At 41.8% G+C, this 112486-nt stretch carries 102 protein-coding genes and 1 pseudogene (1 of these 103 running past the window's edge); 58 read left to right on the plus strand and 45 right to left on the minus strand.

What is annotated here, in order from left to right; translation table 11 throughout:
* The 4 genes from norR to ACE3G9_RS08180 all read left to right on the plus strand — a co-directional run.
* Positions 1-1452, plus strand: the 3' portion of a protein-coding gene (gene norR, locus ACE3G9_RS08165; protein ID WP_449218891.1) for a nitric oxide reductase transcriptional regulator NorR. The gene continues 150 nt to the left of window position 1, outside the view; the window shows 1452 of its 1602 coding nt (coding positions 151-1602); its start codon lies off the left edge, out of view; the stop codon is at positions 1450-1452.
* A 38-nt stretch (positions 1453-1490) separates the two neighbouring features.
* Positions 1491-1868: a DUF1971 domain-containing protein gene (locus ACE3G9_RS08170; protein WP_417880404.1), complete on the plus strand. Its 378-nt coding sequence runs from the start codon at positions 1491-1493 to the stop codon at positions 1866-1868.
* Positions 1869-2012: 144 nt separating this feature from the next.
* Positions 2013-2483, plus strand: coding sequence for a Dps family protein (locus ACE3G9_RS08175; protein ID WP_417880403.1), 471 nt, complete (start codon positions 2013-2015; stop codon positions 2481-2483).
* Between the two features lie 227 nt (positions 2484-2710).
* The gene (locus ACE3G9_RS08180; protein ID WP_417880402.1) at positions 2711-4174 is read left to right on the plus strand and encodes an SLC13 family permease; all 1464 of its coding nucleotides are present in this window, start codon (positions 2711-2713) and stop codon (positions 4172-4174) included.
* A gap of 150 nt (positions 4175-4324) precedes the next feature.
* Here ACE3G9_RS08180 and ACE3G9_RS08185 read toward each other — a convergent pair whose 3' ends face one another.
* From ACE3G9_RS08185 to ACE3G9_RS08210, 6 genes are all read right to left on the minus strand, one after another.
* Entirely contained in the window at positions 4325-6064 is a 1740-nt protein-coding gene (locus tag ACE3G9_RS08185; protein WP_417880401.1) for a lysophospholipid acyltransferase family protein, read from the minus strand.
* 84 nt (positions 6065-6148) lie between these two features.
* Positions 6149-6619: a YHS domain-containing (seleno)protein gene (locus tag ACE3G9_RS08190; protein ID WP_449218892.1), complete on the minus strand. Its 471-nt coding sequence runs from the start codon at positions 6617-6619 to the stop codon at positions 6149-6151.
* On the minus strand, positions 6616-7386 hold the full coding sequence (locus ACE3G9_RS08195) for an NRDE family protein (protein WP_449218893.1): 771 nt from the start codon (positions 7384-7386) through the stop codon (positions 6616-6618). Before ACE3G9_RS08195 ends, ACE3G9_RS08190 begins: the two co-directional genes overlap by 4 nt.
* A gap of 16 nt (positions 7387-7402) precedes the next feature.
* A complete protein-coding gene (locus ACE3G9_RS08200; RefSeq protein ID WP_449218894.1) occupies positions 7403-7954 on the minus strand; it encodes a DinB family protein in 552 nt (183 codons plus the stop codon).
* 81 nt (positions 7955-8035) lie between these two features.
* Complete coding sequence (locus tag ACE3G9_RS08205) at positions 8036-9124, minus strand: D-alanine--D-alanine ligase (RefSeq protein WP_417880447.1); 1089 nt, start codon at positions 9122-9124, stop codon at positions 8036-8038.
* A 73-nt stretch (positions 9125-9197) separates the two neighbouring features.
* Positions 9198-9848 (minus strand): DedA family protein, encoded by a 651-nt coding sequence (locus ACE3G9_RS08210; protein ID WP_449218895.1) that lies wholly within the window; start codon positions 9846-9848, stop codon positions 9198-9200.
* Between the two features lie 320 nt (positions 9849-10168).
* Here ACE3G9_RS08210 and uvrD point away from each other — a divergent pair, with 320 nt between their 5' ends.
* The 3 genes from uvrD to pfkA all read left to right on the plus strand — a co-directional run bounded on the left by uvrD (position 10169) and on the right by pfkA (position 14562).
* Entirely contained in the window at positions 10169-12340 is a 2172-nt protein-coding gene (uvrD, locus tag ACE3G9_RS08215; protein ID WP_449218896.1) for a DNA helicase II, read from the plus strand.
* A 33-nt stretch (positions 12341-12373) separates the two neighbouring features.
* Positions 12374-13273 carry a CDF family cation-efflux transporter FieF gene (gene fieF / locus ACE3G9_RS08220; RefSeq protein WP_417880395.1) on the plus strand — a complete coding sequence of 300 codons (900 nt, stop codon included), beginning with the start codon at positions 12374-12376 and terminating at the stop codon, positions 13271-13273.
* Positions 13274-13599: 326 nt separating this feature from the next.
* Positions 13600-14562 carry a 6-phosphofructokinase gene (gene pfkA / locus ACE3G9_RS08225; protein WP_417880394.1) on the plus strand — a complete coding sequence of 321 codons (963 nt, stop codon included), beginning with the start codon at positions 13600-13602 and terminating at the stop codon, positions 14560-14562.
* Positions 14563-14761: 199 nt separating this feature from the next.
* On the opposite strand, the gene tpiA is transcribed toward pfkA, so the two are convergent.
* Positions 14762-15532, minus strand: coding sequence for a triose-phosphate isomerase (tpiA, locus tag ACE3G9_RS08230; protein WP_417880393.1), 771 nt, complete (start codon positions 15530-15532; stop codon positions 14762-14764).
* Positions 15533-15751: 219 nt separating this feature from the next.
* Here tpiA and ACE3G9_RS08235 point away from each other — a divergent pair, with 219 nt between their 5' ends.
* Together ACE3G9_RS08235 and ACE3G9_RS08240 are read left to right on the plus strand one after the other, a co-directional pair.
* Complete coding sequence (locus tag ACE3G9_RS08235) at positions 15752-16102, plus strand: 5-carboxymethyl-2-hydroxymuconate Delta-isomerase (protein WP_417880392.1); 351 nt, start codon at positions 15752-15754, stop codon at positions 16100-16102.
* Between the two features lie 24 nt (positions 16103-16126).
* A complete protein-coding gene (locus ACE3G9_RS08240; protein WP_449218897.1) occupies positions 16127-16558 on the plus strand; it encodes a DUF805 domain-containing protein in 432 nt (143 codons plus the stop codon).
* 149 nt (positions 16559-16707) lie between these two features.
* Here the strand turns inward: ACE3G9_RS08240 and ACE3G9_RS08245 are convergent, their stop codons facing one another.
* The 3 genes from ACE3G9_RS08245 to glpX form a co-directional block, all read right to left on the minus strand.
* Positions 16708-17976: an MATE family efflux transporter gene (locus ACE3G9_RS08245; RefSeq protein WP_449218921.1), complete on the minus strand. Its 1269-nt coding sequence runs from the start codon at positions 17974-17976 to the stop codon at positions 16708-16710.
* 98 nt (positions 17977-18074) lie between these two features.
* Positions 18075-18701 (minus strand): helix-turn-helix transcriptional regulator, encoded by a 627-nt coding sequence (locus ACE3G9_RS08250; RefSeq protein WP_449218898.1) that lies wholly within the window; start codon positions 18699-18701, stop codon positions 18075-18077.
* 286 nt (positions 18702-18987) lie between these two features.
* Entirely contained in the window at positions 18988-19995 is a 1008-nt protein-coding gene (gene glpX, locus ACE3G9_RS08255) for a class II fructose-bisphosphatase (RefSeq protein ID WP_417880388.1), read from the minus strand.
* Positions 19996-20305: 310 nt separating this feature from the next.
* On the opposite strand from glpX, the gene zapB reads away from it, so the two are divergent.
* Entirely contained in the window at positions 20306-20548 is a 243-nt protein-coding gene (gene zapB, locus ACE3G9_RS08260; protein WP_027696425.1) for a cell division protein ZapB, read from the plus strand.
* Positions 20549-20804: 256 nt separating this feature from the next.
* Here the strand turns inward: zapB and rraA are convergent, their stop codons facing one another.
* The 7 genes from rraA to priA form a co-directional block, all read right to left on the minus strand.
* Complete coding sequence (gene rraA / locus ACE3G9_RS08265; RefSeq protein ID WP_417880387.1) at positions 20805-21335, minus strand: ribonuclease E activity regulator RraA; 531 nt, start codon at positions 21333-21335, stop codon at positions 20805-20807.
* Between the two features lie 140 nt (positions 21336-21475).
* On the minus strand, positions 21476-22384 hold the full coding sequence (locus tag ACE3G9_RS08270; protein ID WP_417880386.1) for a 1,4-dihydroxy-2-naphthoate polyprenyltransferase: 909 nt from the start codon (positions 22382-22384) through the stop codon (positions 21476-21478).
* Between the two features lie 101 nt (positions 22385-22485).
* Complete coding sequence (gene hslU / locus ACE3G9_RS08275; RefSeq protein WP_417880385.1) at positions 22486-23823, minus strand: HslU--HslV peptidase ATPase subunit; 1338 nt, start codon at positions 23821-23823, stop codon at positions 22486-22488.
* A 104-nt stretch (positions 23824-23927) separates the two neighbouring features.
* Positions 23928-24446 carry an ATP-dependent protease subunit HslV gene (hslV, locus tag ACE3G9_RS08280; RefSeq protein ID WP_237294437.1) on the minus strand — a complete coding sequence of 173 codons (519 nt, stop codon included), beginning with the start codon at positions 24444-24446 and terminating at the stop codon, positions 23928-23930.
* 642 nt (positions 24447-25088) lie between these two features.
* Positions 25089-25667: an SPOR domain-containing protein gene (locus ACE3G9_RS08285; protein WP_417880383.1), complete on the minus strand. Its 579-nt coding sequence runs from the start codon at positions 25665-25667 to the stop codon at positions 25089-25091.
* Between the two features lie 151 nt (positions 25668-25818).
* A complete protein-coding gene (cytR, locus tag ACE3G9_RS08290; RefSeq protein ID WP_417880382.1) occupies positions 25819-26823 on the minus strand; it encodes a DNA-binding transcriptional regulator CytR in 1005 nt (334 codons plus the stop codon).
* A 275-nt stretch (positions 26824-27098) separates the two neighbouring features.
* Positions 27099-29300 (minus strand): primosomal protein N', encoded by a 2202-nt coding sequence (gene priA, locus ACE3G9_RS08295; RefSeq protein ID WP_417880381.1) that lies wholly within the window; start codon positions 29298-29300, stop codon positions 27099-27101.
* A gap of 274 nt (positions 29301-29574) precedes the next feature.
* On the opposite strand from priA, the gene rpmE reads away from it, so the two are divergent.
* Both rpmE and ACE3G9_RS08305 read left to right on the plus strand, forming a co-directional pair.
* Positions 29575-29793 carry a 50S ribosomal protein L31 gene (rpmE, locus tag ACE3G9_RS08300; protein ID WP_237294440.1) on the plus strand — a complete coding sequence of 73 codons (219 nt, stop codon included), beginning with the start codon at positions 29575-29577 and terminating at the stop codon, positions 29791-29793.
* A gap of 178 nt (positions 29794-29971) precedes the next feature.
* A complete protein-coding gene (locus tag ACE3G9_RS08305) occupies positions 29972-31228 on the plus strand; it encodes a malic enzyme-like NAD(P)-binding protein (RefSeq protein ID WP_449218899.1) in 1257 nt (418 codons plus the stop codon).
* Positions 31229-31356: 128 nt separating this feature from the next.
* Here ACE3G9_RS08305 and metJ read toward each other — a convergent pair whose 3' ends face one another.
* The gene (metJ, locus tag ACE3G9_RS08310) at positions 31357-31674 is read right to left on the minus strand and encodes a met regulon transcriptional regulator MetJ (RefSeq protein WP_089139961.1); all 318 of its coding nucleotides are present in this window, start codon (positions 31672-31674) and stop codon (positions 31357-31359) included.
* 337 nt (positions 31675-32011) lie between these two features.
* Between metJ and ACE3G9_RS08315 the strand changes: the two genes are divergently transcribed.
* The 3 genes from ACE3G9_RS08315 (at position 32012) to metF (ending at position 36810) form a co-directional block, all read left to right on the plus strand.
* Entirely contained in the window at positions 32012-33178 is a 1167-nt protein-coding gene (locus ACE3G9_RS08315) for an O-succinylhomoserine (thiol)-lyase (protein WP_417880379.1), read from the plus strand.
* Entirely contained in the window at positions 33179-35590 is a 2412-nt protein-coding gene (locus ACE3G9_RS08320; RefSeq protein ID WP_417880378.1) for a bifunctional aspartate kinase/homoserine dehydrogenase II, read from the plus strand.
* A gap of 332 nt (positions 35591-35922) precedes the next feature.
* The gene (gene metF, locus ACE3G9_RS08325; RefSeq protein ID WP_237294445.1) at positions 35923-36810 is read left to right on the plus strand and encodes a methylenetetrahydrofolate reductase; all 888 of its coding nucleotides are present in this window, start codon (positions 35923-35925) and stop codon (positions 36808-36810) included.
* Between the two features lie 61 nt (positions 36811-36871).
* On the opposite strand, the gene ACE3G9_RS08330 is transcribed toward metF, so the two are convergent.
* From ACE3G9_RS08330 to argE, 3 genes are all read right to left on the minus strand, one after another.
* Positions 36872-37447, minus strand: a complete 576-nt coding sequence (locus tag ACE3G9_RS08330) for a PadR family transcriptional regulator (protein WP_449218900.1) — start codon at positions 37445-37447, stop codon at positions 36872-36874.
* 174 nt (positions 37448-37621) lie between these two features.
* Entirely contained in the window at positions 37622-40252 is a 2631-nt protein-coding gene (gene ppc, locus ACE3G9_RS08335) for a phosphoenolpyruvate carboxylase (RefSeq protein ID WP_417880375.1), read from the minus strand.
* A 507-nt stretch (positions 40253-40759) separates the two neighbouring features.
* On the minus strand, positions 40760-41914 hold the full coding sequence (argE, locus tag ACE3G9_RS08340; RefSeq protein ID WP_449218901.1) for an acetylornithine deacetylase: 1155 nt from the start codon (positions 41912-41914) through the stop codon (positions 40760-40762).
* Positions 41915-42204: 290 nt separating this feature from the next.
* Here argE and argC point away from each other — a divergent pair, with 290 nt between their 5' ends.
* From argC to oxyR, 6 genes are all read left to right on the plus strand, one after another.
* Positions 42205-43209: an N-acetyl-gamma-glutamyl-phosphate reductase gene (gene argC, locus ACE3G9_RS08345; RefSeq protein ID WP_449218902.1), complete on the plus strand. Its 1005-nt coding sequence runs from the start codon at positions 42205-42207 to the stop codon at positions 43207-43209.
* A 5-nt stretch (positions 43210-43214) separates the two neighbouring features.
* Entirely contained in the window at positions 43215-43997 is a 783-nt protein-coding gene (argB, locus tag ACE3G9_RS08350) for an acetylglutamate kinase (RefSeq protein ID WP_449218903.1), read from the plus strand.
* An 87-nt stretch (positions 43998-44084) separates the two neighbouring features.
* Positions 44085-45317, plus strand: coding sequence for an argininosuccinate synthase (locus tag ACE3G9_RS08355; RefSeq protein ID WP_417880371.1), 1233 nt, complete (start codon positions 44085-44087; stop codon positions 45315-45317).
* A 186-nt stretch (positions 45318-45503) separates the two neighbouring features.
* Complete coding sequence (gene argH, locus ACE3G9_RS08360) at positions 45504-47378, plus strand: argininosuccinate lyase (protein WP_417880369.1); 1875 nt, start codon at positions 45504-45506, stop codon at positions 47376-47378.
* Between the two features lie 212 nt (positions 47379-47590).
* A complete protein-coding gene (locus tag ACE3G9_RS08365) occupies positions 47591-47737 on the plus strand; it encodes a hypothetical protein (RefSeq protein WP_449218904.1) in 147 nt (48 codons plus the stop codon).
* A 422-nt stretch (positions 47738-48159) separates the two neighbouring features.
* Complete coding sequence (gene oxyR / locus ACE3G9_RS08370; RefSeq protein WP_417880367.1) at positions 48160-49047, plus strand: DNA-binding transcriptional regulator OxyR; 888 nt, start codon at positions 48160-48162, stop codon at positions 49045-49047.
* A 182-nt stretch (positions 49048-49229) separates the two neighbouring features.
* On the opposite strand, the gene ACE3G9_RS08375 is transcribed toward oxyR, so the two are convergent.
* Positions 49230-51797, minus strand: coding sequence for a penicillin-binding protein 1A (locus ACE3G9_RS08375; protein ID WP_449218905.1), 2568 nt, complete (start codon positions 51795-51797; stop codon positions 49230-49232).
* Between the two features lie 237 nt (positions 51798-52034).
* Here ACE3G9_RS08375 and pilM point away from each other — a divergent pair, with 237 nt between their 5' ends.
* The 16 genes from pilM to ACE3G9_RS08455 all read left to right on the plus strand — a co-directional run bounded on the left by pilM (position 52035) and on the right by ACE3G9_RS08455 (position 68306).
* Positions 52035-53051, plus strand: a complete 1017-nt coding sequence (gene pilM / locus ACE3G9_RS08380; protein WP_417880365.1) for a type IV pilus assembly protein PilM — start codon at positions 52035-52037, stop codon at positions 53049-53051.
* Complete coding sequence (locus ACE3G9_RS08385) at positions 53041-53640, plus strand: PilN domain-containing protein (protein WP_417880364.1); 600 nt, start codon at positions 53041-53043, stop codon at positions 53638-53640. The genes pilM and ACE3G9_RS08385 overlap by 11 nt, the downstream gene beginning before the upstream one ends.
* Entirely contained in the window at positions 53640-54224 is a 585-nt protein-coding gene (gene pilO, locus ACE3G9_RS08390) for a type IV pilus inner membrane component PilO (RefSeq protein WP_417880363.1), read from the plus strand. Before ACE3G9_RS08385 ends, pilO begins: the two co-directional genes overlap by 1 nt.
* Positions 54221-54730 carry a pilus assembly protein PilP gene (locus ACE3G9_RS08395; protein ID WP_417880362.1) on the plus strand — a complete coding sequence of 170 codons (510 nt, stop codon included), beginning with the start codon at positions 54221-54223 and terminating at the stop codon, positions 54728-54730. The genes pilO and ACE3G9_RS08395 overlap by 4 nt, the downstream gene beginning before the upstream one ends.
* 85 nt (positions 54731-54815) lie before the next feature.
* On the plus strand, positions 54816-56570 hold the full coding sequence (locus ACE3G9_RS08400; RefSeq protein ID WP_417880445.1) for a type IV pilus secretin PilQ: 1755 nt from the start codon (positions 54816-54818) through the stop codon (positions 56568-56570).
* Between the two features lie 241 nt (positions 56571-56811).
* Positions 56812-57330, plus strand: coding sequence for a shikimate kinase AroK (gene aroK / locus ACE3G9_RS08405; protein WP_417880361.1), 519 nt, complete (start codon positions 56812-56814; stop codon positions 57328-57330).
* Positions 57331-57354: 24 nt separating this feature from the next.
* Positions 57355-58437, plus strand: coding sequence for a 3-dehydroquinate synthase (gene aroB, locus ACE3G9_RS08410; RefSeq protein WP_449218906.1), 1083 nt, complete (start codon positions 57355-57357; stop codon positions 58435-58437).
* A 135-nt stretch (positions 58438-58572) separates the two neighbouring features.
* Complete coding sequence (locus ACE3G9_RS08415) at positions 58573-59997, plus strand: AAA family ATPase (RefSeq protein WP_417880359.1); 1425 nt, start codon at positions 58573-58575, stop codon at positions 59995-59997.
* Between the two features lie 96 nt (positions 59998-60093).
* Entirely contained in the window at positions 60094-60915 is an 822-nt protein-coding gene (locus ACE3G9_RS08420) for a Dam family site-specific DNA-(adenine-N6)-methyltransferase (RefSeq protein ID WP_417880358.1), read from the plus strand.
* 390 nt (positions 60916-61305) lie between these two features.
* The gene (gene rpe, locus ACE3G9_RS08425; protein WP_417880357.1) at positions 61306-61977 is read left to right on the plus strand and encodes a ribulose-phosphate 3-epimerase; all 672 of its coding nucleotides are present in this window, start codon (positions 61306-61308) and stop codon (positions 61975-61977) included.
* A 99-nt stretch (positions 61978-62076) separates the two neighbouring features.
* Complete coding sequence (locus ACE3G9_RS08430) at positions 62077-62757, plus strand: phosphoglycolate phosphatase (protein WP_449218922.1); 681 nt, start codon at positions 62077-62079, stop codon at positions 62755-62757.
* A gap of 169 nt (positions 62758-62926) precedes the next feature.
* Positions 62927-63943 carry a tryptophan--tRNA ligase gene (gene trpS / locus ACE3G9_RS08435; RefSeq protein ID WP_449218907.1) on the plus strand — a complete coding sequence of 339 codons (1017 nt, stop codon included), beginning with the start codon at positions 62927-62929 and terminating at the stop codon, positions 63941-63943.
* Positions 63944-64236: 293 nt separating this feature from the next.
* Positions 64237-64815, plus strand: coding sequence for an aminodeoxychorismate/anthranilate synthase component II (locus ACE3G9_RS08440; protein ID WP_417880355.1), 579 nt, complete (start codon positions 64237-64239; stop codon positions 64813-64815).
* Positions 64816-65037: 222 nt separating this feature from the next.
* Complete coding sequence (locus ACE3G9_RS08445; RefSeq protein WP_417880354.1) at positions 65038-66249, plus strand: aspartate aminotransferase family protein; 1212 nt, start codon at positions 65038-65040, stop codon at positions 66247-66249.
* 125 nt (positions 66250-66374) lie between these two features.
* Positions 66375-67403, plus strand: coding sequence for an arginine N-succinyltransferase (astA, locus tag ACE3G9_RS08450; protein WP_449218908.1), 1029 nt, complete (start codon positions 66375-66377; stop codon positions 67401-67403).
* A gap of 105 nt (positions 67404-67508) precedes the next feature.
* The gene (locus ACE3G9_RS08455) at positions 67509-68306 is read left to right on the plus strand and encodes a 2-oxoadipate dioxygenase/decarboxylase family protein (RefSeq protein WP_449218909.1); all 798 of its coding nucleotides are present in this window, start codon (positions 67509-67511) and stop codon (positions 68304-68306) included.
* Positions 68307-68378: 72 nt separating this feature from the next.
* Here ACE3G9_RS08455 and spoT read toward each other — a convergent pair whose 3' ends face one another.
* From spoT to ACE3G9_RS08495, 8 genes are all read right to left on the minus strand, one after another.
* Positions 68379-70520 (minus strand): bifunctional GTP diphosphokinase/guanosine-3',5'-bis pyrophosphate 3'-pyrophosphohydrolase, encoded by a 2142-nt coding sequence (spoT, locus tag ACE3G9_RS08460; protein ID WP_417880308.1) that lies wholly within the window; start codon positions 70518-70520, stop codon positions 68379-68381.
* Positions 70521-70545: 25 nt separating this feature from the next.
* The gene (rpoZ, locus tag ACE3G9_RS08465) at positions 70546-70818 is read right to left on the minus strand and encodes a DNA-directed RNA polymerase subunit omega (protein WP_027696467.1); all 273 of its coding nucleotides are present in this window, start codon (positions 70816-70818) and stop codon (positions 70546-70548) included.
* 121 nt (positions 70819-70939) lie between these two features.
* On the minus strand, positions 70940-71563 hold the full coding sequence (gmk, locus tag ACE3G9_RS08470) for a guanylate kinase (protein ID WP_417880441.1): 624 nt from the start codon (positions 71561-71563) through the stop codon (positions 70940-70942).
* A gap of 203 nt (positions 71564-71766) precedes the next feature.
* Positions 71767-73122, minus strand: coding sequence for a Na+/H+ antiporter NhaC family protein (locus ACE3G9_RS08475; RefSeq protein WP_449218910.1), 1356 nt, complete (start codon positions 73120-73122; stop codon positions 71767-71769).
* A 252-nt stretch (positions 73123-73374) separates the two neighbouring features.
* The gene (locus ACE3G9_RS08480) at positions 73375-74112 is read right to left on the minus strand and encodes a DsbA family protein (RefSeq protein ID WP_449218911.1); all 738 of its coding nucleotides are present in this window, start codon (positions 74110-74112) and stop codon (positions 73375-73377) included.
* Positions 74113-74161: 49 nt separating this feature from the next.
* The gene (locus tag ACE3G9_RS08485) at positions 74162-74656 is read right to left on the minus strand and encodes a protein disulfide oxidoreductase (RefSeq protein ID WP_417880305.1); all 495 of its coding nucleotides are present in this window, start codon (positions 74654-74656) and stop codon (positions 74162-74164) included.
* The gene (locus tag ACE3G9_RS08490; protein WP_449218912.1) at positions 74653-76773 is read right to left on the minus strand and encodes a protein-disulfide reductase DsbD family protein; all 2121 of its coding nucleotides are present in this window, start codon (positions 76771-76773) and stop codon (positions 74653-74655) included. The genes ACE3G9_RS08485 and ACE3G9_RS08490 overlap by 4 nt, the downstream gene beginning before the upstream one ends.
* Before the next feature lie 78 nt (positions 76774-76851).
* Positions 76852-77256 (minus strand): hypothetical protein, encoded by a 405-nt coding sequence (locus ACE3G9_RS08495; protein WP_449218913.1) that lies wholly within the window; start codon positions 77254-77256, stop codon positions 76852-76854.
* A gap of 305 nt (positions 77257-77561) precedes the next feature.
* Here ACE3G9_RS08495 and ACE3G9_RS08500 point away from each other — a divergent pair, with 305 nt between their 5' ends.
* From ACE3G9_RS08500 to ACE3G9_RS08515, 4 genes are all read left to right on the plus strand, one after another.
* Positions 77562-78734, plus strand: a complete 1173-nt coding sequence (locus tag ACE3G9_RS08500; RefSeq protein WP_449218914.1) for an efflux RND transporter periplasmic adaptor subunit — start codon at positions 77562-77564, stop codon at positions 78732-78734.
* Between the two features lie 12 nt (positions 78735-78746).
* Positions 78747-81863, plus strand: a complete 3117-nt coding sequence (locus ACE3G9_RS08505) for an efflux RND transporter permease subunit (RefSeq protein ID WP_449218915.1) — start codon at positions 78747-78749, stop codon at positions 81861-81863.
* A 267-nt stretch (positions 81864-82130) separates the two neighbouring features.
* Positions 82131-82394 carry a helix-turn-helix domain-containing protein gene (locus ACE3G9_RS08510; RefSeq protein ID WP_016796587.1) on the plus strand — a complete coding sequence of 88 codons (264 nt, stop codon included), beginning with the start codon at positions 82131-82133 and terminating at the stop codon, positions 82392-82394.
* Positions 82395-82403: 9 nt separating this feature from the next.
* The gene (locus tag ACE3G9_RS08515) at positions 82404-83390 is read left to right on the plus strand and encodes a BstXI family restriction endonuclease (RefSeq protein WP_016796588.1); all 987 of its coding nucleotides are present in this window, start codon (positions 82404-82406) and stop codon (positions 83388-83390) included.
* Positions 83391-83394: 4 nt separating this feature from the next.
* Here the strand turns inward: ACE3G9_RS08515 and ACE3G9_RS08520 are convergent, their stop codons facing one another.
* The 7 genes and pseudogenes from ACE3G9_RS08520 to ACE3G9_RS08550 form a co-directional block, all read right to left on the minus strand.
* Positions 83395-84504, minus strand: a complete 1110-nt coding sequence (locus ACE3G9_RS08520) for a site-specific DNA-methyltransferase (RefSeq protein ID WP_016796589.1) — start codon at positions 84502-84504, stop codon at positions 83395-83397.
* A 136-nt stretch (positions 84505-84640) separates the two neighbouring features.
* Positions 84641-86335 carry an AAA family ATPase gene (locus ACE3G9_RS08525; protein WP_449218923.1) on the minus strand — a complete coding sequence of 565 codons (1695 nt, stop codon included), beginning with the start codon at positions 86333-86335 and terminating at the stop codon, positions 84641-84643.
* Positions 86336-86395: 60 nt separating this feature from the next.
* Positions 86396-87241 (minus strand): annotated as a pseudogene (gene mobF / locus ACE3G9_RS08530) (MobF family relaxase); the annotation flags it as partial.
* Positions 87219-88961, minus strand: a complete 1743-nt coding sequence (locus ACE3G9_RS08535; RefSeq protein WP_016796591.1) for a type IV secretion system DNA-binding domain-containing protein — start codon at positions 88959-88961, stop codon at positions 87219-87221. The gene ACE3G9_RS08535 and the pseudogene mobF, both read right to left, overlap by 23 nt.
* Positions 88961-89263, minus strand: coding sequence for a hypothetical protein (locus tag ACE3G9_RS08540; protein WP_016796592.1), 303 nt, complete (start codon positions 89261-89263; stop codon positions 88961-88963). Before ACE3G9_RS08540 ends, ACE3G9_RS08535 begins: the two co-directional genes overlap by 1 nt.
* A gap of 174 nt (positions 89264-89437) precedes the next feature.
* Positions 89438-89731, minus strand: coding sequence for a hypothetical protein (locus ACE3G9_RS08545; protein ID WP_016796593.1), 294 nt, complete (start codon positions 89729-89731; stop codon positions 89438-89440).
* A gap of 9 nt (positions 89732-89740) precedes the next feature.
* Complete coding sequence (locus tag ACE3G9_RS08550) at positions 89741-89932, minus strand: helix-turn-helix transcriptional regulator (RefSeq protein WP_216601023.1); 192 nt, start codon at positions 89930-89932, stop codon at positions 89741-89743.
* Positions 89933-90303: 371 nt separating this feature from the next.
* On the opposite strand from ACE3G9_RS08550, the gene ACE3G9_RS08555 reads away from it, so the two are divergent.
* Entirely contained in the window at positions 90304-91044 is a 741-nt protein-coding gene (locus ACE3G9_RS08555) for an RNA polymerase sigma factor (protein ID WP_016796594.1), read from the plus strand.
* A gap of 60 nt (positions 91045-91104) precedes the next feature.
* Here the strand turns inward: ACE3G9_RS08555 and ACE3G9_RS08560 are convergent, their stop codons facing one another.
* Together ACE3G9_RS08560 and ACE3G9_RS08565 are read right to left on the minus strand one after the other, a co-directional pair.
* Entirely contained in the window at positions 91105-92358 is a 1254-nt protein-coding gene (locus ACE3G9_RS08560; RefSeq protein ID WP_016796595.1) for a tyrosine-type recombinase/integrase, read from the minus strand.
* Positions 92359-92539: 181 nt separating this feature from the next.
* Positions 92540-93406, minus strand: coding sequence for a YicC/YloC family endoribonuclease (locus ACE3G9_RS08565; RefSeq protein ID WP_449218916.1), 867 nt, complete (start codon positions 93404-93406; stop codon positions 92540-92542).
* A 176-nt stretch (positions 93407-93582) separates the two neighbouring features.
* Between ACE3G9_RS08565 and rph the strand changes: the two genes are divergently transcribed.
* The 3 genes from rph (at position 93583) to ACE3G9_RS08580 (ending at position 96567) form a co-directional block, all read left to right on the plus strand.
* Positions 93583-94311, plus strand: a complete 729-nt coding sequence (gene rph, locus ACE3G9_RS08570) for a ribonuclease PH (protein ID WP_027696474.1) — start codon at positions 93583-93585, stop codon at positions 94309-94311.
* Between the two features lie 159 nt (positions 94312-94470).
* On the plus strand, positions 94471-95112 hold the full coding sequence (gene pyrE / locus ACE3G9_RS08575; protein WP_086960370.1) for an orotate phosphoribosyltransferase: 642 nt from the start codon (positions 94471-94473) through the stop codon (positions 95110-95112).
* A 249-nt stretch (positions 95113-95361) separates the two neighbouring features.
* A complete protein-coding gene (locus tag ACE3G9_RS08580; protein ID WP_417880297.1) occupies positions 95362-96567 on the plus strand; it encodes an aromatic amino acid transport family protein in 1206 nt (401 codons plus the stop codon).
* A gap of 238 nt (positions 96568-96805) precedes the next feature.
* On the opposite strand, the gene crp is transcribed toward ACE3G9_RS08580, so the two are convergent.
* The 5 genes from crp to ACE3G9_RS08605 form a co-directional block, all read right to left on the minus strand.
* The gene (gene crp, locus ACE3G9_RS08585) at positions 96806-97438 is read right to left on the minus strand and encodes a cAMP-activated global transcriptional regulator CRP (RefSeq protein ID WP_017025416.1); all 633 of its coding nucleotides are present in this window, start codon (positions 97436-97438) and stop codon (positions 96806-96808) included.
* 241 nt (positions 97439-97679) lie between these two features.
* Entirely contained in the window at positions 97680-98549 is an 870-nt protein-coding gene (locus ACE3G9_RS08590; RefSeq protein WP_417880296.1) for a phosphoribulokinase, read from the minus strand.
* Between the two features lie 82 nt (positions 98550-98631).
* On the minus strand, positions 98632-98847 hold the full coding sequence (locus ACE3G9_RS08595; protein ID WP_417880295.1) for a YheU family protein: 216 nt from the start codon (positions 98845-98847) through the stop codon (positions 98632-98634).
* Between the two features lie 11 nt (positions 98848-98858).
* Positions 98859-99320: a TIGR02444 family protein gene (locus tag ACE3G9_RS08600; protein WP_417880294.1), complete on the minus strand. Its 462-nt coding sequence runs from the start codon at positions 99318-99320 to the stop codon at positions 98859-98861.
* 273 nt (positions 99321-99593) lie between these two features.
* Positions 99594-101504, minus strand: a complete 1911-nt coding sequence (locus tag ACE3G9_RS08605; protein ID WP_417880293.1) for an ABC transporter ATP-binding protein — start codon at positions 101502-101504, stop codon at positions 99594-99596.
* 469 nt (positions 101505-101973) lie between these two features.
* On the opposite strand from ACE3G9_RS08605, the gene kefG reads away from it, so the two are divergent.
* The 4 genes from kefG (at position 101974) to slyD (ending at position 105348) form a co-directional block, all read left to right on the plus strand.
* Positions 101974-102567: a glutathione-regulated potassium-efflux system ancillary protein KefG gene (gene kefG / locus ACE3G9_RS08610; protein ID WP_417880292.1), complete on the plus strand. Its 594-nt coding sequence runs from the start codon at positions 101974-101976 to the stop codon at positions 102565-102567.
* A gap of 14 nt (positions 102568-102581) precedes the next feature.
* Positions 102582-104372 carry a glutathione-regulated potassium-efflux system protein KefB gene (gene kefB / locus ACE3G9_RS08615; protein ID WP_417880291.1) on the plus strand — a complete coding sequence of 597 codons (1791 nt, stop codon included), beginning with the start codon at positions 102582-102584 and terminating at the stop codon, positions 104370-104372.
* A gap of 22 nt (positions 104373-104394) precedes the next feature.
* On the plus strand, positions 104395-104637 hold the full coding sequence (locus ACE3G9_RS08620) for a YheV family putative zinc ribbon protein (RefSeq protein WP_417880440.1): 243 nt from the start codon (positions 104395-104397) through the stop codon (positions 104635-104637).
* Positions 104638-104781: 144 nt separating this feature from the next.
* The gene (gene slyD, locus ACE3G9_RS08625) at positions 104782-105348 is read left to right on the plus strand and encodes a peptidylprolyl isomerase (RefSeq protein ID WP_089124928.1); all 567 of its coding nucleotides are present in this window, start codon (positions 104782-104784) and stop codon (positions 105346-105348) included.
* A gap of 88 nt (positions 105349-105436) precedes the next feature.
* On the opposite strand, the gene ACE3G9_RS08630 is transcribed toward slyD, so the two are convergent.
* Positions 105437-105667 carry a SlyX family protein gene (locus ACE3G9_RS08630; protein ID WP_417880289.1) on the minus strand — a complete coding sequence of 77 codons (231 nt, stop codon included), beginning with the start codon at positions 105665-105667 and terminating at the stop codon, positions 105437-105439.
* A gap of 348 nt (positions 105668-106015) precedes the next feature.
* On the opposite strand from ACE3G9_RS08630, the gene fkpA reads away from it, so the two are divergent.
* The 9 genes from fkpA to ACE3G9_RS08675 all read left to right on the plus strand — a co-directional run.
* The gene (fkpA, locus tag ACE3G9_RS08635; protein WP_417880288.1) at positions 106016-106813 is read left to right on the plus strand and encodes an FKBP-type peptidyl-prolyl cis-trans isomerase; all 798 of its coding nucleotides are present in this window, start codon (positions 106016-106018) and stop codon (positions 106811-106813) included.
* A 246-nt stretch (positions 106814-107059) separates the two neighbouring features.
* Positions 107060-107740 carry a helix-turn-helix transcriptional regulator gene (locus ACE3G9_RS08640; protein WP_267135441.1) on the plus strand — a complete coding sequence of 227 codons (681 nt, stop codon included), beginning with the start codon at positions 107060-107062 and terminating at the stop codon, positions 107738-107740.
* A 29-nt stretch (positions 107741-107769) separates the two neighbouring features.
* On the plus strand, positions 107770-108156 hold the full coding sequence (gene tusD, locus ACE3G9_RS08645) for a sulfurtransferase complex subunit TusD (protein ID WP_417880439.1): 387 nt from the start codon (positions 107770-107772) through the stop codon (positions 108154-108156).
* Positions 108156-108509: a sulfurtransferase complex subunit TusC gene (gene tusC, locus ACE3G9_RS08650; protein WP_417880287.1), complete on the plus strand. Its 354-nt coding sequence runs from the start codon at positions 108156-108158 to the stop codon at positions 108507-108509. Before tusD ends, tusC begins: the two co-directional genes overlap by 1 nt.
* A gap of 14 nt (positions 108510-108523) precedes the next feature.
* Positions 108524-108805, plus strand: coding sequence for a sulfurtransferase complex subunit TusB (tusB, locus tag ACE3G9_RS08655; protein ID WP_449218917.1), 282 nt, complete (start codon positions 108524-108526; stop codon positions 108803-108805).
* Between the two features lie 187 nt (positions 108806-108992).
* Positions 108993-109367, plus strand: coding sequence for a 30S ribosomal protein S12 (gene rpsL, locus ACE3G9_RS08660; RefSeq protein WP_004399892.1), 375 nt, complete (start codon positions 108993-108995; stop codon positions 109365-109367).
* Between the two features lie 113 nt (positions 109368-109480).
* Positions 109481-109951, plus strand: a complete 471-nt coding sequence (gene rpsG / locus ACE3G9_RS08665; RefSeq protein WP_045957025.1) for a 30S ribosomal protein S7 — start codon at positions 109481-109483, stop codon at positions 109949-109951.
* Positions 109952-110117: 166 nt separating this feature from the next.
* Positions 110118-112214, plus strand: a complete 2097-nt coding sequence (gene fusA / locus ACE3G9_RS08670; RefSeq protein ID WP_449218918.1) for an elongation factor G — start codon at positions 110118-110120, stop codon at positions 112212-112214.
* A gap of 150 nt (positions 112215-112364) precedes the next feature.
* The coding region (locus ACE3G9_RS08675) for a GTP-binding protein (RefSeq protein WP_253645201.1) at positions 112365-112486 on the plus strand (122 nt) is incomplete at its 3' end.

A 112486-nucleotide genomic window follows, 5' to 3' on the forward strand; every position in this document is an offset into this window, starting at 1 on the left:
TTCGTGCCATTAGCGATTGATGGCTTGTATGATGAGGTGATGGGACGACGATTTAATCTTGATGAACATCCCCGTTTAGAAGCGATTGCACGAGCGGGGGATGTGGTTCGCTTTCCAGCTGATAGTGATATTGCTGACCCCTATGATGGGCTGATCCCAAATAAAGGGGATAAGTTACACGTCCATGCTTGTGTCGGATTACCGTTAATTGCACATGGCCATTTGATTGGGGCGCTGACGATAGATGGCTTTGATGCTCATCAGTTTGACACTTTCACTGATGGTGACTTACGGACCATTAGTGCATTGGCAGCCGCGAGCTTACATACCTCCTTATTAGTGAAGCAATTGGAATCACAGGTGGTGAATACTAGTGATGCGGACTCTCATATCACCAAAGAAATGAATTTAACTGAGGAGATGGTTGGCCAGTCAGGCGCGATGATGGATTTAAGAATGCAGATCCAAGCAGTGGCGAATACCGATCTTTCAGTTTTGATTATGGGTGAAACGGGGGTTGGTAAAGAACTTGTCGCGACCGCCATTCATAATCAATCGAATCGTGCCAAGCAAAATTTGGTGTATTTAAACTGTGCGGCTTTACCTGAGTCGGTGGCGGAAAGTGAATTATTTGGCCATGTAAAAGGCGCTTTTACTGGCGCGATCAGTCACCGTAAAGGTAAGTTTGAATTAGCTGATAATGGCACGCTATTTTTAGATGAAGTGGGTGAATTGCCTTTAGGACTGCAATCTAAATTATTGCGAGTATTGCAATATGGCGATTTGCAGCGAGTTGGTGATGACAGTGTGCTTAAAGTGAATACCCGGATTGTGGCCGCAACCAATCGAGACTTGCATCAAGATGTAGTGAACGGAAAGTTTCGGGCGGATTTATATCACCGCTTGAGTGTCTTTCCTATTCATGTTCCAGCGCTCAGAGATCGAACTGGGGATATTACCTTATTGAGTGGTTTTTTTATTGAAAAGTGCAAACACAAATTGAATTTGAATCATTTGAGTATCTCCTCTGCCGCTTTGCAGTTATTGGGGCAATATAGTTGGCCGGGTAATATTCGTCAGCTTGAGCACGCTATCCACCGTGCGGCGGTGTTATCAAAAACAGAAAAGGTAGCAAAAACCGAAAAAGTAACAAAAACAGAAAATAATCAGTCTAGCCCGATTAGTTTACAGCCCCATCATTTTGAATTGATACAAGCAGAATCCACCTCACTGCAAGGTAGTGAGAATCAAAATCAGCTAGCGGATACCGTTAATTCTGATATAGCTAACGATTACTCCTTGGGTCTAAAAGCAGCTACTGAGATATTTCAAGCGCAAGTGATCATGGATGCACTAAATAATAATCAGCAGAACTGGTCTGCTACTGCTCGTGAGTTGAAAATTGACAGTGGTAATTTGCATCGACTAGCAAGACGCCTAGGATTAAAGTGATACCTACCATGATAGTAATAGATACCTAAGGGGAATATATGAGCCATCTAGTCATTCCAAAACATTGGAAAATCCGACGTTCTACTCACTTTTTTACTAAAGATAATGTGCCTAAAGCGTTGCTGACTCATCACAATACCGCAGAAGGTGTGTTTGGGCAGATCTGTGTCATGCAAGGAACGGTTACTTTTTATGGATTTGCAAATGAAGAAGCCACGGAACCAGAGCAAGTCGTGGTGATTAATGCCGGTTCGTTTGCCACGAGTCCACCTCAATATTGGCATCGTGTTGAACTCAGCGATGATGCTCAATTTAATATTAATTTTTGGGCGGAAGAAGAAACCGGTAATAAAGCCATGTTTAAGAGCTCAAGAATTCATAGCAAACCCATCGATGGGTTATTAGATAGTGAATAGGTAGCTTAATCATTTCTAAATGGTTAATAGCTTATACCTATCAAATCGATATATTCAATCCATTAGCCCTTATTAACTAGAAGGGATATTCTGTATCCATAGCAAAGTTAATGTTAATCACTACTCAAGATAAGAGAGGCGATAATGGAAAAGAATATGATTGGTTTGAATAAACAACAAACAGCAACATTAGTAGATGACCTCAACCAACTATTGGCAGATTACCAAATTCTCTATACCAATGTACGTGGTTATCATTGGAACATTAAAGGTCGCGATTTCTTTGAATTACATGCAAAATTTGAAGAGATTTATAACGACCTGGTTCTGAAAGTAGATGAAATTGCTGAGCGTATTTTGACTCTAGGTGGTACACCAGTTCATGCTTTCTCTCGTTATTTAGAGATGTCGGATCTGGAAGAAACCTTGAATGTGTCGAATGGTACTGAAGCGGTGGGTAATATTTTATCGGCTTACCGAGTGCTACTGACTAAGCAACGTCAAATTGTGAAAGTTGCAGCCGATGTTGATGATGAAGGTACGGTTTCACTGATGAGTGACTATATCAGTCAGCAAGAAAAAGAAAGTTGGATGCTGAACGCTTATCTTCAATAAAAATAGATAAGTGACAATAAATGAATCTGAGCCCAAGTTTGAATGCTTGGGCTCTTTTTTGTATTTAAATTAACCATAACAAAAGAAAGGTTAAAGTGATCACATTTATTAAACAATAAGTTACACCTTGATCACGATCTGATTTCTTTTTAGTTCTGCTCAATTAAAATATGATTTAAAACTAACACTTATTCACTACACGATATGTATTATAAGGTGACGAAGTTATGTCAGTATTAACACAAGAAGAATCAATCTCTGGCGGCTCGCGTTATGTAGGTTTAATTCTTGGTCCTTTAGTTCTTATTTTAACGCTTATCTTTCCTGCACCTTTTGAAGGTTTAACAGAGCCTGCTTGGCGCATGATTGGTTTAGCGACCTTTATGGCTATTTGGTGGGTAACCGAAGCTGCTCCTATTCCTGTTACGTCATTTTTGCCAATCATTCTTTCTCCATTACTCGGTACAGCGGATATTAAAACCGCAACTGCAGCCTATGCTAACCCATTAATTTTCCTATTTCTTGGTGGCTTTATGTTGTCGCTTGCGATGGAGAAGTGGAATCTGCATCGGCGCGTTGCACTGATTGCGATGTTAGCGGTAGGGAACAAACCCGCACATCAAGTCGGTGGATTAATGTTAGTCACAGCGTTTCTTTCTATGTGGATGAGTAATACGGCAACTGCGGTGATGATGCTGCCAATTGGTATGTCAATTATTACGATGGTATGCGGTGAGAAAGGCGATAAAAATCCACAGTTTGCCAGTGCTTTATTATTGGGTATTGCCTATTCCGCCAGTATTGGTGGGCTTGCAACGTTAATTGGTACACCACCAAATGCTCTGCTTGCCGCTTATTTATCTAGCTCTTACCAAATTGAGTTAGGTTTTGGTCGTTGGATGATGGTGGGATTACCTCTTACAATTGTCATGCTGACATTGGCTTGGTTGTGGCTGACTAAGGTGTCTTATAAGTTGCCAAATGAAGATGCAGGTGATGCTCGCAGTTTATTGAAAAACCAATTGCAGTTATTGGGTAAATTAAGCAAGGGTGAAAAATGGGTTGCAGTGATTTTTGTGGGTGCAGCCGTTAGTTGGATTACCCGTCCTCTATTAGCAAAATGGACTGGGCTTCCGATCAACGATACCAGTATTGCGATTTTTGCTGCTTTATTATTGTTTGTTATTCCAGTAAATACGAAAAAACAAGAGTTTGTTCTTGATTGGGAAAGTACCAAGAAATTACCTTGGGGCGTATTATTATTATTTGGTGGGGGCCTAAGTTTAGCCGCGCAAATTAAATCTTCTGGTTTAGCTGATTTTATTGGTGATAGTTTAGGTGCAACGAATGGCATGCCGATTATTGTTGTGATGTTAATCGTTACCGCTGCAATTATCTTTTTAACCGAAGTGACCAGTAATACTGCAACCGCAGCAGGCTTCTTGCCGTTACTAGGACCAATTGCGGTTGCGATGGGGGAAGGCCCAATGATGTTAGCGATTCCAGCAGCACTGGCGGCAAGTTGCGCCTTTATGATGCCAGTGGCCACACCACCAAACAGCATCGTATTTGCTTCCGGTCAACTTAAAATCAAAGAAATGATCCGCGCAGGCTTTGCATTGAATATAATGGGTATTTTTATTATTACCGCATTAAGCTACACGCTGGCCGCTTGGGTGTTTGGGATGTAGGGGGAACGTTGCTCGAGCGCTTTGCTTCTAGGGCGCTACGCTGCTCGTAACTCGATGATGCTGTAGTGATTTAACTAAGCCGATAACTGTCATTGTTATCGGCTTTTTTTCTTTTTCGAGACACGAGCTACGAGAAACGGAGTGCTCGAGTTACGCCTTATGTTTTTTCAAATACCCCAAACTTTCCTCTTTTCCCATATATTTTGCCAAAGTACGTTGCGGCACTTTACGTAGATCCACCACAATTAATCCATCAAGTGCATCATTAAAGTCTTTATCAACATTAAAGCATATCAACTTACCATTTAGGTTGAGGTATTGTTTTAGCAATACAGGAATACTTTTTTGTCCTAAACGGGTGAGCACTTTAGAGAGCAGTTGAATATCGGCCAATGACGATAACATATCAGCCCGCCAGAAGTTGTTTTTACTTTTTTTCAGTGGGTTACTGGCTTTGACTAACGTAGCGTTATCTTTATCGAAATGATGCATTTCAAGGGTAGATACCATTAATTCACGTGCTGTGGGGCTGTATTCACTACTAATGCTGACCGGGCCGAATAAGTGGGTATATTGTGGGTTTCGGTAGGTGTAAGTGGCAATGCCTTTCCACAATAACAGTAATGCAGTCAGACTACGTTGGTAAGGTAAGTCGATCACTGAGCGGCCCATTTCAATCGCATGACCAAATTGATTGATCAAGGTTTCATCAAATTGGAATAGGGTGCGAGAGTATAAACCTTTGACGCCTTTATTTTTCAGTATGCGATCGGTTAAACCGAGTCGATAGGCACCGACTAATCTTTGGGCTTTGTTATCCCAAATGAAGAGGTGTTGATAGTCGTGATCAAATTCATCAAGGTCACATTTTTTTCCTGTACCTTCGTTAACGAGGCGAAAATTGACCTCGCGAATTCGACCTATTTCCTGTAACACATTCGGTATGTCAGAGCTGTCGCAGCAATAAACATCAAAGTTTTTAAAGTTTAATAAGTGGGCTGATGTTGGTAGTTTGTGAATATCCGAAACCAATCGATCTTGTAAGATCGGTGCGATCACAGCAGTTTGGTGGGGCAAACTAGGCGCTTGATGTTCAGCTCTAGGCGCGAGTAAGTAAGTATTTAATCTTAAATAATCAACGATATGTTGTTCACTTGATAAGCTTTCAATCTCATTTCGATCAATCAGATCTCCAATTGAAATATCGATCATTTGATTGGTTTTATTGAGCATTTCTCGGCCTAACAGGGCAGTTCGCAAGTAGGGATGAAGCATACCCGCCCAATAAAAAGGCTTACTATTATGACCGTTGATATGTATAGCAAGCGCGTTGGCATTGCTACGTTTGATTAATTTGGCGATTGAACGACTCCAAGGTTTGTCATTGAGCTGCCCTTGCTCGTCAATACTTGAGACTTCTCCGGCAGGAAAAACCAATAATACGCCATCATTATGCAGGTGTTTCAGTCCTTCGCGTAGTGCTTTGATATTGGCACTAACGGCATTTTTTCCTTCAAATACATCGACACTAATAAAGAGTGGCGCAAGCTCCGGTAATCTCTTTAAAAATTGATTGGCCAGTATTTTGACATCAGGGCGAACTTGCAACAACATTTCTGCCAGTATCACGCCTTCCACCGCGCCGAGTGGATGATTGGCGACGATCACTAAAGGCCCCGTTGCCGGAATATTACTAAGGTGACCAGAGGCGACTTGATATTGTAGTCCTAGCTTTTCTAAGGTGTGACGTAAAAAGCTTTTAGTGTCGAGATCTCTTGGCAATTCTCGATAGTAAGTATCTAAGGTGTGCAGGCCGGTGACTCTTTCCGCGGCACGTTCTAGTAGGCGAAAAGGCGTCACGTTGGGTAAGCGAAAAGGACTAGTTTGCATATCAAGCTCCTAGGTAACTATCGATTCATTTCATTATTTATCTAACTTACTCGTTGAATCTTTCAATTTTTTTACAGACTCGTTTTATGATTCATCTAAAATGGCCGGCCAGTTTTGATTCGCGGCTTTGATAAAGTTGTCTTTTTTAGGAAGCCAAGTCTCTTGAACGCTTTGGTCGTAGTTAATGTATAGCTTTCCTTGATGGATAGTCCATTGATGTGGATTACCCGGTGCCAATTGATTTTTTTCACCGACTGCCCAAGCGCAGTAACCGCCGTATTGAGGCGCGTATTTTTCAGGATCATCGGTAAACATATCGAGATGTTCTTTGCTGGTAAACCACCATTCGGCGCCTTGGTATTTGGCTTTAAAGTTACTTGAACCTTCCAGCGCTTTGCCTTCGGTAAAGTAAGCCACCGTGTCATAGCCTTCGAGCGCTTTATTGCTGAAAAAGCCAGTATAAATAGGGTCACTTGCGGCGATTGCTTGAGTACTAAACAAGGTCTGGCAAACAAGTAACAGAGTAAATGTTAGCGCTTTCCAATAGGCTTTCATGCTGGTATCTCCGTCTTTATGATTCTTGGTTCTGTCAGACTATGTATGGCTTGAGACTGACATGGTGAACCAGGTTGGTAATCCATTGTGATGCGGTTAGCGTCGACATTGATCATGGTTAAGCTAACGGTTTGGGCGTCATCACGATGCATGCATACCGAGTGCGCGCCGGCTTGTGGCGAATGGCTCATGTGGTAGTCCCGTAATTGACTGAAGCTAGGTTGCGTCTGATGTTTGGTTTGATGCTTGATTCGATGTTTAGCTTGATGGTTGAAGTAAGCCAATCGCGAGGCTTGCACTTGTTCAAACTCAAGCGAAGAGGACGTGATCGGGCTCGATTGCTCGCGCGGAAACACTTCAAGTCCATCCCAGATAATCGTGGGTATCTGGTCATTTGGAGTCAGTTTTTCCGGATCAAAAATTAATAAGCTAAATGGTGGGTAGTCGCTCCAATTGATGGTCGTTAATTGCTCAGCAACTTGTGCGTAATTTTGACAATAAGCCAATTGGCGTACCAGTTGTCCACGGCTTTGTTTGGCGGAGCTTGGGGTTTGTCCTTGATAAAAATTCAGTAAACATAGGCTCAAACCGTGATTATTAGTGGCTACCCAGGTGCCTTGTCCATCTGGGTCGATGGGCATTAAAGCCACGCTATCTTGTTTGCTGAAAGCTTGAGGCGGTAGTGCAATCGAACGGGTTTTCTGTTCATCACGATTAAACAGTATTTGATAGCCACTTGGTGTGACTCGCCACGTTAAGGTACACATTAGCTTAGTCTCCTCATTAACATAGCCCCCTCAAATAACTCGCGGTGGCAGGCGCATAAGAAAAAATGTCGTCGGTTTGAATCTGGCAAGCTTCGGCGTTGACTCTCATCACCGAAAAGTGGTGAGTCGTATGGCTCGACACAAACAGCAATTCTCTCTCTAGACTAGAAGTCATCTGACATATTTTTTGTTGGTAAATCGAGGTTTCACTTTTGATGGTAACCGGCGTTGTTAAGTCTTGTTTATTTAGTGCGAGTAACCAACTTTTTATGGTCTGTAGCTCATCAATACCGACTTCACGCTGTGTTTCGACTAAGGCACCGCGGCGACGTTGATCGTAATCGATAACCCCTTGCGGGTAGTTCATCAGGGCAAAGTACATATCATTAATATGACGCAAGTGACCCCCTATGCTGCTTTGTACATAAGGCATGGCAATATAGATGTATTGAGCGTTATCAAGTTGCCCTAGTAGCTGAAGAGCTTGCTCAATCCCTTCAAGATTGGCACTCACTAATGGATGGTGAGCATTGTGATTGTCTGATGATGCTGCCATAGATGTCGACATTCCTTACCTTCTTACCTTCTTACCTTCTTACGTTCTATAAAGTGTTTAAGCTGCGTGTGCTTAAAGCCCTTAATTCGTTTTTTAATCAGTAGCTGGGTAGTGTTTAATTAATTGTTTTTCTTGCTTTAACGCGCGGAACAATTCGCCAAACGTGGGGACTTTATGGCCGGCTTTTTTTTGCAATGCGCCAATTTCATATAAGCAGCGATATTGATAAAGCAAGGTAGAAAAAATCTCTTTGAGTGGGGTGTTACTATCCCAAATGTGTCCCGCCTCGCTGCTCGCACCATTCATTTCTAAAATATCGAAATCCTTGCCTTGCATCAGCGAGTCAATGTCTTTGAATTTCACATCCAAGCGCCCAAAGTGATAGCCGGGGTAGTCATCAAAAATCTGGTCTAATTTTTCGGCGAGGGCATCGGTAATATAAGCGTTACCATTTTTGAAAATGCAGCCACGACTATGGCTACCGGCAAAGGCGAGTTGGAAAGGTTTGCCATGATCCAAAACCTGTTCGAGCTGATCTTGATGGCGAGGTAGGTATAAATGCGCAAGCTGACTGGCGCGTGGGTCTTGTTCAATCAATTGACGCAGAGTGTGCTTTCCTGTGCCGATTACTACCGGTGAATATTTAAGGGTGATCGAGAATACTTTGCCTTTTGCTTGGTTAGGATAACGGATATAAAATAGCCCAGCTTCGGCTTGATAAGGCGATTTTTTTTGCAGCATGTAGCGAGCATGATCTGGGAAAGAGGTGATGTATTGTTGTAGCTCTTGATCGGATTCCACCAACTGTACGCCGACCCCACGGCAACCTTGATCTGGCTTGGCAACCACTGGGTAGTTTAATCCGGCATTAATCATGGCTTGTTTGGCTTCTAGCCATTGCGCTGATAAGGAAGATCGCTCTGATTCAGTTTGTTTGGTTAAGGTAACAAACGGCGGGATCCATTGTTTGGCGTAATCGCCCGCCAGTTCTAATATTTCTTGTTTCGATTCACCGACCATACCGCTGAGTTTGATGTGTGGGTTGGCGACCATAGGCAGGCGAAAATCACGATATTTCACGCCATACCATAAGCTTTGTAAAACCACTGGGGTATAGAAGAACCAAGTTGGCCAAAACTCAAAACGAGAAACAGCCTTACCCGAATCATCCATTGTCGGCATACCTTGATTGGGTAACGCAGATGATGGTTGCCTAGTTAATGTCTCAGTGCGATCTTCAGGCGTTGCGTACATATTAAAGTTTCCCTTTTGAAATGCGATGGGATTGAGAGAGTTCGGCTAGGTTGCGGTTGCGATTTGAGCTTTTGATATTGTGATGAAATGAGCGGCCCGCAATACGGTTTACTCCCCACAATAAAATTAATGCGATTGGGCCAAGCAACCATTTCTGTGGATGTTGTTGTAAATACTCGGTGCTACCGATCTGGTAAATGATGCCGAAGACTAAGGCTGTCCATGCGGCTGTCGCCAATAACACCGCAATCAAGAATTGATGAAATGGAATGCGAAAGTAGCCGCATAAAGTAAAGCTGACGCTACGTAGACCGGGAATAAAACGGATGATAACAATGTTGATAATGGCGTGATGTTTTAAGCGGCGTCTAGCTTGACGCAATAATGGCATGCTCAATAAGCGATAACGCAGCGCGCGCCAACGTCTTGCCCATACTCCAAAGGCGTACAACAACGCATCTCCACTGGCGATACCGACTAAGATGGCTAATAACGCCACTTCAAAAGACATCGAACCTTGGCTTGCCATTACCGCGGCGGTGATAATTGCCAAGTCTTCCAACAAATACGACAGCAGCACGATGCCAATAAAGGCTAACCATGCATTTTGTTGTATCATTTTGGGTTGGAGTAAGGTTATGTAGTCTTCCATTCGAATTTAGTCTATTTGATTAATAAAACATCACTGATAAAGAACCCATAATGCACATTTAAATTTCAATGTTATTCTGTGAATTTCTTAACACGCTGAATTTTCTAAAATATTTTATAATTGTCCCTACCTTTATTATTGAAGGTTTAAGCTGCAAAACGATGACAGGGTTATGTTCCATTTACATAGGGTTTCCTTTATACAAAGGCCATTTTTAGTGTAGTTGTCGGTACAAAAAATGAAACCTCACCTTGTGGTCTAAAATCCTAGTAAAAGTTCGTGTATACTCGCTTTTATGTATAAATAACCAGTAGATAACGATGGATCCTTCTTTATTACTCGACGGTCTTAATGACAGACAACGTGAAGCGGTAGCCGCTCCATTGGAAAACTTACTCGTATTGGCGGGCGCAGGTAGTGGTAAAACTCGCGTGTTGGTTCATCGAATTGCTTGGTTATTATCGGTAGAACAAGCGTCGCCGTTTTCGATCATGTCGGTGACCTTTACCAATAAAGCCGCTAAAGAAATGCGTGGCCGAATTGAAGAGCTGATGATGGGGACATCATCGGGCATGTGGAATGGTACTTTCCACGGTATTTGTCACCGTATTCTTCGTGCCCATTATATGGATGCGAAACTACCGGAAGATTTTCAAATCTTAGATTCGGAAGACCAAGTTCGTCTACTGCGCCGTTTGATCAAAGCGCAAAATCTCGATGAAAAGCAATTTCCTGCCAAGCAAGCCAGCTGGTGGATCAATGGTAAGAAAGATGAGGGTTTACGCCCTAGTCATATCGATACTTATCATGATCCGGTCGCTAAAACCTATCTGCAAATTTATCAAGCGTATCAAGAGGCTTGTGACCGTGCAGGCTTAGTCGATTTTGCTGAAATCCTACTACGTTGCCATGAATTACTGCGCGATAAAGTGCATGTGCGTGAACATTATCAAGCGCGCTTTAAGCATATTTTGGTCGACGAATTTCAAGATACCAATAATATTCAATACGCTTGGCTACGCATGATGGCTGGAGCGGATTCGCATGTGATGATTGTCGGTGATGATGATCAGTCGATCTATGGCTGGCGTGGCGCACAAATCGACAATATTCAAAAGTTCCTGCGTGAATTCCCCGGCGCGCATACCATTCGTTTGGAGCAAAATTACCGCTCGACCAAAAATATCCTGAATGCTGCCAATGAGCTGATCAGCAATAATACTGAGCGTATGGGTAAAGACTTATGGACCGATGGTCATGACGGTGAGCCAATCTCTCTGTATTCGGCTTATAACGATTTGGATGAAGCGCGCTTTGCGGTCAATAAAATTAAAGAATGGCATGAAAAGGGTACCCCTCTAGTCGATTGTGCCATGTTGTACCGTAACAATGCTCAGTCTCGTGTCTTGGAAGAAGCGTTAATTCAAGCGCGTTTGCCGTATCGTATTTATGGCGGTATGCGATTCTTCGAACGTCAAGAAATCAAAGATGCTTTGAGTTATTTGCGCTTGATGAACAATCGTAATGATGATGCTGCATTTGAACGTATTGTGAATACGCCAACTCGTGGGCTCGGGGATAAAACATTAGAGACCATTCGTATGACGGCGCGTGATCGTGGTACTACCTTATGGCATGCTGGCGTTCAATTAATTGATGAGAAAGTATTATCTGGCCGTGCGGCGAGTGCATTTAGCCGTTTTATTGAGTTAATCAATGCGATGGAAGATGACACCTTTGATTTAGCACTACATGAACAATTTGACCATGCAATTAAATCCTCCGGTCTATTTGCCATGTATGAAATGGAAAAGGGCGAAAAATCCAAGGCACGTATTGAGAACTTAGAAGAACTGGTTACCGCAGCACGCCAGTTTGAAAAGCCCGAAGAAGCTGATGATATGAGTATGTTGTCGGCCTTCTTATCACATGCTGCATTAGAAGCGGGTGAAGGGCAAGCGGATGAATTTACCGATGCAGTACAGTTAATGACACTGCATAGTGCTAAAGGTTTGGAATTCCCATTAGTGTTTATGGTGGGCGTTGAAGAGGGGATGTTCCCTAATCAAATGTCGGCCGAAGATGCCGCGCGTTTAGAAGAAGAACGCCGCTTGTGTTATGTTGGTATGACTCGCGCAATGCAAAAGCTTTATATTACTTATGCTGAAATGCGACGTGTGTATGGTCAAGATAAGTACCATAAGCCATCACGTTTTATTCGTGAAATTCCAGAAAGCTGTGTGGAAGAAGTTCGCATGAAAGCGCAGGTGAGTCGTCCGGCTACGTCGGGTCGATTTGGGGCAACGGCAGTCAAAGAAAATTTTAATAGCACCGGTTATTCATTAGGTCAGCGAGTTAAGCACGCCAAATTTGGCGAAGGTACCATTATCAACTTCGAAGGCAGTGGTGCACAAAGTCGAGTACAAGTGGCCTTTAATGGTGAAGGTATTAAGTGGCTAGTGACCGAATATGCTCGTTTAGAGACGCTTTAGTAGATGCTTCAAAAATAGGTTGGTTAAATAAACATGGATAAAACGTATTCTAAGTTAGTCAACTCTGCCGCGTGGGCCGCCATGGTGATCGCGACTATTTTACTATTAGTGAAATTAGTGGCGTGGTGGCAAACTAATTCAGTAAGTTTATTAGCTTCATTGGTTGATTCCTTGTTGGATATGGCAGCTTCACTGACTAATTTATTGGTGGTGCGCTATGCAACTCAACCAGCCGATGACGAACATCAATTTGGTCATGGTAAGGCAGAATCTTTAGCCGCATTGGCACAAGCGATGTTTATCTCAGGTTCAGCGTGTTTCTTATTACTGAATGGGGTAGACCGTTTTTTCCGCCCGCAAGAATTGGTCTCGCCAGAGCTTGGTGTGTGGGTCAGTGGTTTTGCTATTTTGTTAACTTCAGGGCTAGTGCTGTTTCAAAAGCATGTCGTGCGAAAAACTGGTAGCCAAGCTATTGCTGCTGACTCTCTGCATTATCAAACCGACTTATTTATGAATATTGCGATCATGATTGCGCTGGTATTAAGTTGGTATGGCTTAAAACAAGCCGATGCAGTATTTGCCGTGGGGATTGGTTTATACATTCTGTATAGCGCTTATCAAATGGCGCAAGAGGCGGTGCAATCATTACTAGATCGCCAGTTACCAGAAGAGGAAGTCCAAGCGATTCATCTGGCTTGTGTGTCAGTAGAAGGGGTACTCGGCGCGCATGATCTACGTACTCGCATGTCAGGTCCGGTACGCTTTATTCAAGTGCATATTGAGCTTGATGATAATTTACCTTTGGTTGAAGCGCATCGCATCTCCGATGAAGTAGAGGGTAAATTAGAGACATTGTTTCCTCATTCAGATGTGCTTATTCATCAAGATCCAATATCGGTGGTACCTGACGTAAAATATCAGCCGTTAAATTAGCCGAAATGCGGTGAATAACATAAAATTATGTGACTTGGCTCATTATTATTGAGACAATTTAGTGGTTAATGTCTATCTTATAGGCAGATAAAACGCAGTTGATAGTGATATGAATCAACATCACTAAGCGTCAAACTTGTATATTATGCTTAATGTTATTTATGTAATTTTCACGCTGGGATAAAGGCTCGTAGTTAAAGAAGCCAGTAAACGGACTAGCGAAGAATTGGGTTGAGTTGCCAATTAAGTATTAGGCTAAAAATAGATAGCCAGTTTCGGTAGCTGAACAAATGAGTTTCTTTTTTTAATATTTTTAGAGGGTGATCATGGTTAAGAAGATCGGTGTTTTAACAAGTGGTGGCGATGCACCAGGCATGAACGCAGCAATTCGTGGTGTCGTGCGTACCGCATTAGGTGAAGGGTTAGAAGTCTTTGGTATTTACGATGGTTATCTTGGTTTGGTTGAAGACCGTATTGAGAAACTAGATCGCTCAAGCGTTTCTGATGTAATTAACCGTGGCGGCACTTTTCTTGGTTCTGCTCGCTTCCCTGAGTTTAAAGAATTGGCAGTTCGTGAAAAAGCGATTGAAAACTTAAAAGCACACGGCATTGATGCGCTAGTGGTTATCGGTGGTGATGGTTCTTACATGGGCGCGAAAAAACTGACTGAAATGGGTTACCCATGTATCGGTTTACCAGGCACAATCGATAACGATATCGCAGGTACTGACTACACGATTGGTTACTTAACGGCATTAAATACCGTTATTGATGCGATTGACCGTCTACGTGATACTTCTACATCACACCAACGTATTTCGATTGTTGAAATCATGGGTCGTCACTGTGGTGATTTGACTTTGATGTCTGCAATTGCCGGTGGTTGTGAGTACATCATCACCCCTGAGAATAATTTAGATAAACCAGCATTAATCCAAAATATCAAAGATGGAATTGCGAAAGGTAAGAAGCATGCCATTATTGCTTTGACTGAATTACAAATGGACCCAGATGAATTAGCAAAAGATATTCAAGCAGCAACTGGTCGTGAAACCCGTGCAACTGTTCTTGGTCATATTCAGCGTGGTGGTCGTCCGACAGCATTTGACCGTGTGTTAGCTTCTCGTATGGGTAACTACGCGGTACACTTATTGATTGAAGGTCACGGTGGTCGTTGTGTTGGTATCCAAAAAGAAGAGCTGGTTCACCACGATATTATTGATGCGATTGAAAATATGAAGCGTCCAGTACGTACTGACCTTTATAAAGTCGCTGAAGAGTTATTCTAATTCGTTGGTAATGATTTGATTGGTAAAACCGTTGGCGAAAGTCAGCGGTTTTTTTATGCTTTTAAGACCCTAGACCCTAGACCCTAGACCCTAGACCCTAGACCCTAGACCCTAGACCCTAGACCCGAAAAAAAGACTGACACATGGCCAGTCTAATGTTTATTCTTTCGAGCTTTCGAGCTTTCGAGCTACGAATAAATTACGCTTTTGCTTCAGCCGCTGCTTTAGCGATAGCGGCAAAGCTTTTCGCGTCAAGTGCAGCACCACCAACTAGAGCACCATCGATGTCTGGTTGGGCAAAGTAAGCTGCTGCGTTTTCTGGTTTAACAGAACCGCCGTATTGGATTACCACGTTTTTCGCAACTTCTTCTGATTTTTCAGCAATGTGAGCACGGATTTGAGCGTGGATGCGTTGTGCATCATCAGCTGTTGCAGCTTTACCAGTACCGATTGCCCAGATTGGTTCGTAAGCGATGATTGCGCCTTCAAGAGCATCAACACCTAGAAGGTTGATTACTGCGTCGATTTGACGAGCACATACTGCAACGGTTTCGCCAGCTTCGTTTTGTGCTTCAGATTCACCAATGCAGAGAACAGGCGTTAGATCGTTCTCTTTTAGGAAAGCGAATTTCTTCGCAACGAACTCGTCTGATTCGTTATGGTATTCACGACGCTCAGAGTGACCGATGATGATGTGAGAGGCACCGAATTCTTTCAACATAGCAGGAGACATATCACCTGTGAATGCACCGCTGTTGTTTAGGTCAGTGTTTTGAGCACCAAGAATGATCGCGCTACCCGCGTCAGTTAGTGTACGTTCAGCAAGATCGATGAATAGTGCTGGTGGCGCGACTGCAACGTCGACGCCTGTTACGCCTTCAAGTTCAGCATTTAGACCAGTTAGCAAATCAACAACCATTTCTTTGCTGCCGTTTAGTTTCCAGTTACCCATAACTACAGGATGACGCATAGGATATTCTCCAATTCGATTAAATTAAAATTAAGACCGAACGATCTTAAATGAGCTATCAAAGAATATAACAGAATAATGTGATGAGATCATGATTCTCATCATGTCAAAACGATCAATAATGCTAGTTTAGTTTATCGATACTTGCCATTAAGCTAGAGCATTTATAAAGCGGCGTCTTCTACGTCTATTTTTAACGTTTTTAATTAAGGAATTTACATGCCAAATGTTGTGATGGAATACTCTCATTCAATTGAAGAGCGTGCTAATGTTCAAGCGCTATTGGAAGATCTACATCAAGTGACCATTCAAAGCGGTTTATTTGAGGTTAAGGATGTAAAATCGAGAACCTTAAGAACGCATCACTGGCTTATCGGAGATTTAGAGGATAGTGTCGGCTTTATTCATGTTACCGTTGAATTGTTGGATGGACGCAGTGATGAACAAAAACGAGCGTTATCGGAAGCTTTGATGCAAGCATTGCAAGCTAAGGCGGCTTTTGTGGCTAGTTTAACGGTGAATATTCGCGATATGAATCGTTGTTGCTTTCAAAAAGTGACTAATTTTTAATTAATGTCGAAGGTTATTCTAGTTATGGCAATTAAACATTGGCTTTTTTCTTTCCAAGGTCGTATTGGACGCCAGCGTTTTTGGATGTGGAATTTATTTTACTACCTTGTGATGCTCGCAATTATTGGCAGTTCAGCACAAAACCTATTTGGTAGCTTTACTGGCGTAGCGATTTTTATTATGAGCGCTACCTTACTGGTGCCAGATCTAGCGGTAACGGCAAAGCGTTGGCATGACCGCAATAAATCTAACTGGTGGTTGTTGATGCATGCACCTTTGGTTGCTGGTCGTTTAATGGCACCGATTGGTGGTGCTGAAACGGTTGAGCCATCGATGATACAAACGTTGGTATCGATAATAGCGATTGTTTGTGGTGTTTGGATGTTGGTCGAATGTGGCCTGCTAAAAGGTACCCAAGGTGATAATCGTTATGGGCCAGAGCCGACAAAGCACTAGTCTATACCCGTCTTACTTGACGTTGCAGCTTTGTTGGTCGCGTTCACTCACCCCAATCATTTGCCGCCTCACTGCAACTCCAATTACTTTGGGTCTAACGTTTAAGATTTCAAATACTTTGCCACTCAATTATTACCCACAGATCTGGCTTATTCGCTTGAGTTGTGGGTAATTTGTTTAAAGCTTTTACGGAAAATCAACCAAGCATTCAATCCAGCCAACAAGTTCCCCAACAAAGCACCGATAAATAAGCCTTCAATGCCTGCGAGCTGGGCACCTAACCATAAGCAAGGAAGGAAGAAGACAAATAAGCGCAGCGCTGAAATTAATAATGCGGAATAAGAACGACCAATCGCGTTAGATAACGACACCATCAACATACAAACACCTAATGACCCAAGGCTTAACGGCACGATAGTAAGATGCCAATACAAAATATGGGTTACTTGTTGATCGCTGGTCATTAAATTCGCTAAACCATTGGCTACCAAAAAGGTAATGACGGCGATGGCTAATTGGAATATTAAGATAAAGCGAATCGCAATTGTGGTGAGTTTTTTAATATCATTATATTGTTTAGCACCTAGTAGCCTACCAACCATTGGTGGCATCGACATAGTCAGTGCTAACACGCCAACGATGGCGAAAAACTCATAACGTGAACCGATTGCCCATGCTGCGACCGCAGTAGTGCCAAAGCTAGCTAATAGCTTAGTGGCAAGCATTGAGGAAACCGGTGGTAATAGTTGGCTCACCATTGCCGGCCCCATAATGTTAGTGAGTGAGAAAATACTGCGACGAATATTTAAGTCGCTCCAGTCAAATTTAATCCAATCTTTGGCCCATATTTTGGGCATTACCACGATCAAACCAATTGAAAAGGAGAGTAATGTTGCAATCGCAGCACCATTGATTCCAAGACCGAAAGTAAAGATGAATAGAGGGTCAAGCACTATATTAAGTAGACTGGTCACCATCATCATACTTCCCGGCAAAATTGTATTGCCGTTAGCGCGACATAAGCTATAAAAGAAATACAGCAAAGCGCCACACCACGTGCTGAGAAGCCAATAAATCCAGTAACTATTCACGATAGGTTGAATGGTTTCAGGCGCACTTAATAAGTCAAGGATTGGATTGCGTAGCCCATAAATAATTAATGAAAATAAGGCAATACCAATGCTACCGATAGTGACGACTAGTCCACCTAATTGTTTAGCATAACGAAAATTATTTTGTCCGAGTGCTTTTGAAATCACAGCAGTAGTGGCGATTCCTAAACCTACTTGTAAGCCAATAATGACCATTTGAATTGGTTGGGTGAAGCCTTGTACTGCCAGCGGTAAAACTCCCAACTGGCCAATAAAAGCACTATCCACCAATTGAAAGCTCATAAGCGAGAGTACGCCAAATAGCATCGGCCAGGTTTGCTGAAATAATTGGCGAGCAAGCGAAGGAGTCTGTGATGAAGTCACGAAAATAATGTTCCTAATTAAGGCGTTTAAGGGTGATGCTACTAACTACCCTTGAGCGGGGTAATTAGATAACAGCAACGGTGCGATCCAGCAATAATATGCTCTTGACGAACAACTTTATACTCATTCTCTAATAAGGTCTGGAAGATGTTAAGCTCGGATTGACACAGTGCTGGGCATTGCTTGGCGGTATGACAAATTGGGCAATGGTTTTCAATTAGTTGATATCCAGCCTCTGTGGTTTTAAGCTCAGCCATGTAGCCTTCTTGTTCTCGCAATTGAACTAAAGTTTGCAGTTTTTGTTCGGTGTTAGAGCATTGGGATAAAGTTTTCTGATAGCGCTGGAGAATTTTTGCTTCTCGTTGGGCGGTGACCTTTTCTACCCCTTGTTGACCATAAACTTGGTCTATGGCGTTGATGATATCGATACTCAGATCTTGGTGGCGATCGATAAATTGATCATGGCCTTTTTGAGTTAAAGACCAGTGACGGGCAGGACGTCCTACTTTGACTTTAATATCAGAGTAGTTCAATAAGCCTTCATTTTCTAACGCTTGTAAGTGTTGGCGCGCACCCATACTGGTGATCGACAGGTCGTCGGCCAATTGGCGTGCGGTAATTCTTCCTTCCCGCTTTATTTTGTGGAGAATTTTATCGCTGCTTTTCATTGATTGCCTTTGGGGACTGTGTATTACGCCGTATTCTTGAAGTTGCAGCTTTGTTGACGGCATTCATTCACCCCTATATCTTGATTAAAGAAAGTCATAGACGAGCTGTGCTCATGGGGCCTCATTCACTTGTCGTCTCACTGCAACTTCAATTACTTTGGGTATATGATGGCGCAAAAATTAAATAAAGCAAATGCTTAACATATCCTAAAAGTCATTGATGAAGGCAATAAAAAACGCAACTCGAAAGCTGCGTTTGTAAGCTAGATGAACAGTTAGATTTGGATTATAAGATGTGCTGCCTTACTTCGTCATCTTTACGCTCAAGGTAGTGAATCGACTTGATGCGACGAATGGTACGGCTCTTACCACGAATGACTAAGGTTTCTGTCGTCGCGATGTTCCCATTACGAGTAATGCCTTCAAGTAGGTCACCTTTGGTAATTCCGGTTGCCGCAAAGACGACGTTATCACTGCGCGCCATATCATCCATTTTTAAGATAACGTTGGCTTGTACACCCATTTCTGCGCAGCGTTGTAATTCCAATTCACCGTGAGTGCGGTTTTCTGGTGTATCGCCTTTTACTTCATGGCGAGGTAATAGACGACCTTGCATGTCACCATCGAGTGCACGAATAACTGCAGCAGAGACTACACCTTCAGGTGCACCACCGATGCAGTACATCATGTCGACTTCGCTATCTGGCATACAAGTTAAAATAGACGCAGCAACATCACCATCTGGCACGGCAAATACGCGTGCACCCATTTGTTGAATTTTAGCAATAATCTCATCATGACGAGGTTTGGCTAAAGTGATAACGGTCAATTCATTGAGTGGCTTGTTGAGTGCTTTTGCCACATTGAGAATGTTATCTTCTACTGATTTAGAAAGGTCAAGACACCCTTTCGCACCAGGGCCAACGACAAGCTTTTCCATGTACATATCGGGTGCTTTTAAGAAGCTACCTTTTTCGCCAGCGGCTAGGACCGCTAACGCATTTGACTGGCCCATTGCGGTCATGCGGGTGCCTTCAATTGGGTCAACCGCGATATCTACCGCATCGCCACCTAAGCCAACTTTTTCACCGATATAAAGCATAGGCGCTTCATCAATTTCGCCTTCACCGATAACAATTTCACCGCTAATTTCTGTGTCATTCAGTAGAGTACGCATTACGGCGACTGCAGAGCCATCGGCTGCGTTTTTATCACCTCGACCTAACCATTTATATCCGGCAAGCGCAGCACCTTCTGTAACTCGAGAAAATGCCAATGCTAAATCGCGTTTCATACTGACTCCAAATAAAACAAAGGGAAAAAAATTATGCGGCGCATTTTAGCACAGCCAGAACGGTAACGTTTGCTTTTTTGGTTGAATCCTTACCAAGCCATCGTTATAGAGCCGATCAAAGGGAGTGAAGATATGGGCTAATGTCATAATTAAGTTAGCTTTGCTGTTTTTTTGTGCAACCGAACAGAAATAGTTAAATAAGACGGTGGCGCTTGCAACGAAGCTGAGTAGAATGAGGGTAACAAACGTGATAGGGCGTGACCTTGGGTTAGCTTTATTGCTCACCATGATCATTTAATAGGTATCAGAGATGTCTTTCGAAGTATTAGAACAGCTAGAAGCAAAAATTCAAACCGCGGTAGATACTATTGCATTATTACAAATGGAAGTTGAAGAGCTTAAAGAAAAGAATGAGCAATTGGCTTCAGAAGCAGGTCAACTACGCGAAGGTCGTGAAGAGTTAGAACAACAAACTCAAGCGATGCGCCAAGAGCAACAAGCATGGCAAGAGAGAATCCGTAATCTTCTTGGTAAAATGGATGACGTTGAATAATTGATACTGTTATACCAACTCCAACAAATAATGGATCATCTTAGCTTGTTAAAAAACTTTCTAACTGCGTTATAAAATTTGTATGTAGAACCACTACGAACAGAAATTTTATGCCTTGTTATCAAGCTTTTTCTCTACGCTAATTTAGCTCACTTATTTATTGAAATTGGTATTATCGTTTTAGATAGCAGTATAGAAACAAAAAAACAGAGCCGATTGAGCTCTGTTTTTTTGTTTGTGAGTATCTGAAATGAGATTAATCGTTTAAAGGCTCAATATCGTCCAGTTCTTCATCTAATTCTAAATCAATATCTAGCGGTTCTTGAGAAATGATCACGCCAGTATTGTCTGCATAAAGGTGATCTTCTGGTAAGAAGGTAACGCCACCAAAGTTTACCGGTACATCAACTTCACCGATGTTGTTTTGAGTCGCTCCTACTGGAATTGCTGCAATAGCTTGAATGCCAATTTCCATTTCTTCTAAATCATCAATTTCACGAACGCAGCCGTAAATCACTAGGCCTTCCCAGTCATTTTCTTCTGCTAACGCGGCAATCTCTGCATCAATCAGTGCGCGACGCAGTGAGCCGCCACCATCAATTAATAGCACTCGACCAGTTCCATCCTCTTGTAAAATAGAGCGAATAATGCCGTTATCTTCAAAGCATTTCACTGTGGTCAATTGGCCTGCGAATGAGGTTAAGCCACCAAAATTACTGAACATAGGTTCAACAACATCAACTTGGTCTTGGTAAATGTCACACAGTGCAGAGGTATTATATTCCATAGTGGTTTCTCTTTGCTTGCGGAGGATGGTTAAGAGTTCATGATTAACGAGTATATAGGCTCATTATTGCTTTGCAATGACAAAGAACAATTTCCTGAAAAGACTTTGATTTTATCAGGATAATCGTATAAATGATGTCATCATTGTCCTACAACCATAACGATTGAAAATACGATATTGGTGATAAAAGCGCATTTCACCATATCCGGTAGCATAGGCACAAATTGCTTAGCTTGTTGGATATTCCAGATGGTTTTCCCATGTTTGACTATTAGCAATAGTGGTAACAGCATAAAAACATTGAGCCAGATCGGTTGAGTGTGCATGACGAGGTAAATCGCCATGGTTAGCCAACCGAAAGCTAATAAGCCTAGATGATAACACTTGGCTTTTTCAGTGCCGATACGAACCACTAGAGTGCGTTTGTTGCTTATCGTGTCATTTTCCACATCACGCATATTGTTGATATTCAATACGCCCATCGAAAACAAACCTGAGCCAATCGCAGGCAATAGCAAGGCAGGTTTAACCGTACCAGTATGCAAGAAGTAGGTACCTAAAATGGCTAATAAACCAAAGAAGATAAATACCGAAATATCACCAAGACCGATGTAGCCATAAGGCTTGCTGCCCATGGTGTAGGCGATGGAGCTAATAATCGACAGTAAGCCTAAAAAGATGAAAGCCATAATACTGGTTGGACTTTGTAGGGCATAAAACACCAAGGCCAAGCCGCTAACAATAATAAAAACAATATTAAGCGCGATGGCTTTTTTCATTCCTGCTTGGGTGATCATTCCTTGTTGCATACCGCGAATTGGACCAATACGGTTTTCATTATCAGTGCCTTGGGCGGTATCACCGTAGTCATTAGCAAGGTTAGATAAAATTTGCAGTAGGGTTGCCGTGAGTAATGCTAAAAGAGAAATCGCAAGAGAAAAATGGTGGTCAGCATAAGCAAGGCTACTTCCTGTTGCAATCGCAGCGATAGCAAGCAGTAAAGTTTTGGGTCTAGCGGCATCAAGCCAAATAGCAAAGGATGATTTCATAGTCTTTTACAGTTAAGGTGAGTGATAAGTATCAAGTGTTCGCTAAGAAATAACAAAAGCCCGCAATGGTGCGAGCTTTTGAGTATACTTTTAAGACTAGTTTACAGGATAAAGCGACTTAAATCTTCATCTGCAACAAATTCACCTAGGCGTTGCTTAACGTAATCACCATCAATCGAGATCTTTATGCCTGGATTGTCGGTAGCATCAAATGAAATATCATCCATTAAACGCTCCATCACTGTATGCAAACGACGGGCACCAATGTTTTCAGTCGTTTCGTTGACTTGCCATGCTGCTTCAGCAATTTGAGTAATGCCGTCTTCGGTAAATTCAATTTCAACATTTTCTGTTGCCATTAATGCGCAGTATTGCTCAGTTAATGATGCGTTCGGTTCGGTCAAAATACGTTTAAAGTCATGGCTGCTTAGTGCTTCTAACTCAACGCGAATTGGTAGGCGACCTTGTAATTCAGGGATTAAATCTGAAGGGCGAGCCACTTGGAAAGCACCTGATGCTACAAACAAAATATGATCAGTACGAACCATACCGTGTTTAGTTGAAACCGTGCTGCCTTCGACTAATGGTAGTAGGTCACGCTGTACCCCTTCACGAGATACATCACCACCGCCACTTTGATCGGCGCGTTTACAAATCTTATCGATCTCATCAATGAATACGATACCGTTGTTTTCAACGTTGAAAATCGCTTGTTCTTTGAGATCTTCTTGATTGACGAGTTTAGCCGCTTCTTCTTCCGTTAATGCTTTGAAGGCATCTTTAATCTTCATTTTGCGGCTTTTCTTGGTATCGCCGGCAAGATTTTGAAACATGCCTTGAAGTTGATTGGTCATCTCTTCCATGCCAGGAGGCGCCATGATTTCTACACCCATTTGAGGTGCCGCCACATCCACATCAATTTCTTTATCGTCTAACTTGCCTTCACGGAGTTTTTTACGGAATACTTGTCGAGTATTAGAGGTGCTTTCTTGTGACTTCTCATCTTGTCCCCAACCTTCTCGAGGTGGTGGTAGTAAAGCATCAAGAATGCGTTCTTCCGCTTGTTCTTCAGCGCGGAATTGTACTTTTTCCATTTCACGTTGGTGAGTCAGTTTGATTGATACATCCGTAAGATCGCGAATGATGGATTCGACTTCTTTACCGACATAGCCCACTTCGGTAAATTTGGTTGCTTCTACTTTAATGAATGGCGCATGAGCTAATTTTGCTAAGCGGCGAGCAATTTCTGTTTTACCGACACCGGTAGGGCCGATCATTAAAATGTTTTTTGGTGTCACTTCAGCGCGTAGGTTTTCATCCAGTTGCATACGACGCCAGCGGTTACGTAGTGCAATCGCTACCGCACGCTTCGCTTTATCTTGACCAATAATGTGTTGATTGAGTTCATGAACAATTTCACGAGGTGTCATCTCAGACATAACGTTATCCTTTTACCCTATAAGTGAGCCATGAGTGTCAGTCATGGGTGGTAAATCTTTTATGGCCTTGAGCTCGAGCGCGAAATACAAAGGCCAGGTGAGATTTATAATTCTTCGATGGTGTGGTGATGGTTGGTAAACACACAAATATCGCCAGCAATGGTTAATGCTTTTTCAGCGATGTCACGTGCTTCAAGGTCGGTATTTTCAAGTAGAGCAGTTGCCGCTGCTTGAGCAAAATTACCGCCAGAACCAATCGCGATTAAATCATTTTCAGGCTGAACGACATCGCCATTACCAGTGATGATCAGAGATGCCGTTTCATCAGCAACCGCCAATAATGCTTCTAGCTTACGTAGCGCACGATCACTACGCCAATCTTTAGCAAGCTCTACTGCCGCTTTGGTTAGGTGACCTTGGTGCATTTCTAGCTTACGTTCAAAACGTTCAAAAAGCGTGAATGCGTCAGCGGTACCGCCAGCAAATCCTGCTAACACTTTATCATTGTATAAACGGCGAACTTTTTTAGCGTTGCCTTTCATGACAGTGTTGCCTAATGAAACTTGGCCATCACCAGCGATGACGACTTTATTGTTGCGGCGTACAGATACAATAGTAGTCACGAGAAACCTCTTAGTTATTCTGCGGATTTATACCCAAGTAACTTCAAGATGCGAGTTTCAGCAAGAATAAAACAAGCTTTAGGCAAGACAAATTGAATATGATCATAGTTGACCCTATCTCTATTCAATTTAACGCAGCATAAAGCTTGTTTTAACTTGCCCTTCGGGAGCTTCATCCAAACCTTTATACCGCGTCAGATTGGTTTGAAAGGTACTTACATTCCTTCGCCAATCTTCCTTGCCTAAAGATTTGGATGATAGCTCTGAATTCTGCATCTTGAAGTCACTTGGGTATAATAGATATGAGGTTAGGACAAAAAGAATTCAAGAGAAAGGGGAATAAAATGTCGAGGAGAGGGGGCTAGAAAAATTGTTATCTCGGAAACGAGGGACGAGTTATCCGGGATCTATCTATAGCGCGCTTTAAGTCGATCCCTGATGTCGCCTTGCGGCTCCTCAGGGATGACGGTTTATATAAAATCTAGATTGATGTTGCTGGTTATTTCTTTTGTCGAGATACGAGCAGCGTAGCGATCGACCTACGAGACTCGATTTTGCTTTTTCTAGCAACTAGGAACTCAAAACTAGGGACTGTCTTTCCAAGAAACGATAAGCGAAGCGCCCGAGTGACGAGATACGTTTTTACTGCAACGTATCCTTCATGATAATACAAGGCTCAATTTTAGCGCGTTGCAGTACGTGCTGCTCTTTTACTGCATCACGTTTAAAGGTATATGGGCCAAGAATAATGCGGTACCAACTACTGCCTTTTAGTTTTACTACTTTACTGCTTAAACCTTGGAACGCGATATTGGCTTTGCGTTGCTCAGCCTGAGATGACGTTTTGTAAGCACCACATTGCATGATGTATGGAATCTTAGGTACTTCCACTTCCTTAGCTTGAACTTCAATTTCACGCTTAGGTAATGTTTCCATGTATTCCCATTTTTCTTGTGGTGGCGGTGGGAGCACTTCGGTATTTTTCGGCTTGGACGAAACATTGACAGGTACGTTATTGGTTGCCGGAGCGGCTGGCTCTGGATCATTGCTCAGTATTGATAATAAATAGATTAATCCAGTGAGCAAAAGCACGGCAATAATCGCAGCTTTCCACGGAATAGCACGAGGTGCCGGCTTCTTTTTTTGAGTCGATCTTCTTTGGTTTCTATTGTTTTTCTTACTTGGGGTTGGATTCTTTCTTACGTAATCTCGGTTAGCCACGGTATTTTCAATAACTCAATAGAATAAAAAAGGAGCTATATGTTAATGCAGTTTTTTAACCAATACTATTGCTAATAATAGAAAGGGAATAACAAGTCTCTATTTTATTGCACTAGAAACATGTTAGTCCCTTTTAAAGTGTAAATTTTGATTAATTTCTCGGTGGTGCGGCACTATTTCGGATGACAAGGTTAGCTTCAAGTAATCTCGATCCTGCACGAACTTCTCTGCCTTTTAATATCTCTAACAACATTAACATCGATTGTTTGCCGATCTCATAACGAGGTTGAGCAATAGTGGTGAGCGGCGGATCGCAGTATTGAGAGAATTGGATATCGTCAAAGCCAACAATCGAAAGGTCTTGTGGTACTCGGAAACCTTGTTTTTTCGCTTGTTGAATAGCGCCGATAGCCATGCTGTCATTGTGACAAAAAATTGCAGTCGGTGGCTCAGGTAAAGAAAGTAATTTATTGGCTGCAATGACACCTGATTCTAACGTAAAGTCGCCATTAACTTGGTAGTTAGGGTTCATCTCGATTCCAGCACGACGTAAAGCCTGTTGAAAACCTTGATGGCGGAATTGACAAAGTGAAGCTTCATCAGGGCCAGACATTTCAGCGATTTTTTTATGACCCATTTGGGTTAGATAATTCACTACATCGAACGCGGCCGTTAAGTTGTCGATATGTACGGTTGGTAATTCTAATTCTGGGGCATATTCGCAAGCCATCACTAAAGGAGGGAGATTTTTTTGCTCAGGTTTACTGACATCAAAAGGAACATCCGTGCCGAGCAATAACATGCCATCTGCTTGCTTGGTGAATACTAGATTTACAAAACTGCTTTCACGTTTGAGTTGCTGGCCACTGTCACCGAGTAGGACTAAGTAATTATGCTCTGCTGCGGTATCTTCTATGCCACGAATGATTTCAGTGAAGTAGGGATCACAAATATCCGGCACAATTACAATAATGGTTTTAGATTCATTACGTCGTAGGTTTCGTGCTAAAGAATTTGGCGAATAACCTGATTCTAATACCGCATCTTCGACACGCTTTCGTGTTGCATTGGAGACTTTCTCAGGGTTCATTAGCGCACGGGAGACCGTTGCTGTTGATACTCCGGCTAGTTGGGCAACCTCCTTCATTGTCGCCATAAGTTTTCCTCTCTTTCACTTTTTATACCCAAATGGGTAAGCCAAAAACGCTTATATCAAAAATAATGAGCATATAAGCAAAATGTGAGGAATTATCCTAATTAGGGTTTATTCCTCAACAATAACGACTTCTTAATGTTATTTATACCCAAGTTACTGGATATGAATATTTTATGTTCTAAATTAGTTGGTTAATAGATCGTGTATGAAAAATCTTACATTATGTTGGTGATATGCATCACAGAGAATGGTTTTACTTTTCTGTGTTTGCACGCTTAACTTAAATCTTGTGGCTCAATATCCATATTCCAGCGCACTTTTTTGGCGAGTGGCAATAATTGGATCGCAGGTTTAGATGAACCAATAAGACGTTGCATCTGACTGCGAGTCGTCACCTGTAGCATCAGTTGCCAGCGATACTTACCAGCACGTTTGGCGAGTGGGGCAGGCATTGGGCCTAGTACCATACATTGTTCATCATAAAGCGGGTTGGCTTCAATAGTATGGCGCACTTGACGTAAAAAGGCTTCAACATCATCGTTGTTGTTGCTTTCTGCGCGAAATAGAGTCAAAAAACTATAAGGTGGCAGTTGCGCCATTTTGCGTTCTTCCAGCGCAGTTTGAGCAAAGTGTTGGTAGTCTTTATGTAGCAGTGATTGCAATAAAGCGTGTTCAGGGTGGTGAGTTTGTAATAAGACTTCACCGGGTTTACTGGCACGACCTGAGCGTCCTGCAACTTGAATAAATAACTGAGCAAGGCGCTCTGATGCTCGGAAATCACTACTATAAAGCGAACCATCGACATCCAACAACCCTACTAGGGTCACATCGGGGAAATGATGACCTTTAGCTAGCATTTGCGTGCCAATGAGGATTTGATATTCCCCCTTACGAATGGATTCTAACGCATGTTCTAGACTACCTTTACGGCGAGTACTATCACGGTCAATTCGGATGGTTTTAAATTCAGGGAACAATAATTCCAATTGCTTTTCGAGTTGCTCAGTCCCTACGCCAACCGAAACCAGTTGAGTGGAGCCACAACCTTGGCATTGATGAATCACTGGGCGTTGTGATCCACAATGATGACAGCGAATTTCTTGGCTACCTTGATGGAAGGTATAGTAAGCATCGCAACGTTTACATTCGGCTAGCCAACCACATTCATGGCACATTAATGCTGGGGAAAAACCGCGGCGGTTTAAAAACAACATCACCTGATTGCCAGCATTAAGATGGCGTCGCATTTGAGCGATTAATGGTGCCGATAGGCCGCCTTCTAAATACAAACCTTTAATATCTAACACATGATGTTTGGCTGGTTGTGCATTACCGGCGCGCTTGCTTAACGACAAGTAATGATATTTACCCGTTTTGGCATTATGTAAGGTTTCTAATGCTGGTGTGGCTGAGCCGAGCACGACTGGGAAGTTTTCTTTGTGGCCTCGCATGACTGCTACATCACGAGCGTGGTAGCGTAGGGTATCTTGTTGCTTATAAGAGGCATCATGCTCTTCATCGACAATAATAATCCCTAGATTGGCAAATGGGGTAAATAATGCCGAGCGTGTGCCGATAATAATGCCCGCTTGTTTGTCGCGCGCTGAAAGCCATGCATTTAAGCGTTCAGTATCATTTAAGCCCGAGTGCATCACTTCAACCGGCACATTAAAGCGGCGTTTGAAACGGTTAATGGTTTGTGGCGTTAAGCCTATCTCCGGCACTAACACTAAAGCTTGTTTTCCTTGTTCAAGCACAGGTTTGATAATGCTTAAATAGACTTCGGTTTTGCCTGAGCCGGTTACCCCATCAATCAAAAAACAGCCAAATCCCGGATGATTATTAATACTGGCAACCGCAATGGCTTGTTCTTCATTTAAGTGCGGTTTGTGTTGCTCGTTTTCTAATTGTGTCGGCCATTTTGGTTGAGCAGGCTGAGTATGTTTTGCTTCAATCCAGCCTTTATCTTGCAGCGTTTTTAGCGTGGTGCTGCTAATCTCCTCATCGATCATTGCTTGATGGGGCAGTGGCCCGTGATCTAGCAGGCGCACGACTTTGGCTTGTAGGTGCGCGCGACCAAACCCAGTGGCTAATTGGTTTTTGCCTGCTTCGGTAATATGCCACTCTTTGAGGCTAGTAAAATCCGCTGGCTTACCTTTTTTAAGTAATGACGGCAAAGCCATCGCTAGGGTGTCGCCAAGTGGATATTGATAAAACTGACTACACCAATGCAGTAATTGATAGAGTGATTTCGGCCAGACAGGTTTGGCATCTAGGCAAGCTTTAATCGGTTTTAATTGCTCAACCGGAAAATCAGAATGATCAACAATCCCCACTACAATACCAATTAAGGTTTGGCGGCCGAAAGGCACAGAAACGCGGCCACCAATCACGGGAAATAAATAATTAGGAATAAGGTAGTCAAAGCACTTATCTAAAGGAACAGGTAGGGCAACTTGAGCAATATTTGGCTGCATAAGTAAGAAAATTGTCCTTGAGACAGTAGGGGGAAGACAAACGAAAGACTATGATAAAACAGTCGTTATCGATATAAAACTGAAATATTGTAGAAAAAGGGAGCAAATGTGTTGATCGATGGGGCTGGATTCACTATTATACTGCGCCTCTAACGATGTATATTTTTACATCATTTTTTAGTAACAACGTATGGTGTCTGACTGCTTCGATACTCGCAAGAGAAATTTGAAGTAAGAATCGGATAGCGATACGGACCAATAAAAGGTTTGTCCTATGAAAACTGGTATCCACCCAGAATACAAAGCTGTAAACGCAACTTGTTCTTGCGGTAACTCTTTTGAGTTCAACTCTACGCTAGCAAAAGAATCTATCCACCTAGACGTATGTGACAAATGTCACCCGTTCTACACTGGTAAGCAACGTATCGTTGATACAGGCGGCCGTGTTGATCGCTTCAACAAGCGTTTTGGTGCACTTAGCAGCAAAAAATAATCTACCACTAAACTATTTTAGTGAAAGACAGAATTTTAAAGGGATGCTTCGGCGTCCCTTTTTTGTTACCTGAAAAACGTTATTACTTGAAATTAACGATATTGACTACCAAGTTAACTTTTGATCCTTTAAAATTACCTTCCCCCCTACTAAATCTAATAATTAGGAAACATTCGCTATGTCTGATGATCAGCAACAAAATGATTTTCGTCAAAAAGCACTGGATTACCACGCTAAACCTACCGCTGGTAAAATTGCTATTGCTTTAACTAAACCTGCCGATACGGCGGAAGATCTAGCTTTGGCTTATAGCCCTGGTGTTGCTGAACCGGTACGTGAAATCGCCTTAAATCCTGATAATGCTTATAAATATACTGCCAAAGGTAATACGGTTGCGGTTATTTCAAATGGTACGGCTATTCTAGGTTTAGGTAATTTAGGCCCATTGGCATCAAAACCTGTGATGGAAGGTAAAGCGCTTTTATTTAAGCGTTTTGCTGACTTAGACTCGATTGATATTCAAGTGAAACACCGCACTATCGATGAGTTTGTCGATACCGTTGCAAACATCGCGGATACTTTTGGTGGCATTAACTTAGAGGATATTAAAGCCCCAGACTGTTTTGAGATTGAGCGTCAGTTAATTGAGCGCTGTGATGTGCCGGTTTTCCACGATGACCAACACGGTACAGCCATTGTTACGGCTGCTGGTATGCTGAATGCCATTGAGCTACAAGGAAAAAAATTATCTGAGTGTAAAATTGTTTGTTTAGGCGCAGGGGCAGCAGCGGTTGCCTGTATGGAACTATTGATCAAATGTGGCGCATTACGTGAAAAAATCTACATGCTAGATCGTAAAGGCGTGATTCATACTCGTCGTGATGATTTGAATGAATATAAGCAATTGTTTGCCAACAATACAGACATGCGTACTTTGGAAGATGTGATTGCAGGGGCGGATTTATTCTTAGGCGTTTCTGGTCCAAACCTTCTACCACCTGAAGCTCTAGCATTAATGGCTGATAAACCTGTGGTATTTGCTTGCTCAAACCCAGATCCAGAAATCAAACCTGAACTGGCAGAAAAAGTGCGTAATGATTTAATTATGGGTACTGGTCGTAGTGACTATCCGAATCAAGTAAACAACGTTATTTGTTTCCCATTCATTTTCCGCGGTGCATTAGATGTGCGTGCTAGTGAAATTAATACCGAAATGAAATTAGCAGCAGTGGAAGCGATTCGTCAATTAGCAAAACAAGAAGTGCCAGTAGAAGTCCTGAAAGCTGCTGGTGTTGATTCACTATCATTTGGCCCAGACTACATCATTCCAAAACCAATGGACCCGCGTTTGCTTTCTAAAGTTGCGGGTGCAGTCGCTCGCGCAGCAGTGGAGTCGGGCGTTGCTCGTATTGAGTTGCCAGAGCAGTATAAGTAAAAAGATAAACTCGAATGCTAGGGCGCTTCGCTTCTCGTAGCTCGAATACAACAAAGCCCGCTCAAATCATTTGAGCGGGCTTTGTTTTTCTTTTTCGATAAACGAGTTACGACAATCCGAGTAACGTATTAATCATCAAACGCTTCGAATTCAATGCCCATTTCGGTCATTAAACGTTTTACTTCTGTTGGGATGTCATCTGGGCGATCTTTACGTAAATCTTCATCAGTTGGTAAAGGTTGCCCTGTATAAGCATGCAAGAATGCCTCACACAATAGTTCACTGTTGGTCGCATGGCGCAAGTTGTTGACTTGGCGGCGAGTGCGTTCATCGGTTAATACTTTAAGAACTTTTAATGGGATAGAAACCGTGATCTTTTTAACTTGTTCGCTTTTCTTTCCATGCTCTGCATATGGGCTAATGTACTCACCGTTCCAATCTGCCATCACGCACCTTCGTTGTTTAATATCTGTAATTTTAGTGGCTAAGTGCTAATTTTAGGGGCATTTACCGCCGAAAGTAAAGACATTTAGATGGCTAGAGGTCTTGACGTCCTAATTACCTAGGGATAAAGTACTAGTATACCTAAGTGACTTGGGTATATATCTTATTTTTAGCCATGCCATTGTAGGTGGATTTTTATACTTGGGTATATGATCCTTATTACTTCAAAGCAGTACATAGTTTTAATTTTTTAATTGCGTTTGTGCAAATAGCGCTTTGGAAAGATTTTAGTATAGTGGTTTATATTGATTGCGATTGCAAAAGGAAAGGAATACGCCAATGAGTTCAAGAAAGCCAGCAACTGTCGCCGTTCGTACCGGTATTGAATCGGATAGCCAATATCATGCGGTGGTTCCACCGATTTATCTATCGACCAACTATGGCTTTCCAGCTTTTGGTGAAGTGCCTAAGTATGACTACACTCGCTCTGGTAACCCTAACCGTGGTTTGCTTGAACAAACATTATCTGAACTTGAAGAAGGTGCTGGTGCAGTCATCACTAACTGTGGTACGTCTGCACTAAATTTATGGGTTTCAGCCTTTATTGGCCCTGATGATCTGATTATTGCACCACATGACTGCTACGGCGGCACCTACCGCTTATTTAATACTCGAGCACAAAAAGGCGATTTTAAAGTTCAGTTTGTTGACCAATCAAATCAGACAGAATTTGATGCCGCTATCGAGAAAAAGCCAAAACTCATTTTATTAGAAACACCATCAAACCCATTAGTGCGTGTGGTCGATATTGCTAAAGCCTGTGCAAAAGCTAAGCAAGTAGGTGCGTTAGTGGCGGTTGATAACACCTTTCTGACACCGGTATATCAAAAACCATTAACCTTGGGCGCAGATTTTGTTATTCACTCTACGACGAAGTACATCAATGGACATTCTGATGTCATTGGTGGCGTGATTATTTCGAAAGCCCCTGAGCATGTAGAAACGCTTTCATGGTGGGGTAACTGCATTGGTGCAACTGGCACACCGTTTGATAGTTACATGACATTACGCGGCTTAAGAACATTGGCAGCACGTATGCGAGTACATGAAGAAAGCGCGCAAGACTTATTGGCGTACTTACAAGAACAGCCATTAGTTGGCACTATTTATCATCCGAGCCTACCAGAGCATCCGGGGCATGATATTGCCAAAGCACAACAGAGTGGTTTTGGCTCTATGCTGAGTTTTGAAATCAATGGCAGCATGGAACAATTAAAGACCTTTGTCGGTCAATTAGAGCTATTCTCTCTGGCGGAATCGTTAGGCGGAGTAGAGAGCTTGATGTGTCACCCATCATCGATGACTCATCGAGCGATGTCAGATGAAGCACAAGCAGAAGCGGGGATCTCACCGTTGTTGTTGCGTGTTTCTGTTGGATTAGAAGATAGTCAGGATTTAATCGCTGATTTAGAGCAAGCTTTTAAAAAAGCACAAGAGGTAGCGTAAATGACATCTGCTCGTCAGTTACACAAATTTGGTGGTAGTAGTCTGGCCAACCCAGAGTGCTACAAACGAGTCGCCAACATCTTACAAGAATATTCATCTCCAGCCGATTTAGTTGTGGTGTCGGCTGCTGGGAGTACTACCAATCGATTAATTGAGTGGATTACTGCGTTAGAAAAAGATGGTCGAATCGCCCATGAAGTGCTGCAGGAATTACGACAATTTCAACTCGGTTTAATCGAAGAATTATTACCAGAAGAAAAAGCAAAACCGCTACTTGACTTAGTTAATCAAGAGTTTATGACGTTGGGTGAGATTAATGGCCCAGTGACGGAAGTGATGCGAGCTAGCATTCTAGGCCATGGTGAAGTCTGGTCATCTCGCTTATTAGCCGCGTTGTTGTCTTATCTTGATATGGAAGCGGTGCAGCTTGATTCGCGTGATTTTTTACGAGCTGAGCGTGGCGCACAACCCGAAGTGGATCGTGGCCGCTCGTTACCTCTTCTAAAAGAAAAATTAGCTCAACACGGAAAATTACGTGTAGTGATCACAGGTTTCATGGCGCGTAATGATGCAGGTGAAACCGTACTGCTTGGCCGTAATGGTTCCGACTACTCTGCTACCGTGATTGGCGCATTAGCTGAAGCATCTCGAGTCACCATTTGGAGTGATGTGGCGGGTGTATATAGCGCCGATCCTCGTAAGGTCACGGATGCTTGTTTGCTACCTTTACTGCGTTTAGATGAAGCCAGCGAGTTAGCCCGTTTAGCCGCGCCAGTATTACACAGTCGTACCTTGCAGCCAGTTGCTCAAAGCGCCATGGATTTAAGCCTACGTTGCAGCTACCAGCCAGAATCAGGTTCTACCCGTATTGAGCGAGTATTGGCATCAGGTCGTGGGGCGAAAATCATTACTTCGCTTGATGAAGTGCTACTGATTCAAATTCACTTTGGTGCAGGACATGACTTTACTCGTTTAGAATCAGACTTAATACGTTCGTTAACACGATCACAATTGCAGCCATTAGCGATGCAATCTCAACCGGATCAAGGCTTAGTGTCTTTAGCGTATACTGCTGAAATTGCTGCTGGTGCGATGACGTATTTGCAAGACACCGCAATCGGTGCAGAAATTAAATTGCTCGAAGGTTATTCGATGGTCGCAGCCGTTGGCGCTGGGGTAACGATCAACCCAAATCATTGTTATGGTTTTTACCAACAACTAAAAAATGCGCCAGTAGAATTTATTTCAGAAGCCGATTCTGGTTTAAGCCTAGTAGCTATTTTACGTAAAACCAATGTTGCTGAATTGGTCGTTGCGGTTCACTCTCAACTATTCCAAGCACAGAAACGAGTTGCAATTGCTTTATGTGGTAAAGGTAATATTGGCTCAAGTTGGTTGGAATTATTTGCTGAGCAAAAAGCCGATCTCGAAAAGCGTCGCGGCATGAGTTTTGATTTAGTTGCGGTAGTTGATAGTCAAACCTATTGGCTCGATTTAAATGGTATCGACCCTGCTCAAGCATTAACTCGCTTTGAGGATGAGTCGGTGGCTAATGACGGTCAAGCTTGGTTACATACTTTAGCGCATCAAACCGATTACCACGAAGTTGTAGTGATGGATGTGACTGCTAGTGCTGAACTAGCAAGTCAATACGAAGCCATTGCCGAACATGGTATGCATCTGATTTGTGCTAATAAAGTCGCTGGTTCGGCTTCAACGCAAGACTACCAGCGTGTAGTTAATGCCTTTGATAAAACTGGTCGCCATTGGTTGTATAACGCGACGGTAGGTGCAGGGTTGCCAGTTAACTATGCAATTCGAGATTTACGTAATAGTGGTGATCAAATTACCGCGGTATCGGGCATCTTCTCAGGTACTTTATCTTGGTTATTCCAACAGTTTGATGGTTCAGTACCTTTCACTGATTTAGTTGATTTAGCGTGGCAACAGGGCTTAACAGAACCCGATCCTCGTTCAGACCTCGATGGGTCGGATGTGATGCGTAAGCTAGTGATAGTGGCGCGTGAATCAGGGGTAGAGATTGAACCTGAAAGTGTAAAAGTAGAATCACTGGTTCCTGATGAGTTAAAAGATCTTTCAACTGATGACTTTTTCGATAAAGGGGAAGTGTTGAATGAGCTGTTATCAGAGCGTTTAGCAAAAGCTCAGAAGCAAGGTAAAGTGTTGCGTTATATTGCTCGCTTATCTCGAGAGGGTAAAGCAACGGTTGGCGTCGAAGCATTATCTCCCGATCATGCGTTAGCCAATTTATTACCTTGCGATAACGTTTTTGCGATTGAGAGTAAGTGGTACAAAGATAACCCGCTAGTGATTAAAGGTCCTGGTGCTGGAAGAGAAGTGACCGCAGGTGCATTGCAATCGGATCTCAATCGTTTATCTAATTTGATTTAGTTAATTGTGATTATGTGAACTTTGCTTTATGACACAGTCACCCACTTCTTGAAGTTATTTAAGTATATCACTATTAAATCAATAATTTATTAATGCTACTTCAGTGATGAGGTGGCATTTTTTATATTTGAGAGTTATTCAGTCTTATCATGAATAAAATTCATGATAAGAGGATTGACTTTAGATCCTATTCACTTCATTCTGTAGACATATAGACGTCTAAATGACTTCAAAGATTGTTGGGATTGGTATTCAGTGCGATAGAGATAAGGATGCTTTTCAGATTCGTACTTTTTAGGTGAGTTAAGTGGGTTGTCCACAGGGAGTAAAACATGAGTTATTCACACGCAGGCCATATTGATGCGCTAAACCATAATATTGCTGATTTAGAAGGCAAGATTAATGTTTCTTTTGAATTTTTCCCACCAAGCAGTGAGAAAATGGAAGAAACGCTGTGGAATTCAATTCACCGCTTAAAAACCCTACAACCTAAATTTGTCTCAGTGACTTACGGGGCAAATTCTGGTGAGCGCGACCGTACTCACTCGATCATTAAAGAAATTAAAGACCAAACAGGTTTGATTGCCGCGCCGCATTTAACTTGTATTGATGCTTCTCGTGATGAGCTGAAAGAGATAGCGCAAGATTACTGGAATAACGGTATTCGCGATATTGTTGCTCTGCGTGGCGACTTACCGCCAAATGGTGGTAAACCTGATATGTACGCGTCTGATTTAGTGGAATTACTGAAAGGCGTGGCCGATTTTGATATTTCAGTGGCGGCTTACCCAGAAATTCACCCAGAAGCGAAAAATGCTCAAGCGGATTTAATCAACTTAAAACGTAAAGTTGATGCTGGGGCAAACCGAGCGATCACTCAGTTTTTCTTTGATGTAGAAAGCTACCTACGTTTTCGTGACCGTTGCGTAACGGCAGGCATTGATGTGGAAATTATTCCAGGCATTCTGCCGGTTTCGAATTACAAGCAAGCGAAGCGTTTTGCGGATATGACCAATGTGCGTATTCCAAGCTGGATGGCGAAGCAATATGAAGGGTTAGATGATGATCCTGTGACTCGACAAATGGTTGGTGCCAGTCAGGCGATTGATATGGTAAGAACGCTGAGCCGTGAAGGAGTGAAAGATTTCCACTTCTATACCCTAAACCGTTCTGAAATGACCTATGCACTTTGCCACACACTCGGTGTACGTCCGCGCTAATTACCCAGATCTGCTTTACTGCATAGAAGCTATTTAAGATAGAAATGACAAAGGCTTGCTGTCATTCAGTGAGCTTTTTGCTATCTGTTGTTTCAGACTCAGGAAAGGTTTGGAGTTGTTGCTTTATTTCGTTTGCCCATTCAATCCAAGTTTGTCGCTCTAAAATATTACGCCTTAAAATTAAGTGTTCCAACTTGGCATGCGGCTCAAGAGATTTAGGGTTGTGGTAGAACTGGTTTTCGAGTTGCTGATAATGCAGCAACAAGCTTTGTGCTTCAGGGAGTAATACGTCTAATTGTTGTATAAAACGGTCTATTGATTCAACACTGCAAGCCATTAATTTAGCTGAGAATTCATCACGAGTAGCAGTATACGGGGTAGGTTGATTAAACCAAGCGGTTAATTTTGACCGCCCTAATGGCAAGATGGTATAGATTTTCTTATCAGGCTTGCCGGCTTGAGGGTGAAGTTCTGATGTTACCCATTCTAGCTGAGTCATTTTGGCTAGTTCACGATACACTTGCTGGTGGCTAGCTTTCCAAAAGTGTCCAACCTTATGAGAAAACGCTTTGCTGATGTCGTAACCGGTCGCTGGCTCTCGACTTAAGATAGTTAAAATAACGTAGGGCAGTGACATGGCAGTTTCTAAGTTTACTAAGTAGGTAACCAAGATAGCGTAATTTTATTCATTTATGTACTGGTGAAAAAATTAATCTTCTGTAAGCCAGTTCAAAACAAAAAAGAAGCTGCACTTAACAAAGTAAGTACAGCTTCTTATATTTAAATCATATTCGGTAACTAATTAAGCGTATTAACCTGTGTTACGCATACCTGCTGCGATACCAGCAATCGTCAACATTAACGCTTCTTCAAGTTCTGAAGATGGGTTTTCAGTTTTACGAGTACGGTATAACAACTCGGCTTGTAGCATGTTCAATGGCTCAATGTAGATGTTACGTAGACGGATTGACTCTAAGCCCCAAGGGTCGCTTTGCATCAAGTTCTCGTTATTTTCAACGTTTAGAACTGTCACAATATCTTTTTGCAACTGTTCACGCAAACGCTCACCAAGAGGCCATAGAGACTCATCGGTTAGGCGATGATCGTAGTAACGTGAAATATCAATATTACACTTCGAGTACACCATTTCTAGCATACCAAGTCGTGTTGAGAAGAATGGCCATTCACGACACATGTCTTCAAGCATTGGTTGGTGGCCTTGCTCAATCGCATGTTGAATCGCTTCACCAGCACCTAGCCATGCTGGTAATACTAAGCGGTTTTGGCTCCATGAGAAAATCCATGGAATAGCACGTAAGCTTTCAACACCGCCATGTGGGTTACGTTTAGATGGACGTGAACCTAAAGGCAATTTACCTAGCTCTAGTTCAGGTGTTGCGGCACGGAAATAAGGAACAAAATCCGGTTCGCCACGAACGACTGAGCGATAAGCTTCACAAGACACATTAGAAAGCGTATGCATCATTTCACGCCATTCTGGTTTTGGTTCTGGTGGCGGTAATAGATTGGCTTCTAGGATTGCGCTCGCGTAAAGGCTGAAGCTATTTACCGCAACATCAGGCAAACCTAGTTTAAAGCGGATCATCTCACCTTGTTCGGTTACGCGTAAGCCACCTTTTAAGCTTCGAGGGGGTTGGGAAAGGAGTGCGGCATGCGCTGGTGCACCACCACGACCTACCGTACCGCCACGGCCGTGGAATAGTGTTAAGTCGATGCCTTCTGCATCTGAAACTTTAACCAGTTTATCCATCGCATCGTACTGTGCCCAACCTGCTGCCATTACACCGGCATCTTTGGCTGAGTCAGAGTAACCAATCATCACCATTTGGTGGTTGTTGATAAAGTTACGGTACCAGTCTAGTGAGAACAATTGCTTCATTACCGTTTCAGAATTGTTCAAGTCATCTAAGGTTTCGAATAATGGACAAACATCCATGCGGAATTTACAGCCCGCTTCTTGCAAGATGAGGTGTACCGCAAGTACGTCTGAAGCAGTACGTGCCATGGAAATAACATAAGCGCCAAATGCTTCACGAGGGTGCTCTGCCATGACACGGCAAGTATCGAGCACTTCTTGTACTTCAGGTGACGGTTCCCAATTACGCGGCAATAGTGGGCGTTTTGAGCTAAGTTCTTTAATTAAAAACTGAACTTTTTCATCTTCGTTCCATTGGTCGTATTCACCAATTTCTAGGAAGCGGGTCATTTCAGTGATCACATCTGAGTGACGAGTACTTTCTTGACGAATATCTAAACGGACTAGGTGAATACCAAATGCTTTCACACGACGTAAAGAATCGAGTAGTGAGCCTTCTGCTATGATACTCATGCCACATTCGTATAGAGACTGGTAACACGCGAGTAGTGGGTCCCAAAGTTGCTCAACACGTTCTAGAATTGGCAGGTTAGGGACTTCAGTACCATTGATGCGTGCATCTAGTACGGTGCAAGTATTATTTAATAGAGTACGTAAGCGTTTCAGAATGGCACGGTATGGTTCATGCTCTTCGCCAGATAATTCACGCACCGTATCATTACAAGCTGTCATTGACAGCTCGGTAATCAACTCTTGAATATCGGTTAGATATAAATCAGCTGCTTTCCAGCGAGATAATAGCAATACTTCAGCAGTAATTGGGTGAGTAACATTTGGGTTACCATCACGATCCCCGCCCATCCAAGATGAAAAATGTACAGGTCTAGCATCAATAGGAAGTGATTCTCCGGTGAAGTTTTTCACACGGTCATTGAATTCACGTAAGAACTCAGGTACAGCTTGCCATAATGAGTTTTCAACAACGGCAAAGCCCCATTTGGCTTCATCGAGAGGTGTTGGTCGTTGTTGACGAATAACATCAGAATGCCAAGATTGCGCAATCAAACCTTCTAAGCGACGCTCGGCTTTCAGACGTTCACGAGTAGAAAGATCACCATGTTCTAATTGCGATAAGCACTTATTAATTTTGACCAATTTATTGATCATTGTGCGACGAGCAATTTCTGTCGGGTGGGCGGTTAGCACCAATTCGATATTCAGTTCTTTGATTGCTTGCGCGGCGTCTTTTTTGCTGATGTCATTAGACGCTAACTTACTAAATAAAGTGTTGATTGCATCAGGTTCACATACTTGTTCTTCACAGTGTCGAGAAATAGTATGAAATTGCTCTGCAATATTAGTTAAGTTAAGAAATTGGCTGAAAGCATGTGCAACAGGTGTGAGCTGTTCGTTAGGTAGGTTTTTTATTTCTTCGATTAAGCTTTCGCGGTCTTCCTGACTACCAGCACGTGCTGATTTGGAAAGCTTACGAATGGTTTCAACTTTATCAAGAATGGCATCACCATGAGCTTCTTGAATGGTTGCGCCGAGTAAGTCTCCGAGCATGCGAACATTGCCCGTTAAAGCGGCATATTTTTCATTCATCGTCGTTTCACCTTGTAATTTAATTACATCCATTTAATTTTTTATATTCATCACAATATGAGCTTGTCGTCTAAGTTTGTATAGGAAAAACTTGGTAACAAAGCATGAAGTTGTTGTTAGTCTTTGTTATAGAAACAAAATTCATCATACTGTTAGTGAGGTTTTCAACAAACTATGGAGATTAGTGGCTCGTTGCGATTAGTATAATCACTACAATCTATCGAAAATATTTGCACTGAGTCAAATATTTGCCGCCTTCATGAAACAATAATACAAATATCATTGACCTAAATCAGTTATCAATGAATGGGTAAAGCTGGTTTAGTTGCAGTGTGAAGCCTTTGTTACTTATACCATATTCGATTGTTTCGGCCGCATCCTAATGATTTGAATGCGGCATGATTCATTATTTCAACTTGTCAGATTGTATCCAATTTACTCTAGGTGCTTTTTTCTTTTCCCAAAGTAATTGCTTATGCAAAACATCTGTTTATTTAAAATACTTCTCTATTTAAAACAATAATGACGTATCGACTTAGATAAAATATTGATTGTAGGATCGATAAACTCAAAGGCTAAAAATTCATCCGGCTGGTGGGCTTGGTCAATTGACCCCGGCCCCATAACCAATGTTGGGCAAACTTCTTGTAAGAAAGGTGCTTCAGTACAGTAGTTAACCGTTTCTGATGGAATTTGAGCCAACGCTTCCATCGTTTTGATGAAAGGGTGATCATGTTGGCATTCATAGCCTGCAATGGGCTCGTGTAGCGGTTTTATCTCAATACGTTCTGGCCATTTGGCTTGTACTTCTTTAAGCGCCGCTTGCAACATGTTATTTAAGCCGTCTAAGCTGATCCCCGGTAGTGGGCGAACATCATAATGTAATTCACAACAACCACAAATTCGGTTTGCACTGTCGCCACCATGTATATGGCCGAGGTTTAACGTTGGAGTTGGAATTTCAAAGCCTGGGTGATGATATTCTTGAATTAGCTGGTTACGTAGCTGCATTAATGCGAACAGTACCTCATGCATAATTTCAATCGCATTCACGCCGAGTGCCGGGTTGGATGAGTGACCAGAGTGTCCGGTAACTCGAATTGCATTGGCGACATGGCCTTTATGTGCACGAATAGGCTTGAGACTTGTTGGCTCACCAATGATGCAATAGTCCGGCTTATACGGCGCGTCGCCATTTAAGCATGATTCTGTAAAGTGGCGGGCCCCCAGCATGCTCGTTTCTTCATCGCAGGTTGCCAGAATATAAAGGGGTTTTGTTTGGTTTGACCAATCGATTTTTTTGACCGCTTCAATAATAAAGGCGAAAAAACCTTTCATGTCCGCAGTGCCTAATCCGTAGAATCGATTGTTATGTTCGGTTAAGGCGTGTGGGTCAAAGTTCCAACGACCTTCATCAAAAGGCACGGTATCAGAGTGACCAGACAGCAATAGCCCACCTTCACCTTGGCCTTTTTTAGCGATCATGTTGTGTTTGCCCGGCGCAACTTCAATTACCTCAACAGCAAAGTCGAGATCTTTTAACCATTGCGCGAGCTTGGCGATCACTTCGGAATTCCCTTCATCCCAAGTAGGGTCGGTAGCACTAATTGAAGAGGTCGAGATCAATCCGCGATAAACATCTAAAAATTGAGGTGTGCCCATAAAAACTCCATTTCGTGTGATGGCTTTGCCTGTATGCTAATGATAAAAGCCATTGTGGTTGATAACCGGGCTATTGACAAGAAGCTTATAAAACGATAAAACACATATTAAAGCATTATTTGTGAATAAAAAATCAAATAATAAGGTTTTTTTAGAGTGGATAGTCATATTTTTACGCTTGGTAAAGATTTATTTTCAGCATGAAATAGTTCAGTGACTTAACGAATTCCACTTAAACAAATATAAATATCGCGCAAAGCAAGCAACACAAAACAAACGGATAGGTGAGTATGCTAAAAACAGTCATTATTGGAGCAAGTGGTTACACTGGTGCAGAGTTGGCCTTGATGGTCGACAAGCACCCTGAACTGACTTTATCTGGTTTATATGTATCAGAAAATAGTGTCGATGCTGGCAAACCTATTTCTCAATTACATGGCAAATTACATGGGCAGATTGATCTTGCTGTGCAACCGCTAACCTCACCTCAAGAAGTCGCGCAACAGTGTGATGTGGTCTTTCTTGCCACCGCTCACGAAGTTAGCCACGATCTCGCGCCGACTTTTCTTGCTAATGATTGTGTTGTTTTCGATTTATCCGGTGCTTACCGAGTTAAAGCGGAGGGTTTCTATCCTCAATATTATGGCTTTGAGCATACAGAATCTCAGTGGTTAGATCAGGCGGCTTACGGCTTAGTAGAATGGAATGCATCTCAAGTTGAACAAGCACAATTAATCGCTGTTCCTGGTTGCTATCCAACTGCATCTCAACTGGCGATGAAACCACTTATCGAATCACAACTTCTCGATTTAAACCAATGGCCAGTAATCAATGCTACGAGTGGCGTGACAGGAGCAGGTCGAAAAGCTTCAATGACCAACAGTTTTTGTGAAGTGAGCTTGCAACCTTATGGGGTATTCACACATCGTCACCAACCTGAAATTGCCTCGCATTTAGGTTGTGATGTTATCTTTACCCCGCATCTTGGCAATTTTAAGCGAGGTATTTTAGCTACTATTACTATGAAGTTAGCCTCTGATGATGTGACTGACGAGCAAATTGAACAAGCCTTTAATGGCGCTTATCAAGGTAAGCCTGCGGTTCGTTTACTTTCTGATATACCTCGTTTGCAAAATGTCGAAAACACGCCGTTTTGCGATATTGGATGGAAGCGTCAAGGTCAGCATCTTATTGTGGTTTCTGCGATTGATAACCTATTGAAAGGCGCATCAAGCCAAGCGATGCAATGTTTGAATATTCGTTTCGGCTTCCCTGAAATGACGGCTTTAGTGTAAGGATAATGACCATGGCTCCTTTAGTGATCAAATTAGGTGGTGCAGTATTATCCGATTTGGATACTTTGGCTAAATTATTTGGTGCAATTCAGCAATATCAAAAAGATGCACAACGTCAAATCGTCATCGTACATGGTGGTGGCTATTTGGTGGATGAGTTGATGGCAAAACTGCAATTTGAAACGGTGAAAAAAGGTGGCTTACGCGTCACGCCTTTTGACCAAATTGATTATATCGCAGGGGCGCTAGCGGGAACGGCGAATAAACTATTGCAAGGGCAAGCGATGAAGCTTGGTTTGAAATCCGTTGGCCTGAGTCTTGCGGATGGTGGCTTATGTCAAGTAACTCAGTTATCCGATGAACTCGGGGCGGTCGGTGAAGCGTCCGCTGGTGATGGCACAGTGTTGAAATCAATATTAGCAACCAATGTGTTACCTATTATCAGCTCAATTGGTATTACGGCTGAAGGACAGTTGATGAATGTCAATGCTGATCAGGCTGCAGTTGCGGTTGCTACTTCACTTGGCGCCGAGTTAGCACTACTTTCCGATGTTGCAGGCGTACTCGATGCGGATAAGCAACTTATTTCACAATTAGACCAATCACAAGTTGATCAACTGATTGAACAACAAGTGATCACTGATGGCATGATAGTAAAAGTACAAGCGGCTTTAGAAGCGGCCAATCAACTTGGTCGAGCGATTGAAGTGGCCGGTTGGAAAAAGCCTGAAAAGTTAACTCAACTTTTTGCTGGTCAAAGTATAGGAACACGTTTCTTGCCTCAATGAGGGGGGAGAAGTAACAATAAATTATCCACGGAATTCACCCAAACATGATTCCAAGGAAGGCTATAAAATAAATTTTGGAGAAGTAATATGGCTAAATTAAGCGTCGATAAAGCAAGTATTAACAAAGTAGTTGTCGCATATTCGGGTGGATTAGATACTTCAGTGATCATTCCATGGTTAAAAGAAAATTACGATTGTGAAGTTGTTGCCTTTGTGGCCGATGTCGGTCAAGGTGATGAAGAATTAGTGGGTATTGAAGAAAAAGCCATCGCATCAGGGGCATCTGAATGTTATATCGCAGACCTTAAAGAAGAGATGGTTGCCGATTACATCTACCCAACGCTAAAAACCGGTGCTTACTATGAAGGTAAATACTTACTAGGTACTTCAATGGCGCGTCCAATCATTGCGAAAGCGCAAGTAGAAGTGGCACGTAAAGTTGGCGCAGATGCGCTATGTCACGGTTGTACTGGTAAAGGTAATGACCAGGTTCGTTTTGAAGGTGCGTTTGCGGCTCTTGCTCCTGACCTACATGTGATTGCGCCTTGGCGTGAGTGGGATCTCGTCAGCCGTGAAGAATGTTTAGACTATCTCGCTGAACGTAATATTCCTTGTACTGCTTCTCTAACTAAGATCTACTCACGTGATGCCAACGCATGGCACATCTCAACTGAAGGTGGCGTGTTAGAAGATACTTGGAATGCACCAAATGATGATTGCTGGGCATGGACAGTGGATCCTGAACAAGCACCAGACCAAGCTGAATACGTAACGCTAAAAGTTGAAAAAGGCGCAGTCGTTGAAGTCGACGGCCAAGCTCTGTCTCCTTATCAAGCTTTGGTTGCGCTAAATGAAAAAGGCGTGAAGCACGGCGTTGGTCGTATTGATATCGTTGAGAACCGTTTAGTAGGCATGAAGTCTCGTGGTTGTTATGAAACACCAGGAGGTACTATTATGATGGAAGCGCTTCGTGCCGTTGAGCAACTAGTACTTGATAAAGCGTCTTTTGAATTTCGTGAAGAGCTTGCAGTAAAAGCGTCACACCTTGTGTACGATGGTCGTTGGTTTACTCCGTTGTGTAAATCATTATTGGCTGCAACTGAAGAGTTAGCGCAAGATGTTAATGGTGAAGTCGTGATCAAGCTTTATAAAGGCCAAGCAACGGTGACTCAGAAGCGTTCTGATAACAGCTTATATTCAGAAGAATTTGCTACCTTTGGTGATGATGAGGTTTACGACCAAAGTCACGCTGGTGGATTCATTCGTTTATACTCTTTATCAAGCCGCATTCGTGCGCTGAATGAAGCGAAGAAGAAATAAATACGAATATCGTAACTCGAATGCTCGTGACTCGGAAAAGAAACGCCTAGTGACGAGCATTTAGAGATTAAGAGTAAAATTAAATATAATAATAAATCATGGATAATCGAGAAGCGAAGCGCTCTAGTAACGAGTAACCTAGTGTTCGAAAATCGATAAATACAATGGATTAGCAGGAGATTCACAATGGCATTATGGGGCGGAAGATTTACCCAAGCAGCAGACACTCGGTTTAAGCAGTTCAATGATTCATTGCGCTTTGACTACCGATTGGCTGAGCAAGACATTGTGGGGTCGATTGCTTGGTCTAAATCTTTGTTATCGGTTGGTGTATTAACTGAGCAAGAACAGCAGAAACTAGAACTGGCTTTGAATGAGCTCAAACTTGCGGTAATGGAAGATCCTGAGCAGATTTTAAAGTCTGATGCCGAAGATATTCATAGCTGGGTAGAAACGCAACTGATCAGCCGTGTCGGTGATTTAGGTAAAAAGCTTCATACTGGCCGTTCGCGTAACGACCAAGTGGCCACCGATTTAAAACTGTGGTGTCGCCAGCAAGGTCATCAACTATTAATGGCGCTCGACCGCCTGCAATCACAAATGGTCTCGGTGGCTCGTGAACATCAAGCCACGGTACTTCCTGGTTATACGCACTTGCAACGCGCTCAACCTGTGACTTTTGCGCACTGGTGTTTGGCTTATGTCGAAATGTTTGAGCGTGATTATTCTCGTTTAGATGATGCGATTAAACGTCTTGATACTTGTCCACTAGGTTCTGGTGCTTTAGCGGGTACGGCTTATCCTATGGATCGTGAGCAATTGGCTCATAATTTAGGTTTCCAACGTGCCACGCGTAATAGTTTGGATTCGGTATCTGACCGTGATCATGTAATGGAGTTGATGTCGATTGCTTCAATTTCCATGCTACATCTTTCGCGTCTTGCAGAAGATATGATTTTCTATAACTCAGGTGAATCTGGTTTTATTGAGTTGGCTGATACAGTGACTTCAGGTTCATCCTTAATGCCGCAAAAGAAAAACCCCGATGCACTTGAGTTGATTCGTGGTAAAACCGGTCGTGTCTATGGTTCTCTTGCGGCGATGATGATGACAGTCAAAGCATTGCCATTGGCGTATAACAAAGACATGCAAGAAGACAAGGAAGGGCTGTTTGATGCGCTCGATACTTGGAACGATTGTATGGAAATGGCCGCGTTATGTTTTGACGGTATTAAAGTGAATGGTGAGCGTACGCTAGAAGCTGCCAAACAAGGTTATGCGAACTCAACCGAGCTAGCTGACTATTTAGTTGCAAAAGGCATTCCATTCCGTGAAGCACACCATATTGTCGGCGTGGCGGTAGTCAGTGCGATTGAACAATCTTGTGCACTCGAAGAGTTATCACTCGAGCAACTTAAAGCCTTCTCACCTGTGATTGAATCGGATGTGTATGACATTCTCACCATTGAATCTTGTCTAGAAAAACGTTCAGCATTAGGCGGCGTATCACCGAAACAAGTGAATTATGCCGTGACTCAAGCGCAGAAACGTTTGGATGAACGTGATAACTCAGGTGTGATGGTTCGCGCTGCACGTTTAACCGATATCGATGCGCTTGAAGGTATGGTGGCGTATTGGGCTGGCTTAGGTGAGAACTTACCACGTAGCCGTAATGAATTGATTCGTGATATTGGTTCGTTTGCAGTTTCTGAGCATCATGGAGAAGTCACCGGTTGTGCTTCATTGTATGTCTACGATTCTGGTCTAGCGGAAATTCGTTCATTAGGTATTGAAGCAGGCTGGCAAGGACAAGGCCAAGGTGCGGCGATTATCAAACACTTGGTGGATAAGGCACGTCAAATGGCGATCAAAAAGGTATTCGTGTTAACTCGCGTACCTGAGTTCTTTATGAAGCAAGATTTCATTCCAACTTCAAAAACATTGTTACCAGAAAAAGTATTAAAAGACTGTGACCAATGTCCTCGTCAACATGCTTGTGATGAAGTGGCACTAGAGATTAATTTGAATGAACAAGTGATCATGAAGGTAAATGTTGCTTAGAAATAAACAATAAACGGTAATTTTAATACATTTTTTTGCATGTTTTTAATACATAAATTTATGAGGATTATGTGAAAAACAACGAACTCCTGTATGGTCTTTGACGTATAATCGACCCCAAGCTAGTTTAGTGGCTTGGGATTAATTTATACCTTATGTAAACACTTTTTGAGTGCTTCTGGTGGCGTGACATTAATTAACACTTTGTAGCAGTGCAGTCTCAGTTATTAGAGCACTTTGTATTATTGGATATTCAACAAGAGTTAAAAGCAGGCCAATTGAACCAACACTGCTTAGCGAGTGAAGGACAAGTAGAGTTACCTGGTGTTGTTTGGCGTTTGTATTGTAGTTTGCTGTAATGACAACACGTGAATGTGAAAGGAAAAAGTTTGGAACTTAAGTCCCCATCGTGAGTCTTAATAAATACCACTGCTTTTTCTTAATTTGAATCCTGTGATTAAAATTTAAGATGGCCCCGTATTCAAATTTGAAGTACGGGGTTTTTTGTTTTTATTCATTTATATTTTTACCAATCAGCGTTTTTCGACCAGTCTTGTTTGAGATCGTCATTTGAAAAATAGCAAGCGGCATACCATCCATCTTGGATTCTAGAGATTTGTTTGATTAAATTTTTCATTACTTACCTTGAAAAAAAAGAGGCCAAAGGGGCAGCCTCAAAGCAGTGAAGTATGTTTGTTAGGATTATTATTATGAAAAATCTTTGATAGCTCCAATCGTTTGGTGCTATTGTTTTGATAGTTTTTTACTATGGAGTTGTTGTGTGAATATCCGAGATTTTGAATATTTAGTTGCATTAGCGGAACATAAACATTTTCGTAAAGCGGCGGAAGCGTGCTTTGTTAGTCAGCCGACACTAAGTGGTCAAATTAGAAAAATGGAAGATGAGCTAGGAACTTCATTACTTGAGCGTAGTAGCCGTCGAGTCCTATTTACTGATTCCGGTTTGGTATTGGTCTCTCAAGCAAAGCGCGTATTGGCAGAAGTGAAAACTTTTACTGATATGGCCAGTTTACAAGGTAAAGAAATGAGTGGGCCGTTACATATTGGTTTTATTCCAACAATTGGGCCTTATTTATTGCCACTGATTATTCAACCGTTAAAAAAGGCTTTTCCCGATCTCGAGTTATTTTTGCATGAAGCACAAACCAATCAATTAGTGAGACAGCTAGAAGAAGGGCGTTTAGATTGTATCGTGCTTGCCTCTGTGGCGGAGACTCAGCCTTTTATTGAGCTAGATATATATGATGAGCCGCTAATGATGGCTGTACCTGAAGCGCACCCATGGGCTGAAAAAACAGAGTTAGAAATGGAGCAACTAAAAGGCCATACAGTGCTCTCTCTTGGCGATGGTCATTGCTTGCGCGATCAAGCTTTAGGCTTTTGTTTTGCTGCTGGCGCTAATGATGATGATCGTTTTAAAGCGACCAGTTTAGAAACCTTGCGAAACATGGTAGCAGCGGGTGGTGGTGTGACTTTATTACCACAATTGTCTGTTCCTAAAGAAAAGATTAAAGATGGCGTGTGTTATTTAAAAGCGATCAACCCTACGCCTAGTCGTAAAGTTGTGCTGGCTTATCGACCGGGTTCACCATTAAGAAAACGTTTTGAGCAGCTTGCTGACTTTATCTCGCAGACTGTGAATCTTTAAACGGTATAAAATAAATATGAATAAAAAGAGGCCATCGATATTCGATGGCCTCTTTGCTATTTAGAGTTTTTGCTATTTATATCCATCAGACTTGACGCTGCAGCTTTGTTGATCGAGTGCATTCACTTGTCGCCTCACTGCAATTTCAATTACTTCGGGTATAGGATCGTTTACACCAAGAATTAGAATAAGCTATCGCCATCTTCATCTTCAGAATAGAGATCGGTACCTTGATCTTCCACTATAGATTCGGTTGGTTGAGTACCCGTTTTAAAGTATTCCCACATTGAAGAACTATCATTTTTGTCGGTGAGTAGACCACTATCACGGTCAATACGCACACGAATGATTCCTGGTGGTAATTGTTTTTCTTGTGCAGGTACATCTTTCAGGGCAATTTTCATAAACTCAATCCAAGCTGGTTGAGCTGTTGTTGCACCTGATTCACCACCGTTATATTGCTCTTTGCGATCGAAGTTTGCGTTAGCGGAGGTATAACCAAGTGGACGGTTAGCACCATCAAAACCTACCCAAGTACTGGCAACAATGCCTGGAGCATAGCCGTTATACCAAGTATCGACAGAGTCGTTGGTCGTACCAGTTTTACCACCGATATCGCGGCGTTTTAATACTTGTCCACGCCAACCTGTACCGTTCCAGCCAGTACCGTTACTCCAAACACCACCACCCCAAATGTTGCTGTACATCATTTCACGTACTAGGAATGCGGTTTGTGGTGAGATGACTTTTTCAGCGTATTTAGGTGGTTCTTCAGTACCTTGATCATCGATGACAATAGGTTCATGCGAACAGTTTTTTTCGCATACTTTAGTTGGATTTGAACGGAAAATTAAATCACCGTATGGGCTATTAACGTGATCAATATAGTAAGGTTCTACGTAGTAGCCACCATTGGCAAATACTGCAATACCTTGTGCCATTTTGATTGGCGTTAAGCTACCCGCACCCAGTGCGATAGTTTCTGAATGCGGAAGTTTGTCCGGATCGAAGCCAAAACGAGGTAGGTAGTCTAGTACATTATCTAGGCCAACACGGCGTAGTGTACGTACAGCCATTACGTTTTTCGATTGTGCTAAACCGCGGCGTAACATAGTTGGACCTAAATACACTGGTGGTGAATTTTTAGGTCGCCATGCCGTACCTTGGCCTTTATCCCATTGGTTAACCGGAGCGTCGTTAATTAAGGTGGCTAAGGTTAAGCCTTTATCTATTGCTGATGAGTAGATGAAAGGTTTAATACTTGAACCCACTTGACGCTCCGCCATAGTGGCACGGTCAAATTTACTGTGCACAAAGTTAAAACCACCAACCAGTGATAGAACTGCGCCATCTTCAGGGTTTAATGCGACAAATGCAGTATTTACAATTGGCACTTGGCTTAACTGCCAGGTTGAGTTAGCAATTGGGTCAACGGTTCCTTCTTTGGAATTTACTTGTTTATCTAAAACATTTTCCGTTTCTTCTTCCGCTGGCTTATCTTCTAAAATACCCATTGGACGAACCCAGATTTGCTGACCAATTTCTAATATGTCAGCCGTTTTAGTTGGCGCTGGACCTTGACGTCTATCGTTATAGTATTTACGTGCCCATTTCAAACCATCCCATTCAATGGTTTGTTCACCACGGTTTTTGATGTATACGGTAGCAGAGCGTTGAGAAATACCCGTTACTAGAGCAGGGTGGATCAAACCAAACGTCGGCTTGCCCTTTAGGTACTTATCCATTTGCTTTTGAGTGAAGGCGGCCTCTTGTGGTTTCCAAGCCACGGCCTCGGCACCACGGTAGCCATGACGTTCATCATAGTTAAGTAAGTTACCAATCGCGGCTTGGTTAGCGGCTTCTTGCAAGTTAGATTTCACTGTAGTGTAAATCTTCATACCTGAGCTATAGGCTTCTTCACCGTAATGTTTTACAGCCCAACCACGTGCTAATTCAGCAACATAAGGGGCATTCACTTCAATATGAGCACCATGATATTTACCATCAATCGGTTCTGCGTCAGCAGCATCAAACTCTTCTTGAGTAATATACTTCTCTTCAAGCATGCGTAGTAACACCACATGACGACGAGTTTTAGCGCGATCAATGGAATAAATAGGGTTCATGGTTGAAGGTGCTTTTGGTAGGCCAGCAATAATTGCCATTTCACCAAGAGTGAGATCTTTAGGTTCTTTTCCAAAATAGGTCAAAGAGGCAGCACCTACACCATAAGAGCGATATCCCAAATAAATCTTGTTGAGGTACAACTCTAAGATTTCTTGTTTATTCAGAACTTGCTCAATATGGATCGCGATAAAAATTTCTTTGATTTTACGCATGATCTTTTTGTCATTCGACAAGAAAAAGTTACGCGCAAGCTGTTGAGTGATCGTACTCGCACCTTGTTTTGCTGAGCCTGAAATTGCCACTACGACAGCAGCACGCATAATACCAATCGGGTCAATGCCATAGTGTTGGTAATAGCGGCTATCTTCCGTTGCGATGAAGGCTTCTTGCATTTGCAGAGGAATATCGTCGAGCTTAAGAGGGATGCGTCGTTTTTCACCAAACTGAGCAATTAGTTTTCCTTCTTGGCTATAGACTTGCATTGGAGTTTGCAGTTGTACGTTCTTCAAAGTTGCAACGTCTGGGAGCTGAGGTTTTAGGTAGTAATAGAACCCAAAAATTGTGGTCACTCCAAGAATCATGCAAACAAATGAAAAAATGAGCAATGGCTTTATGAACTTCACCGGATATTCCCTGATTGAGTAAGGATGTGTCGATATAAACACCTGTACAGTAGGTGCATATATTAGCATATCGCTAAAAAAATGCGTTCTTAACTTTTTATTTCAATAAGGGATTTCACTTCAAAAAGTGATCTGAATGTTAGTGAAACAACTTATCGGTTTACTAAATAGTTAAGCGTACTTATTAATCATCCAACCTTTGTTGAGGAACTATTCCTCTAGCTGGAGCTTAGCAATATGGGTAAATCTTTCGTCACGGGCATCGATATTGGTCACCATAGTATTAAAGCTGTGGTTATGAAACCCGCTGGAGAACTGTTTGAACTGGTGAGTTACAAAGAAGTGCCAGCAACGGAGGCCATTTTTTCAGATAACCATACCTTTGATCATCAAGAGATTGTCAAAAAATTAAAAGAGTTAAAAAAACAACTGCCAATGATGGCCAGAAATGTTGTGTTATCCGTGCCAGACAATGCAGTAATCAGTAAAGTTCTGCATATTGATAGTGAATTAGAAGAACGAGAAAAAGAATTTGCTATCTATCAAGTATTTGGCCAGCAATCGCCTTTTCCGGTAGAAGATTTAAGCTTGGATTATGTCAAAGTGGAATCGGATACTTTAAAGCGAGCACCGACTTCGACCTATCAAGTTTATGCTACTCGCAAAGAAGTGATAGAAAGTCGTATGGATGCGATAAAAAAATCCGGCTTTAAGCCAATGGTAATGGATATCCAAGCCCATGGTCTACTTCGAGTATGGCAATTAGCAACTCAGGTTGACCCGACAAAGCAAAGTTGGTTGTTAGTTGATATTGGCCATAGCCAAACTTCACTCTGTATTGCGCCGAATAATCGTCCGGCTTATTACAAAGATATTCCTTTTGGTACGCAAAACATCAAGCCTTCTCCGGCATTAAACCTCGATAATGATTCACCAAGCGTTGAGCTGAATCAGCAAGATAAATTTATTGACGAGTTAGCGGAGCGTTTAACTCGCCAGCTTAGTATGTACGGCTCGGTTAATCAGCAACAAAAAATTGAAGGGATTTGGCTCACTGGTGGCGGTGCGACCTTAGCGGCGATTGATGAGTATTTATCAGACAAACTCGACCTTGCTGTTGAAGTACTCGATCCATTAAAGCTGCTGCAAGGCAAAGTGAAAAATAATATTCAATCAGAAGCATGCACGTTTAGCGTGGCGGCTGGATTAGCCATTCGCGGTATTCAATGGCAAGGAGGAAAGCATGTTGCATGATATTAACCTGCTGCCATGGCGTGAAGAAAAGCGTCAGCAATATAAGCAACGTTTCTATGGAATGGTGGTTTTAGGGATCTTGGCCGCATTGATGTTGCAATGGTTTGCCAGCTTATATATCGATCATTTAAAAGATCAGCAAAAGAGTCGTAATCAACAACTACAAGCTTATATCAATAAACTTGATAAAGAGTTGGTGAATCTAAAAGAAATTGAAGCCAAACATAAATCGATATTAACGCGTTTAAGGTTGGTTGAGTCGCTACAAAATGAGCGTAATAAAACTACGGATTTTATGAATCTTATGCCCGAGTTAGTTCCAGAAGGCGTCTATGTCGACAAAATTAAAATGAGTGGCAGAGAAGTGGAAATGGCTGGGGTGAGTGATAGTACTGCTCGTTTAGCAACCATGTTAGATAATTTCGAAAACTCCACTTGGCTAGTTGATGTGGAAATGCATTCTATTATTTCTGGCAGGGTATTGTTTGGTAAGAAGTTTCAAAGTTTTAAGTTGTCATTTCGCTTTGAAGATGAGCAACCGGAACAATCGAATAATGGACAGACTATTGCTAAACAAGGAGGTCAGTAATGGTCGATTTTCGAGAACTTGATTTTGAAGACATGCCGGAATGGCCATTAATTCCTCAGTTATTGGCGATTGGTGTATTGGTGATTGTATTGCAAGTTGTTGGAGCTTGGTTTTATCTATCACCACAGCAAGATGAGCTTGAGCAGATTCGACAACAAGAAGTTACGCTAAAAAGCTCAATTCGAATTAAAGCGGCTAAAGTGGCAGCACTACCGCAACTACAGGCACAACTCGATGAATTGAATACTCGCTATCAATATTTATTAAAACAGTTACCTGTTCAAAAAGAGTTGGCGAGTATGCTGTCTTCTGTAAACGATATTGGTATTAAGAATGATTTGAGCTTTACCCGCGTTGATTGGGGGGAAAAGCAAGTACAAGAGTTTCTATATCGTTTACCACTCAACATTGAGCTTACCGGTGCTTATGACGATATTGGAGAGTTCTCGGAAGCGATTGCCAAATTGCCACGTATTATCAGCTTACACAACGTGGAGTGGCAACGAGTGAGTCAAGAAAGTAGCACGTTGCACTTCCGTGTTCGTGCTTATACCTACCAGTTTAAGCCAGAGGATAATCAATGATGAAACCAAGTTTTATGATGCTCTCTGCATTGGTATTGGTTGGTTGTCAGCAATCAAATGATTCGATTCCTAACTTTATTTCTCAAGTGGAAAATCAATCACGTAAAGAAATTGCTCAACTGGAACCAGAAAAAAGCTTTAAAGCAACGCAATATAGCGGCATGAGTTTACGATCACCATTTAGTTTACCTGCTATTGCGGTGGCCAATCAGCCTCAGACGAAACAAGATTGCTGGCAACCGGGGTTACGCAGTAAAACGGGCCAACTTGAACAGTATCCTCTAGAGCAACTACATCTCAGAGGAGTGATGGGAAGCAAAGGGGATATTTCTGGCTTAGTACAAACGCCGAAAGGTACTTTAGTAAAGGTTCAACCTGGAGAGTATATTGGGTTGAATAACGGCAAAGTGGCGCAAGTGACCCCGAAATTTATTTTAATCAAAGAGACACTCCCAGATGGATTGGGGTGTTGGCAGCAGCGAAACGTTAAGTTAGCGCTGAAGTAATCATAACGACATGAAGATAATAATTGAGTATTAAATTATGCATAAAGGATTAACGCTGACAGCTTGGACTCGCCAATTCATTTTGATGTCGACCATTGCTTGTACACTTCTTTCTGGACTAACCGCCGTTGCTGCGACAACCTCTTCCAAGACTTCTAGCTCGGCGACACAATTAGAGCAAGAGTTGAGTAATAAATTTGTTGGCCTCGATTTTCGGTTAAATAAAGAGAAAGAAGGGGTGATTGTTGTCAAATTAGGCTCTTCCGCCTCAGCGGTAGATATTAAGAAAAACCCTCAAGGGTTAACGATTGATTTAATACATACTCAAGTCAGTGATGACGATTTGTATGTGATCGATGTGAAAGATTTCTCTACCGCAGTCAAAACGGTTGAGGTATTTCGAGAGAAAGTCAACACTCGTCTACAAGCGTTGATTTCTGGTGATTTTACCTATGATTATCGTTTGAAAGGTAAGAATTTAGAAATTACCGTGACAGAAGTAAAGACCAAACCTAAGTCGGTAGTAGCCAAACAAAAAACCGTCTTAGATAAAGAAAACAAAGTCATTTCGATTAACTTTCAAGACATTCCCGTGCGGAACGTATTACAGCTAATCGCTGATTATAATAGCTTTAACCTCGTGGTATCAGATTCAGTGACTGGCAACTTAACGCTTCGTCTAGATGGTGTACCTTGGCAGCAAGTGCTGGATATCATTCTACAAGTGAAAGGGTTAGATAAAAGGGTAGAAGGTAATGTTGTTTTAGTGGCTCCAAAGGCCGAATTGGATGCACAGCAACAACAACGTTTAGAGCAGGCCCGTATGGAAGAAGAACTTGGGGATTTAAGTTCTGAGTTGATTCAAGTTAATTTTGCTAAAGCCTCTGATATCGCTGAGTTAATTGGTGGTGAAGGTGAGCTTAGCATGTTATCGAGCCGAGGTAATATCACGGTCGATGAGCGAACAAACTCATTACTAATCCGCGATCTGCCAAATAATATCGACATCATTAAAGGTATTGTTGAATCATTAGATATTCCTGTTAAGCAAGTGCAAATTGAAGCGCGCATCGTGACGGTTAATGAAGGTAATATGCAAGATCTAGGGGTTCGTTGGGGGGTTGCGGAAACCAATGGCTCTTTTTCAACCGGTGGTTCGATAGAAAGTAATGTTGGTCAAGCTGGCATTGCTAATGGCGAGGATGGAATTGATTTTACTGGTAATGGTGATAGCACTGTTGGTATTGAAGATTTCCTTAATGTTAACTTAGCCGCGACGAGTTCTAATGCTTCGAGCATTGCTTTTCAGGTGGCAAAGTTAGGCTCTGATACTTTGTTGGATTTAGAGTTATCGGCACTACAAGCGGAATCAAAAGCAGAAATCATTTCGAGCCCTCGTTTGATTACTACCAATAAACAACCCGCTTATATTGAGCAAGGTACCGAAATTCCTTATTTAGAGGCGGCATCAAGTGGCGCGACTTCAGTTAGCTTTAAAAAAGCGGTATTAAGCTTAAAAGTCACACCGCAAATTACACCGGATAATCGCTTAGTACTTGACTTAAGCGTGACTCAGGATAGACCTGGGTCGGTGGTGAAAACTGGTGAAGGTGAAGCGGTGGCAATTGATACCCAGCGTATCGGTACTCAAGTATTAGTTGATAATGGTGAGACGGTCGTGCTTGGCGGTATTTACCAACATTCTGTACAAACCAGCGTCGATAAAGTGCCACTATTAGGAGATATCCCATACTTAGGAGCACTATTCCGCCGTAGTTATGAGAATTATGGCAAAAGTGAGTTATTGATTTTCGTGACACCAAAAGTAGTCTTACAGTAGTGAGGTCGGTGCTTTGCAAGCGATCTGGTTCAATAAAGAATCAAGATAAATGCATTGTAAGCAAAATTAAAGTTGCATTAGTGGCACCATACTTAGATAATTTCGGGTCTGATCACGAATTATCTGTGAGGAATTAGGTGCCACAATGATATCTAATGAGGCTTTTGCACGCATAAAGCAAACTTCATAATAGAATATCGGATGGCAATTTCATTAAATTAACGTTGAATTACTGCTAAACATGGCCGAAAAACGCAATATTTTTCTTGTTGGCCCAATGGGTGCCGGCAAAAGTACAATTGGTAGACATCTAGCTCAACAGCTGCATATGGAGTTCTTAGATTCTGATACGGTTATTGAACAAAGAACTGGTGCAGATATCAGTTGGGTATTTGATGTTGAAGGTGAAGAAGGTTTCCGCGTTCGCGAAGAAACTGTCATCGATGACTTAACTCAAGAGCAAGGTATCGTACTGGCAACAGGCGGTGGCTCAATTAAGAGCAAAGATAATCGTAATTACTTATCTGCACGAGGTATTGTGGTTTATCTTGAAACGACAATTGAAAAGCAACTTGCTCGTACTAATCGCGATAAAAAACGTCCTTTATTACAAACAGGTGAGCCGCGTGAAGTATTAGAAGCTCTAGCGGCTGAACGCAATCCTCTGTATGAAGAAATCGCCGATTATACTGTACGCACTGATGATCAAAGCGCTAAAGTAGTGGCTAATCTTATTGTAAAAATGCTAGAAGAAAACTAGCCGATAGCTTAGGAGACCCAAACCATGGAACGGATTAATGTGGATCTTGCTGAGCGAAGCTATCCTATCTCTATTGGCGCTGGATTATTAACCAATCCAGCGCTTTTCTCACATTTAAAAGCCAAACAAAAAGTGGTCGTGGTCAGTAATGACACGGTTGCGCCGATGTATGCTGATCGTTTAATTCAAACCTTGACGACTCTGCAATGCCAAGTTGATTTACTCGCTCTGCCGGATGGCGAACAATATAAATCGTTGGAAACCTTCAATACCATTATGAGTTTTCTGCTTGAAGGTAATTACAGTCGTGATGTTGTATTAGTGGCGCTTGGTGGTGGTGTGATTGGTGATTTAGTTGGCTTTGCTGCTGCTTGTTATCAGCGTGGTGTTGACTTTATCCAAGTTCCAACCACCTTGTTGTCACAGGTTGACTCATCAGTTGGTGGAAAAACGGCAGTTAATCATCCACTCGGTAAGAATATGATTGGGGCTTTTTATCAGCCTAAATCAGTGATTATTGATACCGATTGTTTAGATACTCTACCTGAACGAGAATTTGCTGCTGGAATGGCCGAGGTCATTAAATACGGCATTATTATTGATAGTGACTTCTTCACGTGGCTTGAACAGAATATGGAGAAGTTAGTCGCGTTGGATAATCAAGCTTTGTGCTATGCGATTGCTCGTTGTTGCCAAATTAAAGCTGATGTGGTCGCGGCTGATGAAAAAGAATCTGGTGTTCGTGCTTTGCTTAACCTTGGTCATACTTATGGTCACGCGATTGAAGCTGAAATGGGCTATGGCAACTGGCTGCACGGTGAAGCAGTTGCTGCAGGCACCATGATGGCAGCTCACACTGCTTTGCTTCGAGGGTTAATGACTTTAGAGCAAGTTGAACGAATTCAACGTATTTTGGTCAAAGCTAAACTTCCTATACACACACCAGAGACTATGACTTATGAGCATTTTATTAAACATATGATGCGAGATAAGAAGGTTTTATCTGGTCAACTACGCTTAATTTTACCGACTGGAATAGGATCATCGGAAGTGTTAGGAAATACCGATGAAGTAATAATTAGACAGGCGATTGAAGCTTGCCGTTAAAATGAAAGAAAAGTCTTAAACCACGCCAGTAAGATTTTTCATAAACACTTCTTTTATGTGTTTTTTTGACATTTTTCATTTGATAGCGTGCTATTTATAGAATATTCCTATTTTGACGTATTTAAGAGGCTAGTAATGAGCATGACTCATGATGATGCACATATGGTGCAATTAGAATCGCAAACGGACATTCTTGATGGTTTGCAAATGTTTACTCGCCTGGATTCTAACGTAATCTGCGTTGAAGGAGAGGAAGGTTCTGGTAAATCGTGGCTTGCACAACGCTTCCTTAATACTGATAAAAAAATTCAGACGTTATCTTTTCTAATTTGTTCACCGACTCAAACAGCGGAACAGCAACGTAGCGTATTACTCGGCCAGTTGTTGTCAGATAGTTTTTGCACTGGCGAAGAAACGTTACTTGAGAGCTTATCAATATTTCGTAAAGACCAAGATTGCAAGGCGACAATTATCGTTGATGACGCAAACTGGTTAACGGTACACTTACTTGATGAACTGGCTCAGTTGGTACTGGCTGCACAACAAAATCCTTTATGGCAAATCAGTGTTATCTTGTTTGCAAAACCTAACGAGATTGATGAGTCATCATTAACTACCTATCCAAAACCAGAATTTAAGCGTATAGCGATCTCTCCGTTAACGGATAACGAAGCGACGAATTTTATCGATCAACTTGTCATCCCTGCCGCCCACATTGACTCTGATAAGAAAAAACAAGCGATTCATCGTGCTGCTCAATCTGTCATTAATTACCCTGCTAACTTATTAGCATTATCTGAATCGCATAAAAAGCCAGTGGTATGCTGGGTTAAGCGTTCGTTGATTATCTTAATTATTATTCTATTGGCATTAGGTGGTTGGTCTTGGTGGACCAGTTATCAGGCTCGAGTTCAAGATCAGCAAACGGAAACGGATGTTATTGAACAAAATGAAGCCAAGCAAGACTCGGCAGATACACTTCCAAATCCAGTTAGTTCAGTAACTGATATTACATCAGGCGCGCAAGCTGAACAATTTCAAGAAGGCGACACTCTACCACTGGCAGTGACGGATAAAACGTTAACTGTAGGTGATGAGTCTGATTCTGAGCAAAAACGTGTGGTGGTTCCTTCAAAGGTTGTTGATGCATTGTTGGATGGTGATTCACCGAAAGATGCTAAAGTGTCTAATGACGAAGTGACATCCGCTCAAGCTTCATCGGTTCAAAATTCGGTGAGTTCATTGAAAGATGATCAGCTTACGTTAGCCGATGATGCATTATTAGCATTACCTGCTGAACGTTATACATTGCAATTATTGGCCGTAACCAATCAAGAAGAAGCAGTTAACTTTATTAAGATGTATGACTTGAATGGTCAAGTTCGAGTTTACCGTACGCTACGTAATCAGCAATCTTGGTATATCGTGACTTACCAAGACTTTGCTAGTATTAAAGAAACCCGAGATGCGGCTCAAGAACTATCATTAGCGCTACAAAAAGAACAGCCGTGGCCTAAATCGATAGCGCAAGTTCATCAAGAAATTGAACGAGTGAAATAGCGCAGACCCTAGCGCGGAAATATGTTACATTCCCCAGCCCATCAATAATTTTGATGGATTGGTGAAAACACTTGTGGTCGATGAGTAGTAAAATAAATGAAGAAGCAACGAGCTTTCCTCAAATGGGCAGGCGGTAAATACGGTTTAGTTGAAGACATTCAGCATCACCTACCAGAAGGTAGAAAGCTAGTTGAGCCTTTCGTCGGAGCGGGGTCGGTATTTTTGAATACCGATTATGACCACTACCTATTGGCTGATATCAATCCAGACTTAATTAATCTGTATAACTTATTAAAACAACAACCTGACTTGTTTATTCAAGAGGCACAGCGTTTTTTCACACCTGAATATAACCGCAAAGAAGTCTATCTAGGCGTACGCGCTGACTTTAACCAAAGCCAAGATACCTTATTCCGCTCTCTTGCTTTCTTATATATGAATCGATTCGGTTTTAATGGTTTATGCCGTTATAACAAAAAAGGTGGCTTTAATGTGCCTTTTGGTTCTTATAAAAAACCTTACTTCCCAGAAAATGAAATGTTGAACTTTGCTGAAAAAGCTAAGAAAGCGACGTTTGTTTGTGAAGGCTACCCACAGACGTTTGCTCGAGCGCGCAAAGGTTGTGTCGTATATTGTGACCCTCCTTATGCCCCATTAGCCCAAGCGAGTAACTTTACTTCTTACGCGGGCAATGGTTTTTCATTAGATGATCAAGCAGAATTGGCCAGTATTGCAGAACATACTGCAGTGCATCGTGATATCCCCGTACTTATTTCTAATCATGATACTGCATTAACTCGCCGTCTATATAAAGGTGCACAGTTGAATGTAGTAAAAGTAAAACGCACCATCAGCCGCAATGGTGCAGGCCGGAACAAGGTTGATGAGTTGTTGGCGTTGTTTGAAGCGAAGGGGTAGTTTCGGTACTCGGATTCTCGGTCGTTTCACTTCTCGTTGCTCGAAATTTGTTGTGAGTGACGTGTAGCGTGTAACGAGGAAAAGCGTGGTAAACTGCTGTTAACTCGCGACACAGAGAGAAACATTCACGCCTCTCGCTACAGCCTTTTCGTTTCTTTTTTCTCTTACTGCTCTTTCTCTCAACTCGAAGTACAGTGTTCACATATCTCGTCACTTCTTTCTGTGTCTTTGCCTAAGTTACGAGCAGCGAAGCGCCCGAGCCACGAAACTCGCTCAATAATACCGTGACCATCAACTCGTAAACTACCTCTCACCTTGTATATAAACGTTTGCTTGGGTAAACTTGCGCCAATTTTATCCCATAGATTTAGGCCATACTCGGAGTTAGCCATGAAAGATTTTTTGATAGCACCATCCATCCTCTCTGCTGATTTTGCTCGTTTAGGCGAAGATGTCGAAAGAGTATTAGCCGCGGGTGCTGATGTTGTTCACTTTGATGTGATGGATAATCACTATGTGCCTAATCTGACTTTTGGCGCCCCAATCTGTAAAGCGCTACGTGATTACGGGATTACTGCACCGATTGATGTTCACTTAATGGTGAAACCCGTTGATAGCATCGTGCCTGAATTTGCTAAAGCGGGTGCATCGATGATCACTTTCCACATTGAAGCCTCTGAGCACGTTGACCGTACTTTGCAATTAATCAAAGAACATGGTTGTCAGGCAGGGGTAGTGTTTAACCCAGCGACGCCGCTTCATCACTTAGATTACATCATGGATAAAGTTGATATGATTTTGTTGATGTCAGTGAATCCAGGTTTTGGCGGTCAATCTTTCATTCCGTCTACTTTAGATAAACTACGTGAAGTGCGTAAGCGTATCGAGGCAAGTGGTCGTAATATCCGTCTTGAAATTGATGGTGGTGTGAAGGTGGATAATATCCGTGAAATCGCTGAAGCGGGTGCAGATATGTTCGTAGCAGGCTCGGCAATTTTCAATCAACCAGACTACAAACAAGTGATTGACCAAATGCGCGAAGAACTTGCGAAAGCAAAGTAACTTTGTAACTAGTGGTCGATATCAAAAGAAGCTTGAGATACACTCAAGCTTCTTTTTTGTTTTAATAGAAGTGTGTTGTAAATGGAAGCTGTGAAAACCTTGCAAGATATTCAATTAATCGCATTTGATTTAGATGGGACGTTACTTGATAGCGTACCTGATCTGGCGGTTGCTGCCGATAAAGCCGTACAAAGCTTAGGTTTTCCATCGGTAACCGAAGAACAAGTTCGAGATTGGGTCGGTAATGGCGCTGACATACTGATTGGTCGTGCGCTAAGTCAAAATATTAAGGTTGATCCATCATTAGATGCGGATTTTCTGAAACAAGCGCGTGTGCGTTTTGATGAGTATTATCACCAAGGCGGCCACCAACTCAGTCATTTATATTCTAATGTAACATCGACATTGAAGGCCTTGCATCAAGGTGGCTATAAAATGGCGATTGTCACTAATAAGCCTTCCGCTTTTGTGCCAGATATTTTGCAGCAGCATGGCATTGCCGATCTGTTTGTCGATGTGATTGGTGGCGATGACTTCCCTAATAAAAAGCCTGATCCAATGGCGCTCAATTGGTTGCTCGATAAGCATCAAGTAAGTGCACAACAAATGTTGATGGTCGGTGATTCTAAAAATGATGTATTAGCTGCAAAAAATGCCGGTTGTCATAGTTTTGCTCTGACTTATGGTTACAACCACGGTGAGCCTATTTCTGACTCATCACCAGACTACGTTGCAGATAACATTGCTGAGATGTTAGATGTACTGAGTGTTTCTCAATAATTGAGATTATTCGAAATAAAACGCTAGTCAAACCGAGCTAGATCAGTAAACTGAAATGCCTGTTTATCTTTCATTTAATTTGAATGAAAGATAAACAGGCATTATTTTTAATTTCAGCCCAGTATTCGATGATGAGTATAAATAGGGGCGACAGTAAGGGAAAAGTAACATGAGCAAACCCATAGTATTAAGTGGTGTTCAACCATCTGGTGAACTGAGTATTGGTAACTACTTGGGTGCTCTACGTCAATGGCAACAAATGCAAGATGATTATGATTGCCAGTATTGCGTTGTTGACCTTCATGCAGTTACGGTTCGTCAAGATCCTAAAGCTCTGTATGAAGCGACATTAGATGCATTAGCAGTTTGTCTTGCGGTTGGTGTTGATCCTAAGAAGAGCACGTTATTCGTTCAGTCACATGTACCGGAACATGCTCAACTAGGTTGGCTTCTTAACTGTTATACCCAAATGGGCGAATTGAATCGTATGACTCAGTTCAAGGATAAATCACAGCGTTACGCCAATGATGTCAACGCTGGGCTTTTTGCTTACCCTGTATTAATGGCAGCGGATATTTTGCTGTACGGTGCTCACCAAGTACCGGTCGGTAACGATCAGAAGCAGCATTTAGAGTTAGCCCGTGATATTGCGACTCGCTTTAATAATGTGTATAGCCCTGAAAATCCAATTTTCCAAATTCCAGAGCCATACATTCCACAAGTGAACGCTCGTGTAATGAGCTTGCAAGATGCGACTAAGAAAATGTCTAAATCGGATGATAATCGTAAAAACGTTATTACCATTTTAGAAGATCCAAAGTCGATTTTGAAAAAGATCAATAAAGCGCAAACCGATGCTGAAACGCCACCACGCATTGCACATGATGTGGAAAATAAAGCAGGCATTTCAAACTTGATGGGGCTGTATTCGGCAGCAACGGGTAAAACTTATCAAGAAATTGAAGCGCAATATGCGGGGGTTGAAATGTACGGTCCATTTAAGAAAGATGTGGGTGAAGCGATCGTTGCGATGCTTGAGCCGATTCAATCTGAATACAAGCGCATTCGTGAAGACCGCGCTTATATGGATCAAGTGATGAAAATTGGTGCTGAAAAAGCCTCAACAAAAGCTGCAGTGACGTTAGCGAAAGCTTACCAAGCGGTAGGGTTTGTGCCTCGAGGCTAAATTCTATTTGGATATACCAATAAAACCGCTGAAGTTGATATTTTCAGCGGTTTTTTGTTTTTATGACTTTGGATACTATTCACTACGTATTATTAATATATGTGTCACTAACTATTGGGTTATAGATAAAAATTATGTGGAGTTAAACACGTGTTTGAAGAAAAGTGATGGTGTTTTTATGAACGAAATCATCTTGTAGTAGGGAAAATGATTAACTTTTTAGTGTGAGAAGCTTGCCTTTATTTGTCGCTATTGCAGAATAGCCACTTCTAATTTAGTATTAAGAACTCAAGATGCTGCTGATTATTGATAATTACGATTCCTTTACCTACAACCTCTATCAATACTTTTGTGAGTTAGGGGCCAAGGTACAAGTAATACGTAACGACGAAATTGATATCGCCGGTATTGAAGCCCTTAATCCTAGCCACTTAGTGATCTCTCCGGGACCATGTACCCCCAATGAAGCGGGTATCTCGCTAGAAGCCATTCAACATTTTGCAGGTAAGTTGCCAATATTAGGCGTTTGTCTAGGCCATCAAGCGATCGCACAGGCGTTTGGTGGAAAGGTGGTAAGAGCAAGACAAGTCATGCATGGCAAAACCTCTCTCATTGTTCATACTGGACAAAGTGTGTTTCGTGATTTACCCAATCCTTTAACGGTAACTCGTTATCATTCTTTAGTGGTTGAAACGGCCAGCTTGCCTAAGTGTTTTGAATTGACCGCATGGACCACATTGGCCAATGGCGAGCTCAATGAAATCATGGGTTACCAGCATAAAAGCTTGCCGATAGAGGCGGTGCAGTTTCACCCTGAGTCGATCAAGACCGAAGGCGGTCATCAAATTTTGGCTAATTTCCTTCAGCGATAAATCCTGCCTAAAAGTTACAAAAACGTTAATTGTTCCACAACCTTGCGATTTAGATTTTATCCTATTCTAGAATTCCACTATCCTCTAAAGTATATACCTGATCAGTTGTTCAGGAATGTTCTTATTTGAATAAATATTTATAATAATTAAATAAAAAGTCATTGATGCGTTTCATCTACTTAGCTAGATTAATAGTAGGTGAATAAACGAAGAGGATTAGGGATGTCAGTCGATACGCAAGTGCAAAGAAGTTGGTTTGAAGATGTAATGGTACCTTGTTACAACCCGATGGAAATGATTCCAGTACGTGGGCAAGGTTCTGTGGTTTGGGATCAACAAGGAAAAGAATACATCGATTTCGCAGGTGGTATTGCGGTGAGTTGCCTTGGTCATTGCCATCCGGTGATGGTTGAAGCATTAACGGAACAAGCCAATAAAATTTGGCATTTGAGTAATGTCATGACCAATGAACCTGCATTACGTTTAGCTAAGAAACTGACGGAAATTAGTTTTGCTGAAAAAGTGTTTTTTGCCAACTCTGGCGCAGAAGCCAATGAAGCCGCATTAAAACTGGCTCGTCGTTGGGCAAAAGAAACTCATGGTGAAGAAAAAAGTGAAATCATCGCCTTTACTCAAGGCTTCCATGGTCGTACCTTCTTCACGGTAACCGTTGGTGGTCAGCCTGCCTATTCCGATGGCTTTGGCCCTAAACCGGGCGGGATTACTCATATTCCTTATAACGATCTTGAAGCATTAAAAGCGCACTTATCTGATAAAACCTGTGCCGTGATGATGGAGCCTTTACAAGGTGAGGGTGGGGTGGTTTCTCCGGATCCTGAGTTTGTACAATCAGTAAGAGATCTTTGCGATCAACACCATGCGTTATTGATCTTTGATGAAGTGCAAACGGGGAATGGTAGAACTGGTCACTTCTATGCTTATCAAGAACTTGGCGTGACGCCAGATATTCTATCCACCGCAAAATCGCTTGGCGGTGGTTTCCCTATTGGTGCAATGCTTACGACGACTGAATTAGCCCAACATATGAAAGCGGGTGTACATGGTTCAACTTATGGTGGTAACCCATTAGCGTGTGCGGTTGCTGAAGCGGTAGTGAATCATATTAGTCAACCATCAGTGCTACAAGGTGTTGCTGAGCGCGAGCAATGGTTAAAACAAGGTCTATCGGCATTAAACGATAAGTACGGTTTATTTGTAGATATTCGTGGTAAAGGTTTACTGATCGGTGCCGAACTTAATGATGAGTGGAAAGGCCGATCACGCGATATTTTAGTGGCGGCAGGGCAGCATGGCTTATTGCTGTTAGTCGCTGGTGCTAATGTGGTGCGCTTTACGCCATCTTTAGTGATAACTCAAAAAGAAATTGAACAAGGTTTGGAGAAACTTGATCAAGCGATAGCCTCACTAGTTTAATCGTTTTTCGACTATTTAACTTTTACCATTTATATACTAGGGCAGCTCAGGTTGCCCTATGACTCTTATATTCAGATGACTTGATAATCTAAAAGAGTTGTTCTGAATTCAAAGAAGGAGGCAATATGATCATCGTTCGACCGATTCAATTGTCTGATTATGATGTTCTATATCGCTGCGCCGAAGAGTCTGGCCATGGTTTTACTTCACTACCGCTTAACCAAGAAATTTTGACTCGCCGTATCGAAAATTCACAGAAAAGCTTTGTGAAACCCTCACAAGACGGTCAATTTACTCGCCAAGATGAAAGTTATCTTATGGTGGCGGTTGATACTGAAAGCAACGAAATTATTGGTACCACCGGTATTGAAGCATCGATTGGCTGGGATGTACCTGCCTACAGTTATCACATCAGTAAAGTCGTCCACAGTTCAAATCGGCTGAAAGTGCGCAATGAAGTACAGGTACTGACTTTAGGTAATAACTATACCGGCAGCAGCGAGTTGTGTACTTTATTTTTACGCCCAGAATACCGTCAAGGTCTCAATGGCCGATTATTATCTAAGTGCCGTTTTCTTATGTTGGCACAGTTCCCCGAACGCTTTTCTGACACTATTATTGCTGAAATGCGTGGTGTGAGTGATGAGCAAGGTAATTCTCCTTTTTGGCAATGGCTCAAACAGCATTTCTTTTCGATTGATTTCACGCTTGCCGATTACTTAACTGGCATTGGTAGTAAGGGCTTTATTGCTGATTTAATGCCTAAGCTGCCGATTTATGTCAACTTACTCAGTCCTGAAGCGCAAGCTGTGATAGGTAAGGTTCACCAACAAACAGCTCCTGCATTAAAGTTACTGGAACGCGAAGGATTTTCTTGCCGCGGCTATGTCGATATTTTTGATGCAGGACCTACGGTTGAATGCGATCGCGAACGTATTCATTCGGTGCAGCAATCGCTTCTCACCAAAGTAGAAGTGCGTGCCCACTCTTCTTCACAGCAGTACCTTATCGCTAATACGAAACTACAAGATTTTAGAGCGACACTTGCGAAAGCCGCTTACGATTCTGAACGCAATACGATGTATCTTGCACCAGGTGTCGCAGAACTATTATTGGTGGAAACCGGTGATAGTTTAAGAGTATTGGCTCAATAAAAACGCTGGGTTTGGTGAGTTTTTTGAAAGATATTAATACGTTAAATAATAGACGCTAGAACTTGAACTATAGTTAATTGAGTTATGTTTATTGGAGAGGAAGTCATGGTAACGGTTGAACAATTATTTGAGCAACTTTGGCAAGATTACGCCAAACGCTTGTGTCCTTCGGCATCAAAAGTTCAAAAGCTATTGAGCCAAAAAAGCGATAAATTAATCAATGACCATATTGCGTTGCGAACCTTTTCAGGCAGTAAACTAGGGTTGCCTCAACTGGCTAAGCATTTTGTGCAGCTTGGTTATCAACCTGCCGGAGAGTACCACTTTGAAGCGAAAAAGTTGTATGCCCAGCACTATCAACATCCCGATCCATTATTCCCCAAAGTGTTTATTAGCGAATTATGTTTAGAGCAATGTTCTGATACGCTTAAGCAAATCGTCAATAAACTGCTTCATGATCTACCAAATCAATATAGTGACGATGCGCGATTCTTATCTCAAGGTCGGCCTTGGCGTGTCAGCAAAGAGGATTATCAAACTCTAGCGCAAGAAAGTGAGTACGCCGCTTGGGTTGCTGCCCATGGCTTTGGGGCGAACCACTTTACGGTGAGCGTTAATCATCTAGTGGGTTTTCTCGACCTTGAACAAGTGAATGATTTCTTAGTGTGGCATAACTTTGAAATGAATCATGCTGGTGGCGATATTAAAGGCAGTAAAGAGGTAGGCTTACAGCAGTCTTCTACTTTAGCGGATAAAGTCAAAGTAGAGTTTACCGATGGAGAGTTGGAGATCCCTGGTGGATTTTATGAATTTGCTAAGCGCTTTGAAAAAGAAGATGGAGAGTTGTATCAAGGGTTTGTTACTGCTTCGGCAGATAAGATTTTTGAAAGTACTAATATGTAAAATATGAAGTCATATACTCGTTTCCCGTTACTCGAAAAATTAAACTTTTTCGAGTAACGGAAAAAGTTATCTTTAGTTACGCGCTCTACGAACTCTTAATGCATGAGGCATCACACGGATTCGTCGCATAATTTCTGCAAGGTGTACACGGTCTTTAGCGGTCAATAATAGCGTGATAGTATATAAGCGGCCATCACGTTCTTCAGTGGTAATACCATGAATATTTGAACCAGTAGAAGACACTACATTAGTCAAATCAGCCAGTGCGCCTTGGCGGTTTTGCATGTCGACTTTTAACTCTGTAATGAACTCTTGTTCGAAATCTTTTGACCACTCAACCGCCATGTAACGTTCTGGTTCTTTTTGATAGCCGCGAACATTCGGACAAGTTTCACGGTGAATTACTAAGCCACGACCCGGTGAAACATGCGCAATAATGTGATCATCTGGAATCGGGTGACAGCATTTTGCATAAGTCAGTAAAATACCTTCTGCGCCACGAATTGGGAGTTTCTTTTTCTTCGAGTGACTTGTTGAATTTGCTTCATCTTCAGAAATAGGTAGTTCAGTTAACTCATCAGCATCACCGAGTAAACGGCGTGCAATCACGATACTCATCAGCTCACCCAAACCAATTGCTGCCAGTAACTCATCGAGAGTTTTCAGTTTGAGATCGGAAAGTACGTGAGTAATGTTCCCTTCGCTAATATCACTGAGAGACAGATCGCCTAGTGCGTGATTTAATAAGCGACGACCTAGTGCCAGCGATTCATCACGACGCATTGTCTTTAATACTTGACGTATCTTAGTGCGAGCACGAGAAGTCACCACATAGTTGAGCCATGCTGCATTCGGGCGAGCACCCGGAGCACTAATGATTTCAATGGTTTGGCCATTTTTCAAGGCTTTACTAAGCGGGTACGGATTACGATCAACACGAGCACCCACGCAGGTATTACCTACATCAGTATGTACTGCATAAGCAAAATCTACCGCGGTTGCGCCTGCTGGTAATTCAATGATACGGCCTTTTGGCGTAAACACGAAAATTTCATCAGGGAAGAGATCTGACTTGACGTTTTCTATAAATTCAAATGAGTTGCCAGCACTTTGTTGTAATTCAAGCAGGCTTTGCATCCAACGCTGCGCTTTAATTTGTGCGGTAGTGCCGGAGCTATCTCCATTGGCTTTGTATGACCAGTGTGCCGCGACACCTTTGTCAGCCATTTGATCCATATCTTCGGTACGGATCTGTACTTCAACTGGTACACCGTGTGGGCCGACCATTGAAGTATGTAAAGATTGATAGCCATTCGCTTTTGGTACCGCAATGTAGTCTTTCATGCGGCCTGGACGCGGCTTATACAGGTTGTGAACTTGACCTAATACTCGGTAGCAAGTGTCTGCGGTATCAACAATCACGCGGAAAGCATAGATATCCATAATGGTATGGAAACGTTGCTCTTTAGTGCGCATTTTATTGTAGATTGAGTAGAGGTTTTTTTCTCGTCCAAGTACGCGAACTTGTAAACCTGCTTCTTGTAAGCGGCCTTCTATTTCACTGTGAATACGTTGGATCATCTCTTTACGATTGCCGCGGGCAGCCTTAACCACTTCACGCAATACACGGTAGCGATTAGGATATAGGGCTTCAAAACCGAGCTCTTCAAGTTCAGTCTTTATATTGTGAATACCTAAGCGGTGGGCAAGGGGAGAGAAGATTTCAACTGTCTCGCGTGCAATACGACGACGTTTATCTGGGCGTAATGCACCAAGGGTACGCATATTGTGGGTGCGGTCAGCCAGCTTAATTAAGATTACGCGAATGTCTTGCACCATGGCTAAGATCATTTTACGGAAGTTTTCAGCTTGAGCTTCTTTGCGATCGCGGAATTTGAGTTTATCGAGCTTAGAAACACCATCGACCAATTCAGCCACGGTTTCACCAAATTGAGCAGCAAGCTCTTCCTTAGTGACCTCGGTATCTTCTATTACATCATGTAATAACGCTGCCATTAAGGTTTCGTTATCAAGGTGCATTTCTGCCAGAATACGGGCAACCGCAACGGGATGAATGATGTAAGGTTCGCCGCTTGAACGACTTTGACCTTCATGAGCTTCTTTTGCGACCAAAAAGGCTTCACGCAGAGTCTCAATTTGAGACTCTGGTAAATATTCTTGGGCAACGGCCTTTAAACTTTCAAATAAGTACAATTGTTATACGCCCAGAATAGAGAGATTAACGGTGATGAACGATACTGCTTACTGCTGCTAATTCTGCCGCGTCTTGCTCTTGTTGTTCTTGACGCTCACGTGCGTCTAGTACTTCTTTAGTGATCAAGCCTTCTTCGATTTCGCGTAGTGCGATAACGGTAGTCTTATCATTTTCTTCAGGAACCAATGCATCTTTGTTGCCAGTTTGCATTTGACGAGCGCGGCGAGCCGCAATTAGGACTAGGTCGAAACGGTTACCGACTTTTTCAACAGCGTCTTGGACAGTTACGCGTGCCATGGTGACTCCAATTAGTAAATTTTATTTAGAATGACGGGAAATTATACAGCCTTACTGCTAGAGATTCTAGCAATAAGATGGCTGGGTAATTATTTGTGTGTTTTAATAAAAAAACTCTCGATTATTCAGCTAGTAAGGCTTGTAACATGCCGTTATATTTAACGGCTTGCTTGTCTTGTTTTAGACGCTCTGCACGAATGATGGCTTTAAAGTCCATTAATGCAGCGTCAAAGTCATCATTGATGATCAGATAATCATATTCATCATAATGAGAAATTTCAGATTTTGCTTTGCTCATGCGACCAGCGATCACTTCTTCGCTGTCTTGACCACGAGTATTTAAACGGCGCTCTAATTCACCATTTGATGGCGGCAAAATAAAGATACCTTTGGCATGTGGCATTTGAGTGCGAATTTGACGCGCGCCTTGCCAATCGATATCTAAGAAAATATCGATGCCTTTGTTTAGGTTTTCTTCAATCCACACACGAGAAGTGCCGTAATAATTACCAAACACTTCAGCATGCTCGAGGAATACGCCTTGTTCCATTAACTCAACAAAGTGTTGCTTTTCAACAAAGTGATAATGAACGCCATCTTCTTCACCAGGACGTTTTTCACGTGTGGTATGTGAAATAGAGACTTTCATTGCGTAGTTAGGATTTCTTTCTAACATTGCAGAGATGAGGCTAGATTTACCCGCACCACTCGGTGCAGAAACAATATAAAGGGTACCTTTACCGATCATTATTCATTCACTTTTGTTGAGGTTTATCATTATCATTTTAGTCAACTCAGCACTTTAGCCAAAGCATTAAAAACAATAAGGATAAAAAAGGGGAGCGAAGAGTAGCATAAGGGATAGGGAATTTGAATCAGTAAGCGCCTGCTTTGCAGATAAAATTAAAGCCACGAGGGGATGGCTTTAACTAGTATGCTAGAGACGTTTTAAGCGTGGCGATTATTCACAAATACCGCAAGAATCGCGCAAGCGGCCAAAATAAAACAGTAGAAAGAGTTTGAAATAATTTCTAGCGGTGATAATTGAAATACCGAGCCGAGTAATAATACCTGTGCGCCATAAGGTAAAATACCTTGCGTGATACAAGAGAAAATATCCAACAAGCTTGCAGAACGCTTGGCGCTTACGCCATTTTGTTCTGATAATTCACGCGCGACACTGCCAGAAACGATGATGGCTACTGTATTATTCGCAGTACAGAAGTTGGTGAGAGACACTAAAATGGCAACGCCGAGTTCGCTAGCTCTGGAATTGGCTTTAGCAGAATGTTTTGCGCCGAACTGATGAATAATTCGATTTACTAGTTGCGTTACAAAGACTAAACCACCTTGCTGACGCATTAGCTCACTTAGGCCACCAATTAGCATCGATAATAAGAAGATTTCTTGCATGTTACCAAAGCCAGCATAGATATCTTTACCGAGCTGACCGAAAGCGTAACCTGGTACGGAATATAAGCTCACACCACCAGCTAAAATAATCCCTAAACTTAACACAACAAAGACGTTCAGACCTGAAATCGCTAAAACCAAAATAGTGATATAAGGTAGGATTTTCAGCCATTCAATATCACCGGTTGTTGGTGTTTGAGTGGCGGTGCTGCTGAAAGCAAAAATGATAATGGTGATTAACGCAGCTGGAATGGCGGTTTTGATATTTTCACGAAATTTATCTTTCATCTCACAACCTTGTGAGCGAGTTGCTGCAATGGTGGTATCAGAGATGATTGATAAGTTATCACCAAACATCGCGCCACTTAATACCACACCAGCAGTTAGTGGCATGCTCATGCCTGCAGATTGCGCGATGCCAACTGCCACTGGCGCAACGGCAGCAATCGTGCCCATCGATGTACCCATTGCAGTGGCAATAAAGGCAGATATTAAAAAGATACCAGGTAAGATCATGCTGGTTGGAAGTAAAGATAAACCAAAGTTAACGGTTGCATCCACCCCACCAGAGGCTTTAGCAACAGCCGCAAAAGCGCCAGCAAGCAAGTAGATCATGCACATGGCAATGATGTCTTGATGGCCGACACCATTAAAAAATTGTTCGATCGCTTTATTGATTTTTTCTTTGCTTAATAGAATCGCCACGACAATAGCAGGCAAAGTCGCAATTGGAGCTGGTAGTTGATAAAACGCAAAATCAACGCCTTGGATGGTTAAGTAGGTACCGACGCCAATAAATAATGTCAAGAATACACCGAGTGGTAATAAAGCCAATGCGGACGATGTAGGACGATGAGATGGAGCTGGTTTTGATGATTCAGGAGCAGACATAACACACCAGTATTAATAAAGAGCGATTAATGAAGATCGAAAACAAAATAGGCCGCGCAGAGTAAAGCTTGTACATTGAGGTGTCAACGTCTAGATGTCTAAATGTCCATGGTAAGTGCTTTGAATCGAGATTGAAGTAGGAAGCCAAAACCAAAAAGGCGACAAGGTAGCCGCCTTGATTTTACGAAGAGTGGGCTTTACGAAGAATGAACTCTACGAGTAATGGACTCTTCTCGTTATCCGCAACTGAGGTTATTTAGCCAATTGCGCTTGGATGATCGGCTCTAGTTTTTCAATCGGTAAATATCCCGGAATCACTTCATCGCCAATTAACATTGCAGGCGTGCCTTGTAAGCCAAGTTGAGCAAACAGTTGATAGTTCTTGGTTACTTGTTGTTGAGTTTTCTCAATCTCTTCTAATTGCTCACGAGTATCAGTTTTCTTCGCTACTTTAAGTAGTGATGCAGGGTTGTGACTACCTGGTTTTTTGACTAATAACTCGCTGACTTCGGCAAACTTATTTGGTTTATTTTGCCAAATGTTTAATGCATAAGTCGCTGAGTTTTGATCACTATTGATTTCTTTTAATGGTACTAAAATATCTACAATTTTGAGCTCTGGATACTTCTCGGATAATTGTTGTAATACCGGCGTGAGTTTTTTACACCAAGGGCAGCTGTAGTCGGTAAAAAACGCAATCGTCAGTTTTGGATTTTTCGCACCATAAGACGGTTGGTCCGGGTTGTTGTAGATATAGTTATTGTGCTGTTTTAATACCGCATCAAATTGGTTTTGTTGATGGACATATTGTTGCAAGCTTTTGTGCAACCCATCAATGATCTTAGGATTGTCACGCAGCATTTGATTGATCTCATTAATTTTCTGCTCGGTTTCTTGTGGCAGTGTTGCCGCTTGTAGTGTAGTCGTTGATAAGCTCATCATGAGTAGGCTAACCCAAATTAAAGCGCGTTGTTTGATTGTTGTTTTCATCATATATCCTAAAAAGAGTTTTTAAATAACTGGCTAGAAAGCGATTGGCTTAACTCATCCAAAGACGAGCAAGTAAACCGATTGGCGAGGTAAAGCCGGTGGTGATGTGTTTGATTTCACCATTGCGCACGATAAAAATTGTCGGCGTAACATTGACTCCCCATTGCTGGCCGATTTGGCTACGTGGATCATTAATGTTGGCAAAGCCCAATTTCTTATATTCAAAGTAGCGTTGCAGCTTGTGAGATTCACCGGATGACAAGGAGATGCCGACAGTAGGGTAGTAATCACTTACCCAGTTAACACTTGGCGTGACAAACTGACACACCGAACACCAGCTAGCCCAGAAATACACCACCACTGGCTGTTCCTGACTTAATGCCTCAATATCGATCCATTGTTGATTAATATCTTGCGCCTTGAGGTTGAAACTGGCTTGCGTTGGTACCGATTGACTACGCCACAGATCGACCGCAACGGATACCAGAACCAGCAATATTAGGTACTTGAATACACCAATGAGTTTTGATTTTATCGATTTCATTGAATCCCTCCCGATGCCTTTTCGATGGCTTGAATAACATCATTACTGGAGTAGATCACCGGCAGTGCAATTCCTTGTGACGCTTGTGGGCCATAGACAATATTAAACGGTACACCAAAGCGATTATGCGATTGTAAGTATTCACTTACTTGTGGGTTAGGTACTGTCCAATCACCTTGCATACGTACAATCTTGTCTTGTTGCAATACGTCATAAACCGGTTGTTGCAGTAGCACACCGATCTTGTTGGCTTTACAGGTTATGCACCAATCCGCCGTCACATCGACAAATACGATATTACCTGCTGCAACTTGTTGCTGGATCACCTGAGTATCTAGTGGCTGCCAGCTTAACTCGGCCGGTAATGGGGAGCGCCAATAATCCGCGGTCAGACTAGCGATGAAAAAAATCACAGATGAGGCTATCAAGGCGATACAACTGGTGATCGCCACCGCGCGTCCGCCAAATACCTGAACGCTACGCCAAATTAGAACCACTAACCCGAAAGCACTGATTGCCCATAACAGCCCAGTCGATAAATGGGAAGAGAGTAAGCTAATCAGCCACACACAAGTCGCCAGCATCATCAGACCAAAAATGATTTTAAGGCGATTCATCCATTTACCCGGTTTTGGTAGTTTCAAGGCAAGCGAAGGACGCAGCGCCACCAGTAACCAAGGCATTGCCATGCCGATACCTAAACCAGTAAATATCAGAAATAAAGTCGCCCAAGAAGCGCCGAGTGCAAATGCCACTGCGGTACCAAGAAACGGCGCAGAGCAAGGCGTGGCGAGTAAAGTGGCAAACATGCCTTGAATAAAGTGACCCGAGTGTTTATTACTCCCCTTAGTGGCCATCCAAGTACTCACCGATGAAGGTAAACGCAATTCAAATAAGCCCAGCATATTGGCGCCAAAAATTGCTGTCACTAATACCATCAAGCCTAGAAAGCCTGCGCTTTGAAATTGAATCCCCCAACCAATCGATTGACCGGACCATTTGAGGACCGCCAAGCTGACGGCAATTAACCAAAATGAGCTGATAATGCCTGCTGCTGAGGCTAAAAATTGCATCCGTATTTGTGATTTTTGTTGGCGTTCAGTGCTTAAAACTGAGGTAAGTTTCATGCCTAGCACTGGCAGTACACACGGCATCACATTAAGAATTAAGCCACCCAGTAAAGCAAATGCAAACATGGTTAATAGTGACGAGCTGCTACTTGCCTCGCTGACACTACCGTCGGTTAAAGCAATAGTTTGTTCGGTAATAAATTGTTTATCGACAACCGTAACTTGTATCGATTCACCACTTAAATCCGGCTCGCCTAGCCAGTTAGACACATCAAACCAAGCGGTTAACTGGTTGCCATCAATTGAAAGCCTAGGATGAGAAAAGCTGCTGTCGGCGACATTTTCTGCCTTTCCATCAATAAACAAATCCGGTTGCTGCCAACCTTGTTGACTGGTGAGGGTGACTTGTAGCTTATTACTTGTCGCATCCCACTTGGCTTGCGCATTGGCCAACATTGAGGAAGCTTGCGGCACTAAACTCATCGCCTGAGCATAACGACGCATCGCATCCGCATCCGCTTTTAAGTCAGAAGGAGTAAAATCAAGTTCTAACGGATAGTCGGTGATCACACACACGGTTGAGCAAGACGATAAACTTAAATTGGCCTTAAAGTTGACTGGCTGGTGTTGATCTTCGATTTTGATTGAAAGTGGAAACACGACATCATGCTTATAGCCTAAGGTTTCAATGCCTAAAACATCGAAGCGCTGCGGATAAGGCCACTGCCAATCTACATTATTAATGTTACTAGAATCTTGCCAGTCAAGTTCTGGTGATACGCCACCTTCGCCCGGAGAGCGCCAATAAGTTTTCCATTCATCGGCGAGTTTGACTTCAATAAAACCGGCCGCGTTATTGTTGGCATCAACCTGCCCGGTTAACACCAATTGCACCTCAACCGGAGGATGTTGTTCGGCCTTTATCCAGCCCGTTGTTAGCGGCGCGGCGGTGACATAACTGCTGAATAATACGAATAGCGATAACCCCCCCAAACTTAATTTGGCAAGCTTAAGCTGAAGGCGTGTGAATACAGTAAAAAATTGCATTGATATTCCTAAAAATGAAAATAACAAAACCGGCTCTCTAAATAAAAGAGAGTGATGACGAGAGTTAGTCGTTATTACTCATTCTTGGAAAGTACAAAGCTCTAAGTGACGTCGCCGTTTGGGAACGGGAGGTTTATGAAATATTCGATAGGCAGTGAGGCTAAACCACAGGAATGCAGCAATCATTAAGCTCGGCAGTAGGCTACTAATCACCACACTATCGAGTTGGTGAAAATGAAATTGCAGCAGCTTTTCTGATAAGTGGCATTCGCTCACTCCATCCGATTTAACCTTATTCTCAATGCTATTATCAGAAAATGAAATTAAATTTGGAGCAATACTACTCGATTGATCCGCCGACACTGAGCAAGCCGCCGACAACACATTCATGTTTTTCATCAGGCATACTAAAACCACCCACAGCACAAGAATCAGCGCCCAGTGAGTTGAATTAGCAGTACGAAGATGATGCAGTGTTTTCAAACCATGCCTTTGTGAATGATGCGATCTAGCTACTAGAAAGACAGATGATGATGCTTTGAGTTTCAATCGGCACTTGTTTGATTGTAACTGGGTGTAAATGAAAGGGCGTGAGAATACAAAATACTTGTTAATCATTTTGTTAGGTAGGATTAATTAATAGCATCAATATCAATTTACCTAGCTTTACTCTGCTTTACAGTCTACTCGTGGTTATTCTTATATAATAATTCGTCTATAACCCTGTATTTACCAATAGCCTGGTAAATAATGATGAAAATATTTCAACAATAAAAGGTTTCTCGAATATGAGCATTTTTCGTTATGCGTTAGCTTTGTCTGCGTTATTTTTTCTTGCTGGTTGCAATGGGCAACAAGAGTCTAATAAACCGCAAAATAATATAGTCAAAGTGGATGTTCTTGAAGTCACTGGTGTAAAGTTTCAACCTTCTGCTGAATTACCAGGCAGAGTGGCAGCTATTCGAGAATCTGAAGTTCGTCCACAAGTGAGTGGGATTATTCAAAAACGCCTATTTACAGAGGGAAAAGAGGTAAAAGCAGGGGATGTGTTATATCAGATCGATCCTTCGATTTATCAAGCGAACGTTAATAATACTCAATCAAATTTAGATAAAGCGAAAGCTGATCAAAATGTGGCTAAGAAAAAACTCGATCGATATACAGAATTAAATAAAAAGAAGCTTATTAGCCAACAAGATTATGATGATGCAGAAGCGAATTACGAGCAAGCAACGGCAGAAGTTAATGTTGCTCAATCTAATCTTGATTATAACAATATTCTTCTTTCTTACACTGAAGTTAAAGCACCAATTTCCGGTCGGATTGGCATTTCTACTGTGTCGGAAGGAGCATTGGTAACGGCTGAGCAAACCTCATATTTAACAACAATTAAGCAATATGATTCAGTATATGTGGATATGACACAATCATCCTTAGAATTACAAAGAATTCGTAAAAATGTCACAGGAACACAAGCACCTAAAAACGATAAACACCCCGAAGTCCGTATTAAGCTAGAAGATGGAAGTCTTTATTCTTTAAGTGGTTACCTTGAATCTTCAGACATTACAGTTGACCAGTCAACTAGTAGTGTGACCATACGCGCAATCGTGCCTAATCCTGATAAAGAATTGCTACCAGGGATATTTGTTCGCGCAACTATCATGGGGCCAATTTTATCGGATGTGATTCTTTTACCTCAAAGTGTGATTATTCGAAGTCAAAAAGGAGACCCTTATGTTTATATTGTTGATGAAAATAATCAAGCAGTAAAAAAGGATTTGGTCTTAGGGCAAGAAGTGGATAATCAATGGGTGATCCTTGAAGGTCTCAAAGCTGGAGATAAAGTGATCCTTAATAATGTAATGAAGCTAAAAAATGGTGTAGAAGTGAGCATTGATAATAGTTATGTAAGTCAGAAACCTGATGTTTTAACTGAAAAAAACACTTCTAACCAATAACTGGAGTTTATTATGTCTTCATTTTTTATCAAAAGACCTATTTTTGCTTGGGTTATTGCCATTGTTATCATCTTGAGTGGTGTCTTTGCCATGACATCTCTTCCTATCTCACAATATCCAAGTGTTGCACCTCCCGCGATTCAAGTGAGCGCCAGTTATACGGGAGCGTCCGCAAAAACCGTTGAAGATAGTGTAACTCAGGTGATTGAGCAAGGTATGACAGGTTTAGATAATCTTCTTTATATGTCATCAACGAGTGATTCTTCAGGTAATGCCGCGATAACACTGACTTTTAGTGCTGATACTGACCCCGATACAGCACAAGTTCAGGTTCAAAATAATCTGCAGCAAGTGGAAAACAGTTTACCGACTCAAGTGCAATCTCAAGGTGTCTCTGTTCGTAAAAATACATCAGGCTTTATCTCCATGACCGCCATGTACTCTCCAGATGGCAGTATGGATACTGGAGATATTCAAGATTATGTCAACTCTTACCTTAAAGATCCTATTAGTCGAATTAATGGTGTCGGCGATGTGCGAGTGTTTGGTCCCTCTTATGCAATGAGAATTTGGCTTGATCCAAGTAAACTAAACAGTTTCAAAATGACACCAAGCGATGTGTATAGTGAAGTGGCTAAGCAAAACTCACAAGTGACACTTGGACAGCTTGGTGGTACACCAACCACAGAAAACCCACAATTTAATGCTACGATAAAAGCTCAAAGTTTATTAACAAGCGTTGATGAATTTAAAAATATCCTCTTAAAAGTGAATACAGATGGCTCTCAGGTGCGCTTGGAAGATGTCGCTAAGGTAGAATTATCCAGTGAGGACTTTAGTGTTATTCCTCGTTTTAATGGTCTAGGAACGTCTGGTATCGGTGTGACTTTAGCCTCAGGGGCGAACGCGATTGATACTCAAGCAAGAATTGATGCCAAGCTGGATGAGCTATCGAAAAGCTTTCCTAATGGGCTCAAAATGGCTAGAGCCATGGATACGATCCCTTTTATTAAGTTATCGATTGAAGAAGTCGTATATACTTTAATTGAGGCGATTGTCTTAGTTTTCTTAGTGATGATGCTGTTTCTACAAAATTTTCGGGCAACCTTAATTCCGACTATTGCGGTTCCAGTCGTTCTTTTAGGGACCTTCGGGGTCATGTCATTAGCCGGGTTTAGTTTAAATACGTTAACCATGTTTGGCCTGGTGCTTGCGATTGGATTGCTAGTGGATGATGCCATTGTGGTGGTGGAAAACGTCGAACGATTAATGCATGAAGAGAATTTATCGCCAAAAGAAGCCACAGAAAAATCCATGAAACAAATTACCAGTGCCTTGATTGGTATCACAATGGTTTTAGCTGTGGTTTTCATTCCTATGGCATTAATGGATGGTTCTACAGGAGCAATATACCGTCAATTTTCGGTGACCATTGTATCGGCTATGGTACTTTCTGTGATTGTGGCTCTGATTTTAACACCTGTATTATGTGCTACGTTATTACGCCCATTGCGAGAGAGCTCTGAGCCAAAGAAAAGAAGTATTGTCACACGCTTTTTCAATTCGTTTAACCGGGGATTCGATATCTTATCAAACCGGTATAACTTATGGGTTGGACGTGTTTTAAAGCGCCCTACGCGTGCCTTAATTATGTATGGGGTATTATTATTAGGGTGTGCTTGGACTTATCATTCATTACCAAGCTCATTTTTACCTGATGAAGACCAAGGTAACTTTACCGTGATGGTGACGTTGCCGAATGGTTCGACTTTGAAGCAGACTGCCGATGTAATGAAAGACATTAATGACTATTACCAAGAATATGAGAAAGATACTGTTCAGAGTGTCTTTAATACTTCAGGCTTTAACTTTACAGGGCAAGGCCAAAATGCGGCAATGAGTCTTGTTGGCTTAAAAGATTGGTCAGAACGAACAGAACCCGGACAAGATGTAGACTCTATTATTGCTCGTACTATGGAGTATTTTAAAGACTATAAAAAGGCCTCGATTTTTGCGTTAAATTCCCCACCGATTCGTGAGCTAGGTAATGCAACAGGGTTTGATTTTTACTTGCAAGATATGTCGGCTATTGGACATGACAAGTTGATTGAAGTACGCAATCAATTATTAGAAAAAGCGAATCAACATCCCGCTTTACAAAAAGTCAGAGCCAATGGTTTGGAAGATAATGCTCAATTTGTATTGGATATTGATTACGAAAAAGCTAAGGCGCTTGGTGTTGATTCGGATGAAATTAATGACAACTTATCTATTGCTTGGGGGTCATCTTATGTTAATGACTTTATTGATCGAGGCCGCTCAAAGAAAGTGTATATTCAAGCGTTGGCGGAATATCGTATGACACCTGATGACTTAAATTCTTGGTATGTCCGCAACAACGAAGGCAATATGGTTCCTGTGAATGCGTTTAGTTCATCTCATTGGGAAGCTGGTTCTCCACAGTTGATTCGCTATAACGGTAACTCAGCAGTTGAAATTGTGGGTGAAGCTGCTCCGGGATACAGTACAGGGGATGCGATGGCAGCGATTGAAGAGATTCAAGCAGAACTCGGTAATGACACTGCGGTGAGCTGGACTGGTATGTCATATCAAGAATTAGAAGCGGGTAATCAAGCACCAATATTGTATGTATTATCTATTTTGATGGTATTTTTATGTTTAGCAGCTTTGTATGAAAGCTGGAGCATCCCAATTACAGTTATTTTAATTGTGCCTCTCGGCGTATTAGGAGCATTACTTGCTACATACTTTAGAGGATTGGAGAACGATGTTTATTTCCAGGTTGGGCTGCTAACAACAATTGGTCTATCCGCAAAGAACGCCATTCTCATCGTAGAGTTTGCTAAAGAGTTAATGGAAAAAGGTGAAACTGCTTTGAATTCAGCAATTCATGCCTGTCGAATGCGTTTACGTCCCATCATTATGACGTCTATGGCCTTTACTTTAGGGGTGCTACCTTTAGTGATAAGTAGTGGTGCAGGGGCGAATGCTCGACATGCGATTGGTACTTCTGTGATGGGGGGGATGATTTCAGCAACAGTTCTAGTGATTTTCTTTGTGCCTTTATTCTTTGTCTTAGTACAAAAATATATCCGAGGAAAATCATAGTTGTTCATTAGAAAGTAATAATCAAAAGCCACTATAATTAGTGGCTTATGTTTTTTTGAAACTTGCTGAAATCTACAAAAACATCATTCAATATTCTGGATCTGAAGTCATAGTTATCAACTAGTCAACTGAATTTATTCAATTTATTTTCAGGATTTATTTTATTGTCACCATTTCTGTCACCACTCACTTCGTGTGAATTACATCGCACTAAATGTGACTTATAGTCCGTGTACTCATAGTCTACATTGGGCGAGGATATACTAAATGAACTACAGGGCTTCAGTTCAAATGGAAAAAATATTAGTACACAGTGTAGCTGAGACAATCAGAAGTATACGAAAACAAAAGCAGCTCAATCAAGAAGAGTTGGCAGATTTATCCAGCCTTGATCGTACATACATTTCAGGGGTTGAGCGTGGAACTAGAAACATAACCCTAGACTCTCTTGAATCTATAATTTTGGCATTATCTGTTACGCATGAAGAGTTTTTTATCGCACTTTCAAAGCAAATAGCAAACATAAAATAGGGATATCGAATGGCAAAGGCAAAGCGACCACCAAAGTTACCTCAATTATTGGATCGAAAAATTTATAAAACAGGGCAAACTCGTGGTGCTGATGACGATGTTATTTATCAGAATAGAGTTGGGAGAAATAGTAGCGTATTAATTCCATTTTCGCTTTGGGATGAAGTAAGTATGCCGCCGGAAAAAGATGATAACTTCGAAAAAGGCTTCATTTGTTTACTAACTCCAGAAGAGTTTTTTACTAGCCCTGATATTAATGAACGCTTGGCAGAGTTAGGCCTGGAGCTTGGCAATAATTGTCTTGTTTTTTACCAGAAGCGAACAGATTGGATTTCTTATCCACCTTTGGCCAATTGGACTCCAGCAAACGCGAGACAAGCCCCTTTATTAGGGCAGTATGTTGCTCGTATAGCGGCGACTACGGCAATTGAAAATGGAGGTAAAATTTCAGAAGGCTTCAATACAACGGGCATGAAAGGCGCTGGAATAAGATTGTTTGAATATGCATCACTAGAGACTATCAATGAATGTAGGATTCAATTAGAGGCTATATTTTGGATGTGCCATGATTCTATGGAGTCTGTAACCATGTTTGGAATGAGTGAAGAAGGCGCTAAATCAAGAAGAACACATTGCTTATCACTGGCACATGAAAAGGGGTTACTTGACTTTGATCAGTTAGAGTCAGTGCGAATGACCAATAGTGAAAAAACGACAATTTGTCCTTTGTGCCTCGAACCTCTATCGGGGATGGGCTTTTTTAGTCGACTGGCACAAGCTCAAGGAAGAGAAGTACACGATCTTACAGTTACTGAAATCAATTTATTTCACATAAAAGAATTAAGATATGGTGAATTTAACCATCGTCCATATAATTTAGGATGGGGCCATCACCACTGTAATGTTGTAGTAAAAGATTCAGGTATTGAAGAGACAATAGACTGGATGCAATCTGTCATTGATAGAAACATCCAGTCTGGTTTTAGAAAGAAGTGATGCTCTAAGCAACAACTTCTTTTTGTTGTTGTTCAAATAAATCCATCGTTTCATTTGTGTCAATTTCACGAGTTTTATGTATATTAAACTCGTGATTATTTAAATCACAATACGTGTTCAATCGACTTGAGATGCTGTCTACCCACTTTTCTTCTATTTCGATAGATAAGGTAAGCCTTTCTGACTCCAGTGAGGCCAACATAGTACTGCCTGAGCCGCCAAAACAATCTAGTACAATGTCACCTGAGTGTGTTGTTGCTTCAATTGCATGCTTCAACATGTCTAGAGGTTTTTCAGCAGGGTGCTTTCCTTTGTATGGTCGAACCGAAGGAAAATTCCAAACATCAGTGAACTCTTTCGTTCCATCCATAATGAACGGACGAATTACGTCTTCATAAGGAGGCATGCTTTTCACTTTTCCAGTACTTAATATTGCAGTTGAAATTTTTTCATATTGTTCTCTGCTAGGTGTATTTCTGCCAGCTTCCCAGTTAGATACAGCACCACCATGATTAACTTTTCCGTATGCTCCTACCATCTCGGTTAATTTGTGCCCAGATAAGCCCGATAACTTACGTTTCTCTCTCAGGAATTGGGCAAATGGTGAACGATGTAAATTACCTTCTAAGGCTGGTTCCGCAAATATAATTCTCTCTGAGTGACCATACCACTGCCTTAAAGATTCTTTCTTCATTTTACCTTTCCACCCATCAAAGCCCGGCTCGTTCGGTTTTGTCCAGACTACATGAGATAAAATATTGAATTCATGAGAAAAGAGAACCTCTAACCTTGCCGACATAGAAGAATCGCAATAACAAAAAAGTGAACCATTGGGTTTTAATACTCTGCGCCACTCTTTAGCGTACTCAGCCATCCAGTTAAGGTAACACTGATCCTTTTCGAATAACGTGTCACCGTAAATATTCTTCTTTTTAGTTGCGTGGTAAGGAGGATCAGTCAAAATGAGAGATACGCTATTTGAAGGGATTTTTTTTAATAAACCCAATGAATCTCCTTCAACAACCAATGCACATGATGAGGAGCTATGTATATCGTCTTTTAACGCTGTTTTAATTGTGTTGAAGTCTACTCTTCTTTGATCTTTATAATGCATTTTTATTCCACGAAATTGAAGGTGACTTATAGTCTACTTGTCCAGTGTGGTTTGTCAACGTGCGGATATAATGTTATTTAGAGCCCACATATCGGTTCAGGTTTTTTAAAGCAACCTATTTCTCAATTTTAATCGTTTATAAAGTATTCTCTAAGTCATGCTCTGTTGTGACTCTTGTAGTTGACGAAGTTTGCTCACTCAATGCGGTATGCGGTTCTTCCTTTTTTAAATACTCAATAGCTAAAGATGCGTGGCGATCTTGCTTCATTAACTCAGCTAATGCGGCTTGTCTTAGATTGTCGCTGGGTTCAATACCATCTTCATACGATCTCACTCGCTCATTTATCTCGGCTTCATTGATGTAGACGTGAGATTCATCTTTATGGCGGCTGAGGGCTACATAAGTTTCTCGCTGCGCCATTCTACCTGAATAGAGTGTAAACGTATTTCCATCAACAGTAGTACCTTGTGAACTAAAAACTGTTAATGCGTAAGCGTGGCATAAATTGACACCAATCTCGTCACTGTATTCTGAAGCCCTAAATGACACGATACGTTTATCATCAAGCTCAATTGAGAGCTTTGTATCATTATCACCTAACTGATTGATTTTTCTAATGGTGCCTAAAGTTCCATTTGAAACTTGAAAGCGTCGAGACTCATTGCGGCAAAACTTAACTCTGTCTCCCACAGAGTAATGGTACTGAAACTGTTTGTCAGCAACGCTGCAAGTCAGTTTGATGTCTTCCGTTCCTACTTTGCCTTCACGAATATAGATCTCGCGAATTGCTTTACTTAGCTTTTTAACGTCTTTCCATTCACGAGCCATCACTAAGGATTGTTTTTCAGGATGAGCCTTTTGATAAAGCTCCCAATCTCTTATTAGCTCCTGAATAGCTTCTTCGTTAGTATCGGCCCAATGTAAGCAATTATGTTTTTTAAGCACTTCTAGGGCTTCTTGTGAGCGTTTATCTCGCAGATTTACAACTACTTGCTTTGCCCATTCTTGGCGCTGGCGACGTATTGTTTCAATCCTTTGAGTTCCAAGAACTTCCGAGCGAGATAAAAAGCGTAGTGCACCACCTCGGTTGATTGCATCTAGCTGCTTGTCTTCACCTGTGAGGATGACTTTGCAGTTTGATACCTTTGCTTCGTAAAGTAGTAATTGCAAGTCAGTACTGGGTAGTAACCCTGCTTCATCCACGACTAGCACATCAACCTTATTAAGAGGATTCCTATTATTGTTAATCGCTGTAACCAAAGAGGCTACGGTATAAGATTGAATCCCTGTTTCTTGAGTTAGGTTATCGGCTGCTTTCTTCGCAATGCAGGCTCCTTTTATAGTCAACTCTTGCTTTTCATAAGCAAGTTTTGCCGCAAGCATTAGTGTTGTTTTTCCTGCGCCAGCACTGCCCTGAGTGATTGATAAGTCACCCGAACACAATGTGTACTGAATAGCTTCTTTTTGCTCTTCGTCAAAAGAAAATCCCAATTGTTTTTGAGCAGTTGTAACAGCGTCATTTACTAGCTCAATGCTAACGTTTTTTGTATGACGCCTCGCTAAAGTTTGTGCGTCATGAACCATTAGCCGTTCACATGAAAGTACATCTTCAGTTGTGAATTGACGGGAAAATGCGTTTTTCGATTGCAAAGGTATTAGCTCTTCGCTTTCTATCATTAATAGTGATAATTCTTCAGCTTGAGTGGCATTGATGCCGCGGTGTGAAGCTTGTACTGCAACAGCCTTGAAAAGTTCTTGCTCGGTAAAAACTGATTTCTTGTCAATAAGTTCCGATAAGGTTAGGTCTTGTTCTAATTCAACAGAGGTCATTGTTTTTTCAGAGTGAGTTAAGGTTTCAACGTAAGATTCTGACAGCCCATATCTTTCGAGTTCACTTTTCCAGCGTTGTAATAGCTGGCCTCGTTCAACATTTGTTTTCGCTTTTCTAGTTAGAGTTTTAAAGCGAGCGCCTTGTTTACTGGAACTGCTTTTTATACCAGCTTTTTTTAGTCCACTCTCAATCTCTTTGGCTCGGCTGGAGTAGGCATCACATGCTTGTTTTGATACCCCTTTTATATGAAAAGAATCGCCATCAGGTTCTACACCAAAGCCTAGCATTTGCATTTGAAATGCAAGTTCAGCCCGATATATAGCACCAGCAGCCATTTTCCAATGATAAAGGCTATCAGAAGCAACTGCTCCCCATGTATCGTCGAGTCGAGGAGCTGCATTCAGAACTAACAGGTGTGTATGTAACTGTGGATCTTCATTTCTATTTGTACAATGATTGAAGCAAGCAAAGACAAGACCAGATGTGGGCTCATAGAGCGAAGATTTTTTCCCTCTGCGTGTTAATGCAACATGGCGCTCCATAAAGATAATGGTTTTTTGTACCGCTGTTTCTTTGGCTTTCTCAATTTTATTTTTTAATTGAGGTGAAGAGCAGGCTCATACAATACTTACACTTTTTGGTGCGCTAAGGGTGCAATCCCATGCTGCTCGACGATTTTCTTTACCAGCATTTTGAACCAGCGCATCACCTGAAGGTGAAAAGCCAGTCATCAGCATTTGGTAATCATTGTCATTGATAATTTGATGCTCTAGTCCAAAAAGCTTACTACCAAGCCCAGACCAAGTACCTTTGGGCTCCCCATGCCCAGAGTAATAATCTTCTTTCGCCAAGTCAGCGTAATAAGCGATGTTGTTTACTGGGCTAATTGACATCATGGTTTGCATCCCTTTTATTTAGTCGATTGGTTTGATTCTTATTTATTGCTTGTTTTCTTGGTTTTGAGTCTGCTAACCATTTTGCTGGTATTTTCTTTTTGGCATTCCGAACACTTTTGAATAAAGGCCATCTCAGTTTGTAAACCGACTCCCAGCCAGGTATTTGTATATAGCCTTCGACACCTTTTCGTGTGGGCTGGGCTAGCTGAACAAGATCTGATTTCTTAACTAGCGGCTTATCAACCCTTGTTCCGATTCGTTTACGATGTTCATAGTTAGGGATCTCTGCTTCGTACTGCCCAAAAATATTCGCAGCGTCTTCTGCATCGCTCCCCGCCGTCCCCATTCGAAAAGCGATGACGTTGGACAATAAGTTGAGAATGGTGTTTGCTTCGTCTTTCCCATAGATATCGTGGAGTTGAGAGATAGACTGAGTGCAAAGTACTGAGCGTGCGCCATTAGCTCGTGCAAGTTCTAGCCATTTAGAAATGCTCGGGTTGCGTGGAAGGTTGGCAAACTCATCAATGAATAACCAAGTTCTTTTTTTAGATGGATTACTGCTACTCAAATAGTGCTTGGTCATGAATGAAATAATTGCATTACATAGAGGCTCACCGAGGTTTTGAAACTGGCTATCTGCTTGAATTATTACGATGCGCTTTGCACTATCTTTCTTGACCCACCGACTAAGGCTGAATTCTTTTTTGAATTGTGGAGGCCAAGCTTTTGCTAGATCTTCAATCCAGCTTAACTTACTCATAATGTGAACATAAAAGCTCTGAGTCGTTTTTGAGTTGGGCTCAAGTAGACTATTGGCTAAAGGGTAATGTTCAACAAATATGAAACGTGCTTTTTCTGGGCTGAACGTGAGTTGTTTGTATAGGTCACTCCATCCCCATGTATTCTCTTGTTCGTTGATTAATCTCATCAACATGCTGACTAGAATAATTCGAGCTCCTTGATCCCATAAAGGGTCTGCACTAGTGGAGTTTGGGATTAGACATTGTGCAAATAATTCTGCATCTTGTTTGCTTTTGATGTCAGCAGAAATATTCCACTTCGCACTTCTTGTATCCCAAGGAGCGATTAAGACGCTCGATTCTTTGTGATAAAAGCTCTCTGTATACTCACCTTTCTCATCGTAGATAACAGCATTATCACCGCGTTCAATTGCTTGTTTCACTAGGGGTTTGAATACGGTCGACTTGCCTGCCCCTGTCGTTCCTAGTATGAGAAAGTTATTTTGTTCTCTTGCTTGAGTTATTTTGATTTTTGGATGAATATTGACACCGCATGACGTCATACGACTGCTTCTCAAGTCATGCCTATGCTTCGATTGAGCATGTTTGATGGCTTGCTTTCCCAAGTAAAACTTGGGGCCACTCACGTGAGTTAATTGCTTAGACGGCACTCTGCTTTTATAGCAAAGTGCTATAAACAAGACTGACAACGTAAATGACAATAAAAAAGGAATACCGATAAACTTAAAGATGAATCCAGAATATTTACTATGGGCTAATAGCTCCCACAATGTAATCAAGTCTATTGGTGGCGTTGGACTTCTTAAAGTAGAAATGAACTCAAGTAATACAGTAAGTAAAACCATGATATTGAGAGCTGATGACATGCCCCAATAGATGTTCATCATGATAAAAGTGACTGGGATAGAGAGCATTATGCTAGCCAACGAGAAGATGATTACTTTATAAGTGCTAAAAACTGAATTCATTACTTAGCCTCTGGCTTTAGGTTCGACAGATATTGTTTTTTAGCTTGTAGACGCTGATGTTCATCAAGTCCTGCAATTGAGGCAACCATCTCAAAGATTCGCTTTTCTAATCGCCTTTCGAGTAAATCTATTTTTTTATTTGTATCTTGTTGAGTGAGTCGGTCATCGACTACTGAGCGAATAAAAGCGGAGTTATTCATGTTTTTTTCTTCCGCTGCTTGAGTTACTCGGTTATATTGGTGTCTTGTAACACGCAAGGTTATTGTCTTTTCAGTGTTTGATTTTGGTTTTGAGCGAGTCATATTTCTTTCTCTGGATGTGTTCAATGTAAACACTCTGAATGTATTAGGTTTTTTTGCAGAAAATCTAACGTGTGTATTCAGAGGAGAATGCACGCTAACCCCTTATCTTGATTGGTTTTAGCGTGTCTTTAAGCTTAATTAAATGCTGAGTTAGCAGCTTCAGGTCTGAATCCTTTATAGGTCAGGGTAAAGTGGCTTCTTGATTGCTTTTATCAACGCCTGTCTGCATTGCTTGGGGGTTGGGTCTTCTATTCCACTTTGCATTAAGTACTGCAAAGCTTCATTTTCAACATTCTCCCAATCCCTTTTTATTTTTCTCTGAGATTGTAATTTTTTTCTTTCTTCTTGCATCGGACTCGTATAACTGAGCGGCATTAATAAAACTCTACAGTTATCCAATTCTTTTTGTGTTGGTCTTGTTTTCTTTTTTGAAAACAAGTTTTTGAGTGCTTTTATCGATATGTTCATAAAATTTCCTTATTGGTTGTTTAACCAGTTCTGAATGTCGCTTGTTCGCCATCCAACAATTCTTGGGCCTAAAGCAATTGGAGCGGGAATAACGCCAGACTTCCTATAGCGCCACAATGTGGAAAGGCTTATACCTAAGGCTTCGGAAAGCTCATTTGCTCTGATGAAAAGGCGTGTTTTGTTTTGAGTATTAATGTCCAATATTCATAGTCCTCTTAATTTGTGTAGGATCTTAGCCTTCTCCAGTTGAGATGGAGTAACTAGTCCGCCCTCATTTATCTATACCGACGGTGTCCTCAAAAAGTGGGATATGGTTAAGAATTATTTATCCCGCTTGTTAGTGAAGATTTGGGCTGTTTAACCTCTCCTCACTTACCTATACCGATGGGGTCTCCAAAAAATGGGACAGGGTTGAAAATTTCTTTAGCTGATGATTTATCGTGAACTTTGAAGTGTTGTTCACCTATTCATTTGTGATGACGTTGGTAAATTTGGAGGACAAAGTCTGGCGCAATGGTTAGCTAAGTGTTATTTGTATCATCAATGTAGATTTGAATTTATGTGGTGTAACTATGACTGCTGTCTCTTATTCAGCAACAGATAAAGAACTATTTGAGCTTAGCGTAGGTGGGAATTCTGAAGCGTTTAGCATATTGGGGAAACGCTATGACCCAAAGCTGAAAGCTATTTTTAATAGGAGCTTCAAATCAATTGAAAATAGGTTGTCTTATTCAGTTGATGCTTTGTTTGAAGACTTTAAGTCGATGGTCCTAGCTGACTTACTTATTAAGCCAATAGCAAACCTGAGTTTTGATGAGAATGGTTCGATTGGCGGTTTGATTGATACAATCGCAAGAGATAGGGCGCATAGTATGTATACACGTACTGAAAACAATCGCTCAAAAGACAGCACTGCCACTAGAAAGAAAAAAGCTCTAAGTGAGAAGCAATCGAATGTTGAACATTGTGCTCAATCTGAGCAATCCACAGTGACTGAAAGAAAAAGCTTGAAAGATAGCTTTGATTTCGGTTTTTCGGAGTTCGACGAGAACGAAATTGATGGCTTGAGCACTGAAGACCCAGAGATAGAGTTTCTTGCAGAGGATCTTAGAACAAAGATATTTGATGCTTTTACAATGAAACAAAAGAAAATTATGGAGCTTCGTTCTCAAGGTTATACTCAAAAAGAAATGGCTCAAACTACGGGTTTAACACATGACCAAGTAAGGACTCAGCTCAAGAAGATAGACTCAATATTGGCTGAAGTTAAAAGAGGCAACCCTTATAAGCTGTGCTGGTCTAAATCGAAATAGGAAAGTTACGGCAGAAACTAGGTATCCTGCCGTATCTTAGAGTTCATATTCGACCTTTAACTAGAGAATAGAGCTATAAGCGTTTATTTGAAGAATTGGTACCACTTTCTCTGCAATCGTTTTTAAAGCACCTCTTCGTTCTTCTAAGTAATCATATCGATCATAGATGCCTTCAACCCCTTTAATCTTGTGGTTCAGACACCTTTCAGCTACATGGCTAGGAACACCATTTTCAGCTAGAAGACTACGGCATGTTCTCCGCAAGTCGTGTACTACGAAATGATCAATCCCACACTCTCCAAGAATGTTTGGTAGTGGCTGCTTCTTCGAGTCGACTTTTTTACCAAACAGCTTGGCGAGTGCGTGATTTAGTGTGTCATCGCTAATGTATTTCCTCCTTCTGCTCGCTCGACGCGAAGGAAAAAGATACTCCGAACCATTGGCCCTTACATGTAATTCTTTGAACAAATTTAACGTTTTCTCAGGAATCGGTATAATGATTTTTACGCCAGTTTTCGTTCTTTCAGCGGGAAGTACCCAATTCATGTTATGAAAATCAAACTCACTCCACTGTGCCGCGATTAATTCTCCTTTACGTACGCCAAAGATGATGAGCATGGCGATGGCAAGGTAGTTCTCACGGGTCATGATATCTGAATACTCACGAAAGACTTGAAAAATGGTTTCAATTTCCTTGAGTGATAAAACTCTATCTCTGGCTTTTTCTGTTCCACCTGCATCCTTTTCCGTAAATGGAGCTGCTGGATTGTTTTGTAATAGATCCAGTTTTAGAGCGTGGTTAAATAGCTGTTTACAGTAGTTCAAGGCATCATTTGAAATTGAAGGACGACCACTTTGATTAATTAGGCGGATGATTTGGATAATATCCCGAGAACTTACTTTATCAACAGCTAATTCCCCTATGTACGGGGAGATGTCTTTGCGGTATACACGAGCAGGAATTTGAGGGTTTTTTAAGTGACGTTCGCACTCGGTGAGCCAGTCTTTTGCAACATCGTCGACTGTTTGAAACTGAGGGAGTTGCGGCCTCTTTTTTTCTGCAAGAGGATCTGTTCCATTCTTTATCGATGCTCGAATCTGTAGAGCTTGTAGTTTTGCGTCACTAAGGGGGATACCTTCAGGTGCTCTACCATACCTGCCAATTGTCAGCTCTCTCCGTTTACCGTTAATCGAATAACGGAGCACCCAAAAGGCATTACCTTGATCGGTTACTCGAAAGTAGAGACCAGTATCTACCTTAAACTTCCCAACTTTACCTTCTTTTAACTTGGCTTTTAATTGTGCGTCATTCATAGGTTATACAAAATTGGTGACAGATAACAAGCAACGTATCATTTCTATGAATATCTGTCACCAATTATGTCACCATCTTAAAGAGATCATGTCACCACTTATGAAATCTAATGAAATTGTGAATCATACTAACTTTCTTTGTTTTCATGGTTTTAACTATCTATTGAAGGTGTATGAAATACTATTCAATGTTCTGGATCTGCTCTCTCATCTGCTCAATCAAGACTTTCAGCTCAACACCCGAAGCCGTCACATCAGTGCTAATCGACTTAGAAGCTAACGTATTCGCTTCACGGTTGAATTCTTGCATCATGAAATCCAGTTTACGGCCACAAGCGCCGCCTTTTTTCATAATGTTGTTGGCTTCTTTGACGTGAGAGTCTAGGCGATCGAGCTCTTCGGCGACATCTGATTTTTGCGCCAGTAAGATAAGCTCTTGTTCTACGCGAGAGCTGTCTAGTTCGATCTTGGCTTCTTCAAATTTATTCAATAGGCGATCACGTTGCCATTGTAGGATCTCTGGCATGCGCGCACGTACTTTGGCGGCTTCTGCGGTGATCGCTTCAAGGCGTTGGTCGATCAGTGCTTTCATGTTGGCACCTTCACGGCCACGCGCTTCGATGAAATCGGTCATCGCGTCTTCAAATGCTTCAAGTAACTCTTTTTGAATCGCATCCATATCTTGCTCTGGTGCTTCCATTACGCCCGGCCAGTTCATTACTTGGAATGGGTTAATGCGAGAGTCTTCACCAGTTAGAGACATGACTTGGTTTGCCGCTTGAATCACTTGCTTAGCAAGATCTTCATTGATGTTGAGAGCACTTTGCGCTTTGGTATTGGCTTCAAAACGTAGGTGGCATTCTACTTTACCGCGGGCTAAACGCCTACGGAAACGCTCGCGTAGGATTGGCTCTAAACCACGAAATTGTTCTGGTAGGCGGAAGTAAGTTTCTAAGTAACGTTGGTTGACACTGCGGATTTCCCACACTGCGTTGCCCCAATCAGATTTGATTTCTTTACGGGCATAGGCGGTCATGCTGTAGATCATTGGAGATTACCTAATCTAAATTGTGTGATAATTTTTCTGTGGTGAATATTATCACAGTCTAGGACAAGGTGGTTTGTTTAATCCAAGCGGTTCTATTAATCGTCGTTAAGATCGCTTTTTGACGACAAGATCGTTATAATCTCGCCCCAATTCTATCGCTAATCAGGTATTTCTTTATGTCTTCAACTTTACGCCCAAATGATCGCGCAGCTGATCAAGTTCGTCCGATTAAAATGACTCGTAACTATACGGCTTATGCTGAAGGTTCAGTATTGGTTGAGTTTGGTAACACCAAAGTATTATGTAATGCCAGTGTTGAAGAAAAAGTACCAGGTTGGTTAAAAGGTCGTGGCAAAGGTTGGGTAACCGCGGAATATGGCATGTTGCCACGTGCAACCCATACTCGTAACCGTCGTGAAGCCGCAAGCGGTAAACAAGGTGGCCGTACTATGGAAATCCAACGTTTAATCGCGCGTAGCTTACGTGCGGTTGTGGATTTGGATGTATTAGGCGAAATGATGATCACGGTTGATTGTGACGTGATTCAAGCCGATGGTGGTACACGTACTGCTTCTATCTCGGGGGCAAGTGTTGCTCTGGCTGATGCAATCCAATCACTCGTTGCTTCAGGTAAATTGAAGAAGAACCCAATGAAGTGTCATGTTGCCGCGGTTTCAGTGGGTATTTTAGGTGAACACGCTTTATGTGATTTAGAGTATGTGGAAGATTCTGCTGCCGATACCGATATGAACGTGGTAATGACCGAAGAAGGTAAGATGATTGAAGTTCAGGGCACGGCAGAGGGCGAAGCGTTCTCCCGCCAAGAATTGAATCAATTATTAGATTTAGCCGAGAAAGGCATTAACGATATTATCGCAGTCCAGAAAGCCACTCTGGCAGAATAAATAATAATACGTGACTCGGAAAAAAACGTAACTCGTTTCTTGGAAAAGCTCATCGTTTAATGGATATCTTCTTTTTCGAGTAACGAGAAGCAAAGCGCTCTAGCTACGATGTTCCGAAATCAAAAAACTATATCACCAACACGATAGTCGAGATATTTTATGAAAGCATATCAACGTGAATTTATTGAGTTTGCCCTTGAGAAACAAGTTCTTAAATTTGGCGAATTCACATTAAAGTCTGGCCGTACGAGTCCGTATTTCTTTAATGCAGGTTTGTTTAATACTGGACGTGATCTTGCGCGCCTAGGTCGTTTTTATGCCGCAGCTTTAGCGGATTCTGGTATTGAGTTTGATGTGCTATTTGGCCCTGCTTACAAAGGCATTCCAATTGCGACAACAACAGCGGTTGCGCTTGCTGATCATCATGATATTGATACGCCATATTGCTTTAACCGTAAAGAAGCCAAAGATCATGGTGAAGGCGGCAACCTAGTGGGCAATCCATTAGAAGGTCGTATTATGTTGGTGGACGATGTGATCACAGCCGGTACCGCAATTCGTGAATCAATGGAAATCATTAAAGCGAATGGTGCCGATCTTGCTGGTGTATTGGTTGCGATTGATCGTCAAGAAAAAGGCAAAGGTGAGTTATCGGCGATTCAAGAAGTCGAGCGTGATTTTGGCTGCGCGGTGATTTCGATCATCAGCCTAGGTGATCTAGTGACCTATCTTGAAGAGCAAGGGAATAACGAAGCGCAACTAGAATCGGTAAAAGCTTATCGCGCGCAATACGGTATTTAATTTTTCTTGATACTCTATATTGAAGTGAACCCAGAGTTATACCAATCGCACTAATTATGTTGATTGGTAAAATTGCTCTGGGTTTATTTTTATTTACAATGTGTAACTTTATTTTTACACCACAATAAAAGCCCGTTTTGAGTCAATATTGTCGAATGTTTAATCGATATTTTGAACTCTCACCTCGATTTACTTCTGATAAGTGGTAATGTGTCAGCTTATTCTTCCAATAAATAAAAGAAAAAGCAGATGAGCAGTTCAAAGATTCTAGGCAGTACTTTGATTATTGCTGGCACTACGATTGGTGCTGGTATGTTGGCATTACCTATTGCTTCCGCAGGGTTAGGCTTCAGCACTTCTTTAACCATCATGATTAGTATGTGGGCGTTAATGGCCTATACCGCTTTGTTAATGTTGGAGCTACATCAACACGCAGATTATGACGCTACATTACATACCTTAGCTAAGCAGTTTCTTGGTGAAAAAGGGAAATGGATCGCGACGTTTGCTATGCTTTTCTTATTTTATGCACTATGTGCAGCCTACATCGCCGGTGGTGGTGGTCAGTTTAATGCAAAACTGCATAACTGGTTTTCTATTGATGTGTCGAATGGTATCGGCACGCTTATTTTCACTATTATCATTGCCGCAATTGTGACGTTTGGTACTCAGTCGGTAGATCGAGTCAACCGCGTGCTATTCACCTGTAAATTGATTGCAATGGCGGTCATGCTGTTTTTCTTAACGCCCAATATTCAAGCGGTACATCTTCTTAATATGCCATTGGAAAAAGGTTTGATTGTGGCGGCATTGCCCGTGATTTTTACCTCTTTTGGTTTCCACGGCAGTATTCCAGCAGTAGTGCGTTATTTAAACCTTGATATGAAAGCTTTGAAGAAGGTCATGATTTTCGGCTCTTTACTGCCGCTAGTGGTCTACATCTTATGGCAACTGGCCACGCTCGGTGTGGTTGATCAAGCGACATTATCTCAAGCAGGAGATGTGACAGCCTTAGTCGGTACGTTATCAAAAGTAATTCATAGCTCGGCTATTTCACAAGTGGTCTCAGTATTTGCTGATTTAGCATTAATCACCTCTTTTTTAGGTGTGAGCTTAGGATTATTTGAATTCTTAGGTGACAGCTTAAATAAAAATAAAAGCAAAGGCGGACGTGTTGGTATCGCGCTAGTGACCTTTATTCCACCACTATGCTTTGCGTTATTTTACCCGCAAGGTTTTATCATGGCTCTTGGTTATGCCGCAATTGCATTGGCGATATTGGCTATCTTACTCCCTGTCGCAATGGTGATGCGTTCTCGTACACTCAATCAAGATAAACAAGCCTTCACCGTCTCTGGCGGTACGCCAGCTCTCATGCTAACGCTAGCAGCAGGTGTGGTGATTATTGTGGTACAAATGATGATTAGTCTTGGAGTATTGCCGGCGATAGGGTAAGACCTCTTTCGATACTCGTGTTTAGGGCGCTGCGCTTCTCGAAGCTAGGAAAAACAAAAGCTTGGCTTCGGTTGCTTACCACGACACGTTACTAATCTTTTCGCTGTTATCTTTTTCGAGCTACAAGCAGCGAAGCGCCCGAGCAACGTTCTTAAATTACAAATACTAAAAAAGCCACTGAACTTACCATTCAGTGGCTTTTAATTTTTCTTACTCTACTAAACGCGGATATTAAATCTTAACGCGTTCCGTAGACTACGATAGTTTTACCGTGAGCAGAAATCAGGTTTTGCTCTTCTAGCATCTTCAAGATGCGACCAACGGTTTCACGTGAACAGCCAACAATCTGACCGATCTCTTGACGAGTGATCTTGATTTGCATACCGTCTGGGTGCGTCATTGCATCTGGTTGTTTTGCTAGATTAAGTAGCGTTTGAGCGATACGACCAGTTACGTCTAGGAATGCTAAGTCACCCACTTTTTGGCTAGTGATTTGTAGACGTTTTGCCATTTGGGCAGAAAGGCGCATCAGAATGTCTGGGTTAACTTGGATTAATTGACGGAATTTTTTAAATGAGATTTCCGCAACTTCACAAGGAGATTTTGCACGAACCCAAGCGGTACGTTCTTGGTCTTCTTCAAAAAGACCTAATTCACCAATGAAGTCACCTTGGTTCAAGTAAGACAAGATCATCTCTTTGCCTTCTTCATCCTTGATTAATACTGCCACAGACCCTTTAACAATGTAATACAGTGTTTCTGCTTTCTCACCAGCGTGAATCAAAGTACTTTTTGATGGGTACTTATGGATATGACAGTGAGATAGAAACCACTCTAATGTTGGATCTGTTTGAGGTTTACCTAGAACCATAATTTGTTACTTCCTCTACAAGGCTTGCTCAGTTTTGAGTCATTCATCCTGAGACCGGCTAAACTGGTCAAATAGAATAGGTGTTAAATGTTATTGCTGCAAGTTGTGTTGCATTAGTGTTTTTATAGTACCTCTTTCTAGATCGGATTTCTTGACTTTGAGCGGCTAACTATGGGGTTTTTCATCATTAAATTGTGTTCAAGGTCACAGACTAGTCACTAAGTGTGTTCTGAGTAACACTTTAGGCGATTTTACCTGTTTCGATTAGTTGATGAAGCAGTGGTTGAATGATTAATTCCATTGCAAAACTCATCTTGCCACCAGGTACTACGAGGGTGTTGTGACGCGACATGAAAGAGCCTTCAATCATTGATAGTAGATATGGAAAGTCGACGTTTTTAATTCCACGCAAGCGGATCACTACAAAACTCTCATCCAAACTCGGTATGCCTTTGGCATTAAGTGGATTAGAAGTATCGACGGTAGGGACGCGCTGAAAGTTGATGTGAGTACGGGAGAATTGCGGCGTGATATAATTTAAGTAGTCATCCATTGAGCGAACAATAGAGTCCATCACGGCTTCTCGTGAATGGCCGCGGTCACGAGTATCTCGGACGAATTTTTGGATCCATTCAAGGTTTACAATCGGTACCATGCCAATCAAAAAGTCCACATGCTTAGAGACATTGATATCGCCATCGACTACACCACCATGTAATCCTTCATAAAACAATACATCAGTATTTTCTGGTAGGTCTTGCCATGGAGTAAAGGTGCCGGGCATTTGGTTATAAGGGACGGCTTCATCAAAACTATGCAAGTAACGACGAATTTTGCCGCTGCCATTTTTTCCATATTGATTAAAGAATTCAGACAAAGCGGGGAAGTCATTGGCTTCCGGGCCAAAGTAACTGATGTGTTTACCTTGTTCTTTGGCTTTGCGGATTGCAACGTCCATTTCGGGGCGAGTGTAGCGATGGAAGCTATCGCCTTCTACCCAAGACGCTTTAATGTTCATCATATTAAACATTTTTCGGAAGGTTTCTGAAGTGGTGGTGGTACCCGCACCTGAAGAACCCGTTACCGCAATAATGGGATGTTTTGCCGACATGATAATCCTTTCTTTCGACTTATATTTTGAATGACAGTGTAGAGGAATGACTGGCAAGAATAAATAGGGGGATGTACTGAGCTTAATTCAATTCATTGATCGGTTTTATATCAACGCTTTCATGCAGCTCTGAAAAAACAATCACTACACTGCTAGATTTTAGTTGTCCTTTGACTTGTTTTATCTTGGTTTTAAGCGAGGTTTCTTGCATACCGTAATCGGTGCCTTCACGTAAGATAAATTCTTTTATGAGATTATCTAAAGTGTCGGGATCGATGTCTTGCCATGGAATAATCATTGATGTGGCCTTTATTTTTCAGTGTTATAAAAAACTTGAGATAACCGTTGAGCCCCAATTTTTTCACAATAGATATGGGTCATTGGTTGACCTGTTCTTGGGGTTAAATCAAGCAGGTTAATACAATGCACCAAATCCGCTTGTTGCTGACGCTCTAATTGTAATTCAAATTGTAGTGATTCACGGTAAAGCGTATCCGGTAAATGAGGTTTCACTTTTCGTCGGTAATCACGAAATTGTTGTAATAAGTTTTCGGTTCGCTCAATAGCGCCATCTAATTGTAGCCATTGTTCTTCCGTTAAGCTTAATTGGTGCTCATCCAGCCATTTTAATAACAAGATTAGGTTGACCTTCCCTTTATACCTATTTTGTAAGATTAGACAGGCTTCTTTAATTGCCCGCACACCATAATGCTGCAAACTAAATTGCCATAAGCGTTCGAAGGTTAAAGGTAGAGGTCTATATTGGCTCATTGTTGATAATATCCAAGTAACTTCAAGGTGCGAATTTCAGCAAGCATAAAACAAGCTTTAGGCAAGGCTGATTGAATATGATCATAATCTATCTCTATTTAATTTAACGCCGCGTAAGGCTTGTTTTAACTTGCCCTTTGGGAGCTTTATTCAAACCTCTTCTTTTTATAAGAGATAGGCCGCGTCAGATTGGTTTGAAAGGTGTTTACATTCTTTCGCCAATCTTCCTTGTCTAAAGGTTTGGATGATAGCTCTGAATTCTGCACCTTGAAGTCACTTGGGTATAAGGCATTCCAGTTCTTCTTGTAGTGCCATCCATTCCATTTCAACCTCTTCTAATTGAGATTTACTATTGGCTTGTAGCGTTAATACTTGGGTAAGTTTAGCTTTGTTTTCATCTTGGTAGAGTGACACATCGCCAAGTTGTTGTTCAGCATCGGCTAATTGCTCGCCTAGTTTGTCCATTTTCGCTTCGAGTTGTGTCAGTTTTTTGCGAATTGGTGCAGTTTGTTTACGTAATTCAGCGTCTAGACGTTTTTGTTCTTTACGTGCTGCGGCGCTATTTTGACTAGGCTCTGAGTTTGTTTCTGGCAGTGCATCTTTTTTATCTTGTTTTTGTTGTTCAGTTAACCATTTGTAGTAATCCGCTAAGTCGCCGTCAAAAGGCGCCACTTGTTTGGCATCGACAAGGTATAAATCGTCGGTGGTAGCGCGCAGTAAGTAACGGTCGTGGCTGACAATCACCATTGCCCCTTCAAAGGTTTGCAGTGCCATGGTTAAGGCTTGACGCATATCTAGGTCAAGGTGGTTAGTTGGTTCATCGAGCAATAGTAAGTTCGGCTTTTGCCATACAACTAAGGCTAGAACGAGGCGAGCTTTTTCGCCACCAGAGAATGGCGCGACTTTATCGAGAGCTTTATCTCCGACAAAACCAAAGCTACCTAGGTAGTCGCGTAATTGTTGCTCGGTATGATTTGGCGCAATTTGCATCATGTGTTGCAACGGTGTCTCTTCAGGATGCAGAGTTTCTAATTGATGCTGAGCGAAGTAGCCGATTTTCACCCCTTGCGAATAGGTTAAATCTCCGCTTTGTGGCTTGAGTTCGCCAGACAGCAATTTAATTAAGGTTGATTTACCCGCACCATTACGACCGAGTAAACCAATGCGACTGCCGGGAACTAGGTTTAAGCGAATGTGTTCTAATATTAAGTTATCGCCATAGCCAGCAGAGACTTGGTCCATCATCATAATAGGGTTGGGGAGTGCAGCTGGCTCTCTAAACTCAAAGCTAAATGGGTTATCAAACTGCGCCGGTAAGACTTTTTCCATTTTCTCTAAGGCTTTAATTCGGCTTTGTGCCTGACGAGCTTTAGAGGCTTTATAGCGGAAGCGGTCAATATAGCTTTGCATGTGCGACATTTGCTTTTGCTGTTTGGCATACATGGCTTGTTGCTGCATTAACTTTTGTGCACGTTGGGTTTCAAATGATGAGTAGTTGCCGGTGTATTCGTTGAGCAATTGGTTTTCGACATGAATGATGCGCCCCACGATAGGGTCGAGGAAATCACGGTCGTGCGAAATTAAAATTAATGTACCAGGGTAGTTCTGTAGCCATTTTTCAAGCCAAAGTACTGCATCGAGATCTAAGTGGTTGGTTGGCTCATCGAGTAGTAATAAATCAGAGCGACACAATAGAGCTTGGGCGAGGTTTAAACGCATACGCCAACCACCAGAGAACTGGGTGAGGTTCCATTGCATTTGCTCTTGGCTAAAGCCTAAACCGTTTAATAGTTCTGCGGCGCGAGATTTAATAGTGTAGCCACCAACAGTTTCTAACTTGCCGTGTAATTCCGCGACTAGGGTGCCATTATCGGCTTGTTCTGCCGCGGTAAGATCTTGCTCTAATTGACGATATTCACGGTCGCCATCAATCACATACTCTAAAGCGGCGCGTTCTAGTGCTGGTGTTTCTTGAGCAACCCAAGCGAGTTCCCAGTGGGCTGGCATTTGGAAATTACCGGCATCAATTGATAATTCATTTTTCAGTAAGGCGAATAGCGTGGATTTACCACAACCATTTTTTCCGACTAGGCCAACTTTATCACCCGGGTGAATCGTCGCTGAAGCTTGTTCTAAAAGTGGTTTACCACCACGCAGCAATTGAATATCTGAAAATGTAATCATAGGAGTCTTATTTGAGGCATGAAAAATGAGAAAGAATGAAAAATGCAGCGGCTTGAATATTAGGCGCTTCAAGGATATACCCAAGTAACTTCAAGGTGCAAGTTTCAGCAAGAATAAAACAAGCTTTAGGCAAGGCAAATTGAACATGATCATAGTGATTCTATCTCTGTTCAATTTAACGCCGTTTAAAACTTGTTTTAACTTGTCCTTCGGGAGTTTCATCCAAATCTTTATTCTGCGTCAGATTGGTTTGAAAGGTGCTTACATTCCTTCGCCAATTTTCTTTGCCTAAAGGTTTGGATGATAGCTCTGAATTCTGCACCTTGAAGTTACTTGGGTATAAATATCGATTATTATACGATTTGCGATATGATGATTAACAATCTTTGTTACAAAGATCTTAGGTTGTGGAAAGTGACAAAAGCGTGCACTTTTTAGTGTTCATATTAAGGAATGTCAGGGAGCAAGGATGTCAGACATAAGCCAACATACTACTACATCTATTAAAAATGACGATCAGATTCTACAACCTCGCGTATTGGTCATTTATGCGCATCCCGATCCCGATAACTCGGTTGCCAATCAAATGTTATTAAAAGCAGCGCAAAATTTACCTCATGTGACGGTGCACGATTTGTATGCCCATTATCCTGATTTTTTTATTGATGTTGCTGCTGAGCACAAATTATTGCTCGAACATGATGTGATTGTCTTTCAGTTCCCCTTGTTTATGTATTCCTGTCCAGCTTTGATGAAAGAGTGGATGGATACGGTACTCGGAAAAGGTTTTGCATTCGGCAAAGGTCGCGCACTTAAAGATAAATACTGGCGGAGTGTGGTGACGACGGGGGGGTCTAAAGACGCTTTCTCAGCTCATGGTTATAATCAATATCCTTTGGAACAAATTTTGCAGCCTTTTGAGTTGACTGCCAAATTATGTCAGATGCATTGGATTGAGCCCTTAGTGTTATATTGGGCAAGGAATGTAGAACAAGCGGTACGTATTGAACATGCACAGGCTTATCGCTCTTGGTTGTTGCATCCACTTGAAAGTAGTCAGTAGTACAAGGAAGGATTATGGCATCAACAATTGATTTTTTAGAAAGTGGCGTCGTGTTTCTGGCCGCTGCTGTGGTCGCTGTCCCTTTAGCGCAACGTTTAGGTTTAGGGTCGGTATTGGGGTATTTGTTGGCGGGTATTGTTATTGGTCCGTGGGGACTAGGCTTGATTAGTGACGTGGATAGCGTGATGCACTTTTCCGAACTTGGAGTGGTGTTATTGCTGTTTCTGATTGGTTTAGAGTTAAACCCCAAAAAACTTTGGCAAATGCGCATGCCTATCTTAGGTTTAGGTGGCGCACAAGTAGTCGTGACAACTCTAGTGATTTCCATGATCGCTAATGCTTTTGGTGTTAGTTGGCAAAATAGTGTAGTGATAGGCATGGGATTAGCGCTTTCTTCAACCGCAATCGCATTAAGGGTTATTGAAGAACAAGGACTAGCGGGTACTGAAACTGGACAATCTGGTTTTTCCGTTTTGCTTTTTCAAGATATCGCGGTCATTCCAATGCTGGCGGTATTACCATTATTAGCTGGTAATGCTGGTGGTGACTGGTTAGATGCGGTTTGGATGATTGGTGGGGGCGTTGGCTTATTAGTTGGTGGCCATTATTTGCTACGACCGATCTTCCGTTATGTGGTGATGAGCCGAGTTCGTGAGTTATTTACCGTAGCAGCCTTGTTATTGGTGATTGGTATTTCCGTGATCATGCAACAGCTTGGTTTATCTATGGCATTAGGCACATTTTTAGCTGGCGTGTTATTGGCAGAAAGTGAATATCGTCATGAATTAGAGATTGCTATTGAACCCTTTAAAGGACTGCTGCTTGGCTTGTTCTTTATGTCGGTGGGTATGGCAGTCAACCTTGAGTTGCTAACGCTTTATCCAATTAAAATTTTGGCTGCAGTCGTGGTGCTGGTGAGTATTAAAGGTTTTATTCTTTACTTACTTGCTCGCCTTATGGGCACACGGGCAAAAGCACGCAGTCGCATGGCGGCAATATTAAGCCAGGGTGGAGAGTTTGCTTTCGTCTTGTTTACTGCCGCAAAAGGTCATGGCTTACTCGGTGCTGAAGTGAGCTCTTTCCTGTTAGTGGTGGTGAGCTTGTCTATGATGACCACGCCCTTGATATTACTTGCTCAGCAAAAATGGTTTGACCGCACAATTAACGTTAGCGATAACATGCAATCGGATGTGGTCGATGAAGGGTCGAAAGTCATCATTGCGGGCTTCGGGCGTTTTGGCCAAGTTGTAGGGCGTTTGTTGTATGCCAATAAGATCCGAGTCACGGTATTAGAAAGTGATGCCAGCCAAATTCAACTTTTACGTAAATTTGGCTACAAAGTGTATTACGGTGACGCCACGCAGCTTGATTTGTTACGGGCCGCTGGTGCTGAAAAAGCGAAAGCCATCGCCATTTGTACCGATTCGCCGGATGAAGTGCTAAAGATCGCTGAACTGTGTAAACAGCATTTTCCGCATTTAAAAATTCTCGCCCGTGCACGTAGTCGGGTAGAAGCTTATCAATTGATGAATATTGGTGTGACATTATTTTCGCGTGAGACTTTCTTAGGGGCTCTTGATTTAGGACGACAAGTGTTAAATCAATTGGGCATGCACCCTTATCAAGCCAAGCGTGCAGAAGCACATTTTAGAAAACTCGACACCACTATGTTAAAAGAACTGATGTCTTTGCATATAGAAGATAAAGATATGGGAATTAGAGCTAAAGAAGCGCGCAAAGAGTTGGAAGAGGTTTTTGACCGAGAGATGGAAAGAGATCGTCAGACTCAACAGCATTGGGACTAGCTCAACTCAGTTATGAAATAGGATATATATGAAAACCAAGAAGAGATTTATTGCTGGTGCTAACTGTCCAAACTGTAAACAAAGCGATAGTTTACGAGTATGGGAAGAAAATCAAATTGAAGTGGTTGAGTGTGTGGAATGTGATTATGTTGAACAAAAAACACCACAAGTGATAGAAACCAGTTCAGCTAACACTAGTTCCAATTCACCTAGCTTCAGTTTGTCTAGTTCAGAACAATTAATCGGTATTTTTAAGCCAGAATGATGATTGCTAACCGCAAGATATTCGTCAGGTTTGTAAAATAATCCTTGATTAGCGATTGAAATCTGTCTGGCTTATCCCCATTATCTTGCACATAGAGATTAAGTGCTCACACATTCTCACGCTTAATCTGAATTTGGAGCGAATATGAAAATTGAAAAGAACGTTGTTGTTAGCTTGGCATACCAAGTAAAAGTAGAAGATGGTGTGGTAGTAGACCAATCAACGGTTGAAGCGCCACTAGACTATCTACATGGTCACAACAACCTAATTACAGGTCTAGAAAAAGAGCTAGAAGGTAAAGTTGCCGGTGATAAATTCTCTGCAACTATTGCTCCAGAAGATGCTTACGGTGAGCACAACGAAGGTCTGGTTCAACGTGTTCCAGCTAACGTATTTCACGGTGTAGATGAAATTGAGGTTGGCATGCGTTTCTTAGCGGATACCGACCAAGGTCAGATCCCAGTAGAAATCACAGAAGTTGATGGTGATGAAGTTGTAGTTGATGGTAATCACATGCTTGCAGGGCAAACATTAACGTTTGATGTTGAAGTTGTTGCGGTACGTGAAGCAACGGAAGAAGAAGTGGCTCATGGTCATGTACATCAAGCGGGTGGTCATCACCACGATCATGATGGCGACTGCTGTGGCCATGATCATGAAGAGAAAAAAGAAGGTTGTGATGGAAATGGCGGCTGTGGCTGCTCTCACTAATCTTTAAAAAAACGCCAACGTCTAATGTTGGCGTTTTTGATTATAGAAAGCCATTTTTTATAGAAACAAAGAAAAACAACAATGTGAATTAGTAATGAGGCGGCGGTGTTTCTTCCGATACATCAGCTAAATTTGAAGCATCCAAGTTTTTGACTTTTCCGACGACAAATTTCATTTGATCTTGCATGCGAGTAATCAACAATTGCTGTTGGCTCAAAGCATCGTTAAGTTCATGGATGGTTTGTTCTTGAAAAGCGACCTGACACTCTAGATCATCAATTCGTTGTTTTAATTCGTTTTCAAGATTATCTGAATGCATTTTATTCACTGTTAAGTTATTAAATCGATGGTACTCAAATTATATCTGAAAGATGCCACATTGTAGATCATTGATTGAGTCGTAGTGTTGCATAAATAATGTCACTTAAGTCGTGTTTTATTGAAACACAAAGTAATAAGCGGATTATTTTTATGGATTAAGGCGGAACTTTGCTAAAAAAATACAGTCAGTTAACAATAGCTTAAATTAAGTACGTGATAGTGTTAACGTAGATTAATGGCATCTAGAGTGACTAGATATAGAGCTTGAACTTGAACGTTCTAACACATTGATAGAGTAAATTTTTATACATCATAACGATGGTTTTCCATCATGCTGGAGAAGTTAATGAAACCGATTTTAAAAGTATCCTTGCTTGCAGCCACTGTTCTACTTGCAGTTGGCTGTCAGAAAGAAGAATCAAAAGAGGCACAAACAACCGCAAAAGCTGAGCAGGCACAATCAGCAGCTGCATCAACATTATACAAAACTGATGATGAGAAGGCGGCATACGCAATTGGTGTTTCTTTTGCTAACTATCTAAATACTAGCATTGAGAAACCAGCAGAAATCGGTATTAACTTAGATAAAGATATCGTATTAAAAGGTATCGAAGACGTATTTGCTAAAAAAGCAGGTATGACAGAAGAAGAAACACACCAAGCACTACAAGATCTAGATAAGCGTGTTTCTGAAAAGATGCAAGCTCAAGCCGCTGAGAAATCTGCTGCAGCGAAAAAAGCAGGTGATGAATTCCGTGCAGAGTTCGCAAAAGAAGATGGGGTGAAGAAGACTGAATCAGGCATTCTTTACAAAGTTGAAAAAGAAGGCGAAGGCATTTCACCAAAAGCAACTGATACTGTAGTAGTGAACTACGAAGGTACTTTAGTTGATGGCACTAAGTTTGACAGCTCATACGATCGTAAAGAGCCTGCAACTTTCCCACTTAATCGCGTTATTCCAGGTTGGACTGAATCCGTGCAACTAATGAAAGTGGGTTCTAAATATAAAGTTGTGATCCCGCCAGAGCTTGCTTATGGCGAACAAGACACACCAACCATTCCTGCTAACTCAACATTAGTATTTGAAATTGAGTTAATGTCAGTGAAATCAGAGGAATCACCAAAGGCTCCTGCTGCAAATTAATTGAACTAGATAGTTTAATTGAGGCTCATCAATATGATGGGCCTTTTGTGTTTTGAGCGCTTGAAAATACACCCCATAATTTGTTCTAAATCATCATATTTAAGTTAGAGCCGTGCCTCTTTCAAATTTTCTGATAAACTTACGTTAATTTGTTTAATTGTTCGACCGTTTTAATAACGATTTTCTATCGGAGTAGAGGTGAGTGTGAGTCAGTCTGAAGTTGTACATTCGGAAGCATTGTTAGAAATGGAATCTGTTCATGTTATGCCCTTCACAGAGCACGATAAGATAATTTTGCATTCTTATGAAGCGGTAGTCGATGGTCTTGCTAGTTTGATCGGTAATTATTGTGAAATCGTGTTGCACTCCTTAGAGGACTTGAATACCTCGGCAGTAAAAATTGCCAATGGTGAAAATACCGGTCGTCAAGTTGGGTCTCCGATTACGGATTTAGCGTTAAAGATGTTAAAAGATATTGAAGGTTCGCAGCGTAACTTTTCTCGTTCTTACTTTACCCGCGCCAAAGGCGGTGTATTGATGAAGTCGATTACCATTGCGATCCGTAATGGTGAGCAACGTGTGATTGGGTTACTGTGTATCAATATCAATTTAGATGCACCTTTCTCGCAAGTCTTACACGCTTTTATGCCTACCGCGGAAGCAGAAGAAGCAGCTTCGTCGGTTAACTTTGCTAGTGATGTTGAAGAGCTAGTGGATCAAACGGTTGAGCGCACTATAGAAGAAATTAATGCTGATAAGTCAGTATCAAACAATACCAAAAACCGCCAAATCGTTATGGATCTTTATGATAAAGGGATCTTCGATATCAAAGATGCGATCAATCGGGTAGCTGACCGTTTAAATATTTCGAAACACACCGTTTATCTCTATATTCGCCAGCGCAAAATTGAGGACGGCGAAAAGTGAGTCAAAGCTTACCCTCGCCAGAAAAAGTGCTGACTTATAGTTTGTTGGTAAATGGCTCGGTTTATGGTAGTCAATCTGCACTCAATGCTTATCAGTTTGCTTGCGCTTTGATTGAAAGAGGTCATCAGTTAGTCAGCGTGTTTTTCTATCAAGATGGGGTTCATAATGCTTCTAGCTTGGCTGTACCTGCGAATGATGAATTTGATCTAGCTAAAGCTTGGCAGCAATTGAGTGAACAACATAAAGTCCGTTTAGAGTCTTGTGTTGCAGCCTCATTACGTCGTGGCATTCTAGATAGTAATGAAGCCAAAACGCATGGGCGAGGTAGTAGCAATGTAGCCCAAGGATTTGAATTGACTGGACTAGGTGGGCTTGCTGGAGCCATGTTAGTACAAGATAGAGTGGTACAGTTTTAATGCGATTAGGTTTTGTATTTCGTTCTCACCCTCATACGAGCGCAAAAGGTAGAGAAGGGCTGGATGCATTGTTAGCAACTTCAGCTTACTGTGAAGATATTGATGTGTTTTTTATTGGTGCAGGGGTGACTCAGTTGTTTCCAGCGCAACAGCCGGCAAACATTTTGTCTAGAGATTATATTTCAGCCTTTAAATTGTTGGATTTATACGAGATTGATAACATTTATATATGCCAATCATCATTAAATGATTATCAAATAAATTCAAACGATTTGATGATTGAAAATAGTGCATTAAGCCAAGCTGAAATGGTAGAAAAACTCCAACAATGCCAAAAAATCCTGACATTTTAATAGGGCAGATAGACATGCTACATATTATTAAGAGCCAATCAGGACTAGCTGATGCGATCAACGTGATTCAACCTGATGATGCAATATTACTCATTGAAGATGCTGTTTATGCTCTTTTTCGTCAATCAAGCCTATTAACTGGATTGAAAGATCAAAAAGATCGTTGCTGGGTGTTACAAGAGGATCTTGGGGCACGTGGTTTGGTTGGTTTAGCAAGTGTTAGTGCTCAGTTAACTGATTTTAAAGGCTTTGTTTATCTTAGTGAACAACACTCTCAATCAATAACTTGGGATTAATCTCAGCATAATTGATACTTTTCTTATTGCTAGAGAAAAAAACTCGACAGCACGATTGTATATTTCTTGACACATCCCCCCTTGATGAATAAAATTTCGCGTCCTTATTTCTCGCTGCATGCAAATGTTGCTTGGAAGTAGGATTAGATTTTTCACAAGCTTATTTTCGTAAATCAGGAGCTATTTAATGGCAACTATTAACCAGTTGGTACGCAAGCCACGTGCAAAGCAAGTTGTTAAAAGCAACGTGCCTGCGCTAGAAGCGTGTCCACAAAAACGTGGTGTATGTACTCGCGTATATACTACTACTCCTAAGAAACCGAACTCAGCATTACGTAAAGTATGTCGTGTTCGTTTAACTAACGGCTTTGAAGTTACTTCATACATCGGCGGTGAAGGTCATAACCTTCAAGAGCACTCAGTTGTTCTTATCCGTGGTGGTCGTGTTAAAGATTTACCAGGTGTGCGTTACCACACCGTTCGCGGCGCTCTTGACTGTGCTGGCGTAAACGACCGTAAACAAGGTCGTTCTAAGTATGGTGTTAAACGTCCTAAGTCTTAATAGCTTTCTGTTTTGACAGAAAAGCGTTAAGTAAGGCCAAACACTAAAATTATATAATTTTGATGAAACTGAAAAGTTTTGGATAACCTGAAGAAGACAACGGAGAAACATCCATGCCACGTCGTCGCGTAATAGGCCAGCGTAAGATCCTTCCAGATCCTAAATTCAAATCTGAATTGCTGGCGAAATTTGTAAACATCCTTATGGTTGATGGTAAGAAATCAACTGCTGAAAAAATTGTTTACACTGCACTAGATACTATGGCTGAGAAATCTGGTAAAGATCACTTAGCTGTATTTGAAGAAGCTCTTGAAAATGTTCGTCCAGCGGTAGAAGTTAAATCTCGCCGTGTGGGTGGTTCAACTTACCAAGTACCTGTAGAAGTTCGTCCGGTTCGCCGTAACGCTCTTGCTATGCGTTGGTTAGTTGAAGCTGCGCGTAAGCGTGGTGAAAAATCTATGGCACAACGTCTTGCAGCAGAAATGCTAGACGCGTCAGAAAACAAAGGTACTGCTGTTAAGAAACGTGAAGACGTTCACCGTATGGCAGACGCGAACAAAGCGTTCGCACATTACCGCTGGTAATGTCTTTTTAGTACTGCAAGGTTCCTTGCAGTGCTTCTTTAGTTCCTATGCTTATGCTAGGAACTATTGCTATATCTAGAGCAAGTAAATATTAATAAAGCAGTGCTTTTAACCAATAAAGTAGATATAGCAATAGTCCCTAAGTCTCTAATAAGAGGATTCAATCGTGGCTCGTAAAACTCCTATAGAGCACTACCGTAATATCGGTATTGTTGCTCACGTAGATGCAGGAAAGACAACCACAAGCGAACGTATTTTGTTCTATACCGGACTTTCTCACAAAATCGGTGAAGTTCACGATGGTGCTGCAACCATGGACTGGATGGAACAAGAACAAGAGCGCGGCATTACAATCACTTCAGCAGCTACTACGACGTTTTGGCGTGGTATGGAAGCTCAGTTTGCAGATCACCGTATTAATATTATCGACACTCCTGGACACGTTGACTTTACCATCGAAGTAGAACGTTCTCTACGTGTACTTGATGGTGCGGTTGTTGTGTTCTGTGGCTCATCAGGTGTCGAACCCCAATCTGAGACTGTATGGCGTCAAGCGGACAAATATCACGTACCTCGCTTAGTATTTGTTAATAAAATGGACCGCACAGGCGCAGATTTCCTACGCGTAGTTGAACAGATCAAAGATCGTCTAGGTGCAACGCCAGTTCCTATTCAATTGAATATTGGTACGGAAGAAAACTTCCAAGGTGTTGTTGATCTTATTAAGATGAAAGCAATCAACTGGAATGATGCTGACCAAGGCATGACTTTCACGTACGAAGATATTCCGGCAGAGATGCAAGAAATGGCCGAAGAATATCGTACAGAGCTTGTTGAAGCAGCAGCAGAAGCAAATGAAGAGCTAATGGATAAGTATCTTGAAGAAGGTGAATTGACAGAAGCTGAAATCAAACAAGGTCTTCGTACTCGTACCCTTAATAATGAAATTGTATTAGCGACTTGCGGTAGTGCATTTAAAAATAAAGGTGTACAAGCTGTTTTAGATGCAGTTATTGACTTCCTTCCTTCTCCAATTGATGTTCCTGCAATTAAAGGTATCGATGAAAACGAGAATGAAGCAGAGCGCCACGCAGACGACAATGAACCGTTTTCAGCACTAGCATTTAAGGTTGCAACAGACCCATTTGTCGGTACTTTAACTTTCATCCGTGTTTATTCTGGGATTGTTGAAAGCGGTAAAACGGCTTACAACTCTGTGAAGAAACAACGTGAACGCTTAGGTCGCATTGTCCAAATGCACTCAAATAAGCGTGAAGAAGTGAAAGAAGTACGAGCTGGTGATATTGCGGCCATCATTGGTCTTAAAGATGTGACGACAGGTGAAACACTGTGCGACCAGAACCATAAAATTGTTCTTGAACGTATGGAGTTTCCAGATCCCGTTATTCAGATCGTTGTAGAGCCAAGCTCTCAAGCAGATCAAGATAAGATGACTATTGCTCTTGGTAAACTAGCAGCGGAAGACCCATCATTTCGCGTTGATATGGATGTGGAAACTGGTCAGACTCTGATTTCAGGTATGGGCGAACTGCACTTAGATATCATTGTTGACCGTATGAAGCGTGAATTTAACGTGAATTGCAACGTTGGTAATCCACAAGTCGCTTATCGTGAAACAATTCGTGGTACGGCGAAAGCGGAAGGTAAATTTATCCGTGAGTACGGTGGTAAGGGGCAATACGGTCACGTATGGCTGAAGCTTGAACCATCAGAAGCTGGCGAAGGCTTTGTTTTCGTAGATGAAATTGCCAATGGTGTTGTGCCGAAAGAGTTCATCACTTCAATCGCGAAAGGGGTTGAAGAGCAGATGAATAATGGTGTACTTGCTGGCTATCCTGTTTTGGATGTCAAAGCGACACTATTTGATGGTTCGTACCATGAAACAGATTCAAGTGAGATGGCGTTTACAATCGCTGCCTCGATGGCTTTCAAAACGGGTGCACTTGAAGCGCAACCTGTTCTGCTTGAGCCTATGATGAAAGTTGAAGTAACTACTCCAGAAGACTGGATGGGTGACGTTGTTGGCGATATTAACCGTCGTCGAGGCATCATCGAAGGTATGGACGAGGGGACAGCTGGCCTGAAGATAATTCGTGCACAAGTTCCGTTGTCCGTCATGTTCGGTTACGCAACTGATTTACGTTCTGCGACACAAGGTCGTGCTTCTTACTCCATGGAGTTTAGTGAGTACGCTGAAGTGCCTAACAATGTTGCAAAAGCAATCATTGCAGAACGCGGTTAAGGTTGATTTGGGGATGAGTTTAATCACTGATCGCCTTATTAAACAATGAATCTATTGCGTTGATGAAAATTGACGCATAAAATAGCAAATTCTGGCGCGTTTTGACGCAAACTTTGTCAAAGCGAATCATAACTAGGAAGGAACACGATTGTGTCTAAAGAAAAATTTGAACGTACGAAACCGCACGTAAACGTTGGTACTATCGGCCACGTTGACCACGGTAAAACAACTCTTACTGCTGCTATCTGTACTACACTTGCAAAAGTGTACGG

The sequence above is a fragment of the Vibrio sp. E150_018 genome (assembly GCF_053544035.1).

Excerpts from the sequence above, each read along its gene's own strand:
- ACE3G9_RS08170 (WP_417880404.1), top strand. The coding sequence starts at position 1,491 with ATGAGCCATCTAGTCATTCCAAAACATTGGAAAATCCGACGTTCTACT.
- ACE3G9_RS08175 (WP_417880403.1), top strand. The coding sequence starts at position 2,013 with ATGGAAAAGAATATGATTGGTTTGAATAAACAACAAACAGCAACATTA.
- ACE3G9_RS08180 (WP_417880402.1), top strand. The coding sequence starts at position 2,711 with ATGTCAGTATTAACACAAGAAGAATCAATCTCTGGCGGCTCGCGTTAT.
- ACE3G9_RS08185 (WP_417880401.1), bottom strand. The coding sequence starts at position 6,064 with ATGCAAACTAGTCCTTTTCGCTTACCCAACGTGACGCCTTTTCGCCTA.
- ACE3G9_RS08190 (WP_449218892.1), bottom strand. The coding sequence starts at position 6,619 with ATGAAAGCCTATTGGAAAGCGCTAACATTTACTCTGTTACTTGTTTGC.
- ACE3G9_RS08195 (WP_449218893.1), bottom strand. The coding sequence starts at position 7,386 with ATGTGTACCTTAACGTGGCGAGTCACACCAAGTGGCTATCAAATACTG.
- ACE3G9_RS08200 (WP_449218894.1), bottom strand. The coding sequence starts at position 7,954 with ATGTCGACATCTATGGCAGCATCATCAGACAATCACAATGCTCACCAT.
- ACE3G9_RS08205 (WP_417880447.1), bottom strand. The coding sequence starts at position 9,124 with ATGCCGACAATGGATGATTCGGGTAAGGCTGTTTCTCGTTTTGAGTTT.
- ACE3G9_RS08210 (WP_449218895.1), bottom strand. The coding sequence starts at position 9,848 with ATGGAAGACTACATAACCTTACTCCAACCCAAAATGATACAACAAAAT.
- uvrD (WP_449218896.1), top strand. The coding sequence starts at position 10,169 with ATGGATCCTTCTTTATTACTCGACGGTCTTAATGACAGACAACGTGAA.
- fieF (WP_417880395.1), top strand. The coding sequence starts at position 12,374 with ATGGATAAAACGTATTCTAAGTTAGTCAACTCTGCCGCGTGGGCCGCC.
- pfkA (WP_417880394.1), top strand. The coding sequence starts at position 13,600 with ATGGTTAAGAAGATCGGTGTTTTAACAAGTGGTGGCGATGCACCAGGC.
- tpiA (WP_417880393.1), bottom strand. The coding sequence starts at position 15,532 with ATGCGTCATCCTGTAGTTATGGGTAACTGGAAACTAAACGGCAGCAAA.
- ACE3G9_RS08235 (WP_417880392.1), top strand. The coding sequence starts at position 15,752 with ATGCCAAATGTTGTGATGGAATACTCTCATTCAATTGAAGAGCGTGCT.
- ACE3G9_RS08240 (WP_449218897.1), top strand. The coding sequence starts at position 16,127 with ATGGCAATTAAACATTGGCTTTTTTCTTTCCAAGGTCGTATTGGACGC.
- ACE3G9_RS08245 (WP_449218921.1), bottom strand. The coding sequence starts at position 17,976 with ATGCTATTTGGCGTACTCTCGCTTATGAGCTTTCAATTGGTGGATAGT.
- ACE3G9_RS08250 (WP_449218898.1), bottom strand. The coding sequence starts at position 18,701 with ATGAAAAGCAGCGATAAAATTCTCCACAAAATAAAGCGGGAAGGAAGA.
- glpX (WP_417880388.1), bottom strand. The coding sequence starts at position 19,995 with ATGAAACGCGATTTAGCATTGGCATTTTCTCGAGTTACAGAAGGTGCT.
- zapB (WP_027696425.1), top strand. The coding sequence starts at position 20,306 with ATGTCTTTCGAAGTATTAGAACAGCTAGAAGCAAAAATTCAAACCGCG.
- rraA (WP_417880387.1), bottom strand. The coding sequence starts at position 21,335 with ATGGAATATAATACCTCTGCACTGTGTGACATTTACCAAGACCAAGTT.
- ACE3G9_RS08270 (WP_417880386.1), bottom strand. The coding sequence starts at position 22,384 with ATGAAATCATCCTTTGCTATTTGGCTTGATGCCGCTAGACCCAAAACT.
- hslU (WP_417880385.1), bottom strand. The coding sequence starts at position 23,823 with ATGTCTGAGATGACACCTCGTGAAATTGTTCATGAACTCAATCAACAC.
- cytR (WP_417880382.1), bottom strand. The coding sequence starts at position 26,823 with ATGGCGACAATGAAGGAGGTTGCCCAACTAGCCGGAGTATCAACAGCA.
- priA (WP_417880381.1), bottom strand. The coding sequence starts at position 29,300 with ATGCAGCCAAATATTGCTCAAGTTGCCCTACCTGTTCCTTTAGATAAG.
- rpmE (WP_237294440.1), top strand. The coding sequence starts at position 29,575 with ATGAAAACTGGTATCCACCCAGAATACAAAGCTGTAAACGCAACTTGT.
- ACE3G9_RS08305 (WP_449218899.1), top strand. The coding sequence starts at position 29,972 with ATGTCTGATGATCAGCAACAAAATGATTTTCGTCAAAAAGCACTGGAT.
- metJ (WP_089139961.1), bottom strand. The coding sequence starts at position 31,674 with ATGGCAGATTGGAACGGTGAGTACATTAGCCCATATGCAGAGCATGGA.
- ACE3G9_RS08315 (WP_417880379.1), top strand. The coding sequence starts at position 32,012 with ATGAGTTCAAGAAAGCCAGCAACTGTCGCCGTTCGTACCGGTATTGAA.
- ACE3G9_RS08320 (WP_417880378.1), top strand. The coding sequence starts at position 33,179 with ATGACATCTGCTCGTCAGTTACACAAATTTGGTGGTAGTAGTCTGGCC.
- metF (WP_237294445.1), top strand. The coding sequence starts at position 35,923 with ATGAGTTATTCACACGCAGGCCATATTGATGCGCTAAACCATAATATT.
- ACE3G9_RS08330 (WP_449218900.1), bottom strand. The coding sequence starts at position 37,447 with ATGTCACTGCCCTACGTTATTTTAACTATCTTAAGTCGAGAGCCAGCG.
- ppc (WP_417880375.1), bottom strand. The coding sequence starts at position 40,252 with ATGAATGAAAAATATGCCGCTTTAACGGGCAATGTTCGCATGCTCGGA.
- argE (WP_449218901.1), bottom strand. The coding sequence starts at position 41,914 with ATGGGCACACCTCAATTTTTAGATGTTTATCGCGGATTGATCTCGACC.
- argC (WP_449218902.1), top strand. The coding sequence starts at position 42,205 with ATGCTAAAAACAGTCATTATTGGAGCAAGTGGTTACACTGGTGCAGAG.
- argB (WP_449218903.1), top strand. The coding sequence starts at position 43,215 with ATGACCATGGCTCCTTTAGTGATCAAATTAGGTGGTGCAGTATTATCC.
- ACE3G9_RS08355 (WP_417880371.1), top strand. The coding sequence starts at position 44,085 with ATGGCTAAATTAAGCGTCGATAAAGCAAGTATTAACAAAGTAGTTGTC.
- argH (WP_417880369.1), top strand. The coding sequence starts at position 45,504 with ATGGCATTATGGGGCGGAAGATTTACCCAAGCAGCAGACACTCGGTTT.
- pilM (WP_417880365.1), top strand. The coding sequence starts at position 52,035 with ATGGGTAAATCTTTCGTCACGGGCATCGATATTGGTCACCATAGTATT.
- ACE3G9_RS08385 (WP_417880364.1), top strand. The coding sequence starts at position 53,041 with ATGTTGCATGATATTAACCTGCTGCCATGGCGTGAAGAAAAGCGTCAG.
- pilO (WP_417880363.1), top strand. The coding sequence starts at position 53,640 with ATGGTCGATTTTCGAGAACTTGATTTTGAAGACATGCCGGAATGGCCA.
- ACE3G9_RS08395 (WP_417880362.1), top strand. The coding sequence starts at position 54,221 with ATGATGAAACCAAGTTTTATGATGCTCTCTGCATTGGTATTGGTTGGT.
- ACE3G9_RS08400 (WP_417880445.1), top strand. The coding sequence starts at position 54,816 with ATGTCGACCATTGCTTGTACACTTCTTTCTGGACTAACCGCCGTTGCT.
- aroK (WP_417880361.1), top strand. The coding sequence starts at position 56,812 with ATGGCCGAAAAACGCAATATTTTTCTTGTTGGCCCAATGGGTGCCGGC.
- aroB (WP_449218906.1), top strand. The coding sequence starts at position 57,355 with ATGGAACGGATTAATGTGGATCTTGCTGAGCGAAGCTATCCTATCTCT.
- ACE3G9_RS08415 (WP_417880359.1), top strand. The coding sequence starts at position 58,573 with ATGAGCATGACTCATGATGATGCACATATGGTGCAATTAGAATCGCAA.
- ACE3G9_RS08420 (WP_417880358.1), top strand. The coding sequence starts at position 60,094 with ATGAAGAAGCAACGAGCTTTCCTCAAATGGGCAGGCGGTAAATACGGT.
- rpe (WP_417880357.1), top strand. The coding sequence starts at position 61,306 with ATGAAAGATTTTTTGATAGCACCATCCATCCTCTCTGCTGATTTTGCT.
- trpS (WP_449218907.1), top strand. The coding sequence starts at position 62,927 with ATGAGCAAACCCATAGTATTAAGTGGTGTTCAACCATCTGGTGAACTG.
- ACE3G9_RS08440 (WP_417880355.1), top strand. The coding sequence starts at position 64,237 with ATGCTGCTGATTATTGATAATTACGATTCCTTTACCTACAACCTCTAT.
- ACE3G9_RS08445 (WP_417880354.1), top strand. The coding sequence starts at position 65,038 with ATGTCAGTCGATACGCAAGTGCAAAGAAGTTGGTTTGAAGATGTAATG.
- astA (WP_449218908.1), top strand. The coding sequence starts at position 66,375 with ATGATCATCGTTCGACCGATTCAATTGTCTGATTATGATGTTCTATAT.
- ACE3G9_RS08455 (WP_449218909.1), top strand. The coding sequence starts at position 67,509 with ATGGTAACGGTTGAACAATTATTTGAGCAACTTTGGCAAGATTACGCC.
- rpoZ (WP_027696467.1), bottom strand. The coding sequence starts at position 70,818 with ATGGCACGCGTAACTGTCCAAGACGCTGTTGAAAAAGTCGGTAACCGT.
- ACE3G9_RS08475 (WP_449218910.1), bottom strand. The coding sequence starts at position 73,122 with ATGTCTGCTCCTGAATCATCAAAACCAGCTCCATCTCATCGTCCTACA.
- ACE3G9_RS08480 (WP_449218911.1), bottom strand. The coding sequence starts at position 74,112 with ATGAAAACAACAATCAAACAACGCGCTTTAATTTGGGTTAGCCTACTC.
- ACE3G9_RS08485 (WP_417880305.1), bottom strand. The coding sequence starts at position 74,656 with ATGAAATCGATAAAATCAAAACTCATTGGTGTATTCAAGTACCTAATA.
- ACE3G9_RS08490 (WP_449218912.1), bottom strand. The coding sequence starts at position 76,773 with ATGCAATTTTTTACTGTATTCACACGCCTTCAGCTTAAGCTTGCCAAA.
- ACE3G9_RS08500 (WP_449218914.1), top strand. The coding sequence starts at position 77,562 with ATGAGCATTTTTCGTTATGCGTTAGCTTTGTCTGCGTTATTTTTTCTT.
- ACE3G9_RS08505 (WP_449218915.1), top strand. The coding sequence starts at position 78,747 with ATGTCTTCATTTTTTATCAAAAGACCTATTTTTGCTTGGGTTATTGCC.
- ACE3G9_RS08510 (WP_016796587.1), top strand. The coding sequence starts at position 82,131 with ATGAACTACAGGGCTTCAGTTCAAATGGAAAAAATATTAGTACACAGT.
- ACE3G9_RS08515 (WP_016796588.1), top strand. The coding sequence starts at position 82,404 with ATGGCAAAGGCAAAGCGACCACCAAAGTTACCTCAATTATTGGATCGA.
- ACE3G9_RS08520 (WP_016796589.1), bottom strand. The coding sequence starts at position 84,504 with ATGCATTATAAAGATCAAAGAAGAGTAGACTTCAACACAATTAAAACA.
- ACE3G9_RS08525 (WP_449218923.1), bottom strand. The coding sequence starts at position 86,335 with ATGACCTCTGTTGAATTAGAACAAGACCTAACCTTATCGGAACTTATT.
- ACE3G9_RS08535 (WP_016796591.1), bottom strand. The coding sequence starts at position 88,961 with ATGAATTCAGTTTTTAGCACTTATAAAGTAATCATCTTCTCGTTGGCT.
- ACE3G9_RS08540 (WP_016796592.1), bottom strand. The coding sequence starts at position 89,263 with ATGACTCGCTCAAAACCAAAATCAAACACTGAAAAGACAATAACCTTG.
- ACE3G9_RS08545 (WP_016796593.1), bottom strand. The coding sequence starts at position 89,731 with ATGAACATATCGATAAAAGCACTCAAAAACTTGTTTTCAAAAAAGAAA.
- ACE3G9_RS08555 (WP_016796594.1), top strand. The coding sequence starts at position 90,304 with ATGACTGCTGTCTCTTATTCAGCAACAGATAAAGAACTATTTGAGCTT.
- ACE3G9_RS08560 (WP_016796595.1), bottom strand. The coding sequence starts at position 92,358 with ATGAATGACGCACAATTAAAAGCCAAGTTAAAAGAAGGTAAAGTTGGG.
- ACE3G9_RS08565 (WP_449218916.1), bottom strand. The coding sequence starts at position 93,406 with ATGATCTACAGCATGACCGCCTATGCCCGTAAAGAAATCAAATCTGAT.
- rph (WP_027696474.1), top strand. The coding sequence starts at position 93,583 with ATGTCTTCAACTTTACGCCCAAATGATCGCGCAGCTGATCAAGTTCGT.
- pyrE (WP_086960370.1), top strand. The coding sequence starts at position 94,471 with ATGAAAGCATATCAACGTGAATTTATTGAGTTTGCCCTTGAGAAACAA.
- ACE3G9_RS08580 (WP_417880297.1), top strand. The coding sequence starts at position 95,362 with ATGAGCAGTTCAAAGATTCTAGGCAGTACTTTGATTATTGCTGGCACT.
- crp (WP_017025416.1), bottom strand. The coding sequence starts at position 97,438 with ATGGTTCTAGGTAAACCTCAAACAGATCCAACATTAGAGTGGTTTCTA.
- ACE3G9_RS08590 (WP_417880296.1), bottom strand. The coding sequence starts at position 98,549 with ATGTCGGCAAAACATCCCATTATTGCGGTAACGGGTTCTTCAGGTGCG.
- ACE3G9_RS08595 (WP_417880295.1), bottom strand. The coding sequence starts at position 98,847 with ATGATTATTCCATGGCAAGACATCGATCCCGACACTTTAGATAATCTC.
- ACE3G9_RS08600 (WP_417880294.1), bottom strand. The coding sequence starts at position 99,320 with ATGAGCCAATATAGACCTCTACCTTTAACCTTCGAACGCTTATGGCAA.
- ACE3G9_RS08605 (WP_417880293.1), bottom strand. The coding sequence starts at position 101,504 with ATGATTACATTTTCAGATATTCAATTGCTGCGTGGTGGTAAACCACTT.
- kefG (WP_417880292.1), top strand. The coding sequence starts at position 101,974 with ATGTCAGACATAAGCCAACATACTACTACATCTATTAAAAATGACGAT.
- kefB (WP_417880291.1), top strand. The coding sequence starts at position 102,582 with ATGGCATCAACAATTGATTTTTTAGAAAGTGGCGTCGTGTTTCTGGCC.
- slyD (WP_089124928.1), top strand. The coding sequence starts at position 104,782 with ATGAAAATTGAAAAGAACGTTGTTGTTAGCTTGGCATACCAAGTAAAA.
- ACE3G9_RS08630 (WP_417880289.1), bottom strand. The coding sequence starts at position 105,667 with ATGCATTCAGATAATCTTGAAAACGAATTAAAACAACGAATTGATGAT.
- fkpA (WP_417880288.1), top strand. The coding sequence starts at position 106,016 with ATGAAACCGATTTTAAAAGTATCCTTGCTTGCAGCCACTGTTCTACTT.
- ACE3G9_RS08640 (WP_267135441.1), top strand. The coding sequence starts at position 107,060 with ATGGAATCTGTTCATGTTATGCCCTTCACAGAGCACGATAAGATAATT.
- tusC (WP_417880287.1), top strand. The coding sequence starts at position 108,156 with ATGCGATTAGGTTTTGTATTTCGTTCTCACCCTCATACGAGCGCAAAA.
- tusB (WP_449218917.1), top strand. The coding sequence starts at position 108,524 with ATGCTACATATTATTAAGAGCCAATCAGGACTAGCTGATGCGATCAAC.
- rpsL (WP_004399892.1), top strand. The coding sequence starts at position 108,993 with ATGGCAACTATTAACCAGTTGGTACGCAAGCCACGTGCAAAGCAAGTT.
- rpsG (WP_045957025.1), top strand. The coding sequence starts at position 109,481 with ATGCCACGTCGTCGCGTAATAGGCCAGCGTAAGATCCTTCCAGATCCT.